Source organism: Desulfuromonas acetexigens (assembly GCF_900111775.1).
GTDB lineage: Bacteria > Desulfobacterota > Desulfuromonadia > Desulfuromonadales > Trichloromonadaceae > Trichloromonas > Trichloromonas acetexigens.
Window position 1 is genome coordinate 1 of sequence record NZ_FOJJ01000003.1, and the last position, 97,575, is coordinate 97,575.

At 61.7% G+C, this 97,575-nt stretch carries 98 protein-coding genes, 1 tRNA gene, 1 pseudogene and 1 riboswitch; of the genes and pseudogenes, 64 read left to right on the plus strand and 36 right to left on the minus strand.

Going from position 1 to position 97,575, the window contains the following annotated elements:
• From BQ4888_RS17935 to selA, 7 genes and pseudogenes are all read left to right on the plus strand, one after another.
• Nucleotides 1–314, plus strand: a pseudogene (locus BQ4888_RS17935) (IS4 family transposase); the annotation flags it as partial.
• Between the two features lie 103 nt (nt 315–417).
• Nucleotides 418–2,253, plus strand: a complete 1,836-nt coding sequence (locus BQ4888_RS03395) for an ATP-binding protein (protein WP_092053704.1) — start codon at nt 418–420, stop codon at nt 2,251–2,253.
• A complete protein-coding gene (locus tag BQ4888_RS03400; RefSeq protein ID WP_092053706.1) occupies nt 2,246–3,643 on the plus strand; it encodes a sigma-54-dependent transcriptional regulator in 1,398 nt (465 codons plus the stop codon). Before BQ4888_RS03395 ends, BQ4888_RS03400 begins: the two co-directional genes overlap by 8 nt.
• 168 nt (nt 3,644–3,811) lie before the next feature.
• Nucleotides 3,812–6,325 (plus strand): methyl-accepting chemotaxis protein, encoded by a 2,514-nt coding sequence (locus BQ4888_RS03405; protein WP_092053708.1) that lies wholly within the window; start codon nt 3,812–3,814, stop codon nt 6,323–6,325.
• Nucleotides 6,326–6,704: 379 nt separating this feature from the next.
• Complete coding sequence (locus tag BQ4888_RS03410) at nt 6,705–6,929, plus strand: hypothetical protein (protein WP_092053711.1); 225 nt, start codon at nt 6,705–6,707, stop codon at nt 6,927–6,929.
• Between the two features lie 54 nt (nt 6,930–6,983).
• Nucleotides 6,984–7,211 (plus strand): hypothetical protein, encoded by a 228-nt coding sequence (locus BQ4888_RS03415; RefSeq protein ID WP_092053712.1) that lies wholly within the window; start codon nt 6,984–6,986, stop codon nt 7,209–7,211.
• 155 nt (nt 7,212–7,366) lie between these two features.
• Nucleotides 7,367–8,767: an L-seryl-tRNA(Sec) selenium transferase gene (gene selA / locus BQ4888_RS03420; protein WP_092053715.1), complete on the plus strand. Its 1,401-nt coding sequence runs from the start codon at nt 7,367–7,369 to the stop codon at nt 8,765–8,767.
• Nucleotides 8,768–8,850: 83 nt separating this feature from the next.
• Here selA and htpX read toward each other — a convergent pair whose 3' ends face one another.
• Both htpX and BQ4888_RS03430 read right to left on the minus strand, forming a co-directional pair.
• Nucleotides 8,851–9,711, minus strand: a complete 861-nt coding sequence (htpX, locus tag BQ4888_RS03425; RefSeq protein WP_176374240.1) for a zinc metalloprotease HtpX — start codon at nt 9,709–9,711, stop codon at nt 8,851–8,853.
• Between the two features lie 262 nt (nt 9,712–9,973).
• Nucleotides 9,974–11,284, minus strand: coding sequence for an HDOD domain-containing protein (locus BQ4888_RS03430; RefSeq protein ID WP_092053719.1), 1,311 nt, complete (start codon nt 11,282–11,284; stop codon nt 9,974–9,976).
• A 243-nt stretch (nt 11,285–11,527) separates the two neighbouring features.
• Here BQ4888_RS03430 and BQ4888_RS03435 point away from each other — a divergent pair, with 243 nt between their 5' ends.
• From BQ4888_RS03435 to BQ4888_RS03455, 5 genes are read left to right on the plus strand one after another with little or no spacing between them, the layout of a single operon-like run.
• Nucleotides 11,528–13,009: a helicase HerA-like domain-containing protein gene (locus BQ4888_RS03435; protein WP_092053722.1), complete on the plus strand. Its 1,482-nt coding sequence runs from the start codon at nt 11,528–11,530 to the stop codon at nt 13,007–13,009.
• Nucleotides 13,010–13,016: 7 nt separating this feature from the next.
• Nucleotides 13,017–13,523: a hypothetical protein gene (locus tag BQ4888_RS03440; protein ID WP_140396586.1), complete on the plus strand. Its 507-nt coding sequence runs from the start codon at nt 13,017–13,019 to the stop codon at nt 13,521–13,523.
• Between the two features lie 2 nt (nt 13,524–13,525).
• On the plus strand, nt 13,526–13,990 hold the full coding sequence (locus BQ4888_RS03445; protein WP_092053727.1) for an SRPBCC family protein: 465 nt from the start codon (nt 13,526–13,528) through the stop codon (nt 13,988–13,990).
• 43 nt (nt 13,991–14,033) lie between these two features.
• Nucleotides 14,034–15,278, plus strand: a complete 1,245-nt coding sequence (locus BQ4888_RS03450) for a GGDEF domain-containing protein (protein ID WP_092053729.1) — start codon at nt 14,034–14,036, stop codon at nt 15,276–15,278.
• Nucleotides 15,275–15,676: a bacteriohemerythrin gene (locus tag BQ4888_RS03455; protein WP_092053731.1), complete on the plus strand. Its 402-nt coding sequence runs from the start codon at nt 15,275–15,277 to the stop codon at nt 15,674–15,676. Before BQ4888_RS03450 ends, BQ4888_RS03455 begins: the two co-directional genes overlap by 4 nt.
• A 5-nt stretch (nt 15,677–15,681) precedes the next feature.
• On the opposite strand, the gene BQ4888_RS03460 is transcribed toward BQ4888_RS03455, so the two are convergent.
• The gene (locus tag BQ4888_RS03460) at nt 15,682–16,389 is read right to left on the minus strand and encodes a 16S rRNA (uracil(1498)-N(3))-methyltransferase (RefSeq protein WP_092053733.1); all 708 of its coding nucleotides are present in this window, start codon (nt 16,387–16,389) and stop codon (nt 15,682–15,684) included.
• A gap of 135 nt (nt 16,390–16,524) precedes the next feature.
• Here BQ4888_RS03460 and BQ4888_RS03465 point away from each other — a divergent pair, with 135 nt between their 5' ends.
• Complete coding sequence (locus BQ4888_RS03465; RefSeq protein ID WP_092053735.1) at nt 16,525–17,691, plus strand: cytochrome-c peroxidase; 1,167 nt, start codon at nt 16,525–16,527, stop codon at nt 17,689–17,691.
• A 66-nt stretch (nt 17,692–17,757) separates the two neighbouring features.
• Here the strand turns inward: BQ4888_RS03465 and BQ4888_RS03470 are convergent, their stop codons facing one another.
• Entirely contained in the window at nt 17,758–19,719 is a 1,962-nt protein-coding gene (locus tag BQ4888_RS03470; protein ID WP_092053738.1) for a sensor histidine kinase, read from the minus strand.
• On the minus strand, nt 19,716–21,107 hold the full coding sequence (locus tag BQ4888_RS03475; protein WP_092053740.1) for a sigma-54-dependent transcriptional regulator: 1,392 nt from the start codon (nt 21,105–21,107) through the stop codon (nt 19,716–19,718). The genes BQ4888_RS03470 and BQ4888_RS03475 overlap by 4 nt, the downstream gene beginning before the upstream one ends.
• 395 nt (nt 21,108–21,502) lie before the next feature.
• Here BQ4888_RS03475 and fdnG point away from each other — a divergent pair, with 395 nt between their 5' ends.
• The 10 genes from fdnG to tatA all read left to right on the plus strand — a co-directional run bounded on the left by fdnG (nt 21,503) and on the right by tatA (nt 32,500).
• Nucleotides 21,503–24,508 (plus strand): formate dehydrogenase-N subunit alpha, encoded by a 3,006-nt coding sequence (fdnG, locus tag BQ4888_RS03480; RefSeq protein WP_092053922.1) that lies wholly within the window; start codon nt 21,503–21,505, stop codon nt 24,506–24,508.
• Nucleotides 24,505–25,371 (plus strand): 4Fe-4S dicluster domain-containing protein, encoded by an 867-nt coding sequence (locus tag BQ4888_RS03485; RefSeq protein WP_092053743.1) that lies wholly within the window; start codon nt 24,505–24,507, stop codon nt 25,369–25,371. The genes fdnG and BQ4888_RS03485 overlap by 4 nt, the downstream gene beginning before the upstream one ends.
• Complete coding sequence (gene nrfD / locus BQ4888_RS03490; protein WP_092053746.1) at nt 25,368–26,588, plus strand: NrfD/PsrC family molybdoenzyme membrane anchor subunit; 1,221 nt, start codon at nt 25,368–25,370, stop codon at nt 26,586–26,588. Before BQ4888_RS03485 ends, nrfD begins: the two co-directional genes overlap by 4 nt.
• A gap of 58 nt (nt 26,589–26,646) precedes the next feature.
• Nucleotides 26,647–28,068 carry a formate dehydrogenase accessory sulfurtransferase FdhD gene (gene fdhD / locus BQ4888_RS03495; protein WP_092053748.1) on the plus strand — a complete coding sequence of 474 codons (1,422 nt, stop codon included), beginning with the start codon at nt 26,647–26,649 and terminating at the stop codon, nt 28,066–28,068.
• 22 nt (nt 28,069–28,090) lie between these two features.
• A riboswitch (molybdenum cofactor riboswitch) is annotated at nt 28,091–28,209 on the plus strand.
• A gap of 75 nt (nt 28,210–28,284) precedes the next feature.
• Nucleotides 28,285–29,085, plus strand: a complete 801-nt coding sequence (locus BQ4888_RS03500) for an ABC transporter substrate-binding protein (protein WP_092053751.1) — start codon at nt 28,285–28,287, stop codon at nt 29,083–29,085.
• 12 nt (nt 29,086–29,097) lie between these two features.
• On the plus strand, nt 29,098–29,784 hold the full coding sequence (locus tag BQ4888_RS03505) for an ABC transporter permease (RefSeq protein ID WP_092053753.1): 687 nt from the start codon (nt 29,098–29,100) through the stop codon (nt 29,782–29,784).
• Between the two features lie 3 nt (nt 29,785–29,787).
• A complete protein-coding gene (locus BQ4888_RS03510; protein WP_092053756.1) occupies nt 29,788–30,525 on the plus strand; it encodes an energy-coupling factor ABC transporter ATP-binding protein in 738 nt (245 codons plus the stop codon).
• The gene (locus BQ4888_RS03515) at nt 30,492–31,709 is read left to right on the plus strand and encodes a molybdopterin molybdotransferase MoeA (protein WP_092053757.1); all 1,218 of its coding nucleotides are present in this window, start codon (nt 30,492–30,494) and stop codon (nt 31,707–31,709) included. Before BQ4888_RS03510 ends, BQ4888_RS03515 begins: the two co-directional genes overlap by 34 nt.
• A 19-nt stretch (nt 31,710–31,728) precedes the next feature.
• Nucleotides 31,729–32,244, plus strand: a complete 516-nt coding sequence (mobB, locus tag BQ4888_RS03520) for a molybdopterin-guanine dinucleotide biosynthesis protein B (RefSeq protein ID WP_092053759.1) — start codon at nt 31,729–31,731, stop codon at nt 32,242–32,244.
• Between the two features lie 64 nt (nt 32,245–32,308).
• Entirely contained in the window at nt 32,309–32,500 is a 192-nt protein-coding gene (gene tatA, locus BQ4888_RS03525; protein WP_092053761.1) for a twin-arginine translocase TatA/TatE family subunit, read from the plus strand.
• An 83-nt stretch (nt 32,501–32,583) separates the two neighbouring features.
• Here tatA and BQ4888_RS03530 read toward each other — a convergent pair whose 3' ends face one another.
• Nucleotides 32,584–33,015, minus strand: coding sequence for a universal stress protein (locus BQ4888_RS03530; protein ID WP_092053763.1), 432 nt, complete (start codon nt 33,013–33,015; stop codon nt 32,584–32,586).
• Nucleotides 33,016–33,328: 313 nt separating this feature from the next.
• Here BQ4888_RS03530 and BQ4888_RS03535 point away from each other — a divergent pair, with 313 nt between their 5' ends.
• The 3 genes from BQ4888_RS03535 to BQ4888_RS03545 are packed head-to-tail and all read left to right on the plus strand — an operon-like array spanning nt 33,329 to nt 34,296.
• A complete protein-coding gene (locus tag BQ4888_RS03535; protein ID WP_092053765.1) occupies nt 33,329–33,568 on the plus strand; it encodes a hypothetical protein in 240 nt (79 codons plus the stop codon).
• 3 nt (nt 33,569–33,571) lie between these two features.
• Entirely contained in the window at nt 33,572–33,871 is a 300-nt protein-coding gene (locus tag BQ4888_RS03540) for a hypothetical protein (RefSeq protein WP_092053768.1), read from the plus strand.
• Nucleotides 33,868–34,296 carry a macro domain-containing protein gene (locus BQ4888_RS03545; protein WP_092053771.1) on the plus strand — a complete coding sequence of 143 codons (429 nt, stop codon included), beginning with the start codon at nt 33,868–33,870 and terminating at the stop codon, nt 34,294–34,296. The genes BQ4888_RS03540 and BQ4888_RS03545 overlap by 4 nt, the downstream gene beginning before the upstream one ends.
• 209 nt (nt 34,297–34,505) lie before the next feature.
• On the opposite strand, the gene BQ4888_RS03550 is transcribed toward BQ4888_RS03545, so the two are convergent.
• The 5 genes from BQ4888_RS03550 to BQ4888_RS03570 form a co-directional block, all read right to left on the minus strand.
• On the minus strand, nt 34,506–35,525 hold the full coding sequence (locus BQ4888_RS03550; protein WP_170232944.1) for a radical SAM/SPASM domain-containing protein: 1,020 nt from the start codon (nt 35,523–35,525) through the stop codon (nt 34,506–34,508).
• A gap of 11 nt (nt 35,526–35,536) precedes the next feature.
• Complete coding sequence (locus tag BQ4888_RS03555; RefSeq protein ID WP_092053775.1) at nt 35,537–36,940, minus strand: DegQ family serine endoprotease; 1,404 nt, start codon at nt 36,938–36,940, stop codon at nt 35,537–35,539.
• A gap of 33 nt (nt 36,941–36,973) precedes the next feature.
• Nucleotides 36,974–38,338 carry a sensor histidine kinase gene (locus BQ4888_RS03560; protein ID WP_205748041.1) on the minus strand — a complete coding sequence of 455 codons (1,365 nt, stop codon included), beginning with the start codon at nt 38,336–38,338 and terminating at the stop codon, nt 36,974–36,976.
• A complete protein-coding gene (locus BQ4888_RS03565; protein WP_092053777.1) occupies nt 38,325–39,005 on the minus strand; it encodes a winged helix-turn-helix domain-containing protein in 681 nt (226 codons plus the stop codon). Before BQ4888_RS03565 ends, BQ4888_RS03560 begins: the two co-directional genes overlap by 14 nt.
• Before the next feature lie 247 nt (nt 39,006–39,252).
• Nucleotides 39,253–40,245 (minus strand): NAD(P)H-quinone oxidoreductase, encoded by a 993-nt coding sequence (locus BQ4888_RS03570; protein ID WP_092053780.1) that lies wholly within the window; start codon nt 40,243–40,245, stop codon nt 39,253–39,255.
• 215 nt (nt 40,246–40,460) lie between these two features.
• On the opposite strand from BQ4888_RS03570, the gene BQ4888_RS03575 reads away from it, so the two are divergent.
• Both BQ4888_RS03575 and BQ4888_RS03580 read left to right on the plus strand, forming a co-directional pair.
• On the plus strand, nt 40,461–40,745 hold the full coding sequence (locus BQ4888_RS03575; protein WP_092053783.1) for a type II toxin-antitoxin system Phd/YefM family antitoxin: 285 nt from the start codon (nt 40,461–40,463) through the stop codon (nt 40,743–40,745).
• Entirely contained in the window at nt 40,742–41,116 is a 375-nt protein-coding gene (locus BQ4888_RS03580) for a type II toxin-antitoxin system RelE/ParE family toxin (protein WP_092053785.1), read from the plus strand. The genes BQ4888_RS03575 and BQ4888_RS03580 overlap by 4 nt, the downstream gene beginning before the upstream one ends.
• An 18-nt stretch (nt 41,117–41,134) precedes the next feature.
• Here the strand turns inward: BQ4888_RS03580 and BQ4888_RS03585 are convergent, their stop codons facing one another.
• From BQ4888_RS03585 to BQ4888_RS17465, 6 genes are all read right to left on the minus strand, one after another.
• Complete coding sequence (locus BQ4888_RS03585) at nt 41,135–41,812, minus strand: HesA/MoeB/ThiF family protein (protein ID WP_092053788.1); 678 nt, start codon at nt 41,810–41,812, stop codon at nt 41,135–41,137.
• Nucleotides 41,809–42,090, minus strand: a complete 282-nt coding sequence (locus BQ4888_RS03590) for a MoaD/ThiS family protein (protein ID WP_092053791.1) — start codon at nt 42,088–42,090, stop codon at nt 41,809–41,811. The genes BQ4888_RS03585 and BQ4888_RS03590 overlap by 4 nt, the downstream gene beginning before the upstream one ends.
• A gap of 4 nt (nt 42,091–42,094) precedes the next feature.
• Nucleotides 42,095–43,315, minus strand: coding sequence for an NAD(P)/FAD-dependent oxidoreductase (locus BQ4888_RS03595; protein ID WP_092053793.1), 1,221 nt, complete (start codon nt 43,313–43,315; stop codon nt 42,095–42,097).
• A 79-nt stretch (nt 43,316–43,394) separates the two neighbouring features.
• Complete coding sequence (locus tag BQ4888_RS03600) at nt 43,395–45,200, minus strand: aldehyde ferredoxin oxidoreductase family protein (protein ID WP_092053795.1); 1,806 nt, start codon at nt 45,198–45,200, stop codon at nt 43,395–43,397.
• Nucleotide 45,201: 1 nt separating this feature from the next.
• Nucleotides 45,202–45,681, minus strand: coding sequence for a 4Fe-4S dicluster domain-containing protein (locus tag BQ4888_RS03605; RefSeq protein WP_092053798.1), 480 nt, complete (start codon nt 45,679–45,681; stop codon nt 45,202–45,204).
• A gap of 133 nt (nt 45,682–45,814) precedes the next feature.
• On the minus strand, nt 45,815–45,964 hold the full coding sequence (locus BQ4888_RS17465) for a hypothetical protein (protein ID WP_170232945.1): 150 nt from the start codon (nt 45,962–45,964) through the stop codon (nt 45,815–45,817).
• 332 nt (nt 45,965–46,296) lie between these two features.
• Between BQ4888_RS17465 and BQ4888_RS03615 the strand changes: the two genes are divergently transcribed.
• The 10 genes from BQ4888_RS03615 to BQ4888_RS03660 all read left to right on the plus strand — a co-directional run bounded on the left by BQ4888_RS03615 (nt 46,297) and on the right by BQ4888_RS03660 (nt 51,904).
• The gene (locus BQ4888_RS03615) at nt 46,297–48,429 is read left to right on the plus strand and encodes a sensor domain-containing protein (RefSeq protein ID WP_092053803.1); all 2,133 of its coding nucleotides are present in this window, start codon (nt 46,297–46,299) and stop codon (nt 48,427–48,429) included.
• Nucleotides 48,430–48,675: 246 nt separating this feature from the next.
• On the plus strand, nt 48,676–48,861 hold the full coding sequence (locus BQ4888_RS17285) for a hypothetical protein (protein WP_140396587.1): 186 nt from the start codon (nt 48,676–48,678) through the stop codon (nt 48,859–48,861).
• Nucleotides 48,862–49,152: 291 nt separating this feature from the next.
• Complete coding sequence (locus tag BQ4888_RS03625; protein ID WP_240746396.1) at nt 49,153–49,716, plus strand: REP-associated tyrosine transposase; 564 nt, start codon at nt 49,153–49,155, stop codon at nt 49,714–49,716.
• On the plus strand, nt 49,716–49,955 hold the full coding sequence (locus BQ4888_RS03630) for a helix-turn-helix domain-containing protein (protein ID WP_240746397.1): 240 nt from the start codon (nt 49,716–49,718) through the stop codon (nt 49,953–49,955). Before BQ4888_RS03625 ends, BQ4888_RS03630 begins: the two co-directional genes overlap by 1 nt.
• A 9-nt stretch (nt 49,956–49,964) precedes the next feature.
• Nucleotides 49,965–50,258 (plus strand): DUF2845 domain-containing protein, encoded by a 294-nt coding sequence (locus BQ4888_RS03635; protein WP_092053811.1) that lies wholly within the window; start codon nt 49,965–49,967, stop codon nt 50,256–50,258.
• 66 nt (nt 50,259–50,324) lie between these two features.
• Nucleotides 50,325–50,603 (plus strand): type II toxin-antitoxin system RelE/ParE family toxin, encoded by a 279-nt coding sequence (locus tag BQ4888_RS03640; protein ID WP_092053814.1) that lies wholly within the window; start codon nt 50,325–50,327, stop codon nt 50,601–50,603.
• Nucleotides 50,604–50,618: 15 nt separating this feature from the next.
• Nucleotides 50,619–50,906, plus strand: a complete 288-nt coding sequence (locus tag BQ4888_RS03645) for a HigA family addiction module antitoxin (protein WP_092053816.1) — start codon at nt 50,619–50,621, stop codon at nt 50,904–50,906.
• Between the two features lie 34 nt (nt 50,907–50,940).
• Nucleotides 50,941–51,138, plus strand: coding sequence for a GSU3473 family protein (locus tag BQ4888_RS03650; protein WP_092053819.1), 198 nt, complete (start codon nt 50,941–50,943; stop codon nt 51,136–51,138).
• A gap of 174 nt (nt 51,139–51,312) precedes the next feature.
• Nucleotides 51,313–51,591, plus strand: a complete 279-nt coding sequence (locus tag BQ4888_RS03655; RefSeq protein ID WP_092053821.1) for a type II toxin-antitoxin system RelE family toxin — start codon at nt 51,313–51,315, stop codon at nt 51,589–51,591.
• Entirely contained in the window at nt 51,560–51,904 is a 345-nt protein-coding gene (locus BQ4888_RS03660; RefSeq protein ID WP_092053823.1) for a helix-turn-helix domain-containing protein, read from the plus strand. The genes BQ4888_RS03655 and BQ4888_RS03660 overlap by 32 nt, the downstream gene beginning before the upstream one ends.
• A gap of 105 nt (nt 51,905–52,009) precedes the next feature.
• Here the strand turns inward: BQ4888_RS03660 and BQ4888_RS03665 are convergent.
• A tRNA-Thr gene (locus BQ4888_RS03665) sits at nt 52,010–52,085 on the minus strand.
• 70 nt (nt 52,086–52,155) lie between these two features.
• On the opposite strand from BQ4888_RS03665, the gene BQ4888_RS03670 reads away from it, so the two are divergent.
• The 5 genes from BQ4888_RS03670 to BQ4888_RS03690 all read left to right on the plus strand — a co-directional run bounded on the left by BQ4888_RS03670 (nt 52,156) and on the right by BQ4888_RS03690 (nt 56,239).
• Nucleotides 52,156–53,157, plus strand: a complete 1,002-nt coding sequence (locus BQ4888_RS03670) for a methyltransferase (protein ID WP_092053825.1) — start codon at nt 52,156–52,158, stop codon at nt 53,155–53,157.
• Nucleotides 53,158–53,165: 8 nt separating this feature from the next.
• Nucleotides 53,166–53,669 (plus strand): DUF6933 domain-containing protein, encoded by a 504-nt coding sequence (locus tag BQ4888_RS03675; protein ID WP_092053827.1) that lies wholly within the window; start codon nt 53,166–53,168, stop codon nt 53,667–53,669.
• 88 nt (nt 53,670–53,757) lie between these two features.
• Nucleotides 53,758–55,500, plus strand: a complete 1,743-nt coding sequence (locus BQ4888_RS03680; protein WP_092053830.1) for a carbon starvation CstA family protein — start codon at nt 53,758–53,760, stop codon at nt 55,498–55,500.
• Nucleotides 55,501–55,613: 113 nt separating this feature from the next.
• On the plus strand, nt 55,614–55,892 hold the full coding sequence (locus BQ4888_RS03685; protein ID WP_092053832.1) for a hypothetical protein: 279 nt from the start codon (nt 55,614–55,616) through the stop codon (nt 55,890–55,892).
• Nucleotides 55,889–56,239, plus strand: a complete 351-nt coding sequence (locus tag BQ4888_RS03690) for a hypothetical protein (protein ID WP_092053834.1) — start codon at nt 55,889–55,891, stop codon at nt 56,237–56,239. The genes BQ4888_RS03685 and BQ4888_RS03690 overlap by 4 nt, the downstream gene beginning before the upstream one ends.
• 221 nt (nt 56,240–56,460) lie before the next feature.
• Here the strand turns inward: BQ4888_RS03690 and BQ4888_RS03695 are convergent, their stop codons facing one another.
• The 10 genes from BQ4888_RS03695 to BQ4888_RS03740 form a co-directional block, all read right to left on the minus strand.
• Nucleotides 56,461–58,239 carry a hypothetical protein gene (locus tag BQ4888_RS03695; protein ID WP_092053837.1) on the minus strand — a complete coding sequence of 593 codons (1,779 nt, stop codon included), beginning with the start codon at nt 58,237–58,239 and terminating at the stop codon, nt 56,461–56,463.
• Between the two features lie 186 nt (nt 58,240–58,425).
• Nucleotides 58,426–58,725, minus strand: coding sequence for a type II toxin-antitoxin system RelE/ParE family toxin (locus BQ4888_RS03700; protein WP_092053839.1), 300 nt, complete (start codon nt 58,723–58,725; stop codon nt 58,426–58,428).
• Between the two features lie 2 nt (nt 58,726–58,727).
• The gene (locus BQ4888_RS03705) at nt 58,728–58,997 is read right to left on the minus strand and encodes a type II toxin-antitoxin system Phd/YefM family antitoxin (RefSeq protein ID WP_092053842.1); all 270 of its coding nucleotides are present in this window, start codon (nt 58,995–58,997) and stop codon (nt 58,728–58,730) included.
• 154 nt (nt 58,998–59,151) lie between these two features.
• Entirely contained in the window at nt 59,152–60,234 is a 1,083-nt protein-coding gene (locus BQ4888_RS03710) for a PIN domain-containing protein (protein WP_092053844.1), read from the minus strand.
• 91 nt (nt 60,235–60,325) lie between these two features.
• A complete protein-coding gene (locus BQ4888_RS17290; RefSeq protein ID WP_140396588.1) occupies nt 60,326–61,222 on the minus strand; it encodes a hypothetical protein in 897 nt (298 codons plus the stop codon).
• A gap of 260 nt (nt 61,223–61,482) precedes the next feature.
• Complete coding sequence (locus tag BQ4888_RS03720) at nt 61,483–63,795, minus strand: FAD-dependent oxidoreductase (protein ID WP_092053848.1); 2,313 nt, start codon at nt 63,793–63,795, stop codon at nt 61,483–61,485.
• A gap of 109 nt (nt 63,796–63,904) precedes the next feature.
• Complete coding sequence (locus BQ4888_RS03725; protein ID WP_092053850.1) at nt 63,905–65,548, minus strand: glutamate synthase-related protein; 1,644 nt, start codon at nt 65,546–65,548, stop codon at nt 63,905–63,907.
• The gene (locus tag BQ4888_RS03730) at nt 65,536–66,642 is read right to left on the minus strand and encodes a class II glutamine amidotransferase (RefSeq protein ID WP_092053853.1); all 1,107 of its coding nucleotides are present in this window, start codon (nt 66,640–66,642) and stop codon (nt 65,536–65,538) included. The genes BQ4888_RS03725 and BQ4888_RS03730 overlap by 13 nt, the downstream gene beginning before the upstream one ends.
• A 377-nt stretch (nt 66,643–67,019) precedes the next feature.
• Nucleotides 67,020–68,084, minus strand: a complete 1,065-nt coding sequence (locus tag BQ4888_RS03735) for a branched-chain amino acid aminotransferase (protein WP_092053855.1) — start codon at nt 68,082–68,084, stop codon at nt 67,020–67,022.
• A gap of 210 nt (nt 68,085–68,294) precedes the next feature.
• Nucleotides 68,295–68,474: a hypothetical protein gene (locus tag BQ4888_RS03740; protein ID WP_092053857.1), complete on the minus strand. Its 180-nt coding sequence runs from the start codon at nt 68,472–68,474 to the stop codon at nt 68,295–68,297.
• Between the two features lie 192 nt (nt 68,475–68,666).
• Here BQ4888_RS03740 and BQ4888_RS03745 point away from each other — a divergent pair, with 192 nt between their 5' ends.
• A complete protein-coding gene (locus BQ4888_RS03745) occupies nt 68,667–68,957 on the plus strand; it encodes a J domain-containing protein (protein WP_092053860.1) in 291 nt (96 codons plus the stop codon).
• 6 nt (nt 68,958–68,963) lie between these two features.
• On the opposite strand, the gene BQ4888_RS03750 is transcribed toward BQ4888_RS03745, so the two are convergent.
• Both BQ4888_RS03750 and BQ4888_RS03755 read right to left on the minus strand, forming a co-directional pair.
• Nucleotides 68,964–69,587 carry a carbonic anhydrase gene (locus BQ4888_RS03750; protein ID WP_092053862.1) on the minus strand — a complete coding sequence of 208 codons (624 nt, stop codon included), beginning with the start codon at nt 69,585–69,587 and terminating at the stop codon, nt 68,964–68,966.
• A gap of 98 nt (nt 69,588–69,685) precedes the next feature.
• Nucleotides 69,686–70,408 (minus strand): PHP domain-containing protein, encoded by a 723-nt coding sequence (locus BQ4888_RS03755; RefSeq protein ID WP_092053864.1) that lies wholly within the window; start codon nt 70,406–70,408, stop codon nt 69,686–69,688.
• Nucleotides 70,409–70,571: 163 nt separating this feature from the next.
• Between BQ4888_RS03755 and BQ4888_RS03760 the strand changes: the two genes are divergently transcribed.
• From BQ4888_RS03760 to BQ4888_RS03830, 15 genes are all read left to right on the plus strand, one after another.
• A complete protein-coding gene (locus BQ4888_RS03760; RefSeq protein ID WP_092053866.1) occupies nt 70,572–73,124 on the plus strand; it encodes a TIGR03960 family B12-binding radical SAM protein in 2,553 nt (850 codons plus the stop codon).
• A gap of 45 nt (nt 73,125–73,169) precedes the next feature.
• Nucleotides 73,170–74,684, plus strand: coding sequence for an Rne/Rng family ribonuclease (locus tag BQ4888_RS03765; protein ID WP_092053869.1), 1,515 nt, complete (start codon nt 73,170–73,172; stop codon nt 74,682–74,684).
• Between the two features lie 84 nt (nt 74,685–74,768).
• On the plus strand, nt 74,769–75,077 hold the full coding sequence (gene rplU / locus BQ4888_RS03770; protein ID WP_092053871.1) for a 50S ribosomal protein L21: 309 nt from the start codon (nt 74,769–74,771) through the stop codon (nt 75,075–75,077).
• A gap of 12 nt (nt 75,078–75,089) precedes the next feature.
• Nucleotides 75,090–75,347 carry a 50S ribosomal protein L27 gene (gene rpmA / locus BQ4888_RS03775; RefSeq protein ID WP_092053874.1) on the plus strand — a complete coding sequence of 86 codons (258 nt, stop codon included), beginning with the start codon at nt 75,090–75,092 and terminating at the stop codon, nt 75,345–75,347.
• A 104-nt stretch (nt 75,348–75,451) separates the two neighbouring features.
• A complete protein-coding gene (obgE, locus tag BQ4888_RS03780; protein WP_092053876.1) occupies nt 75,452–76,492 on the plus strand; it encodes a GTPase ObgE in 1,041 nt (346 codons plus the stop codon).
• Nucleotides 76,493–76,570: 78 nt separating this feature from the next.
• Nucleotides 76,571–77,719, plus strand: a complete 1,149-nt coding sequence (gene proB, locus BQ4888_RS03785) for a glutamate 5-kinase (protein ID WP_092053926.1) — start codon at nt 76,571–76,573, stop codon at nt 77,717–77,719.
• Between the two features lie 28 nt (nt 77,720–77,747).
• Complete coding sequence (locus tag BQ4888_RS03790; RefSeq protein ID WP_092053879.1) at nt 77,748–79,004, plus strand: glutamate-5-semialdehyde dehydrogenase; 1,257 nt, start codon at nt 77,748–77,750, stop codon at nt 79,002–79,004.
• A gap of 86 nt (nt 79,005–79,090) precedes the next feature.
• On the plus strand, nt 79,091–79,747 hold the full coding sequence (gene nadD / locus BQ4888_RS03795) for a nicotinate-nucleotide adenylyltransferase (RefSeq protein WP_092053882.1): 657 nt from the start codon (nt 79,091–79,093) through the stop codon (nt 79,745–79,747).
• A 5-nt stretch (nt 79,748–79,752) separates the two neighbouring features.
• Nucleotides 79,753–80,133, plus strand: coding sequence for a ribosome silencing factor (gene rsfS, locus BQ4888_RS03800; RefSeq protein WP_092053885.1), 381 nt, complete (start codon nt 79,753–79,755; stop codon nt 80,131–80,133).
• Nucleotides 80,130–80,603 carry a 23S rRNA (pseudouridine(1915)-N(3))-methyltransferase RlmH gene (locus BQ4888_RS03805; protein ID WP_092053887.1) on the plus strand — a complete coding sequence of 158 codons (474 nt, stop codon included), beginning with the start codon at nt 80,130–80,132 and terminating at the stop codon, nt 80,601–80,603. Before rsfS ends, BQ4888_RS03805 begins: the two co-directional genes overlap by 4 nt.
• 33 nt (nt 80,604–80,636) lie before the next feature.
• Nucleotides 80,637–80,990, plus strand: a complete 354-nt coding sequence (locus tag BQ4888_RS03810) for a TraR/DksA family transcriptional regulator (protein ID WP_092053889.1) — start codon at nt 80,637–80,639, stop codon at nt 80,988–80,990.
• Nucleotides 80,991–81,027: 37 nt separating this feature from the next.
• A complete protein-coding gene (locus BQ4888_RS03815; RefSeq protein ID WP_092053891.1) occupies nt 81,028–82,410 on the plus strand; it encodes a tetratricopeptide repeat protein in 1,383 nt (460 codons plus the stop codon).
• Nucleotides 82,407–83,942: a 2,3-bisphosphoglycerate-independent phosphoglycerate mutase gene (gene gpmI, locus BQ4888_RS03820; protein WP_092053893.1), complete on the plus strand. Its 1,536-nt coding sequence runs from the start codon at nt 82,407–82,409 to the stop codon at nt 83,940–83,942. The genes BQ4888_RS03815 and gpmI overlap by 4 nt, the downstream gene beginning before the upstream one ends.
• Nucleotides 83,943–83,988: 46 nt before the next feature.
• On the plus strand, nt 83,989–84,732 hold the full coding sequence (locus BQ4888_RS03825; protein ID WP_092053895.1) for a ComF family protein: 744 nt from the start codon (nt 83,989–83,991) through the stop codon (nt 84,730–84,732).
• Nucleotides 84,733–84,766: 34 nt separating this feature from the next.
• The gene (locus BQ4888_RS03830; protein WP_092053898.1) at nt 84,767–85,444 is read left to right on the plus strand and encodes a spermidine synthase; all 678 of its coding nucleotides are present in this window, start codon (nt 84,767–84,769) and stop codon (nt 85,442–85,444) included.
• A gap of 16 nt (nt 85,445–85,460) precedes the next feature.
• Here the strand turns inward: BQ4888_RS03830 and BQ4888_RS03835 are convergent, their stop codons facing one another.
• Nucleotides 85,461–85,859 (minus strand): YkgJ family cysteine cluster protein, encoded by a 399-nt coding sequence (locus BQ4888_RS03835; RefSeq protein ID WP_205748042.1) that lies wholly within the window; start codon nt 85,857–85,859, stop codon nt 85,461–85,463.
• A 222-nt stretch (nt 85,860–86,081) separates the two neighbouring features.
• On the minus strand, nt 86,082–87,539 hold the full coding sequence (locus BQ4888_RS03840) for a DUF294 nucleotidyltransferase-like domain-containing protein (RefSeq protein ID WP_092053899.1): 1,458 nt from the start codon (nt 87,537–87,539) through the stop codon (nt 86,082–86,084).
• A 594-nt stretch (nt 87,540–88,133) separates the two neighbouring features.
• Between BQ4888_RS03840 and BQ4888_RS03845 the strand changes: the two genes are divergently transcribed.
• The 5 genes from BQ4888_RS03845 (at nt 88,134) to BQ4888_RS03865 (ending at nt 92,609) form a co-directional block, all read left to right on the plus strand.
• Entirely contained in the window at nt 88,134–88,388 is a 255-nt protein-coding gene (locus tag BQ4888_RS03845) for a DUF4212 domain-containing protein (protein WP_092053902.1), read from the plus strand.
• Between the two features lie 15 nt (nt 88,389–88,403).
• Complete coding sequence (locus BQ4888_RS03850; protein WP_092053905.1) at nt 88,404–90,209, plus strand: sodium:solute symporter family protein; 1,806 nt, start codon at nt 88,404–88,406, stop codon at nt 90,207–90,209.
• Between the two features lie 155 nt (nt 90,210–90,364).
• Entirely contained in the window at nt 90,365–90,751 is a 387-nt protein-coding gene (locus BQ4888_RS03855; RefSeq protein ID WP_092053907.1) for a hypothetical protein, read from the plus strand.
• 95 nt (nt 90,752–90,846) lie between these two features.
• On the plus strand, nt 90,847–91,947 hold the full coding sequence (locus tag BQ4888_RS03860) for a hypothetical protein (protein ID WP_092053910.1): 1,101 nt from the start codon (nt 90,847–90,849) through the stop codon (nt 91,945–91,947).
• Nucleotides 91,944–92,609, plus strand: a complete 666-nt coding sequence (locus BQ4888_RS03865) for an endonuclease III domain-containing protein (RefSeq protein WP_092053913.1) — start codon at nt 91,944–91,946, stop codon at nt 92,607–92,609. The genes BQ4888_RS03860 and BQ4888_RS03865 overlap by 4 nt, the downstream gene beginning before the upstream one ends.
• 64 nt (nt 92,610–92,673) lie before the next feature.
• Here BQ4888_RS03865 and nudC read toward each other — a convergent pair whose 3' ends face one another.
• The 4 genes from nudC to BQ4888_RS03885 form a co-directional block, all read right to left on the minus strand.
• Nucleotides 92,674–93,531, minus strand: a complete 858-nt coding sequence (gene nudC, locus BQ4888_RS03870) for an NAD(+) diphosphatase (protein WP_092053915.1) — start codon at nt 93,529–93,531, stop codon at nt 92,674–92,676.
• An 18-nt stretch (nt 93,532–93,549) separates the two neighbouring features.
• On the minus strand, nt 93,550–94,110 hold the full coding sequence (locus BQ4888_RS03875; RefSeq protein ID WP_240746399.1) for an NUDIX hydrolase: 561 nt from the start codon (nt 94,108–94,110) through the stop codon (nt 93,550–93,552).
• A 12-nt stretch (nt 94,111–94,122) separates the two neighbouring features.
• The gene (locus BQ4888_RS03880) at nt 94,123–95,025 is read right to left on the minus strand and encodes a diacylglycerol/lipid kinase family protein (RefSeq protein WP_092053918.1); all 903 of its coding nucleotides are present in this window, start codon (nt 95,023–95,025) and stop codon (nt 94,123–94,125) included.
• 72 nt (nt 95,026–95,097) lie between these two features.
• A complete protein-coding gene (locus BQ4888_RS03885; protein WP_092053920.1) occupies nt 95,098–97,185 on the minus strand; it encodes an LTA synthase family protein in 2,088 nt (695 codons plus the stop codon).
• Between the last annotated feature and the right edge of the window lie 390 nt (nt 97,186–97,575).

Consider the following 97,575-nt stretch of genomic DNA (forward strand, 5'->3'; position numbering starts at 1 on the left):
TTCAGAGCCGCAGCTACGATGCGCTGGTCGCCCATACGACGATTGTTTTCTCCCGCTATATCATGCTGGAGGTTGCCCGGCGCACGCACAACGATCCGCGCACCCTGGGAACCTTGTTTCATGCCGGCTGCGATGAGTTGCGGCAGGTCAGTTTTGCCGAAGCACTCCGACTGCTCTTGAGCCATCTGGAGCAGGTGTTGAAGACTTTCGCCGAACTCCCGACCGCCTCGCTAAGGGGGATGCTGGAGGCGTTCATGGCTCAGATACCGGCCATGTTGCGACGAGCAACGCTACTTCCGGCCCATGTTTTTTGAAAGATCAATTTGATTTCAAGGCTTTAGGCCCTGTCATGCTGCTGCGAAAGTTGAGTTAATATCCTTCTAACAGCGCTTTGCCCCGGGGGGGGAGTTTTTAAAAATGAAAAAAATCGTCGTTATCGGCCTATCGTTGATGCTTTTCTGTTTCATTACAGGCGGTATCTATATCGTAAAATCGATATTCGATGTCACAAACAAATTGGAAAAGGTTATTTCTTTTCAAAGAGTCGAAATTCTTCGCGACAACCTCGTTCACCACATCAAATCCGCACAATCCGACCTCCTCCTGCAAGGCTCACCCCATCAAAGCGAAACGGATGCTACGGTCCAATATACAAGCGAAATTGAAACCGTTTCGAATCTCTGCCTGGATTGCCACCACTCTTTCGACGTAACCTTTCTGCTCAAAAACCTCAAGGAAGACATCCAGGAATATCTGGCTCTCATCAGCCGCACCTTGACGATCCAAGGCAACCCTCAGCTTTTGGCACAGGCCAGAACCGAGGCTTTTGCCAACGGCGAACGTCTGCTCGACCAGGTAACGTCCCTGTCGATTGCCTCCGCCCACAAAATTTCCAGCCGGATCGATAAGATTCGGGAAGACATCAACAAGACAAATAATTTTCTGATCGCATGTATCATCCTCGGCCCGATCCCCATCCTTTTTTTGGTTTTCTTTCTTTTCCAACGATTCAAAGGCTCAATCGATATTCTGGTCACATCGACCAGTGAGTTGGGCAAAGGCGATCTGAACTATCGGATCGACAAACCGCTGAAAGATGAATTCGCGATTTTAGCGGAATCTTTCAACTCCATGGCGGCCTCGCTTTCCATCGAAAGAGAAAAATTCACCTCGGCCAACACCCTCTATCAGACTCTTTTCGAAAGTGCCGGCGATTCCATCATGATCACCAGCCTGGAAAACGGATCAACGGGACAGATCATTTCGGCGAACCGCGCGGCTTGCGAGATGTACGGCTACTCGGTCGACGAATTGTTGGGGATGAAGATTTTTTCCCTGAGTCCCGAAAAAGAAATCGAAGAGGTCATCGCGAAAATAAAGACCGTCTTGACGGGAGAGTGGGTCAGATCGCGATTGAAACGTCGGCGGAAAGACGGCACCCTTTTTTGGGCGGATACCAGTTTCGGCCTTCTTCACCTTGGTCAGAAGAAATTCCTGCTCTCTTTCTGCAAGGACATCAGCGAAAGTCTACGCGCCGAAGAGGAACAACAGCGGGCCAATCAGATGGCCCTGGTCGGGCAAATGGCCGCCGGTCTTGCCCATGAGATCAAGAATCCCCTCGCCGGCATAAAAGTCGGGCTCGATGTTCTGAAGGGAGATCTCGATTTAAAAGCCGAAGACCGGGAAGTCTTTGCTCGGGTCATCAATGAGGTGGCGAGAATGGAGCGGCTTCTACGCGTCCTGCTCAACTACGCCCGGCCTCCGGAACCCCAATTCGATCTGGTCGACCTGAATGTGCTGCTGGACAACTCCATTCGCAACGCGGAAATGTCCGTCCTTCAGGATCCCGCTAAAAAAATAATTTTCAAGAAAGATTTCTTGCCGAATCTCCCCTTGGTCAATGCCGACTCCACGCAATTACAGCAAGTTTTCCTGAATATCCTGCTCAATGCCGCGGACGCCATCGAAGGCGAAGGGGTCGTTACGACAGTGACGCGCACGGATGGGGACGACGCCGTACTCATTGAACTTCTGGACACCGGACACGGCATCGACGGCGCGACCCTTGAAAAAATTTTCAACCCGTTCTTCACCACGAAACGCAAAGGAACAGGATTGGGATTGTCGATCTGCAAACGGCTGGTCGAGCAGCAACACGGGACGATCGAAGCGACCAGCCGCGTCGGCGCGGGAACCCGATTCATCATCAGGATTCCAACCGCGCAAAATAAAGGAAACGTGAGTCATGGGTAGCAAAGGCCGGATTTTTCTCGTCGATGACGACGAACTGATCATCTCCATGCTTTCCCGGGCACTGCAGAAAGAGGGTTACGAAACATCGCTGCTGAATTCCTCCGAGCAGGCCGTGGAGAAGATCCGGGCCTGGCAGCCCCATGCCCTGCTCTTGGACGTCGACCTGGGCGGCGGGCCCAGCGGCCTGGACCTGCTGGAGATGCTGCAAGCCGAAGGGGTGGATTTTCCGATCGTCATGCTGACCGCCGACGATTCCGCCGAATCGGCGGTTCGGGCCATGCGCCATGGCGCGGCGGACTATCTCAACAAACCGTTCAATATCGAAGAAGTCAAAATTGTCCTCGAAAAACTGCTCGCCAATTCGCGCCTCAAAAACGAGGTTCGCTACCTGAAGGAGTCGACCGCTGCGACCCTGGGGCGAATGTTCATCGGGGAATCTCCCGTGACCCAAAACGTTCTCAAAACCACCCGGAAGATGGTCGAGGCGGGCGTTCAATCGATTCTGATCACCGGCAAATCGGGTTCCGGGAAAGAGGTTCTGGCGCGCAACATCCACTACTGGCGCTTTGGTTCACAAAAAGATTTCGAAAGCATCCCCTATATCGCCGTCAACTGTACCGCCCTGCCCGAAAGCCTGATCGAGGGGGAACTTTTCGGCCATGCCAAGGGCGCGTTTACCGATGCGAAAGCCGATAAAAAAGGGGTTTTTGAACTGGCCGAAGGCGGCACTTTGCTGCTCGACGAAATCGGCGACATGCGCCTCGATTTGCAGGGGAAACTGTTGCGGGTTCTGGAAGAACGGACGGTTCGTCGCATCGGCGGCCAAGTCGATCTGCCGATCGATGTCACGATTATTGCATGTACCAACCGGGACCTGAAGAAAGCGGTGGAAGATGGAATTTTTCGGGAGGATCTTTACTATCGGTTGAATTCTTTCGCGATCCAATTGCCGACCTTGAGCCAGAGGGGAGAAGACATTCTTCTTCTGACCCGGCATTTTTTGGAGAAGTTCGCCCAGAAGTACTCGAAAAAGCCGATCCAAAACATTTCCAAAGACGCGGAGAAGTTGCTGAGGGAATATCCCTGGCCCGGGAATGTGCGGGAGCTGCGCAATGTCATCGAGCGGTGCGTGGTTCTGGAGAACACCGACACCCTCTCCGCCGACCAGCTGCCTCTGGACATTGGCGGCAAGGAAAGCAGCCGGGGCGAGCGGCGGAAAAGATTCCACATCGTCCTCCCCGAAGAGGGGATTTCCCTGGAAGTGGTAGAACGCGAACTGATGCGCCTGGCCCTGGAGCGCACGAACGGCAACATGACCAAGTCGGCCAAGCTGCTCCAGGTCAGCTACGATACCTTCAGATATCAGGCGAAAAAGTACGACTTGACTTAAAAGACCCCTGGCAAACGCCCTTGAATCGTTACGGGCGGGATCTTTCCGGTGGTTCTTAATTACGAGTTTCGCGAAAAAATGGTCTTTCAAGTTTCACGGCTGCAACGCCTAACCTCTTGTTCCTTCTAGACAAAACTCTCAAGAATTACAGCGCAGCGGAGAGGCCTTTTGAAAATCTTCGGCAAATTGATGTTGGCGTTCGGGGGAATCGCGTTGATCTGTACGCTGGTCGGCGCTACGGGACTTTTGAGCCTGCAGAAAATCAACCGGCAGCTTTCCGATATTGCCGAGGTTCACCTGCCGGCAATCGACTCCCTGCGGACCATTATGGAAGCGCAGAATGCCATCCGCTCGGTAGAACGCACCATTCTCTTGCCGACGCTGGGACTGGAAGCGCGTCTGACCGAACTGGGAAACCTTGAGAAAAACTGGGACTTGGCAAAACAGGGGATGGAGCGGTTCGAAACCATCCCTAAATCACCGGAGATTGCCGCGCTGTGGCAAGAGGCCAGAGAGAGTTGGGAACGCTGGGCTTTGCAACATACCCGGTTGGTCAATCTGGTGGTCCTGGTCAAAGACGATCAGGTGCAGAGGCTCGAATCGGAATTCAACAATCACTGGCATGACTATGATCTTTGGAAAATCGAGCTTGAACGATCCGTCTATCGCGGACTTCCCTTCACAGGGGAACTGGATCCGGAAAAGACCGGGCTTGGACAATGGCTCCACGCGGCTTCTCCGAAAACTCCGGAATTTGCCGAGGCGCTTCCCGACCTGACCGAATCGCACCACCAAATCCATCAAAAAGCGGCGCGAATTATCGATGCCTTGCGTGCCGGGAACATTGCAACCGCTCGAAATCTCTTCGAGAAGGAATTCATCCCCCAGGACGATGAAATCAGAGAAATCCTCGATTACCTCCGGATCATTCTGCAGTCCAATATTGCCCTGATCGACTCGGCGGCCGATATCGGTTTCGGTAAGGACCAGGTCGCTTTTCAGGAAACGAGCGCCGCCCTGGAAGCCCTGGCGAATCACTATCGCACCCAATCCGAAGAGGCTCAGCGCTCCGCCGACGGAATCGTCCTTGCCGGATCGATCACCGTCCTTTTGGCCTTGCTGTTTGGCGGACTTTTCGCTCTGGTTTGTGGATACCTGATTGCGCGGAGTGTTGCCCGCCCCCTGCGGGAAGCCTCGCAGATGCTTCTCGACATGGAACAGGGTTGCATGAGCAGGCAACTGCAAATGCAGCGCCGCGACGAGATCGGTCTGATGGCCCAGGCCATGAACTCGATGATCCGCAGCATGCAGCGTTTTCTCGGGGTGATTCAAAAAACCGTCAGCGGTGTGAAAACGAATGCCGCTGATCTGCAAAAGGTTTCGGCGATCATCAGCCAAGGAACCAGCCGACAGAACCGGGAAGGGAGCCTCGCTTTGGCTGCCGTCGAAGAGATGGAACAGATTGCCGTCGATCTCAGCCACAAGGTTGAGTCTTTGACCGGCTCTCTCAACAGCTCTTCCTCCTCCGCCCATGAGATGGCGAGCAGCATTTGCGACGGTTCGGAAATGGCGAACCGGCTATCCCAGGAAGTGGAGAGCATCACCACGGCCCTTCAGCAGATGAAGTCCAGCATGGGCGAAATCGCGCAGGTACTTAAAGACTTTTCCGGCTCATCGCAACAGTTTGCCGTCGTGGCCAACGAACTGGCCCTTTCGGGGGAAAGTGTCGGGCTACTGGCCGTCGAATCGACCACCCTTGCCGACAGCGTTTCCGCCTTGGCGACAAACAAGGGGGGGCCAGCCCTTAAGCGCATGATGGAAATTTCCCGAAGCAACCGCGAAACGGTTTCGGCCTACGGTCAGCGTGTGACCCGTCTCGGCGAAAAATCCAAAAACATCGGCCAGGTCCTTGAGGTTATCCGCAACATGTCCGAACAGACGAATCTGCTTGCCTTGAACGCTGCTATTATTGCCGCTCAAGCCGGCGAGAACGGTCGAGGTTTTGCCGTGGTTGCCGAGGAGATCCGCGATTTGTCGGAAAACACCAAGGCCAGCATCGAGCAGATCGAGGACCTGATCGAGGCCGTCCAGAGCGAGGTAAAATCGACCATCGATTCGATTACGAAGATTCACGCCGGGGCGGACAGCAGCATCGATGCGGCCCGGGAAGCCGATGCCATCCTCAAGCAGGTGATCGACTGCTCATCCCAGTCGCTGGAAAAGGCCCGACAGATTGCCGAAGCCGCCAACATTCAAGTCGAGCGCAACCGGAACATGCATCAGGAAGCGGATCGACAAGCCAAGCAGATCAAAAAGATCGAACATACGGTAGATGAGCAGAACCGGGGAGCCGAAGCCGTCATTCAAGCCGCGGAAGAAGTTCGCGGCATCTCTTTACAACTGCGAAACAGCACGCGCGAGCAAGCCAAAAGCAGTGCCGTCATTTCTCGCGCCCTCTCTGAAACCCATGAATTTTCCGAAGGGATCAGACTGGCGGCGGAGACGATGGAAAAGAGCGCCGGCCAGGTGGTCGTCTCTCTGGCCAGCATTTCCGACGTCGCCGCAGAAAATCTGGGCAGTGCCCAATCCCTCGAAAAAGTCATGGTTCGCTTGCACGACCTCACCGAAGAGATCGTTCCGGAAGTCGCACGCTACCGGTTGCCTGAAAAAATGGATAATTGAGCGTTTGAAGACATCGCCGTCCGTTGCTGCTCAACGGATGGCGTATTTTCTCTCGATGAACGAGAAAATTCATAATTTCCCTGGCCCCATACACCCTGAATAAAATCGACATACACCCTAAATTTGTCTTATTCACCATTGATTTCGGCATCTTAGTGTATTTTTAAGCCGTTTTAATGAATGGTGAATAACGAGAAGAAGTATATTTTATTCATACGATTTAACCCCGCCACCATCCCTCCCCAGCTCCTTCAGCCAAAATAAATCCTAGTTATTTCAGCATATTATAATTTTTTTAAGTTTATTCTCAGGTTTGGCATGCTCCTCGCTATATAGAAAGACAACAGCAAGGCACAACGGCCTTGGAAAGGAGCACATCATGAAACGCACTCTCTCGACCCTGATTCTCACCACCGCCTCGGCTTCCACCGCTTTTGCTTCCGGCGCAGCCGAAGGTTCCGGCTTCAGCTTGGTAACCATCGTTTTCTTGGGCTTCTTCGCCCTGATCATCGCGACCCAGCTGCTGCCCGGCCTAGCCCTCTTCATCACCGGCGCCAAGGGCATCTTCGGCAAGGGGAACAAGGAAGCCGGCAGCCACCGCTAACAAACGAGCAACGAACCCGAATCCATCGGATCTCATACTAAAAAGGAGAACATCATGAACGCCATCGCCCGCATCGCCGCCGCCACCGCTCTTCTGTCGACCGTCGCCACCTCCGCTTTCGCCGCTACCGGCGCCGCTTCCGGCGGGGGCCTGCTGATCTGGTTGTTCCTCGGCTTCCTCGGCTTGGTTGTCGCTACCCAACTGGTTCCCGCCATCATGATGTTGGTTGGCATCGTCCAAGGCGTGGCGGGTAGCAGCGCCGCCGACCAGTCGGTCCGGTAAGCACGAAATACTCCGATTTCACTCGAAAGCCGAAGCCTATGCTTCGGCTTTCGCCGTTTCGGGCATGAGAAAATGGCTTTCCGAGAGGTGCGGCTGTGTTAGTATCGGCGGGTCAGCCCTTTTCTTCGCGACCCCAACCTATTTACGAGCCGTCCATGACCGATAAAAACCTTCTTTTGCGTCAACTCCCCGCCGTCGACCGCATTCTCAGTGCTCCCGCCATGCAGTCCCTGGCCGCGACCTGCCCCCATGTGCTGCTGCTGGAAGCGGCCCAGGAGACGGTCGCCGACCTGCGCCGGGCCATCCTCGACGGCGGCGCCACGACCGAGTTGACCATCGATGCCGTTGCCGAACAGGCCGCCCGCCGCGCCGAGAATAAGCAGGAACCCTCCCTGCGGCCGGTGATCAATGCCACCGGCACCCTGCTGCACACCAATCTCGGCCGCGCCCCTTTGAGCGCGGCGGCGCTGGCGGCCATCACCGCCATCAGCCGCTCCTATTCCAATCTCGAACTCGACCTGACGACGGGCAAGCGCGGTCATCGCTTCTCCCATGTGGAGGAGTTGCTCTGCCGTCTGACCGGCGCCGAGGCGGCGGCGGTGGTCAACAACAACGCCGGCGCGGTGCTGCTCGCCCTGACCGCTCTGGCCAAGGGGAAAGAGGCCATCGTTTCGCGGGGAGAGATGATCGAGATCGGCGGGGCGTTTCGCATCCCCGAGGTGATGGAGGCGGGCGGGGTCAGACTGCGCGAGGTGGGGACAACCAACAAGACCCATCTCAAGGATTACGCTGGGGCGATCAATGAGGAGACCGGCCTGCTGCTGAAGGTGCACACCAGCAACTACCGTATCGTCGGCTTCACCGAGGAGGTGCCGGCGGCGGCGATGGTCGAACTGGCCCACGGCCACGGCCTGCCGGTGATGGAGGATCTGGGCAGCGGAATGCTTATGGATCTCACCCCCTTCGGCCTGCCCCGGGAACCGACGGTACGCGAAGCGGTGGCGGCGGGAATCGACGTCGTCACCTTCAGCGGCGACAAGCTCCTCGGCGGCCCCCAGGCGGGGATTCTCGTCGGCACCCGCGCCGCCATCGACAAGATCCGCCACCACCCCCTGGCCCGTGCCCTGCGCATCGACAAGCTGACCCTGGCGGCGCTCGAAGCGACTTTGGCATCCTACCTCGACGAGCGGCGGGCGCTGACGGAACTGCCGGTGCTGCGCATGTTGAATATGTCGGCGGCGGAAGTGGAAGAGCGCAGCCGCGCTTTTGCCGAAAAACTCGGTGCGGCCCTTGGCGCGGCGGCAGAGATCGCCGTGATCGAAGAGCCTTCGGCCATCGGCGGCGGCGCCCTGCCCCTGACCGAACTCCCCGGCTTCGCCGTCGCCCTGACCCCGCAAGGGGTCAGCGTCGACCTCCTCGCCCTGCGCCTGCGCCAGGGCAAACCGCCGGTGGTCGGCCGCGTTCAGGACAACCGCCTGCTCCTCAACCTGCGCACCATCCTCCCCGACGAAGAACCGCACCTCATCGACGCCTTGCGCGCGGCGCTCCTTTACTGACCGCCGACGCGGCGCCATAAAAACAACGGGGGCGGCATCCGCATGGATACCGCCCCCGTAATTTCATCAGCCTTTTTATTACATCAGACGCTGCGGCCGCCGGACATGGCCTGCAGCCGAGCGATGCGCTCTTCCATCGGCGGATGGGTGGAGAAGAGCTTGGCCAGCGAAGCCCCCTTCAGGGGGTTGACGATGAACATGTGCGAAGTCGCCGGGGTCGCCTCGTTCATCGGCACCCGCTGGGACGCCAGTTGCAGTTTGTTCAGGGCGCTGGCCAGGGCCAGGGGATTGCCGCAGATCTTCGCCCCGGAGGCGTCGGCCAGATACTCCCGACTGCGCGAGACCGCCATCTGGATGAGCATCGCCGCCATCGGCGCGATGAAGGCCATGGCCAGGCCGCCGAGCATGCTTCCGCCCCCTTCCTCGTCGTCGCTGTTGCCGCCGCCGAAAATCGCTGCCCATTGCAGCATGTTGCCGAGCATGGCGATGGCCCCGGCGAAGGTCGCGGCGATGGTCGAAATGAGGGTATCGCGATTCTGGACATGGGCCAGCTCGTGGGCCATGACTCCTTCCAGCTCCTCGGCAGAGAGGATACGCATGATCCCCTCGGTGGCGGCGACGGCGGCATTTTGCGGATTGCGGCCGGTGGCGAAGGCGTTGGGACTCTCCGAAGGGATGATGTAGACCTTGGGCATGGGCATCCCGGCGCGCTCGGCCAGGCCCTTGACCATGCGGTAGAAAGTCGGGCTTTCGTTCTCGGAAACCTCCTTGGCCTTGTACATCTTCAGCACGATCTTGTCCGAATACCAGTAGCTGAAGAAGTTCATCCCCCCGGCCAGAAGCAGGGCGATGACCATCCCCCCCTGACCGCCGATGGCGTTGCCCATGGCGACCATGAGCAGGGTGAGACAGGTGAGAAAAAAGGTAATTTTCAAAGTGTTCATGATTGGATTCCTCCGTACCTCGGGTTGCGCCGTCGGTAAAAGAAAAGACCCTTACCCACGGCTGAGTGTTGTAGCGCCATGAATAAAGGTCTGGCAAATTGTGGCTTACGGCCTTAACCCCGCGCCCGGGCGGACGAACCGCCGTAATGACGAAACGCGGGCCGGCGATGTCTCCCGCCGGTTGCTACTCCCCTTTAACGACTCAAAGGATACGAAAAGAGAGAATTCCCTGTCAACGAAAATCGGGCGGCAGGAAAGACACTCAGAAGATACCGGCGACGAAGGTTTCCACCTGCTCCAATTCGGCGGCGAGGCCGGCGGGGTCGAACTTTGCCAGGGCAACGGCCAGAGGAGAATCAGCCAGGTTGGGCAGACACCCCTCGTTGACGTAGCGGTTCGCCAGCTGGACGAGGGCGGGAAGTCGCACCCCCAGGGCCAGAAATTCGGGATCATGGTGATGGGCGATCACCTGGCTCACCGCTTCCGGAAGATGCCAGCTCTCGGCCAGCAATCTTCCCACCTGAACATGATAAGCAGCGATCAGGCGCTCGCATTGCTCATCGGCCAGCTCCTGCTCCGCCAGGAGCCGCCAGAGCACCACCTTGCCGATGTCGTGGAGCAGGCCGCCGACAAAGGCGATCTCCTCGTCCTCGCCACAGAGGCCGGCGAGTTTGCGGGCGACGTAGGCGCACTTGAAGCTGTGCCGCATCAACTCCACCACCCGCGCCCGTTCCGCGCCATGGGTGGGCATGACACAGTGGGCGGTAGCGATGCCGAGCAGGGTCTTATAGCCAAGCAAAACCAGGGCATGCTGAATCGAGGTCACCGGATTGGCCAGGCCGTAAAAGGAGGAATTGACGACCTTGAGGATGCGCGAGGTCAGCACCTGGTCGGCCATGACGATTTTCAGCACCTGATGGGGCGTCCCCCGGGGGTCTTCCATCGCCTGGCGCAGGTGGAGCAAGGTCTTGGGCATGGGCGGCAGAGAAAAGTCGCCCCGGCGCAGACGCTGGGCAACCGTTTCAAACCAGGCATCCTGGCCGGAGCGCTGTTCGGCGAGAGCCTTCTCATTGAGTTCCCGGGCCCGTCTTACCGCCTCGCCCAGACCCAGGCGCGCCACCCGGCTACCGGTGGAAGGTTCGCTCTTGCCCAACAGGAAAAAGCCTTGCGGCCAACGCAGGGCATCGGCCAGGGCCAAGAGCAATCGAAAGCTCTGCAGACGCTTCAGGGCCGGCGGGTCGAGCAGCTTCTGTTCCACCAGATAGCGCCCCAGGGGGAGATTTCGGGCCGCGCTTTCCCGGCGAGCCTGGACGAGCCGTTCGGCGTCGAGAAAACCGGCGCCGGAGAGGATATATTCCTGGCTTTCCTCCGGCCGGTTGCTGACCAGGCCGACCAGCATCCCCCCTTCCAGAGAGAGGACTTTGCGAACCGTGCCGTTGACCAGCGTCAGCGCTCCGGTGAGAGCGCGCGCCTCGATCCAGGCGAGCAGATCGGCCAGGGGCATCAGCCCCAGATCCCCCTGCAGGCAGTCCCGTTCCTCCAGCGGACGAATTTCCTTGGCGGCCTGATGCATGAATGGAACCTCTCCCTCCCCCGTTACTGAAACTCGGGAAAAATCAAAAGCATTCGCTTAGGTTAGATAATCACCCAGCCTTGAAAATTGTCAATCCCGGAACCCTGGCGCAAACATCGACAGAACACTGCAAAACCTGCGCCAGCGGGCTTTTACGGTTGCCAACTTCGACCCGGACGGTATATTTTCATCTTGCTCGTTCGGAACAATTCTTTCATTTACGTTGATCGACCAGGAGGTTTCATGACCGCACCCGCTCCCCTGCTGCTGGCCCGAGGCGACCAGGATATCGCCCTGCTCCCGCGCATGGCCAACCGTCACGGACTGGTGGCCGGCGCCACCGGCACCGGCAAAACCATCACCCTGCGCCTGCTGGCCGAAGGCTTCAGCCGCATGGGCGTGCCGGTCTTTCTCGCTGATATAAAAGGGGACCTTTCAGGGATGGCTGCGGCGGGGGAAGGCCACCCGAAGATCGTCGAACGGGCGGCGCAACTGGGCCTGAATGACTTCGCCCCGGAGGCCTTTCCCGTCATTTTCTGGGACCTCTTCGGCAAGCAGGGGCATCCGGTACGGGCCACCGTCTCGGATATGGGGCCGCTCCTTCTCGGGCGGCTGCTCAATCTCACCGAAGTCCAGGCGGGAGTGCTCAATCTGGCCTTCCGCATCGCCGACGACAACGGTCTGCTGCTCCTCGACTTGAAAGACCTGCAGGCGATGGTCCGCCACTTGGGCGAGAACGCTTCCCAGTACACCACCAGCTACGGCAATATTTCCACCGCCAGCGTCGGCGCCATCCAGCGTGCCCTGATCTCCCTGGAAGATCAGGGCGGTGACAGCTTTTTCGGCGAACCGGCGCTGGAGCTCACCGATCTCATGCGCACCGACCTCTCCGGGCGGGGGATGGTCAACATCCTGGCGGCGGATCAGCTCATTCTCTCGCCGCAGCTCTATTCCACCTTTTTGCTCTGGCTGCTGTCGGAACTTTTCGAACGCCTCCCCGAGGTCGGCGACCTGGAAAAGCCACGCCTGGTCTTCTTCTTCGACGAAGCCCATCTCCTCTTCGACGAAGCGCCCAAGAGCCTGCGCGACAAGATCGAGCAGGTGGTGCGCCTGATCCGTTCCAAGGGCGTGGGGATTTACTTCGTGACCCAGAGTCCGAGCGATGTCCCCGACGAGGTTCTCGGCCAGCTCGGCAACCGCGTCCAGCATGCCCTGCGCGCCTTCACCCCGCGCGATCAGAAGGCGGTGCGCACCGCCGCCGAAACCTTCCGCCCCAATCCCAAACTCGACACCGCCCGGGTCATCACCGAACTGGGGGTGGGGGAGGCGCTCCTTTCGGTGCTCGACGCCAAGGGGACGCCGACCATGGTCGAGCGGGCTCTGGTCTGTCCGCCCCGCAGCCGCCTGCGCCCCCTGGACGAGGGGGAGCGCCGTCAGGTTCTTCAGGGTTCCCCCCTCTTCGGCCGCTACGAGCAGGTCATCGACCGGGAATCGGCCCATGAAATTTTGCGCGAGCGGGCGCAGCGCGAGCAGGAGCGCGCCGCCCTCGAAGCGGAACTGGCCCAAAGCCGGCCCCAGGCGAACAAACCGGCAGCTCGACGCGGCCGCCAGCCGGACAGCCTGGTGGAGTCCCTGGCCAAGAGCGCGGCCCGCAGCATCGGCACCCAGGTCGGCCGCTCGCTGATTCGCGGCGTCCTCGGCTCCCTCTTCGGCGGCCGCCGCTAAATCCGCCATGGGCCTTTCCCCCGCGCTACGGCAGGGCTTGTGCCTGAGCTGTCTCGGTGCGGCCGCCCTGGTCGGCTGGGGACTGGGCGAAGGGGGGATTCCCCTCGGCTCCCTGACCGGTGCCGCCGCCCTGCTGATCCTGGTCTTCGGCGCGGGCGGCCTGGCCCCCTCCCCCCAGCGGCGGGAAAAGTACTATGTCATGGCCGCCGCGCTGATCCTCTTTCTCGGGAGTTGGTCAGCGGGTCAGGCAACGGACCGCCGCGCCTATGCTGAGTGCCTGGAACGGGGGGAGGAGGTTCGCGCCGCCTTGGAGGTCTTTCGCCACAAACAGGGTCGCTATCCGGACAGGTTGGCGCAGCTGACCGTGGAACTGCCCGGCCGCCGCCTTCTGCTTCCCGATTTGCTTCGCTACCGGCGCTCGGGCGACGACTACGAACTGACCTTTTTCCGGGGGAACCTGCGCTTTGCCGCCGGCCGCCACCTCCCCTTCAGCGCCCAGCGCCAGGAGCCCTGACCATGGAACACGCCACCGTACACAGCCTGCGCACCCACCAGGAACTTCCCCTGCCCCTCGACGAGGTCTTCGCCTTTTTCGCCGATGCCGGCAACCTGGAACGGATCACCCCGCCAGAACTGAACTTCCGCATTCTCACCCCGCAGCCCATCAACGTCGCCGAGGGCACCTTCATCGATTACCGCTTGCGCCTCTTTGGCCTCCCCTTTTCGTGGAAAACGGAAATCACCAAATGGGAGCCCCCGCACCAGTTCGTTGACGAACAGCGCCAGGGGCCGTACCGCCAGTGGATTCACCGCCACCGTTTCAGCGCCACCTCCGGGGGGACGCTCATGGAAGATGAGGTTCTCTACCAGCTCCCTCTGGCCCCTCTGGGAAATCTCGCCCTGCCCTTGATCCGGCTGCAGCTGGGGCGGATTTTCAACTACCGGAAAGAGGCCATTCGGTGTATTCTCGGCGGAAGTTGAGGCTCCGGAGCGCTCCGGATGTTGCCCCGGCACTGGAGACGAGATGAAAGAGATCACCGCTATCGAGCACATGCCCCGCCTGGATCCCAACGGACTGATGCGGCTGATGTCCTGGGTCACGGTCCTGTCCCTGCTGGTCATCCTCTCTCTGGCCGGCTACGGCATTCACCGGGTCTTCACCGCCCACGTCATCCACAATGCCGAAGAGACCGCCGTGGGGCTGAGCGAACTGCTCTCCGGCGAAGGCCGGCTCCTTCTCGACAAATCCGGACACCTGACCCTCTCCGCCCCGAACCGGGAACGTCTCGACCACCGCCTGCGCACCCTCTCCGCCCCCTTCGACGTGGTCAAAATCAAGATCTACGACGCCACGGGGAAAATCCTCTACAGCACTGACCCAGGCATTATCGGCCAGATCGACGAGGGCAACCCGCGCCTGACTAAAGCCCTCGCGGGTCAGGTCGACAGCCGTCTGGAGAGCCGGGAAACGGTTCTCGATCTGGCCGACGAGCAGCAGTTCGACGTCGATGTGGTCGAAACCTACGTGCCGATTCTCGACGACCACCAGATCGCCGGCTGCTTCGAGCTGTACATGGACGTTACCCGCTACCGCGAGGAAATCCGCCGGGGGGTGCTGGCCTCGACCGGGCTCTTGGCCCTGATTCTCGTCAGCGTCTTTACCGCCGCCTTTCTCGTCGTGCGTCGGGGGGTGCTGCAACTGCGCCAGGCCCAGGAGCAGTTGACGCAACTGACCAGCATCGACCCCTTGACCGGCGCCTTCAATCGCGGCGAGATTCTCAACCGGGCGCGCAAGGAAGCCTCGCGCCTGCGCCGGGCCATGAACCAATCGCCGGATCAGGCGATTGCCCTAGTGATGGTCGACATCGACCGTTTCAAGGCGATCAACGACCGCCATGGCTATCTAGTCGGGGATACGGTCTTGCGTCAGGTGGTGCGCCGCATCAAGATCGAATTGCGCGACTACGATCTTTTCGGCCGCTATGGGGGCGAGGAATTCCTGGCGATTCTGCCCGGCTCCGACCTCCCCGCAGCCCTGGCCGTGGCCGAGCGCATCCGCCAGGCGGTAGGAGAAACGCCCCTCGACGTCGAAGGGCAGAGCCTGCCGGTGACCATCAGCCTCGGCGTCGCCATCCTCGCCGGTGACGTCCTCGACCTGACCGGCACCCTGCAACAGGCTGACGAGGCCCTTTCCCGGGCCAAGAGCACCGGACGCAACCGGGTCTGCTGCGCGGAAGCCGAGACACCCCCCGAGGAAACGCAACCATGAGTCTCATGTACTGGACCCCGGAAATCGCCGTCGGCAGCGAACTGATCGACGACCAGCACCGCAGCCTGATCGAGCGGGTCAACCAGCTGGTCGCGGCCATCGAGAAAGGGCGGGAGGAAGAGGAAATCGCCCGGCTTTTCGACTTCCTCAAGGAATACACCCAGGATCACTTTGCCGCCGAAGAACGGCTGATGGGCGAATCGGGCTATCCCGAGCGGGAACGCCATGCCGCCGAACATCAGGCTTTTTGCGCCAAGATCGCCGATCTCGAAAGGCGCATGGCTGCCGAGGGGATGACCGCGGTATTGAAACGGGACTTCGACGAAACCATCATCGACTGGCTCTTCGAACACATCTGCCAGATCGACCGCGCCCTGGGCAAATACCTCAGCGCCTGAACTCCTCAGAAAAGCCGCGCCAAGAGCGTGGTCACGGCGGTCTCCACCCGCAGGATGCGCTCGCCGAGGGCGCAGGGAAGAAATCCCGCCTCCTGCAACTTTTCGATCTCATAGGGGATGAAACCCCCTTCCGGGCCGACCGCCAGGGTCACGGGGCTGAAGACTTCCCGCGGGCAGGCCCGTTCCGTCAAAGGATGAGCGACCAGGCGGGTGCTCCCGACGCTCAGGGCGGGGAGTTCGTCCTCGACGAACGGTTTGAACAGGGGCTTCAGCAGCACCTCCGGCAGCACCGTATCGCGGGCCTGTTCCAACCCGAGGATCAGCGGTTCCCGCAACCCCTCGCCGACCAGGGCCGGGCTCTTCCAGAAACTCTTCTCCACCCGAAAGCTGTTCATCAGCACGATCCGCTTCACCCCCAGGGAGGTCGCCGCCAGCAGCACCCGCTTCAGCACCTTGGGGCGGGGCAGGGTCAGCAGCAGCGTCACCGGCAAGGGCGGCGGCGGTTCCCGCTCGAAAGTCACCGCCAGTTCCAGGCCATCATCGTCCAGCCGCAGAACCTCTCCCCTTCCGATCCTCCCCCCGGCCTCGCCCACGCACAGACATTGCCCCACCGCCGCCCGATGCACCTCCAGCACATGCCGCAGGCGCCGTCCGCTCAGAAGGACGCGATCGGTTGCGACGAAATCCTCGGGGAAAAGTAAAATCAGATTCATGCCGCCCTCCCCTTACGGCACCGCCCCCAGGACGGCACCCTCCTCATCAAAAACTTGCCAAGTCTGAACTTGCAATCACGACAAAGGCTGTTATATATGGATTCCACTATTCACCCTTTTCGAAAGGAGCACCAAATGAAGAAGAAATGGCTCGCCCTGCTCGGCTGCGTCCTGTTCGTCGGCACTGCCGCCGGCGCCCTGGCCGGCACCGCTGAGGAAAACCTCGGCCAACGTCTCTACTTCGACCAGAACCTCTCCCTCAACCAAAACCAGTCCTGCGCCAGCTGCCACCTGCCCGCCGCCGGCTTCGCCGACCCCATGAACGTGCAGGATCCCTGGAACAGCGTGGTCTCCCTCGGCTCGGACATCACCCTGAACGGCGGGCGCAATTCACCGACCTCGGGCTACGCCGCCTTCATCCCTCCCTTCGCCTTCGATGACGCCGAAGGGCTTTATTTCGGCGGCCAGTTCTGGGACGGCCGCGCCGACACCCTCAAGGATCAGGCCAAGGGGCCTTTCCTCAATCCCGTGGAAATGGCCATGCCCGACGAAGCCGCGGTGATCGCCGCCATCGCCGATCCCGCCAACAAGAACTACAAGCAGTACGTCAAGCTCTTCGCCTCGGTCTACGGTATCGACCTGACCACCCTCGACCTCAACGATCCGGTCCAGGTACTGAACGCCTACGACAAGACCGCCCAGGCCATCGCCGTCTTCGAGCAGTCCAACCGCTTCGTCAAGTTCAATTCCAAGTTCGACTACTATCTGGCCGGACAGGCCAAACTGACCGCCCAGGAGCTGAACGGCCTGGCCCTCTATGAAGGCAAGGCGCTTTGTTCCGCCTGCCATCCGAGCGCGGCGACGATCAATCCCGACGGCACCATCATGCCGCCCCTCTTCAGCGACTTCACCTACGACAACCTGGGGATTCCCAAAAGCATGAACCCGCTGATCGCCGAAAATCCTGTTGACTACGGCCTCGGCGGTCGCCTGGGCGATCCGGCGGAAAACGGCAAGTTCCGGGTTTCCAGCCTGCGCAACATCGCCCTCACCCCGCCTTACGGGCATAACGGCTACTTCGCCACCCTCGAAGAGATCGTCCGTTTCTACAACACCGCCGGCGACGGCACCTGGCCCGCTCCGGAAGTGGCCGAAAACGTCAATCGCGACGAACTCGGCCATCTCGGCCTGACGCCCCAGGAAGAAGCGGACCTGGTCGCCTTCCTCATGACCCTGAGCGACGGCTACAAGGATAAGACACCGAAAAACTTCGTCCTGCCGCCGATGACGCCGCTCAACTAGAACAAGCGTCCATCCGTCGTCAAAAGCCCCGCTTCCTTTGGATGCGGGGCTTTTTTACGCATGGATTTAGCCGGCCAGCGGCAAGCGGATATGAAACCCGCTCCCCCGCCCCTCGGCGCTCTCGACCGAAATGTCGCCGCCGTGGGCCTTGACGATGCCGTAGGAGATGGAGAGCCCCAGGCCGGTGCCGCGCTTCTTGGTGGTGAAGAAGGGGTTGAAAATCTTCTCCCGCAGCTCCGGGGCGATACCGCAACCGCTGTCGCGGACGGTGACCGTCACGAAGCCCCCCTCGTTCCTCCCCTCCAGACTCAGTTCGCCCCGCCCGTCCATGGCCTGCACCGCGTTGAGGACGATGTTGGTGAAGACCTGGCGCAGCCGCTCGCCGTCGCCCATAACCGGCGGCAGATCGGTGGGGAGACGGCGCTCGATGCGCACGCCGGCGAGCGGGGCCTGATGACTGACCTGGGCGAGGATCTCCTCGATCAGGCTCGGGATGTCCACCGGCGCCGGATGGATCGCCTGCTCTCGGGCGAAGGCCAGCAGATTGGCGGTGATCAGCGAGACCCGCTCGGTCTGCTTGAGAATCTCTTCCGCCTCCTCGCGCCCCTCGGCGCCGGGGGGGATTTCCATCAACAAAATCTCGACGTTGCCACGCATGATGGCGGCGGGGTTGTTGATCTCGTGGGCGACGCCGGCGGCGAGGGAACCGATGGCCGCCAGTTTTTCGCTGCGCAGCAACTCCTCCTGGGCTTTAATCAGGGCGAGGCTTTTTTCCTCCAGTTCGGCGGTGCGGTGCGCCACCTGATCTTCCAGGTCGCGGGTGAGATTGCCGAGGTCCTCGTCTCGCTGGCGCAGGGCGGCGGTCATGCGGTTGAAGGCGGCGGTCAGATGGCCGATCTCGTCTTCCCCGGCCACCGGCAAACGGATGTCCCGCTCCCCGGCGGCGACCCGCTCGGCGCTCTCGGCCAGGCGCAGCACGGGCCGGGAGAGATGGTCGGCGATCTGCCGGGAGAAGAGATAGCCGAGGCCGCCGCCGACCAGCAGCAGACCGAAAAGGGACGCGTGGGCGAGATTTTTCAGCCGGTCGAAAGGGGCTTCGAGCAGGCCGACATAGAGGGCGCCGATGATCTGTCGCTGGGGGTCGAAGATCGGCTCGTAGGCGGTCAGATACCAGCGGTCGAGAACCTGGGCCCGGGCCAGCCAGCTCTGTCCCTCGCGCAGCACCGCCCGGGCGACTTCCGCCGAAACCCGGGTGCCGACGGCCCGTTCGCCGCCGGGCAGGCGCACGGTGGTGGCGACCCGCAGGTCGCCGACGAAGAGGGTGGCGCTCCCCGGCGCTTCTCCTTCGGCACTTTCGGCGCCGTAGACGATGTCGCGGATGCGGTCGACCAGGGGCAGATTGCCATTGAGCAGCACCCCGCCGTAGAGCCCGCCGAGGAGTTCGCCGCTGGCGGCGCGCACCGGCGCCCCGCCGAGAAGGAGCATGCCGCGCCGCTCCTCGCCGCCGTCGACGCCGACCACCCGCGCCCGCTCCGCCAGTCTGCCGCCTTCCCGGGTCAGCGCCTCATTGTCGAGCAGGACCACCCCGGAATAGGCGCCGTCCCGCAACGCTCGCGCCGCCGGGGGAGAGAGGGGGGCGGGATGCGCAACGGCAGCGGACGGCTCGGCGGCGCCGCGAATAAGCAGGCGCCCCCGGGCATCGCTCAGGGTGAGAAGATCCAGGCCCTGACGGGTACGGATGGCCGCCAGCTCCTCGGCGAGGCGCTCCAGATCCCCCCGGCGGAAAGCCTCGACCAGCCCGGCGGAACCGGCGGTGAGGCGCACCAGATCCCCGACCCGCTCCTCTTCGTGACGGAGGATTTCCCGGGCCGCGCTCAAATCGAGGCGTACCTGTTTCTGCGCCTCGCCGACCACCCAGGCCTCAAGCAACCAGGAAGCGGCGAAGGAGACGAGAAGCAGCACCGCCAGCAGCGGCGCCAAATTCGCCAGGGTGAGTTTGCCGCGAATGGAGAGGGCACTTAACCTCATGGCCGCTCTTCCAGGTCGGCGGGAGTGAGGCCGAAATCCTTGATCTTGCGGTCGATGGTCTTGCGGGTGACGCCAAGGAGCAGAGCCGCCTGGCTCTTGTTCCAGCCGGTCTGGCGCAGAGCCCGGATCATCTCGCGACGCTCGGCCTCACGCAGCCCGAGAGGGGCGACGTTTTCGGGAGGGGAGACAGCGGGCGCGGCGGCGAGGGGAGCGGCGCCCGGCTTGAAGGGGAGCATGGCGACGTCGATGTATTCCCCGCGGGCGAGAATCGCCCCGCGCTCGACGACATTTTCCAGCTCGCGCACATTCCCCGGCCAGTGGTAGCCGCGCATGATGGTCAGGGCCGCCGCCGTCACCCCCTTAGGCGGACGGCGGGACTTGCGTGCCAGCAGCTGGAGAAAGTGCTCGACCAGCGGTTCGATATCCTCGGGGCGCTCCCGCAGCGGCGGCAGTTCCAGAGCGAAGACGTTGAGCCGATAGAAGAGATCCTCGCGGAAATTCCCCTGGCGCACCTCTTCGGCGAGGTTCTTGTTGGTGGCGGCGACGAAGCGCACGTCGACTTGGCGCGGGCGGGTCGCACCGACGGGAATGAACTCGCCCAGTTGCAGAGCGCGCAGCAGCTTGGCCTGCAGGCTGGGGCTGAGGTCGCCGACCTCGTCGAGAAAGAGGGTCCCCTCGTGGGCTTCGTCGAGGAGCCCCTTCTGCGCCTGGACGGCACCGGTGAAGGCGCCCTTGATATGGCCGAAGAGCTGGCTTTCGAGGAGCGTTTCCGAGAAGGCGGCGCAGTTCACGGCGAGAAAGCGCCGGTTGGCCCGGGGACCGGCGTCATGGATGAGGCGGGCGATGAGTTCCTTGCCGGTGCCACTCTCGCCGAGGATCAGGACATTCGAGTCGCTGTCCGCGACCTGCCGCGCCAGCTCGACGACTTCGCCGAAACGGGCGCTGCGAAAGATCGGCTCTGTCGGCGTCTGGCGCTCGCGCAACTCTTTTTTCAGCGACTGGTTTTCCTCGATCAGCCGTTCCCGTTCCAGGCAGTGCTGGATGAGGGCGAAGAGCTTTTCCTGGGGAAAGGGCTTGGTCAGATAATCGTAGGCGCCGAGCTTCATCGCCTCCACCGCCGACTCGATGGTGCCATGTCCGGTCATCATCACCACGGTCAGTTCGGGGCGGGCCTTGCGCACCCGGCGCAGGGCCTCGATGCCGTCCATCTCCGGCATCTTCACGTCGAGCAGCAGCAGATCGCCGCCCCCGTCCGTCTCTTCGAGACGGCGAACCAAAAGGGTCGGACTGGTGAAGGTCTCGACCTCATAGCCCCAGGTTTTGACCATCTTCCCCAGGTAGCGCAGCATCCCCTCTTCGTCGTCACAGATCAGAATCCGATTTTCCATGTAATCCTCCCTTGCCTCGGCTTGCCCATGATACATGCAAAAAGCGCCACAATCCAAGGCAATCCCCAACGGTAAAAGTGTCCCTCCCCCACCGGCCCCCGGAAAACGGACTCTCCCTTCGCCGGCAATGCCGCCAATGGCCACCTCGCCGCTCCCCCATTTCGCCGCCGTCACCCTCGCGCAGCGGGTCAGGATGACCCGGCTGGGTCGTCCTGACCCGGCGGACAGGCTCGTCTCCCGCTCGCAACGGCTTTCAAAGCGTTTACGTTACTAGCTGTTTTGACTGAGAAAACAGAGTTTGTCGAAAGGCGGGAAGGGCTTGGCACGGGCGTTGCCAAGAGATGATGAGCCTGTCTTCATGACGGGGGCAAACATTCACAAGGAGAGAGATGGTCATGGGTATTTCACGAAGAAACTTTCTCAAGGGAAGCGGACTGGCCGCCGGCACCCTGGCGCTGAGCGGCAAAAAAGCCAAGGCAAGCGCCGACGCCCCGCACCTGCGCACCAAGGGCTTGCAGGTGAGCACCACCGTCTGCCCCTATTGCGCGGTCGGCTGCGGCATGCTGGTCCACACCAAAAACGGCAAGATCGTCAATATCGAGGGGGATCCCGAGCATCCCATCAACCAGGGGGCGCTCTGCTCCAAGGGGAGCGCCCTCTTCCAGGTGGCCAACAACGAACGGCGGCTGAGCAAGGTGCAGTACCGGGCCGCCGGCAGCGACAAGTGGGAAGAGAAGTCCTGGGACTGGACGATGAACCGCATCGCCGAGCTGATGAAGGACTCCCGCGACAAGCACTTCGTCAAGACCGAGACCCGCGACGGCAAGACCTACACCGTCAACCGCAACGAGGGGATGGCCTTTCTCGGCGGCGCCGCCCTCGACAGCGAGGAATGTTACCTGTGGAGCAAGTTCTCCCGGGCCATGGGCGTTGCCTATCTCGAACATCAGGCACGAATATGACACAGCGCCACGGTTGCCGGTCTGGCAGCCTCCTTCGGTCGCGGCGCAATGACCAACCACTGGAACGACATCCAGCATGCCGACGTCATCGTCTGCATCGGCTCCAATCCCGCCGAGAACCATCCGATCTCCTTCAAATATGTTGAGAAGGCGATGGATCGCGGTGCCAAGCTTATTTCCGTCGATCCCCGCTACACCCGCACCTCCTCCAAGGCCGATATCTACGCCCAGTTGCGGCCAGGAACGGATATCGCCTTTATCGGCGGCATCATCAACCATGCCCTGAAAAATGACCTGATCCATCGGGACTACGTCGTCAATTACACCAACGCCTCCTTCCTCATCGACGATGGTTTCGCCTACGCGGACGGCCTCTTCTCCGGCTATACCCAGGAAACCTTCAGCTACGACAAGACCAGCTGGAAATACCGGACCGACGCCGAGGGCCGGCCGCTGCGCGACCCGAGCCTGCAAGATCCGCGCTGCGTCTACCAGCTGCTCAAGGCCCATTACGCCGAGTACACCCCGGAGCTGGTCTGCGAGATCACCGGCACGGCGATCCAGGATTTCACCGCCGTCGCCCGGACCCTGTGCGAAACCGCCCGCCCGGACAAGGCGGCGACCATCATGTACGCCATGGGCACCACCCAGCACACCTACGGCACCCAGAACGTGCGCTCCTACGCCATGCTGCAACTGCTCCTCGGCAACATCGGCATCGCCGGCGGCGGCATCAACGCCCTGCGCGGCGAGGCCAACGTCCAGGGCTCGACGGACATGGCCCTGCTCTACCACATCATTCCCGGCTACCTGAAGTCGCCGGAAGTCACCGACCTCGACCTGGCCGACTATCTGGCCAAGATCACCCCCAAGGCGACCGACGAGAAGAGCGCCAACTGGTGGAGCAACACCCCCAAATACGTCGTCAGCCTGCTCAAGGCCTGGTGGGGCGATCAGGCCACGGCGGCCAACGACTTCGCCTTCGATTACCTGCCCAAGCGCAGCGGCAACTATTCCTTCATCATGCTCATGGATCGCCTGCAGCAGGGGGGCTTCGACGGCCTCTTCTGCATGGGCACCAACCCCATTGTCGGCGGTCCCGACTCCCTGGCCATCGGCGAAGGGCTGGCCAAGCTCAAGTGGATGGTGGCGGTCGACCTCTGGGAAACGGACACCAGCGTCTTCTGGAAACGTCCCGGGGTCGATCCGAAAGAGATCCAGACCGAGGTCTTCCTCTTGCCCGCCGCCAGTTCCGTGGAGAAGCAGGGGAGCGTTTCCAATTCGGGACGCTGGGCCCAGTGGCGTTACAAGGCGGTCGATCCCCCGGGCGAGGCGGAAAGCGACGCCTTCATCATCGATCAGCTTTACCGGCGGCTCAAGGACCTCTACGCCAAAGGCGGCGTCTTTCCCGAACCGATCGTCAACCTGGCGTGGAACTACGGCGACGGCCATGAGCCGGACATCGAAATGGTCGCCCGGGAGATCAACGGCCAGTTCACCCGCGACGTGGCGATCAACGGCAAGCTCTACAAAAAAGGCCAGCAGGTGCCGGCTTTCGCCGCGCTCCAGGCCGACGGTTCGACCCTCTCGGGCAACTGGCTCTACTGCGGCTCCTACACCGAGGCGGGCAACCTCATGCAACGCCGGGGGAAGGAAGACCCGACCGGTCTGGAGATGTACCACAACTGGGCCTGGTGCTGGCCGGTCAACCGCCGCATCCTCTACAACCGCGCCTCCGTCGATCCCGACGGCCGGCCGTGGAATCCCAAGCGCAAGGTCATCGCCTGGAACGAGCTGACCGGCAAGTGGGAAGGGGATGTTCCCGACGGTCCTTGGCCGCCGATGAACAAACCCGACGGCCGCTATCCCTTCATCATGAACGCCGAAGGCTTCGGCCGGCTCTACGCGGCGGGCCTCGCCGACGGCCCCTTCCCGGTCCATTACGAGCCGATGGAAAGCCCCACCGGCAACCTGCTCTGCTCGCAACAGACCAACCCGGCGGTGCGGCCGCCGGCCAAACTCAGCAACCGCGAGAAGTTCCCCTACATCGGCACCACCTACCGAGTTTCCGAGCACTGGCAGGCCGGGGCCATGACCCGCAACCTCCCCTGGCTGGTGGAACTTGTTCCCGACATGTTCGTGGAAATGAGCGAAGGGCTGGCGAGCTGGAAGGGGATCAAGAACGGCGACATGGTGACCATCTCCTCCGAGCGGGGGCATATCCAGGCCCGGGCGCTGGTAACCTCGCGCATCAAGCCGTTGCGCATCGGCGGGCGGATGGTGGAACAGGTGGGACTCCCCTGGCACTTCGGCTTCGCCGGACTGGCCACCGGGGACAGCGCCAACGTGCTGACCGCGGCGGTCGGCTGCGCCAACACCACGATCCCCGAATACAAGGCATTTCTGTGCAACATCGAGAAAGGGGGGATTGAGGCATGAGCGGCCGCAAGGACTTTTCCCAGGATATGGCGTTTCTCATCGACATGACCAAATGTACCGGCTGCCGGGGCTGCCAGGTCGCCTGCAAGCAGTGGAACCAGCTGCCGGCGGAGGAGACGACCTTCTTCACCGGCGAGGGCTACCAGAATCCACCGGCGATGAGCGAACACACCTTTACCCGCATCAAGTTCCGCGACTACCAGAAAAACGGGCAGAACGAGTTCGCCTTCTACAAAGAGATGTGCATGCACTGCAACGAGCCGGCCTGCGCCTCGGTCTGCCCGGTCGGCGCCTTCGAGAAGACCCCGGAAGGGCCGGTCGTCTACCATTCGGAGCGCTGCATCGGCTGCCGCTTCTGCATGATCGCCTGCCCCTTCGGCGTGCCCAAGTACGAGTGGAGCAAGGCCTTTCCCCTGGTGCGCAAGTGCACCGGCTGCTACAGCCGGGTCAAGGAAGGGCTGGAACCGGCCTGCGCCACCGCCTGCCCGACGGCGATCAGCTATGGCCCCCGGGGCGAGATGATCAAGGAAGCGGAGCGGCGTATCACCGCCCATCCCGACAAATACCTGCCCAAGGTCTATGGCAAGGAGGAAGCGGGCGGCACCGGGGTCATCTACCTCACCGCCCTCCCCTTCGACGAGCTTGGCTTCAAGCCGGTGACGATGCGGGCACTCCCCTCTTACACCTGGCAGGCGCTGCGCCTGGTCCCCGGCATCTTCATCGGCGTCGGCGGTACCCTCTCGGCCATCACCTGGTTCCAGCACCGCAAGGAACGCATCCGCAAGGCCCAGGAAGAGGCCCAGGGGACGGCCCCGACGGCGACCGAAGATTCCGCGAACGAGCATAAGGAGAACCCGAAATGACCCCGGCCAGAGTGATTCTCAACGAAATACAGGGCTATCATCGCTTCATCAAATTCCTGATCTTCCTGGTCTTTCTGGCGGCCGTCGGTTCGGCGATCCGCTTCATTTTCGGCCTGGGAGCGACCACCAATCTCAACGACACCTATCCCTGGGGGCTGTGGATCTCCTTCGACGTCGTCACCGCCGTGCCGCTGGCGGCGGGGGCCTTCACCATCGGCGTGGTCGCCCACGTCTTCCACATCCGCAAGCTCGAACCGCTGGTGCGGCCGGCGATCGTCACCGGTTTTCTCGGCTATTCGCTGGTCTGCGTCGGGCTGATGCTCGACCTCGGCCAGCCGCACCGGGGGATTTACGTCCTCTTCCCCTGGAACTGGAACGTCCATTCGCCCATGTTCGAAGTCTCCATGTGCGTCATGGCCTACACCACCGTCCTCTTCCTGGAGTTTCTCCATCCGGTGTCGGAGCGCTTCGGCTGGCACATCCCCCTGCGGCTGCTGCGTAACCTGCAACTGCCCTTCGCCATCCTGGCGGCGATGATCTCGACGTTGCACCAGTCGACCCTCGGCACCTTCTTCCTCATCGCCGTCGACAAGCTCCACCCCCTCTGGTACAACCCGCTGCTCCCCTTGCAGTTCTGGCTCTCGGCGATCTTCACCGGGCTTGCCATCGTCATTCTCGAAGCGAGCCTGGTCCACCGCTACATGGGTCAGCCGGACGAATCGGACCTGCTCGCCACCCTGACTCGGATCATCCCCTGGGTCATGGGTGCCTACATGCTGGTCAAGCTCTATGCCCTGCTCGTTCTGGCCGAAGGCCCCTTCTTCGACCGGCCGGTGCTCACCACCCTCTTCATCGCCGAGATCGTCATCGGCCTGCTGCTCCCCTTCTGGATGTTCCTGCAACACCGCATCCGTTCCGACAAAGGCATGCAGCTGCGGGCCGCCGGACTGGTGATCTTCGGTCTGATTCTCAACCGTTTCAACGTCTCGATGTTCGGCATGATTCTGCCGGGACAGGAGATCTACGCCCCGAACTTTCTCGAATCGATGGTCACGGTCGGCATCATCGCCGCCCACATCCTCTTCTTCGTGCTGATCGCCAAATACTTCCCGGTCTTCGAACACCACCCGGAGACGGTCGACTACACCATCCCCGACCGCTTTCGCAAGATCGAAGGGGCGCAGGCCGAAGCCAAGGCGGCCTCCCACGGCGGCTAGACGTCACTTTCCCCTCCCCCAGACCGGGGGAGGGGATAAATGAACCGAGGATCAGACCATGGAACACGCCAACCAACGTCCCGTTCACTTCTATAAAAACGGCGCCCTGACCGGCGACGCCCGGCCGGTGGCGCAGGAATTTCCCGTGCGCCTGACGGTCAATGGGCGCGAACTGGCGACCCTGATCGCCTCTCCCCATCAGCTCAATTTTCTGGTGGCCGGGTTTCTCCGGAACCAGGGTTTTGTCGAGGTCCTCGACGACATTCTTCAACTCGGCGTCTGCGCCGAGTTCGGCGCCGCTCAGGTGCGCTTGAGGGGGGAGATTCCCGAGCGCCTCCAGCCGACCCTCACCTCCGGTTGCGGCACGGGCATCTCCTTCAATCTGCAGACGGGCTCCGCCACCCTGCCCCGTCCGGCCGCGAACCGGCAACGGGTCACCCCGGCGGCGATTTTCACCCTGATGCGCGAGCTGCAACAGCGGGCCGAGCAGTATCGCAGCCACGGCGGCATTCACTCGGCGGCGGTGGGGGACGGCGAAAAACTGCTCCTCTACGCCGAGGACCTGGGGCGGCACAACACCCTCGACCGCATCGCCGGCGAGGCGCTCTTCAAGGGGATCGACCTGGCCGGCAAGCTGCTCGTCACCTCGGGCCGGGTTTCCACCGAAATGGTCGCCAAGGCCGCGCGCCTCGGCATTCCCTTGATCGCCTCACGCACCTCGCCGACGGACATGGCGATCCGCATGAGCGAAGAGTTGGGCATCACCCTCATCGGCTATCTGCGCGGGGAGAGCTTCGAGGTCTACAGCCGGCCGGAAGGGCTCGCCGCGCCGAGGCGGAAAGCGAAGATCGCCGGGGTCAGCGCCGTCATTCTCGCCGGCGGCGAATCGCGGCGCATGGGCAGCGACAAATCGCTCCTCCCCTGGCATGGCGGGCGCTTCATCGAGCACATCCACCGACTGCTGGACGAGCTCTTCGACGAGGTCATCATCGTCACCAACTCGCCGGGACTCTACGACTCCATCCCCTGTCGCAAGGAGCCGGACATCTACTACAAGCAGGGCTCTCTGGCCGGGATCCATTCGGGGCTCTGCCATGCCCGCAACGAACGGATTTTCGTCGTCGCCTGCGACATGCCCTTTCTCTCCGAGGAAGTGATCCGCGCCCTCTGCGCCTGCGACCGGCAAGCCGAGGTCGTCATCCCCCGCAGCGAATGGGGGCTGGAGCCGCTGCATGCCTGCTATGCCAAATCCTGCCTGCCCGCCATCGAAGCGGTGCTCGATGCCGGCAAGAAGCGCATTGTCGGCTTCTTCCCCGAGGTCCGGGTGGTTGAAGTGGCGGCGGCGGAACTCAAGAAAATCGACCCGGAAGGCCTCTCCTTCCGCAACATCAACACCCCGGAGGAATACTTCGCCCTGCGCGACCAGGCCCTGGCCAGCACGGAAACAGCAGTCAGCGGGAAATTCGCCGCAAGGAGCTAGGCAAAATCCGCAAAGATCTTTATACTGACGACTTCTCCGAATCGCAGGGCCTACCGGGAACGGCCCCACGGCCTGCGATCCATGGGTTCGGCTGGAAACGGCCGGGCCTCCCGTTTGGAAAGGAGACCCTCGGTTGACCGACGCCCGGCGTCGGACCAGAGGCCCTTTCCCTGTGGGAAGGGCTTTTTTCATCCTTCAACCAGGGAGACACCCACCATGCACCAATTCCGTATCGTCCTCACCCTCTTTCTGTTCATCTCTCTCCTTGTCGCCCCGGCCTGGGCCGAGGAACGCCTGCGCCTGGCGACCACCACTTCCACCGAGAACTCCGGACTGCTCGCCGCCATCCTTCCCCCTTTTGAAAAAGCCCAGAACTGCAAGGTCGACGTCATCGCCGTCGGCACCGGCAAGGCCATCAAACTCGGCGAGGCCGGCGATGTGGATGTGGTCATGGTGCACGACCAGGCCAACGAGGAGAAGTTCGTCGCCGCCGGTTTCGGTGTCGAGCGCAAGGATCTCATGTACAACGACTTCGTGCTGCTCGGCCCGATCAGCGACCCGGCCGGGGTGCTCGGCAACGCCGACATCGCCGAGGCGCTGAAGAAGATCGCCACAAGCGGCGCGCCCTTCGTCTCGCGCGGCGACCTGTCGGGCACCCACAGCAAGGAGAAAGAACTGTGGCAGGCGGCGGGTGTCGCACCGGCCGGCGCCTGGTATCTGGAGGCGGGCCTGGGCATGGGCGAGGTCATTACCATGGCCGGAGAGCGCCAGGGCTACACCCTCTCCGACCGCGGCACCTGGATCGCCTTCGCCGCCAAGAACGATCTGCGTATCGTCGCCGAGGGGGACAAGCGGCTCTTCAACCCTTACGGCGTGATCGTCGTCAATCCCGAGCGCCATCCCCACGTCAAGGTAAAACTGGCCGAGGCCTTCGTCGACTTTCTCCTATCGGAGGAAGGTCAGAAGCTGATCTCCGGCTTCACCGTCAACGGCCAACAGCTCTTCTTCACCTACTGAGACTGAGGCAGCGTGTACTTTCTCGGCGACTCCCTGGGCACGGCCCTGGCCCTGCTGCTCAGTCTGGACAGGGAGGTCCTGACCACGGTCTGGACCTCCCTGTCCGTCTCCCTCGGGGCGATTCTCGCCGCCATGGTTGTCGCCGTCCCCCTGGGTGGAGTTATCGCCCTGCGGGAATTTCCCGGCAAGCGCCTGACCCTGACCCTGCTCAACACCCTGATGGCGATGCCGACGGTCGTCGTCGGCCTGCTCATCTACGGCCTGCTCAGCCGCCAAGGACCCTTCGGCGAGCACGGGCTGCTCTTCACCCCGGCGGCGATGATGCTCGGCCAGATCGTCCTGGCGGTGCCCATCGTCGCTCACTACACGGTGGCGGCGGTGGCCGGGGCCGACCCGCGCATCCTCCCCACCGCCCTCACCCTGGGGGCGGGACCGCTGCGAGCCATGCTCCAGATTTTCGTAGAGGTGCGTTTCGGCCTGGTGGCGGCGGTCGTCGCCGGTTTCGGCCGGATTATCGCCGAGGTCGGGGTGGCGATGATGCTCGGCGGCAACATTCGCGGCTATACCCGCACCATGACCACCGCCATCGCCCTGGAGACAAGCAAGGGAGAGTTCGCCTTCGCCCTCGCCCTCGGCCTGGTGCTGATGACCGTGGCGCTTTTGGTCAATCTTTTTCTCAATCTGCTGCAGCAGAGGTAACGCATGACGCCCCTCTATGAACTGAGCGACATCGAACATCACCGGGAGGGCCGCACGGTCCTCGCCATCGACCGGCTGGAACTTCTGCCGGGGCGCTTTTACGCCCTGACCGGGGCCAATGGCGCGGGCAAGAGCACCCTGTTGCACCTGCTCGCCCTCCTCGACCGGCCGAGCCGGGGGGAGTTGCGCATCGACGGTCAAAGCTTGCCGGGAAGCAACCGCCACCTCTACCGGCTGCGGCGGGAGATCACCCTGGTTCACCAGGCCGTCTTTCTCCTTTCGGGGTCGGTGGCGGACAATCTCGCCTTCGGCCTCAAACTGCGGGGGCTGTCCCGCCGCGAGCGGAACCGGCGCGCCCTCTGGGCCTTGCAGACCGTCGGCCTCGGGGATTTCGGCGAGCGGCGGGCGAACCGGCTCTCCGGCGGCGAAAGCCGGCGCGTCGCCCTGGCCCGGGCGCTGGCCCTCAAGCCCCGGGTGCTGCTCCTCGACGAACCGACCACCGGCCTCGACGAATCGAGCGCGGCGGCTTTCGAGGGTCTGCTCGCCGGCTTGCGCGACCAGGGGCTGTCGCTGGTCATGGCCAGCCATGACCGCGCCCTGGTGCAACGCCTGGGAGCCGAGGAAATTCGCCTCGCCGAGGGGCGGATTCTCGGCCGCCCCCTTGCCGGTTCAACCCAACACCGACTGGCTGTCGCCGGGAGTTCCCTATGCCTCAATCCTTCGAAAATGCCCGAGCGCTGATCCTCGCCCACATCGCCCCTCTGACCGGGGAGACCGTGCCCCTGCTCGATGCCGTGGGACGGGTGCTGGAACGGGAGTTTGCCGCGCCCTACGATCTGCCCCGCTTCGCCAACTCGGCCATGGACGGCTACGCCCTGCGCGCCGCCGACGCCCGCCCCGGAGCGCGGCTGCGGGTGACCGGCTACATCCCCGCCGGCGGTCGCGCCGAACCGGCGGTGGCAGTCGGCTGCGCGGTGCGCATCATGACCGGCGCGCCGATTCCTCCCGGCGGCGACACGGTCATCCCCGTCGAGGAGACGGACGGCGGCCTCGCCGAAGTCGTCCTGCAAGGATCGGCCACGCCGGGGGATCATATCCGCCGCCGGGGGGAGGATATTTCCACCGGAAGCCTCGTCCTAGCCGCCGGCACCCTGCTGCGCCCGGCGGAGATCAGCCTGCTCGCCAGCTGCGGCCGCACCCGGGTGAGCGTCCACCGGCGGCCGAAGGTAGCGATCCTCTCCACCGGCGACGAACTGGTGGAACCGGGAACCGAGCTGTCGCCGGAAACCATCGTCGACAGCAATTCCTGGGCGCTCGCCGCCGCCGTCCGCGAAGTCGGCGCCGAACCGGCCCTGCTCGGGATCGCCCGGGACAACCACGCCAGCCTGCGGGAGAAACTGCGCCTGGGCCTCACCGCCGACGCCCTCATCACCTCGGCCGGGGTCTCCGCCGGCGATCGCGACCTGGTCCGCGAGGTGCTGGAAGAGTTGGGGGTCAGGCCGCTTTTCTGGAAGATCGACATCAAACCGGGGCGCCCCACCGCCTTCGGCCTGGCCGGAAAGATACCGGTCTTCTCCCTCCCCGGCAATCCCGTCTCCAGCCTGCTGACCTTCGATACCTTCGTGCGTCCGGCGCTGCTGAAAATGCTCGGGCACCGCCAGGTGCTGCGGCCGCTGTTGCAGGCGACCCTGCAAGCGCCGGTCGCCAAGAAGGCCGGACGGGTGCATTTTCTGCGGGTGCGGGTCGGCCGCGTCAACGGCCACTTGACAGCGATCAGCGCCGGGGACCAGAATACCGGTATCCTCAGCACCCTGCTGCACGCCAACGGCGTCGCCGTCCTCCCCGCCGAGCGGGAGAACTTCGCCGCCGGAGAGACCGTCGACATCCACCTTTTCGAGCCGGAACTCGCCCCGGCCGAAGCCTGAACCCTAGCCTGGAGCTTTCATGAAGCACAAAGCCATCTCCTTCGTCGCCAAATCGGGAACCGGCAAGACCACCCTGCTGGAAAAAGTCATCGCAGAGCTTAAAGTCCGCGGCTACCGGGTCGGCGTCATCAAGCACGACGCCCACCAGTTCGACATCGACCATCCCGGCAAGGACAGCCATCGCCTCACCGCCGCCGGCGCCGACACCATGCTCATCAGTTCCCCGGCCAAGCTGGCGCTGGTCAAGCAGCACGCCGCCTCGCCCCCCCTGGAAGAACTGCTCGACACCTATTTCAGCGATGTCGATCTGATCGTCACCGAAGGTTTCAAAAAGAGCGGCCTGCCGAAGATCGAAATCCACCGCCAGGAACGCAGCGCCACTCTCATCTGCCGAGGCGAGGAAAACGACCCGACCCTGGTCGCGGTCGCCAGCGACGAACCGCTGGAACTCGACGTCCCGGTCCTCGATCTCAATGACGCTGCGGCCATCGTTAATTTTGTTATTAAGGAGTTAAGGCTGAAGGCTGAAGACTGAAGCCAAACCACTGACCCCCTTTATCCTTTTTCCTTTAGCCTTTTTCCTCCCTAAGGAGCCCCCCATGTTCGGACTTGGAACCCAGGAAATGCTCATCATTCTCGTGCTGGTGCTGATCGTCTTCGGCGCCGGGAAACTTCCCCAGGTGGGCAGCGCCCTCGGCAGCGGCCTGCGCAACTTCAAAAAAGGGATGAAGGACGACATCGAAATCGAGGAAGCCCGGATCGTTGAGGAGACCAAACCTCCGAAAATTTAAAAAGGATGGCAGCAGAGCTTGAACAACAAGGGCCACCCCGATTTGGGGTGGCTCTTGTTGTTTGCGGAGATTTCCGGGATGTCTTACTTAACGATAGTCACCGTACAGCGCGCCTCAGCGGCGACCTGATGGGAAACAGAACCGAGCAACCACTCGGCGATGCGAGTGCGTCCGCGATTGCCGAGAACGATCATGTCGACGCCACTCTGTTCGGCATAGTCGACGACCGTCTCGGCGGCATGACCGACCACGCAATCCGTGACGATCTCCACCCCAAACGCGGCGGCCTTGGCCTTGAGCGCCTCCTGGGCGGCTTCGAGCTTGGTTCGGGAGGCATTGATGATCGGTTCGAGATCCATCGAGACATCAATCAGATCCGGCACCTGCACCACCGACAGCACGACAATCCCACTCCCTTCCCGGCTGCGGGCAAAATCCAAGGCCAGATCAAAGGCTTTGTGCGACGCGGGGGAATCGTCAAAGGCCACAAGAATTTTCCGGTTTGGTTCGTCCATGATGTCCTCCCTGTTCAAATCCGGATATCGGGGATATTTTTCCCCAGCATAGTCGGGTTCCCCCCCCTGTCAATCCAACCTGCCGAGGTTTTTTCCGCCCCCCATCTGACTGTTTTTTTGGCAGCGCCCCCCTTCCGCGCCTGTTCCAGCAGCAGCCGCAGTCAGTTCAGCGGCCCTCATAAAGGCCACTACATTGCGGCAAATCACTGAATTTACAAGACATTTCCTCCTGTCAAGCGAGGATGAAAGGTTGGCCTGCTCTCTGCAAAAGGGGAAGTCAACCTGTCTTCCCCACCCTCGAAAGGAGACCGCCATGTCCGTCGCCCGCGAGAACACCCCTCTGATTCCCATCGAAGAAGCGGCACGCGCCCTGCACACCACCTCGATCAGCGTCTATATGCACATCAAGCGCAAGCTCATCGTCGGCCGCGAAGTTGGCGAACGCTGGTTCGTCGACGCCGAAAGCCTCACCGGCTTTCTCGCCCGGCACGGCGGCAAAGACCCGGTTCCAGTTCACCATGCCTGCCGCGGCTGTGGCGGCTCGTGCGGATAGACCATGGGCCTCGCCATCAAACCATCGGATCTGCAATACCGCTATCCCCGCAAGAAGGAGACCCGCGAGCTGTCCAAATTCGCCGGGCTGCCCGACCCCACCCCCTTCGACCGGGACGATCTCTACGAGATCATCCCCATGTTCGAGAAGGTGATGGACGAACTCGGCAGCGACGACGGCACGGTGCTGCACCGCCTCGAAGAACTTCTCAACCACGACCTGCCCCGCTGCATCGCCACCCGCGAAGAGGTCTTTCGCTGTCTGCTCGAAACGATGCGCGGTATTCTGGGGATGGCGCGGTGAGGGAGACTATCGGCGACCTGTGGGATTACCTCGGGCAAGCGCCGATCTGCGTCACCACCGGCGCCCTGGTCTCCCCCCGAGGGGAATGTATCATGCTCCGGGGATGCGCTCGCCAGGCGCGGGATCGCTTTCCGGAGCTGCCCCGACAACTCGGACAACTCCTCCGGCAAGGGGGCAACCAGGTTTACGAACTGGCGCACGGACTGGTCAGTTTTCCGGTGGAAGACTCACCATTCGAGGTTCCTGGCCTCGGCCGGATCGAGCGGTCCTGCGCCGAATTGCTGACCCTGGCCGATGCCCGTGGCTGGTCGCGCGTGGTGGTGCCCCGCCCCGGTTGCGGGGGCGGCGGTCTGCAATGGCAAGAAGTCCGACCGATTCTGAATAAATATTTCGATGAACGTTTTTGGGTCATCCACTCTTCCTAGTCCGTAGGATGCGGTGAGCGAAAAGGAACCGCATCAACCGGGGTCGCCCATTACAAAGCTACTATTGCGGCAAAACACAGAAAAATAGACCAGATCAATTTTACGATCCGCTCCACTTTCCCTGCCCATACTCGCTTCCTTCTCGATCCCCATCCGCGTTCATATCATATTGCCCCCCCTCACCCCCAAAAGACGCTCAGATGGCAATTTCACAGCAGCGGCCGCAGGTTGCCGAGATCGACGTCGACAAGGCCGTCGAGTTGACGAAGGATGGCGCACAGTTCTTCGTGTTCGGGGTGGTCGGGAAGATGCACGGCGCGGCGGGCGAATTCGGCGCGGTCGAAGGTTCCCCAGTTGACCAGGCGGCTGAAATAGACGGCAGCGCCGTAACGGCGGGCCAGGTCGACGAAGGCGGGGAGCTCCCGGTAGTTGTTGCGCTGGATGACGCAACTGAACTTGAGAGGGATGGCAAGGGTGGCGATGAAGTCGAGGTTGCGCAGCAGACGGTCGAAATCGCCGCCCCGGCGGTTTTCGGTATAGGTCTCGGCGGTCGCGGCATCGATGGAAATTTCCGCCGCCGTGACCAGCGGCTGCAGGTGGGCGAGTCCCGCCCAGGCGGCCGCGTCCCAGAGCTGACCGTTGGTGTGCAGGCCCACCCGACGCAGGTGCGGCCAGCTGCGCCGGGTGATCGCGGTCAGCAGCTCCCGGTAGCCGGGACTGCCGAAAGGATCGCCGTAACCGGAAACGATCAGTTCCTCGGCGTGAGGCGCGGCCTGCTCGACGATGCGTCGGGCGAGGAGATCGACCCGCTCCCGCCCGGCGGCATCGAGGAAGACCGGCGAGCGGCGGCAAGACGGGCAGCTCAGGTTGCAGCGGGGATCGAAACAGAGGTTGAGGATTTTCGGACCGAAGGGGAGTTGGACCTGGCCCCGTTCCAGGGCGGCGCGCAGCTCCGGGTCGGCGACTTCGGCCAGGGCCATGACCGGCGGGGCGACGGAAGCCAGACGCGGGCAGCGCTTGCGGCTGCAATTATGAAAGGTGCCGTTGAGGATGTTGCGGCGCAGACCCCGCGCGGCGGGGCCGTTCCAGATTTCCGCCAGGGATTGTTCGAACAGGTTCCCGATGGGGGTCTTCAGCCAAGCCGGACAGCAGCCGAAGACCGACCCATCGGGATGGATTTCGCACCAGATGAAGGGATGGGCGCAGATCCGCCGCGCGGCTGGTTCCATCCCCGCCTTCATCAATCGGCCTTGAGCGTGGTGTAAAGGACCGATTCACCGCGCTGTACCAGCAGACGCAGCGTATCCCCCTTCTTCACCTTACCCACGGCGGACTTGAAAGCCGCGACATTCGGGGTCGCCTTGCCGTTGACTTCGAGAATCACGTCGCCGCGCCGCAGCTGGCTGACGGCCGCCGAGCCGTTGGGATCGATGGCATTGATCAGCACCCCATCGGTCCCCTGGAGGCCGAGGCGCGCCGCCAGTTCCGGGGAGATATTGGAGAGGGACAGACCGAGCTGTCCCGGCTCGCCGTCTTCTTCCCCCTCTACCACCGCGCTTTGGCCATCCTCCAGCTTGGCGATCTTGACCTTCAGGGTCTTTTCCTTGCCGTCACGGAGAATGCCGAGCTCGACCGTCTTGTTTACCGGCGTCGCCGCCACCAGCCGGGGAAGATCCTTGGTTTCGTTCACTTCCGAGCCGTCGTAGCGGACGATGATGTCGCCGCGCTTGACCCCGGCCCGCCCGGCCGGCGAATCGGCGGTGACTTCGGCGACGAGCGCCCCCTTGGCCTCCTCGAGATCGAAGGAGTCGGCCAGTTCTTCAGTCATCGGCTGCACGCTGACGCCCAGCCAGCCCCGGGTGACATGACCGGTTTCCTTGAGCTGATCAAGAATGTCCTTGGCGGCGTTCACCGGGGTGGCGAAACCGATTCCCTGGCCGCCGGCGATGATCGCGGTGTTGATGCCGACGACCTGGCCGTCGCTGTTGAAGAGCGGGCCGCCGGAATTGCCGGGGTTGATCGAGGCGTCGGTCTGGATGAAGTCGTCGTAAGGCCCGGCACCGATCACCCGCCCCTTGGCCGAGACGATTCCAGCGGTCACCGTCTGTTCCAGGCCGAAAGGGTTACCGATGGCCATCACCCACTCGCCGACCTCCAGCTTGTCGCTATCCCCCAGCGCCGCCACCGGCAGGGCTTCCTTGGTCTCGATCTTGAGCAGCGCCAGGTCGAGCTTTTCATCCTGCCCCTTGATGGTCGCGTCGAAGGTGCGGCCGTCGGAGAGCTTGACCGTCACCGTGTCGGCGCCGTTGACGACATGGTCGTTGGTCATGATGTAGCCGTCCTTGGAGATGATGAAGCCCGAACCGAGAGCCTGTTTCTGGCTGGGACCCTGCGGCATCCCCTCGAAGAAGCGATTGAAGAAATCGTCGAAAAAGTCGTTGTGCGGGTTGAAAGGACTGCGCGGCTGCATCGGCCGCCGCTGCTGCTGCTTGGCCTTTTGCGCGGTGCTGATGTTGACCACCGCCGGTTTCAGTTCCTTGGCGAGCACGACGAAATCGGGGGGAGCCGCGGCCAGCCCGGAAAAGGGCAGACTCAGCAGCAGGGACAAGAGCAGGATGATGAAATGTGCCGGACGATGTTTCATGGGTTCCTCCGTGGTGCGTGGTTGGATGTGCGGCTATCCGCTCGTTTCCGGAAAATTGAGAATCACCCTCAGCCCCGGTTCGTTGTCTTCGAGCCGGATGCGGGCGTTGTGCAGCTGCGCCACCGCCGCCACCAGCGCCAGGCCGAGGCCGTTACCGGGGGTGGAGCGGCTTTCTTCCAGCCGATAGAAGCGCTGCAAGACCTTGTCCCGGGCTTCCGGCGGGATGCCCGGCCCGTTATCGGCCACGATCACTCGCGTTCCGCTCAGGGCCACCCAGATGCGTCCCTGGGGCGGGGTGTACTTGATGGCGTTGTCGAGCAAATTGGCGAAGGCCTGAAAGAGCAGGTCACGGTCCCCGCGCAGCTTCGGGGCGGAAAGCAGATGGGTCTCGATGTGCTGCTCTTTCTCGTCGGCCAGCGGTTCGTAGAATTCGATGACGTCCCGCAGCAGCTCGGCCGGATCGACCTCCTGAAAACCGGCGCGGCGGCTTCCCGATTCGACCTGGCCGATACGCAAAAGCGCCTTGAAGGTGGTCAGCAGGCCATCGGCTTCGGACACCGCCCGTTCGAGCAGCTCACGATTGTGCTCCTCCTGGGTCTGGCCGCGCAGCGTCTCCAGCAGATTACGCAGGCGCGCCAGGGGCGTGCGCAGATCGTGGGCGATGTTGTCGGAGACCTGGCGCACCCCGGCCATCAGGGCCTCGATCCGGTCGAGCATGTCGTTGAGATTGCCCGCCAGCTGATCGAAATCGTCCTGGGCGCCGCTCACGGGAATGCGCCGGGAGAGATCGCCGGTGATGATCTCGCGGCAGGTGTCGTTGATGCTCTCGACTCGGCGCAGAAAGCCCCGGCTGAGCAGGGCGCCGCCGACCAGGGCGAGAACGGCGGTGAGGGCCAGCCCCCAGGCCAGGGTCGAGACGATCAGCTGCTGGATCTTCTCCAGCTCGTGCACATCCCGCCCGACCAGCAGATTCAATCCCCCTTCCAGCTTGAACAGCCGCGCCCGGGCCACGTGCCCCTTCTTCGCGGCGCCCCGGTCCTCTTCCAGGCGAAAACTCAGCCAGCTGGCCCGAGGTTCCTCCCCCTGCGGCCAACGGCTCAGATTGCCGAGGAGCGGATGCAGGCGGCGGTCGGCGAGCAGATAGATCACCGGGCCGTTCGGCTCCCGAGCCATGCGCTCGGAGATCAGCGCGGTCAGTCCCGGCAGGCCGGTGCGGTCGTAGCGTTCCGCCAGCCCCACCACCTCGGCCTCGATGGCGGCGTCGGTCTGGCGTACCATGTAGCCCGCCGTCGACCAGTGGATGAAGCCGAGCAGCAGCAGCACCGAAGTGCCGAAGAGGGCCATGTAGAGCACGGCCAGGCGGAAGGTGCTGCTCGCCAGCAGCCTAGGCTTCGGCACGGAGCACGTATCCCGCGCCGCGCACGGTGTGCAGCAGCGGTCCTTCGAAATCTTTGTCGATCTTGCTCCGCAACCGGCTGATGTGCACGTCGATGACGTTGGTCTGCGGATCGAAATGATAATCCCAGACACTCTCCAGCAGCATGGTGCGGGTCACCACCTGGCCACTGTGCCGCAGCAGGTATTCGAGCAGGCGAAACTCCCGGGGTTGCAGTTCGATGTTGCGCCCGGCGCGGCGCACCGTGCGGGTCAGCAGATCCATCTCCAGGTCGGCGACCTTGAGCAGCGTGCGCGGGGCCTGCTCCCCCTCCCCCCGGCGGATCAGAGCTTCGAGGCGGGCGAGCAGTTCGGAAAAGGCGAAGGGCTTGACCAGATAGTCGTCGCCGCCGGCGCGCAACCCTTCGACCCGGTCGTCGACCTCGCCGAGGGCGCTAAGAAAGAGCGCCGGGGTCTTCCTGCCCGCCGCCCGCAGGGAACGGATCAGGGCCAGGCCGTCGAGCCCCGGCAGCATGCGGTCGACCACCAGGGCGTCGAAATCCTCTTCCAGCGCCCGAAAGAGCCCGTCCTTTCCGTCGCCGACGCGCTCGGCGCGATGGCCGCTCTCGCTGAGGCCCTTGACCAGATAAGCCGCCGTCTCGGCGTCGTCTTCGATAATCAGAATACGCATGATTCCTCGTTTTCATCCAAGATAGGCATTGGTCATTGTAGCCGCAAGGGGACCAACGAGCAACCGCGGGGCACCGCGAAGCTTGCTGACCTGGGATCATTCTACGCATCCCCCGTTACCGGGAGTTTGCCGGAAGATTACAATTTGGAAAGGTTGCTGAGAAGGCGAAGCGGGAGGGGATGGCGGTGGGAATTATCACCGCCCCCGCGCTGATTCAACGCGGGGGCGGCGTTTTGCCACGGGGATTTTACAGGTCGGCGATCTTCAGGACAATTTTGCCGAAATGCTTGTCTTCTTCCATCATGCGATGGGCCGCGGCCACCTCGTCGATGGGGAAGACCTTCTCGATGATCGGCACGATCGACCGGTCGGCGAAGCTGGGCAGGGCGCGCTTGATGAACTCGGCGATGATCTCCCCTTTTTCCGAAACCGGCCGACTGCGCAGCACCGAGCCGATGATCTGCTGACGCTTGACCATCATCAGGGCGAGGTTGAGCTCGGCCTTGATCCCGGAGATGACGCCGATGACCACCAGCTTCCCCTTGTAGCCAAGGGAATTCATGTTCGGGGCCAGATACTTGGCGCCGACGTGATCGAGAATCAGATCGACCCCCTTCTTGCTGGTGAACTCCTTGACCGCGTCGGAGAAGTCCGGGGTGATGGTGTAATCGATAACGAGATCGGCGCCGAGTTGCTTGACCCGCTCCAGTTTGCTCGGATGGGCGGTGACGATCTTCTTCACCTGCGGGGTCAGGGCGTTGGCCAGTTGCAGGGCCGCCGTGTTGACCCCACCGCCGCCGCCGTGAAGGATGGCAGTCTGGCCGTTTTTCAGCTCGCCGATCATGAAGACGTTGAGAAAGGCGGTGATGTACGATTCGCAAACGCAGGCCGCTTCCTCGAAGCTCATCGACGACGGCATCGGCATGACGTGATTGGCGTAGGCCACCGCGTATTCGGCGTAACCGCCGCCGCCAACCAGAGCCAGCACCCGGTCGCCCGGCTTCCACTCGCTCACCGCCGAGCCGACCGACTCGATGATGCCGGAAACCTCCAGACCGAGGATTTCCGAATCGCCGGGGGGGGCCGGATACTTCCCTTCCCGCTGCACCAGGTCGGGGCGGTTGATCGACGTCGCCGCGACCTTGATCAGAACTTCATTCTCCTTCGGCGTCGGTTTGGGCACTTCATCGACCCGCATCACTTCGACGCCGCCAAAACCATCCATCACCACTGCGCGCATAAACTCTCTCCTTGTAAAATGTAAGTGCGGAAAAACCGCCGAATGGGGTTTCCTGGCAAATAAAACAACGTATCGATTATAGGGAATTCAGAATCGGTTGCAAGGAGAAAGAGGACGGTCCCCGTGATGGTTTGTCCGGGGCGTGCCTATCGAACATTGCCTAAGTTATACAAATCGATTAATGTTTAAGGGTAACTTTTTTCACGGAGGGAAGGATGCCTATTACCAGCAAGGATATCGTGCCGCTCAAGGAAATGCGGGCACGGCTGACCGAACTGGCCGAAGACGCCTGTGCCGGTCGCGAGAAAATCATCACCCGCAATGGCAAGGCCTATGTGGCCCTGATCGATGCCCGGCGCCTCGATTACTATCATCGGCTGGAACGGGAGAATATTCACCTGGGGTTGCTGGATGAGGCGGCGCGGGGGTGGGACGATGTGGAGGCGGGCAATCTGCTGACGGTGGCCGAGCTCAAGAGCCGGTACGGACGGGACCGGTGACCCCGGCAACCCTGCGCGTCACCGGCAATTTTTCGCGCAATCTCGACGGCATCGAAGCCTTTCTGCGCGAGGTCGACGCCACCCAAGTCTTTGCCGAACTGCTCGACGACCTCTTTGCCGAAGTCTTCCCGGCCCTTGAGCGCTTCCCCGAGATGGGCGCCGATTTCTTTCACCATCCGCCGACCTGCCGCGAAACCCAAGTCCGAACCCAACAGCTGCGCCGCCGCCTGGGTCCGGAGACCAGCCTGCGCGAAGTGCTTCGCGGCGACTACCTGCTCCTCTACGCCCATCGCGAACGGGACATCTTCCTGCTCGCCATCCGCCACCACCGCCAGCTCTCCTTCGATCTCTCCGGACACTGGCCGGACTGAAGGGAAGCCAAAGGACGGTCATACCTCCAGAAACGCCGAGTGCAAATCCCCCAGCCCCACCACCAGGATGCGGTCGAGAAGCTTCGGCGCATCGCCGAGAACGGCGAAAATTTCGTTGGTCATCAGGCCGGCGATAATCGCCGCGCCATCCGGGGTCACCGGCAACGAGCCCGGCGGCTGCGCCAGCCCGGCGAAAATCCGCGCCAGCGGCTGGGAGGCGCCGACCTTGAGGGTGAGTACCTGCCCCTGCTCCCCCTGCACGGCACCGTGAACGAACCAGACGCCGACCGGCGCGGCCCGATGCAGGGCGAAGCGGCTCGGCCAGTTGTCGAGGCAATCGGCCACGACCTCGATACCGGCCGGAAGGGCAAACGCCTCGTCGATGCGCCCGGTCAGGGGGATGACTTCCACCGTCGAGTTGATCGCCGCCAGCCGTTCAGCGGCCACGGAGAGCTTCGCCCGGCCGATGTCCCCCTCGCCGTACAGGGTCTGCCGGTTGAGATCGGGCCAGTCGACCCTGCCGTCGTCGACCAGATAGAGGCGGCCGACCCCGGCGCGGGCGAGCAGTTGGGCGACGGTGGCGCCGAGTCCGCCGACGCCGCCGACCAGCACCGTGCTGCGGGCGAGGCGCCGCTGACGCTGCTCCCCCCATACCGGCAACTGCCGGGCGTAGCGCTGCGAAGGGTTGCCGCTCATCCCCCCGCCCCCGGCGGAAAGAGGGCGACGGTCGCGCCGTCGGGGATCAGCGTTTGCAAGCCGTCGAGATGGTGGATGTTGTGGCGATCGACCAGAATGATGGTGCCAGGGATGAGCGTGCCGTCGGCGTTGAGCAGCTTATCGAGAAAGGGAGTGGGAATTTCGGCCTGGACCCGGGTCAGCAGTTGCCGCACGTCGAGTCCCGGCGTCCAGGGGAGCACCAGGGTTTCGCGCTTGAGCAGCAGCCGCAGCAGGCTGTAGAAGCTGACCTGAACCACGGCCTTACCAGTCCCGGACCAATCCGGCGTAGCGGTTGGTGCCGGAAAGGTGGGCGGCTTCGGGGAGGGGGGCGCGGGATTTTATCAGATGATAGTAGACCCCGGCGTCGTTACTTTCGCCGACAAGGACAGCACCGAGCAGGCGCTTCTGCCCGTCGAGAAAGAGCTTGCGGTAACGGCCATTCGCGCCGTCACAAAAGACTCGGGCGGCCGGAGCGTCGTCGCCGCAGTAGCCGACCACCGCCAGATCGGTGCCGAAGATCTCGCTGATGTTGTTCTTCAGACTCCCCTCGTAGCGGCAGTCGCGGCCGAGCATGTTCAGGGCGGCGACCTCCCCCTGTTCGACGGCGGTCAGCCAGTTGCCCTGCACCGTCGGCTCGCCGGTGACGAAATCCGCCCCTTCGGCGCAGTCGCCGGCGGCGTAGATGTGGGGATGGCCGGCGCGGCAACAGGCATCGACGCGGATGCCGTCCCCCACCGCCAATCCCGCCCGCCGTGCCAGATCGGTATTGGGCTGGACCCCCTTGCCGACGATGAGCAGATCGACGGTCAGGTTCTTGCCCGAGTTCAGTGTGAGGGCAAGGCGACCGTCATCCCTCAGCTCGGCGATGTCGTCCCGCTTGTGCAGTTGCAAACCGGCGGCGACGAAACGCTCTTCGAGGAATTGGGCGGATTCGGCGTCGAGCAGGCGGCTGAAAATCCGGTTTGATCCGACGATCAGGTGTTTTTCCGTTTCCGCCGGGGCGTGGGAAAGCAGGGGCAGGCTCACCAGCCCGGCGCCGAGGGCGGCGATGGCGCGGGCACCGGGGAGAAAACGGGCCAGGCGGTCGGCGTCGTCGAGATGGCGCAGCACCGAGACGCGCCCGGACTGAACCGCCAGGGGCCGGGCCTCGCTGCCGACGGCGAGGAGCAGTTGGCCGAATGAGATCTCGGCGCCGTCATCGAGGGTCAGGGTGTGGCCGTCGACGTCAAGGGACGTCGCCGTCCGGCCGAAGCGGGTGGTGATGCCGAGCTCCCGGTAGAAGGCCTGATCGACGATGAAGAGGTTCTCCCGTTCGGTCTTGCCGCCGATGAAATAGGGGGTGAGCACCCGCGAATAGGCGGGGCGGTCCTCGCGGTCGACCAGCAGGATGGAACGCGCGCGGTCATGCTTGCGCAGAACGCGCAAGGCCTGCAAGCCGGCGGCGCTGTTGCCGACGATGACGATGTCGAAATGGTCAGCCACTCATGTCTCCAACCGAGAGCGGTGTTAACCCCTCTCCCCGGGGGAGAGGGGCAGGGGTGAGGGGGACGATGCGCAGATATCAGCTTAATCCCAGCGACTGGAGTTTCGCCTCGGTAGGAACACCCTCGGCGCTCCAGCCTCGCAAGCGGTAGTACTCGGGGAGCATCTCACCGAGCCGCGCTGTCGCCCCCTGCAGCGGGCCATCGGGGATCGGTTCTTCGAGCAGGCGCTTCGGCAGGGTGTCCTGGCTCGGATCGACCCCGGCCTTGAGGTTGAACTGCCGCTCCAGGTTCCAGATGCGGTCGCCGACGACCAACAGCGCTTCTTCGTCGAGGGTCAGGCCGGTGGCGGCGTTGAGCAGGCGCGTCACCTGCGGGGCGCCGATGGCGAAGGTGGTGAAAAGACAGACGCCGACCGAGTCGACCACGGCGGTGAAATCCTGGAAGATTCGGGTCCAGCTCGCCTTGCCCTCGACCGCCTGGGGATCGAGCTTCTCCGGCAGGCCGAGAATTTCCGGCGAGACCAGATAGCCACGCACATGGCAGGCGCCCCGGTTGCTGGTGGCGTACTGCAACGCCATTCCCTGCAGCCCCCGACCGTCGTAGGCGGGAAATTCCAGCTTCTTGACGCTCATCGACAGCTCCGGCGCGCCGTAAAGCTCCGCCAGGCGGTAGGAACCGAGGGCGAGTTTTTGCCCGAAGCCCTCGTTCTTGGCGGTCAACTCGATCAGCTTGACCATGGCCGCGCCGTCACCGAAGGGGAGCGGCATCCCCACCTCGGCCTCGCTCAGCAACCCTTTTTCGAAAAGCTCCATGGCGCAGGCCACCGTCGCCCCGGCGGTGATGGTATCCATGCCGTACTCGTTGCACAGGTAGTTGGCCTTGGTCACCGCCGCCAGGTCGGCGACGCCGCAGGCCGCGCCCAGCGCCCAGATGCTTTCGTACTCCGGCCCCTCGCCGCTCCCCTGATAGGCGGCGCCGGAGAGGCGTGTCACCCGGCCGCAGCCGATGACGCAGCCGAGGCAGCTCTTGTTGCGCTTGAGGTAGGTTTCCGCCAGCTTTTCGCCGGAAATCGCCTCGGCCCCGGCGAAGGTATCGAACTGGAAGTTGTTGGTCGGCAGGGCTCCGCTCTGGTTGATGATGTTGACCAGCACCGCCGTACCGAGGGCGGGCAAGCCCTGCCCCGAAACGGGATTGTTGCGCAGCAGCCCGTAGCTGTCGAGGGCCGCCGCCCGGTAACCCTGGGGATCGGCCACTTCGACCCCGCCGTTGCCGCGCACCGCCACCGCCTTGAGGTTCTTGCTCCCCATCACCGCCCCGACCCCGCTGCGCCCGGCGGCGCGATGCTTGTCGTTCATGATGTTGGCGAAGAGCACCCCGCGCTCCCCGGCCGGGCCGATGCAGGCGACCTTGGCGTCGCCGTGGAACTTCTCGCGGATGAGATCCTCGGTACGATCCGTCGACTCCCCCCAAAGCTGCGAAGCGTCCGCCAGTTTCACGTTCTGGTTGTGGATCTGCAGATAGACCGGACGTGGCGATTTGCCTTCGAAAATAATCAGGTCGTAACCGGCGTAGCGCAGCTCACTCGGAAAGTAGCCCCCCGAATTGGAGCTGGCGATGGTCCCGGACAGGGGCGACTTGGTCACCGCCATATAGCGGCCGTTGGCGGCGCCGTAGGTGCCGGTCAAGGGACCGGCGGCGAAAATCAGCTTATTCTCCGGCCCCAGGGGATCGACCCCGGGGTCGACTTCCTCGCACAGATATTTCGAGGCCAGCCCGCGCCCGCCGAGATATTCCCGCGCCCAGGCTTCATTGAGTTTTTCCACGGCGCACGTCCCGGCCGTCAGATTGACGCGCAACACCTTGCCGATCCATCCCTTGCCCATCTTACACCTCCCCCTGGCCGTCTTTCATGGTGTTGACGAAACGCAAAACTTTCTCCCGCAGCGGCTTGTCCTCTTCCGAGAAGGTCAGGCAGCGGGTCGGGCAGAAGGTCACGCACTCGGGAAAATCGCCGGCGCACAGGTTGCACTTGTCGGCTTTGCGGCTGCTTTCCTGATAAGTAATCATGCCGAAGGGGCAGGCGCTGACGCAGGTGCGGCAGCCGACGCATTTCATTTCGTCGACGCTCACCACCCCGGAAACCGCGTCCTTGGCAATCGCCCCCTTGGGACAGGCCTTCAGGCACCAGGGCTCGTCGCATTGCATACAGGTGACGGTGATGAACTTGGCCTCATCGAGAAAGACCTCGTTGACGATGCGGGATTGGCTCGGCGCGAACATCCCCCGGTGCTTGAACGAACAGGCCAGCTCGCAGCTCTTGCAGCCGACGCATTTGGACGGCTCGATACGGATCAGCTTCTGCATGGGCAACCTCCTTCGACCGGAACGAAAACGGAACAGTTCGGCGCGGATAAGCGACGAAATTTATTTATAGATTAGAAAAACCGGCTGTCAACTCAGGATTCCCTCCGGGCGGTGGCTGCCATTCACCCCAGCCTTATTTCGACAAACGCCCCCGGCCGCTTTCGGCCATCGGCCGCAGGGACGGGTCGAAAAACCCGGCGCGCCCCCGGGTGAGGGAGGCGGCGATCTCCTCCTGCATCTCCTTCAAGACCTTGGAATCAAGCGGGTCGCCATACACGGTCACGAAATCATTCTCCTGGGCGCTGTCGGGCGTCGCTTCGGTAACGATGGGATTCCCCGAGGACATCCCTGGGGACGTTTATGCCGTGTAAATAACCACCATCATGTCCCCAACCCGGCTTGACACAGGAGAAGATTCTGAATAGTTAAAAATATTTTTCCATAACCGAAACAGATACTTGGCACCAATTTTGCTTTGATTAAAAAATTACCTTCAACGTTTATCCAACCGGCCCCGGGGGCATGAAACGCCTCCCAAGACCATCCGCGGAGAAAGGAAAACGCGCACCGGATTTTCCGGGGCGCCCCGCTCTCCCGCCATAGCAAGGAGCAGGGATGCTTTTGCACGACGATACCCATGACGCGCCTCTGAACGAACAGGATGATTCGCACTTCTCCCAGGCGGTTCTCGACGCCTTGCCCCATCCGGTCCTGATCAAGGACAGAAACGGTCACTACCTGCGGTGCAATCGCGAACTGGAACAATGGCTCGGCCTGACGAAAGCGCAGATCATCGGCCGCACCCTGCGCGAAATCGCTCCGAACGAGTATCAGGACCAGTGCATGCAAATGGACCGGGCGGTTCTCAAAGACGGCGGTATCCACTCCTGCGAAGGCCAGCTGCGCCTGGCCGACGGCGACGAGCGGCAATTCGTCGCCCTCAAGTCCCCCCTACTCGGCCCCAACGGCGACATTGACGGCGTCGTCACCACCTTCCTCAATATCTCCGAACTCAAGTCTTCGCAGCGCGAGTTGCAGGAACATGGCCTCCTCTGGAACACCATTCTCAATGAAATGCAGGATGCCGTGGCGATCATCGATAGTCGCTCCTTCCGGATTCTCAATGCCAACAAAGAGTTCGTCCGCCTTTTCGGCACGACTGCCGAAACCGCCGTCGGCCTGCGCTGCCACGACCTCGTCTTTCCCCCTTCCGCCCCCTTCCGCCAGGACGGTCATAACCTGTGCCCCCTGAGAGAAGCGATCCTGACGAAGAAGCCGGTGGTGATGGAACATCACATCTTTACTTCCGAAGGGAAGGAAACTTGGCTGGATATCGCCACCTCGCCGATCTTCGACGAAACCGGCGAGGTCCGCCAGCTGGTCCATGTCTGCCGCGACATCACCGCCCGCAAGGAAGCGGCGAAACAGATCGAAACGCTGGCCTATTTCGATTCCCTGACGGGCCTGCCGAACCGCGTCCTCTTTCTCGATCGGCTGAAGCAGGCGTTGCACCTGGCCCGGCGCGAAAATCGTTCCCTCGGCGTCATCTTCCTCGATCTGGACAATTTCAAAAAGATCAACGACACCCTGGGGCACAAAGCCGGCGATCAGGTTCTGAAAATCGTCGCCGAACGGCTCAAGGGGAACGTGCGCAAAAGCGACACCCTGAGCCGCCCCGGCGGAGACGAATTCGTTTTGTTTCTTTCCTCGGCAAACGAAGTGCGCGAAATTCTTACAACCATCAATCACTTCCAACAAATTCTGTCGGCACCGATCAATCTCGCCGGGATGGAAGTCTTCATCAGCGGCAGCATCGGTATCGCCCTTTATCCCAACGACGGAGAGTCCGCCGACGAGTTGCTGAAGCATGCGGAACTGGCCATGTACGAGGCCAAGGGCACCGGCGGCGGAACCTTCCGCTTCTATTCCCGCGAGATGAACCGCCGGGCCTCGAAACGTCTGCAAGTGGAAGTCGATCTGCACCGCGCTCTGCGCGAACAGGAATTTTTTCTTCTGTATCAGCCCCAGGTTGACGCCGTCAGCGGCCGGGTCAGCGGCATTGAGGCCCTGACCCGCTGGCGACATCCCTCTTTGGGCACGGTCCCGCCGGACCAGTTCATCCCCCTGGCGGAAGAAACCGGACTGATCCTGCCCATGGGGGAATGGACCCTGCGCCAGGCCTGCCTGCAAACCCGCCGCTGGCAGGAGCAGGGATTCAACGATTTGCGCCTGGGCGTCAATCTTTCCCCGATCCAGTTCAAGCGTTCCAATGTTCCGGCCATGGTACGGAAAGTTCTCGCCGAAACCGGCTTCGACCCGCACGATCTGGAACTGGAAATTACCGAAGGCGTGCTGCTGCAGAAGGATAAAGGCCGAAGCGAATGCCTGCGTGAACTCAAGAACATGGGGGTCTCCCTGGCCATTGACGACTTCGGCACCGGCTATTCGTCGCTGAGCTACCTCAAGCATTTTCCCATCGACCGGATCAAGGTGGCTCAGGAGTTTGTGCGGGAAATTCCCGCCAGTATCGAGCATCTGGAAATCATCCGCGCCATCGTCGCCATGGCCAGAAGCCTGAAACTCAACATCATCGCCGAAGGGGTGGAAACCCGTGAGCAACTGGAACTGATCACCGAGATGGGGATTGAAGACATCCAGGGTTTCTATTTTTCCCGCCCCCTTCCCGGCGAGGACGTCCTTCCCTTTGTCCGACGGAGCGCTTCACGAGAAGTTCCCCTGCCGACCTGAGGGGGTCCGTTTTTTGACGTAAGGGGTGTCAAAATTCCCCACTTGCGGCGCCTCGGCAAGAATTATCTCAATCCGCGCTACACGATTCGGTTCGCTACGCTCACTGGCATCCTACCTTCATTTACTTAGGTTGCGGTGAACGCAGCGAACCGCATCGACCGACAATATCAATCCCCCATCCCGCACCTCTCACCCCTCGCCTATCCCCGCAAAACCCTTCCCCTTTCCCGCCGAAACGGGTACATTTTGACCTTTCTTGCCTTTTTCGCAGGATGGTTCCATGTCGAACCTCGCCAAACCGCCCCCATTTCCGCCCGGGAACTCAAAGAGCAATTCAAAAACGCCCGCGAACCCAAAGTCCGCGAAATTCTCGCCGCCCTCGCCTCCATCGGCCAGGCGCGCGAAATGGAAGAGGGACGCTATGTGAGTTGAGGGAGGACGGGCAACCGATGCGGTTCACATTCGTTCACCGCATCCTACGAAAATGGCATGACATCGACCCGACATAACCGATCAACCCAACGCCGTAGGATGCCGGTGAGCGCAGCGAACCGCATCACAAGGCAGGCCGGATTAATGCGGTTCACATCCGTTCACCGCATCCTACGAAAATGGTATGACATCGACCCGACATAACCGATCCACCCAACGCCGTAGGATGCCGGTGAGCGCAGCGAACCGCATCGCCCGACAAACCAGAATCCTCACCGCCCAAACAACACCATGACCAACTACCGAAGAGCCAAAATTCCCGGCGGCACCTACTTTTTCACGGTCAACTGCGCCAAACGCCAAGGGAACTCTCTTCTGACGGAAAATATCGAGCTGCTTCGACACGTCATCCGCCGGATCAAAATCGCGCATCCCTTCACCATCGACGCTATGGTGGTCCTGCCCGATCATCTGCATTGCATGTGGACCCTGCCCGAAGGCGATGCCGACTATAAAACCCGCTGGTCCCTCATCAAAGCCGGGTTCTCACGACAAATCCCGGCGGCGGAACCTGTATCGGCAAGCCGCATGAAACGGGGTGAGCGCGGCATTTGGCAACGCCGCTACTGGGAACACCTCATCCGCGATGAGGAGGACTATCGGCGTCACGTCGATTACATCCATTGGAATCCGGTGAAACATGGCTGGGTTGAGCGGGTGGTGGATTGGCCTTATTCCAGTTTTCACAAATATGTCCGCCAGGGGGTAATGGGTCGGCGACCCGGATGGTATTTTTGGTGGGGAACCGGATTGATGCGGTTCGCTGCGCTCACCGCATCCTACGGAGGGACATAATGAGAGCGACCACCATCCCGGCCCACGAGGTTTTCCCCGAACTGGCGACAAATCGCGCCGGAGCGGCGTTGCGCGGCCTGCGCTACCGCGAGGATCTGACCCAGGCCCAACTGTCCGCGCGCACCGGCATCCCGCAACGGCACATCAGCGAAATGGAAAACGGCAAACGCGGCATCGGCAAGGACAACGCCCGCAAGCTGGCGGCGGTGCTGAATGCCGACTACCGGCTGTTTTTGTAGGAGTCTTCCATGAAAAACATTTTCTTCACTATCGCCCTTCTCATCCTCGCCTCTCCGGCCCTAGCCGATTCGGTCCGCTGCCGGGGGCAGATCATCGAACCCGGCGTCTCGAAATACGAGGTGCTGAAATACTGCGGCACCCCCGATCACGTCGCCCCCATCGGCAGCACCACAATCAAATCCAACAACGTCAAGGTCGAAACCCGCACCGACGAATGGTTTTACGAAAAACTCGACTACGGCAAGGATTATGTCATCATTATCAACGGTACACAGGTTTCGTCCGTGAAACAGCTGGATTGAACCGTTACGACGCCAAACCGTTGCGACGCCAATTGACACCCGACACCTACCAGGTTACAATTCGTCATGATCATTGGTTTCCGCCACAAGGGCCTGCGCCAATTTTATGAAACCGGGAACAAATCGGGCATTCAAGGACAACATGCCAATCGTCTGCGGCTGATCCTGGCCCGGCTTGATTCTTCGCGGGAACCCCGCGACATGGACCTGCCCGGACTACGGTTACATCCCATGAGCGGTGACCTTGTCGGATTCTGGTCGGTGAGCGTCAGCGGGAACTGGCGGGTCATCTTTTGCTTTGACGGCCAAGACGTCTGTAACGTTGACTACCTTGATTACCATTGAAGAAAGGAGCGCCCCATGATGCACAACCCGCCTCATCCCGGCGAAGTGATTCGGGAGCTCTGTCTGGAACCCCTGGGGATCACCGTTACCGCCGCAGCCAAGGCGTTGGGGGTTTCGCGCAAGGCGCTCTCGGAACTGCTGAATGGCAAAACCGGCATCAGCCCGGAAATGGCTTTGCGTCTATCCATCGCCTTCGATACGACGCCGGAAAGTTGGTTGTCCCAGCAGATGCACTATGACCTGTGGCAGGCAGAGAAAAAACTTAAAGATCTGCGTGTCGAAAAACTGACCCTGGCGGCCTAACCCATAAAAATAACAAATTCAGACAGGAGGGCGCATGCTGATTCCCGTAATCTATCCCGACGGCCGCCACGATCTGGTCAAACCTTTCATCCTTGACCGCCTCATTGACCGGGAAGAGATCCGCTCCTTCAAGCGCTCCAGCGGCTGGGTTGCCCTGGGCATCGACCCGGTGCGCACCCGACGCGGCGACAACGGCTATCAGGGCGCGGAACGCCGATCCGCCGACCGCTGACCCATCGCGCCTGATTGCCGAAGGGAAAAACGCGACGCGGACAGCCGATACGCACCCACGCTCAAAAACGACCAAGGGGTTACGGGAAAAAACCCGTAACCCCTTGATTTTAATTGGGCTAACTTTTCAGCTAGGGCGGACACCTTGCAAACATCCCATCCATAGGTATATTATATGAGCTGGACAGTTTTATTGACCCGCAAGGCCGAAAAGCAGGTGGCCAAGTTGCCCCAAAGCATACGAACGGCCCTGCTGACCCTGATACGGGAAATCGAGGTGGCCGGGCCGGTTCGCGGCAACTGGTCCAACTACGGCAAACTGGGGAGCGGGCTGCACCACTGCCACCTGAAAAAAGGCCGTCCGACCTATGTCGCCGTTTGGGAAGAAACGGAACATTCCGCCCGGCTCGTGGAGGTGATCTATGCAGGTACACACGAAAAAGCGCCCTACTGAGGCGGTACGCTTCACCGGCCCCGCCGACAAGGTTCAGGAACTTCGGCGCTTTGCCGCGGCCATCGGCCTGAAAGAAGTCGGCGATGCCGTACCCTGGCGGGCGGCGTTTCCCGAAGCGGAAACGAATTTGCCGGGATCGGTCCTGAAAGGGGCGCGCATCAAGGAAGGTTTGACTCAGGTTGAATTGAAGGAGAGGACCGGCATTTCCCAGCACCACATCAGCGAAATGGAAACCGGCAAGCGCCCCATCGGCAAGGAGTCGGCGCGGCGGTTGGCCGAAGCGCTGAATGTCGATTACCGGATTTTTCTCTGAAATATCCCAGTAAGCTTGTGTGCCACTTGTTTACATTGCACATGACAATGACCCCAAAAACGACCAAGGGGCTACAGGCAAAAACCCGTAACCCCTTGATTTTAATGGAGCCGCTAATCCGACTTGAACGGACGACCTACTGATTACGAATCAGTTGCTCTACCAACTGAGCTATAGCGGCGTTGTTTCGAAGCTCTGTTTTTAACGCAAACGCCGAAGGATTGTCAATGAAATCTTCCCATGGAGGTGTTATGCCCACTGGATCCTGGAACCCCGCCGAACTGTTGAAACTTTCGGGCAGCTACTGGAATACCTGCACCCTGCACGCCGGAGTGAAGCTCGATGTCTTTTCACCCCTTGCCACCGAGCAACTTTCCGCCGCCGAGCTTGCCGCCCGGCGCGGTTTTTCGGCGCGTGGCCTGGCGATGCTCTTGGACGCCTTAACGGCGCTGGAACTGTTGACCAAGGAGGGCGAGCGTTACACCGCGACCGATTTCGCCCGCGAGTTTCTCGACCGGGCCGCACCGAGCTATCTCGGACACATGATCATGCACCATCATCACCTGGTGGCGAGTTGGGCGCGGCTCGACGAGGCGGTGCGCAGCGGCGCGCCGGTGCGGCGCAGCGTCTCCCACGAGGCCGAGGAGCAGGAGCGGGAAAGCTTCCTGCTCGGCATGTTCAACCTGGCCATGTTCGTCGCGCCGCGCGTGGCCGAGCAGGTCGATCTTTCCGGCCGCAAACGGCTGCTCGATCTGGGTGGTGGGCCGGGCACCTACGCCATCCATTTCTGCCAAAAAAATCCCGAGTTGCAGGGGGTGATCTTCGATCTCGCCACCACCCGCCCCTTCGCCGAAAAGACCCTGGCGCGCTTCGGCATGAGCGAGCGCATCCACTTTGCGGCAGGGGATTTCGAGCACGACGCCATCCCCGGCACTTTTGATGTGGCCTGGCTCTCGCATGTGCTGCACGGTGAGGGGCCGGACGATTGCGCCCATTTGCTGGCGAAGGCGACGGCGGCCCTGGAACCGGGGGGAATGCTGCTGGTGCAGGAATTCGTCCTCGACGGCAACCGCGCCGCGCCCCTTTTTCCGGCCCTCTTTTCGCTCAACATGCTGCTGGTCACCCGCGACGGTCAGGCTTACAGCGAGCCGGAAATCCGGCAGCTGATGGAAGAGGCCGGGCTGGCGCGGATCGAGCGTCTGCTGGTGGATTTGCCCAATGGCGCGGGCATCCTCGCCGGCTATAAGGATTGAGGCGGGAAATGCTGCTGCATTGCTCGAAAAAAATCGCCGAACGGCTGCCGGAACCTGTCGCCGAGTCCTTGGAGGAAACCGCCGTGCTGGGCAGCTGGCACGCCCACCTCTTCCAGCTCAAACGCCGCCAGTGCCTGCTCTTCTGTCACGACGAAACCCGCTACATGCTCTTTCTGCCGGGGGTGAACAAGAGTCATTTCAAGGAGCTGGGACGCCTGCACCGGGATCTCTTCCTGCTCAGCCTGGCCGCGCTGGAGGTGCCGGAGAGTCGGGTCATGCGCGTCGGGCTGGCCCTCGGTCCGCCTCGTTTCGACCGCGCCACCGACCGCTCGGTCCTTGGCTCGCTGAATGTCGCCGCCACCGACCTGAGCATCTATCTGGAGGCTGTCGACAATCCGCTGGAACTTGATCCGGTGACGGTGGCGCTCATGCTCAACCGACGCCCGGTGACGGCGCGCGGCGCCTGGCTTTGGCCGGAAAAGGGGATGCTGGAGAAGGTGGCGCGGCTGTAGAATCCGGGGCGTTCGTGGATGTTGACAGGAGGAAAATTGAGGAGTAACTAATCTTCATCAGTCCTCATTCCTGTCGGGAGGCTTCGCCGTGAACAGCCTGGTCTACATGCTCCTCGCCGCCGCCGGTTATCTGCTCGCCTATCGCCTCTACGGCCGCTTTCTCGGCCGGCGGATTTTCGAGCTGTCGAACCGTAACCGCATGCCCGCCCACCGCTTCCGCGACGATGTCGATTATATCCCCTCGAAGCGGCATATCGTCCTCGGCCACCACTTCACCACCATCGCCGGCCTCGGCCCCATTGTCGGCCCGGCCATCGGCATTATCTGGGGCTGGCTCCCCGCGACCCTCTGGGTCATTTTCGGCTCGATCTTTCTCGGCGCGGTTCACGACTTTTCCGCCATGGTCATGAGCGCCCGCCATCGCGGCCGCACCCTCGGGGATTTGACCGGCGACCTGCTCAACCCGACGACCCGCCACGCCTTTCAACTCATCATCCAGTTTCTGCTCTGGATCGTGGTCGCCATCTTCGCCATGATCATGGGCATCCTCTTCACCATGTATCCCCAGTCGGTGCTGCCGATCTGGCTGCAGATCCCCATCGCCGTCTGGCTGGGACGGCGGCTCTACCGCGGCGAAAACGACACCTTCCAATCCCTGGTCGCCCTCGTTCTCATGTATCTGAGCATCGGCCTCGGCCTCTACTTCCCGATCACCGTTCCCCCCATCGCCGGCTCACCCATCGTCACCTGGACCCTGATCCTGCTGGCCTATGCCTTCATCGCCTCGACCCTGCCGGTCCATGTGCTGCTGCAACCCCGCGACTACATCAACTCGAACCAGTTGCTCATCGCCATGGCCCTGCTCACCCTGGGGCTCTGCGTCGCCCACCCGCCGCTCACCGCCCCGGCCCTCAATCCGGCAGCCTTCGCCCCGGGCACGGACATCCCGCCCCTCTTCCCGCTCCTTTTCATCACCATCGCCTGCGGCGCCATTTCCGGTTTTCACTCCCTGGCCGCCTCGGGCACCGTGGTGAAACAGATCGACAAAGAGGAGGATATGCTCGCCATCGGCTACGGCGGCATGCTCATCGAAGGGCTGCTCGCGGCCCTGGCGCTGGCGGCCATCGCCGGCGGCATGGGCATGGGGCTGGTCAAGGGGGAGGTACTCTACACCGGCGCCGAGGCCTTCCGCGTCCATTACGCCAGCTGGGCCTCGGCCCAGGGGATGGCGGCGATGATCGAGGCCTTCGTGGTCGGCGCCGCCAACCTGCTCGGTGCCCTCGGCATTCCCCCGGAGTTGGGGAAATCCCTCATCGCCGTCTTCATCGTCTCCTTCGCCGGCACCACCCTCGACTCGGCGACTCGCATCCAGCGGTTGTCGTTGCAGGAAATCTTCCGCAACCGCGAGGGTGTGGTCATGCGTCCCCTGCACAATAATTACGCGGCGACCCTGGTGGTGGTCGTCATGGCCGCGGCGCTCTGCTTCGCCCAGCCCGGGGCCAAGGGCGCCCTGGTGCTCTGGCCGATGTTCGGCGCCCTCAACCAGCTGCTGGCCGCCCTCGGGCTGACCGTCGCCACCGTCTACCTGGCGAAGAAGGGCAAGAACATTCTCATCACCTTTTTGCCGATGCTCTTCATGCTGGTCATGACCACCTGGGCCATGGCCATCAACCTGAGGGATTTTTACGCCCGGGGGAACATGTTGCTCTTCTCCCTTTCGGTCGTCATCCTGCTCCTCACCCTCTGGCTGCTCATCGGCGCCGCCTGCTCCCTGCGCGGGGGACAACGCACCCACCTCAACGAAGACCTGGCGCCGGAACCGGGGGAGTAGTTTGACGGTCACTACCGGCCGCATGTCACTGTCGGAGTATCCGCAGTGAAACCGGACTTCTTGACAGAGATGCTAGCGACTGCTAGCGTGAAAAAAGCCGAAAGGAAACCATCATGACCCGTCAACTGAATTTACGCGTGAATGACGAGTTCGCCGAACGTCTGGAGAGACTTTCCCGAAAGATGGGGCGATCGATGGCGGCGGTGCTGGAAGCGGTCGGCAGTCCGGCGATCGAAGCCGCCGAGGCCGACCTTCAATTCGAGGCGGAAGCCCTGGCCGCCTGGGAAGACTATGAACTGACCGGCAACCACGTCTCGGCCGAAACCGTGGAAACCCTGTTCGACGAGGCCCTCGCCCGAGCCCGGACGATCGCGGAAAAACAACGGGGATGACGCGCAAGGTTGTCGCCACCCCCCTCTTCGCCCGGCGGTTGCAGGAGTTTCTTGACGACTATGCCGAACTCGGCGCGGTTCGTTTCGTCGAACGCCTGCACACCGCCTATCGGGAGATGCTGGCCAATATCACCCGTTTCGAAGAGATTGCCCCCGCCCGCAGAAGAACGGTCGCCGGAAAAGAGATCACTGTTCGGGAATATGTCCTGAACGCCGGCGCCCGGGATTTTCTCGTCCTCTACTGGGAGCCGCCCGATCCACAGGAACCGATACTGCTCCTGAATATCCGCATCGGCGGGCAAAACCGTTTCCGCTGGAAAACGGAAAATAAGCATGCGGGAGAGTAAGGAAGACACTCCGAACCTGACCGTCTGACCGTTTCATCGCTCCCACCGATGTTTTCTCTCCCCCCTCCCACGCACGTCCGATCTTTTCGAAAGCCCCCCAAACCCTTTCCATCAATCAAGCCCGTAGGATGCGGTGAACGAAGTGAACCGCATCAACCGGGGACTCCGACCGTCAAAAGTGTGTTTTCAAGATGTGACCCCGACTGAGGGGGCCGCCGGTTTCAGCGGGGTGGGCGGCGGGTTTCGTGGAACCAGGGGCGGTATTGTTCCATGCGGGCGATCTGGTCGGCGGGGGCGCGGCGTTTGCAGGTGGCGAAATCTTCGGCATCGAGGCTCGCGCCCCAGCGCCGTTCCACGCAGTCGTTGGGATTGTAGGCGATTTCCAGGGCCGCTTGCCGACGATAGATTTCGGCCAGACTCAGCCGCCAGGTCCCGCCGTCGCTACGGGTGTAGGAGATGAAGCGCTCTTCCGCCGTCCGGGCATGGAGGCCTTCGATCCCGGCGGCGGCTTCTTCCGCGTCGCGGTCGCCGAGCTTGAACAACTCCGGATGGCGGCGAATGCGCTCCGGCAGTCCGGCCAATACCTTCATGGCGATGAGCAGGCGCATGTCTCGCGAGGGGGTGGCGTAATCCTCCCAGGGGCCGACGGTCTCGAAGATGGCCGGACCCTTGGGCATGGCGACCACCCTTCCGCGCTCGGCGCGCATGTAGTTCTCGCCGTTGTCCACCGAGCGCACCCGGGTTTCGAGCTGCTCCATCAACGCGTCGAGGGTGCTGCGATAGGCGGCTTCCGGATTGAGACCCTGTGGATTGATCAGCCCTTCCATGCGGGCATAAAAGTCGCCCGGCGCCATGTCGGCCTGCTCCGTGGAGAAGGGCGGCAGCCCCGAGCGGCCGTCGAGGGCGGCGTTGGCCGGTTGCCGCCAGCTTTTGCCGGAGCGGCCCGGCGCACGGTAGGCCTTGAAGCCGGGTCCGGCGCTGGGGGTGGCGGCGAAGAGGAAGTTCCCCTCCCAGTAGCGTTTGCGGGCGACGGAATTGTCCGGCTGGGCATCGACCGCCAGCAGCACGCCGGGGCTCGTGTCGGTCTGGGGAAACCATTTCGTCAGGATCAGAATGTGGCCGTAGGGGTCGGCGAAAAGGGTTCCGGGCCAGAGATATTCGCGCGTGAGGGGCACCGGATAGAAGTCGCAGGCCTCGGCGTCGAGAGCGGTGCGGGCATTGCCGGAATGAACGACGTTCACCAGATCGCGGCTTGTTTTGCGAAAGGCCTCGGCCGCAGCCCGAGTGCCGACAAAGCTCGTATCGAGGCGAGGCGGGCCGCATTGCGGCGGTCGCTGGGCGGTTCCCCTATCACAGGGGCGGTAAGCCAGGGGCAAGCCGAGCTTCCAGGCGAAATAGGCGCGCAGAAAATAGGGGAGATCGGCGCAGTCGGGCTCGGCGGAAATCCGCGCATCTTCCCCCGGACGCAGGTAGTCGTACAGGAAGTTGCGGGCGGGATCGCGCAGCACTGGTTCGAGGGAAGGAAAACTCAGGGATTCTTCCGGCGGGGCGTCGAAGAGATGCTCGATCCAGGCGGCGTACAACGCCTCGCTGGCCAGGTCCCAGCGCCCCGAACCGCGCTTCGCGCTCTCTTCGCCCACCGCGATTTCGGCGCGGGCGACGACCGCGCCGGCGCGCAGGACTTCGATGCGATAACCGCCGGCGACGGCTACGGGCACGACCGCCCGCAAGCTCCAGGGCGGACCACCGGCGCGGACCGTCGGCAACGCCTCCCCTGCCCCATCGGGGCCGGTGAGCCGCAGGCCGGTCAGTTCGCCGTCGACGGCCACCGCCAGAATCCGCATCGGCTCCCCGGGGCGCGGGGTCAAAGGCGCAAACCACACCCGCACCGCCTCCCCCTCGCCGCCCGTAGCAACCGCACAGGCCGGGGTGGAGAGGCTGAAAACCAACGCGGCCGCGAAAAGAATCAGCGCCGTACAATAACGAAGTCGCAGGGTCATCCGTAAAGTTTCATATGAAAAAATGAATGGTTGAAACAGTTTACCCGCTCGCACACCAAGAGCAAGCCGTCCGGCCGAATCGCGCCCCGTCCTGCCCAAAAACACGAAAAGCCGCTCCGTGAGAGGCGGCCGTGGCTAGCGATTCGGGTTATCGGTAAGAGAACAAGGGGGTTCAACCTAGCCGACCTACGGCAGGCGCAGCAATCGTTCGCTGCGCCAAACCCGGACGATGCTCAGGCGTTCGGCGTCGCGGCGGTAGACAATCCGAAAAGGGGGATGAATCAGTTCCCGCAACCAGGGCTGACCGAATTCCGGGACGACCCTGCCGCGCTCGGGATGGGCTGGCAACTTTTCGATCAAGGCGATGATTTCGCGCACAAAGCGTTCCCCGACTTCCGGCACCTGCTGTTCCCGATAATAGTCGCGGAGCCCTTCCAGGTCCGTGACCGCCGATTCGGCCAAGGTGACGGTAAGTGGCCGGGGCATGGCTATTTTAGCCCCAGTCGCTGCTTGGCGGTAGCCAAATCAACTTGGCGCTGGTTGTCCAGGTCGCTCAGCCCCTCGACGACCGCCCGCAGGAATGTCTTTTCTTCCTCCGACGCCTCGAAATCCTCCAGGGACTGCATGACCGCCACGCCGCGCCCGCGACTGGTCAAGAGCAGAGGGCGATGACTTTCCTGGGTCCGCCGGACGATTTTGCCGGGATTCACCTTGATGTCCGCCAGGGGGACGATGTCTTCCGAAAACTTGACGCCCATGAACGCACCTCCTTTATGACCACTTGATAGCACCTGTAAAGAGGCCCGTCAAGCGAACACTTCCACGTCCGGTTCCGGCCCTATCACGCGCGAAAGGTGGCCGTAGGCTTTCGATTAAACTGCCATATTATGTATCCTGTCCGCGGAACTCCCCCTACTTGTGAGGCCATCCATCATCTTCGTCAGCAGAAACATAGACGTCAGTAGGCGTTTGTATCCTGAACTCATCAATTTCAAAATCATGCGGATCTTCAATTTCAAAGGTAAAAGTCAAGTCTACCTGCACTATTTCTGAATCTTCCACAGTTTTAGATACCTTTTCCCATGGGATTAACACCTTGTCTTCACTGTCATAAGATGCAGTGTCTAGATTGTCATATTCAACGTCTGCCGCATAATCTACAGTAGTAGTTATTTCAACATGCGCCTTTCCTGTTTGGCCTTCAGAAGGTGGAGTCAGTGCAAGTAAAGAAACTGATAGCTCACCGACACTATCTACAGTTACGTCATAAACTTCGCCATCTTGATCATCTAAAACAAATCCTAGTAGCCCAAAGTCTTCCTTGATTCGTTCCAGTATTTCTCTTTCGTTTTTATGCAATAGCTCTTCGGCCAATGGTGCTAGTTTTTCAAAATAAAAAGTAACGTCATTTAAGCACTGCTCTAATGATCCTTTCGCTATAAGGTTCTTGAAGCTGTCTTCAATACCCTTCATATCCTTATCATTACTGACAACATATAATTGTTGCCCCTCTTCGTCGGCCCAATCATTTAATGCAGAAAGAACAAAAGCATCAGGAAATTCTGATTTCTTTTTCCCTTCTCTAAATGGCAATGCGGAATTAAAATAAAGGGTGAATACTTCCTTTGTAATTGCTCTGTCGACTGGCACAACGACGGCCCCAACTTCAGCTGAGAATGCTTCAAATTGTTTTATAATTTCCTCGGTGATTGATTCAAAATTGGGGTCTTTAAATACAGGCGAATAAGTATCTCCTAAATTTTTAAAAATTTTCGCTTGATTACGCGATTTCTTTATCGCCTGTATAGCAGCTGTTGTTTCTTCTCTGATATTTGCTTTTACTTCTTCTATAGTCACGTCCGTCAATAAAATACGGATTCTGCCTTGATTCACCGACTCTCTTAGAGCGACAAATGCTGGATGACCATAGAAAAAATTCATTTTGATGAAAATTGAAGTGTCGATAAAAACGTTTATTGTCTCAAATCCGGTCATCTTGAATACCTTATTTGTCGCATAACGCCAGAAGCCTGACCGGCGGTTTTTGGGCCGGTCTTGGCGCTAGTTGGACATTGTTTCTCTCCAGTTATGACAGCACCTCATCCGACTCCTCCTCCAGCTCCCAGTTATCTAAATCAATAACGGTCTCTTCGCTTTCAAATTTTTCATCAACTCTCATCTTATTAATTCTCAAGACATTTGTCTGAAGGCCTTTTTCTTTAAAAGGAATAATTTCATCAAAATACAATTCTATAGCTGGATTACCATTGGATTTAAAAAGTAAAGATTTTTCATTCTTTTTTATTTCTAGCCCAATCACTATTTCTAGACGTTGAAAAAAAGCTTCCTCTATATACAACTTGTTCACTGAGAATCCTGATTTACTTCCTTTTGCATCAATAGTGTATGCTTTAGCGAATGCAGTATTCATCTGGAATTCAGCTGGGTTATATAGAAAGTTTTGTTCCAAAAGTTTTTTACCAAACTCACTCGTTGTTTCTCCATGCGACAGTATTGAATTGCCTGTAAAGTAAGTCGGAGAATATTGAATTCTCTCTCCACCTGCAAGAACAGTCCTTATTCCAAGTCCGTGTGATGAAGTGACTCGAAGTAGAGTTAAATGTCCAAGGATTAAATCTCTGACATAAAACACAGCTTGAATGATGTTTATATACTTTGGTGTCGCTAAATCTACAGTTCTAGCCACTCCATCATTGATTATAAGCACGTTTTCATATGGATCCGGTTTAACACCGATCCAAAATGGGTGGCCTACACATCGGTAGACTTCACTTAGCAAGTTGATTGTCCCTGATTTCTGCAGAACTTTAAGGTCCCAAGAGCATTTTTCTAATTGAGACCCATAGCCGCATACGTCCATCCACCCACTTACGCATGGTACTGGTTCGAGTTCCCCAGCCCTTGCTCTTTTGGCCCAATTCAAGGCCTGCTGAAATTCTTTCTTTTCAAAAGGGGTTGGCATCCTGTTAATTCCTCATTTGTTCAACTCGTTATTGACCGGTTCACGCGCGTGCGCGTGAACCGTCGATCTCCCCCAATGGAACACTTCACCCGCAAGGACCGGCGACTGTGCCGAAAGGGTATATCGATCGACAAGGCGAGTCAACGCCGGAAAAGAATCGCCTAACCTGCATCCAACTTTCGCAAACGTCCGAAGAAACGGCAAAGGCCACCCAACTTCGGGTGGCCTTCGCCGTTTCATCGGATTTGCGGCAATCGCCGTTACACCATCAACTCCATCGCCCAAATGCCGCAGGGGCAGATGCCGGCGCAGAGGCCGCAGCCGATGCAGAGGTGGTCGTCGGAGACGTATTCGTAGCCGCCGTCGGCCATCTCGATCCGGCGGATCGCCCCTTCGGGACAGGCTTCAAGGCACATGGAACAGTCGCGGCAGGTGCCGCAGGAGAGACAGCGGTTGGTTTCGTCCATGGCGTCGGTGACGCAAAAGCGGCCGCGGTTGCGCGGACGGAAGAGCTCTTTGGAGAGGCAGCTCTGCGGGATCATCTCCGGCTTCTTTTTCGCCGCCAGTTCGCCGCCGGCGAGGAAGGTGTCGATGGATTCGGCCGCTTCGGTGCCGTTGCCGATGGCGTGGGTGAGCAGGCCGGGTTGGATGGTGTCGCCGATGGCGAAGACACCGGGGGCCTTGACCGCCTGCCCGCAGCCGTCGACCGCCATCATCCCCTTGTCGCTGAGCCACTCGCGGGGAACGAAAGAAAGGTCGGGGCGCTCGCCGATGGCGATAATGACCGTATCCGCTTCGAGCAGGCGGCCATCCTTGCCGAGGACGCCCTTATCGGTGATCTTCTCGGTGAAGAAGGGCCAGAGAATTTTCCCGCCGAGGGCCTGGACATGCTCGATCTCGTTGGGATAGGCGGCCGGGCGCTGCACGTCGATGGCCGTCACCTGCTTGGCGTCCATGGCGTAGGCGCCGAGGCAGACATCCATACCGGCGTTGCCGGCGCCGATTACCACTACCCGTTCGCCGACCTTGGGCTTGCGTCCGGCGTTGACTGCCTTGAGAAAGTCGAGCCCCTTGAGCATCCGCTCGTGACCGGGGAAAGGAATCACCACCGGGTTGTGGGCGCCGCTGGCAATGACCACGGCATCGTTTTCGGCGTGGAGCTTTTCGAACAAGGGCGCGTCAACCAGAGTGCCGACATGGATCTCGACCCCCATCGCCTTGATCCGCTCGATCTCGGTGCGCAGAACCTGGCGGGGCAGGCGCTCGTCGGGGATGACCTGCATCAGCTTGCCGCCAACCTCCTTGTCGGCCTCGTAAACGATGACCCGATGGCCGAGGAGGCGCAGCTTCCAGGCCGCCGCCAGGCCGCCGGGACCGCCGCCGATGACCGCCACGGTCTTGCCGCTGTCGGGTTTGGCCGTTGGCGCGGCGGCGTCGAGGGAGAGCCGGCCGAGTTCCTTCATCGCCACCGGATGGTCGAGTTGGCGGCGGGTGCAGGCATCCATGCACAGATTGGGACAGACCTCGCCGCAGACGCTCCCGGGAAAGGGGGAATAGTTCAGCACCAGTTCGAGGGATTCCTTCACCTTCCCCTGGCGCAGCAGCTTGATGCGCTCCTGGGTGGGGATCGCCGAGGGGCAGCTCGCCTGACAGGGGGCGGCGTAGCGCTTGTCCTGCCAGTGGGGCACCTTGAGCCGGTCGTCGCCACTGTTGACCAGTCCGGCGACCTGCGCGTAATCGTCCCGCACCACATCGCCGAAAATCCCGCCCTCGACCCACTTCTCCCGGCGGAATTCGCGCATGGTCGGGCGGCTGTGATGCTTGCGCTCTTCCAGGGTCTTGGCGACGATCTTGCGCCATTGGGCAAAGTGGGTGAGCTTTTCGAGCAGCTCCGGACGCTCGATCTTGTCGAGAAAGACCGGCATCTGCTCGGCCAGAAAGCTCCGGTCGGCTTCATCGAGATCGAGCAACCAGACATCGTCGGACAAGCCGGAGACGGGGCCGCGCAGATAGATGGTGCCGCCGACCATGCCGACGCAGCTGCGGTCGCCGAGGACCGAATCGAGATACTCCCGGCCATAACCGCAGATCACGGCGATGCCGCCGCCCATGAACTCGAAGGAGAAGGAGCCGGTGTTTTTCAGCACCCAGAACTGGGGCGGTTCGTAGGCCGGGTCGTGCTTCATCAGCGCGCCGCTGCGCACCCCGACCCGTCCGGCGACGTAGATCTTGCCGCCGGCGGCGCAGTGGGCGGTGGTGTCGCCGCCATCCCCCTTGATGACCAGGGTGGCGCCGGCGTTGAGCCAGCCGGCGTCGGCGCAGGCCGAGCCCTCGACGACGATCTCGGTGCCGTCGAGACCGAAGGAGCCGACCCGCTGGCCGGGGTTCTTCACGGTGAACTTGAGGGGCGAGCCGTCCTCGGTCCACAACGGCCCGCCGATGTTGTGATGCCCCGAGGAGAGAACTTCGAACTCCGTCTCCCCCGCTTCCAGGGAATGATAGATTTGCTGCAGCAGCACCTGGGTGGAAATGCGCTGATTCTTATCGTCAAAACCGATGATTTGAGCTGCCATATCTTTATTCTCCAAGAAGGAAAAAGGTAAAAGGTGAAAGGAAAAAGGAAGGGCAAGATCGATTTTTACTCGCCTTTAACCTTTGTCCTTTAGCCTTTATCCTGCCTTTCTAACAAACGTACTGGATCTGCAACCGCTCCGCTACGCCCCGGTCGGTGGCGACCAGGGCGTCGGCGCGTCCGACGGGCAACGACGAGTTGCCGATGGGGGCCATCAGCTTCCGCAGTTCCTGATCCATGGCCAGAAAGTAGTTGACGATGTTCTGCGCCGCCTTTTCCGGGTCGAGACGATGGACCAACCGGGGCTCCTGAGTGGTGATGCCGACCGGGCAGAGGCCGGTGTTGCAGGCATTGCAACGCCCCATCTCGTTGCCAATGCAGCCGGCCATCTGCAGAATCAGCTTGCCGGTGAAGACACCGTTGGCGCCGAGGGCGATCATCTTGAAGGCATCCGCCGCCAGATCGCCAGCGCGGCCGAGACCGCCCGCCGCCCACAGAGGGATCTGGCCCTGGCGCCCCTGGCTGACGGCGGCCAGGTAACAGTCGCGCAATTTGGAGACGATGGGATGGCCGGTGTGGTCGAGGGAGACCTCATGCGCCGCGCCGGTGCCGCCGTCGATGCCGTCGAGGAAGAAGCCGCCGACGATGTTGTAGGGGTCGCGCACCAGGTTGTTGAAGACGCTGACGCTGGTGGCCGAGGCCGCGACCTTGATCGCCACCGGCACCCGGAACTTGAAGGCGGCGTTGAAGGAGAGGAACATCTTCTGCACGCTCTCCTCGATGGAGTAGAGCCCCTGATGGTTCGGCGGGCTGAGCAGGTCGGCCTTGGGCACGCCGCGAATGGCCTGGATGTGCTCGGCGACCTTCTGCGCCATGAGCAGGCCGCCGTCGCCGGGCTTGGCCCCCTGGCCGATCTTGATGAGAATGCCGGCGGGATCCTCGACCATGTGCGGCATGGCCTTGACGATGCGGTTCCAGCCGAAATGGCCGGAGGCGATCTGCAGAATCATGTATTTCAGATATTTCGACTTGAGCAGGCGCCCCGGCATGCCCCCTTCGCCGCTGCACATGCGCACCGGCAGACCGCATTCCTCGTTGAGATAGGCGGTGGCCATGGCGACCGCTTCCCACATGCGCCAGGAGAGGGCGCCGATGGACATATCGCCGATGACCACCGGATAGATCCAGCGCACCGGCGGTGCCTGGCCATCCGGCTGCAGTTTGCCGTCGGTGCCGATTTTGAAGGGGAGCTTGCCCGGCGGCATGATGCGGCCGAAGGGGGCGAGCAGATCAAAAGTATGGCGCTGGGCGTCGAGGCTCGGGTCGGTCATCTGGGAGATGCGCCCGACCCGCAACTTATCCAGGGTGCGGGTCCCAGCTTCAAGGTTCTTGCGCCCGCCGCGTTTGACGGAATCCCCGGCCACGCAGCGGGTGACGATGGGGTGGCGGGTGTCGGGGTTACGCGCCGGCGCGATGGCGTCGTTGGGGCAGACCTTGGTACAGATGCCGCAACCCCGGCAATACTGGGTGAGATTGCGCACCTGGCGGATCACCGGCACCGCCGAGAAACGCTGCTTCGGCTCGGGCAGATCCCCCTCGGAAAAGACCATGCGCCGACGCTCGACCTTGGGCTCGATCGCCCGGAAGGAGCAGGCCGCGACGCAGGAGCCGCAGAGGGTGCAGCGGGAGGCGTCGTAGCGAATGACCCAGGGCAGGTCGTTGGCGGTGATATCCTGAACTTTTACTGTCTCCATCTGTGCACCTCCAGCTGATTATCGATCACCACCGTTTCCCGCTCGTGGGGGTAGATATCCTTCTCCCAGTTCCGCTCCGGCAGGATTTCGTTGATGCCGCAAACCTCCGAGGAAATCACCACGGTGTCGGCGTCGCGGCCGACCACCACCGGCCGCAGCTTCTTGGTGTCGCAGCAGGTGAAGAGGGTGTTGTCGGGCAAGACACCGATGATGGTATTCGGCCCGTTGATTTCCAGATGCGCCAGGGACTGGCGGATGGCCAGAAGCGAATCCCGGTCCTCGCGGCCGTCGATCTCCTCGAAGGGGAGCGGCGTGATGACGTGCTTGTAGTAAGAAAGCGGCCAGCCGAGGTGGCGATGGACGTAATGCAGGCTGTAGAGAAAACACTGGGAGTCGGACTCGAAACCGATGTAACCCCGGTGCAGCTTGCGCTGCAACTCCACATTCTTGAGATAAAAGGTGTTCTCGCCGTTGGCCAGGGCGGTGTAGCCCTGCAAAAAGAAGGGATGGGCGGCGTAGCGGACGATGTCGTAATTGGTATTCTGCCGGCACTGGGCGGTGATGACCCGGGCGGTGAAGCGGTCGTTGGGCTCCCAGAGCTTGAAATAGGTGCCGATATCCTTGGGATCGCCGATCTCCTTGAGGGTCACGACATCCGGCCAGAAGGAGTAGACGTAGCCCTGGTCGTCCTGTTCCAGCGCCCGACGGAGCTTCAGGCGCATGTCGAGGAGCAGGTCTTCCTTGGTCTGGCGATCTTCCTTTTTGTAGAACTTGGGGTAGTCGTAGGTCTGGAAGATGTAGTTGGGCATGGCGTTGATATCGAGCCCGGGTCGGGGATCGGTCTCCGGCATCCACTGCATCACCCGCTGGAAACCGGCGGCGTGGAGCATGTCCTCGGCGATCCGCACCCCTTCGTTGGTGCAGGCCAGGGAGAGAGTCGGCAGATGTTTGTAGGGCTCGAAAATACCGCCGAGGTCGTGCATGACCATGGCGAAACCCGAATTGTCGTGCCCCTTCTGCTGCGACTGCATGAGCAGCAGGGCCTGACTGGGGTGAACGTAGTTACGGCTTTTGATGGCTCCGATACGACACATGGGCAAAGTCTCCTGTGCGGGCGAGAGGACGGGGGCGACAACTCAATCTGGCCATCGACCGGGCGCACGGTGAACATATGCAAAAAAATATCCAATCATCTAAAATTTTTTCAGAAGAAACCGCACTGAAACATTTAATGGCTGTTATTATTAGATTATTTATTGATAGGAAGAGTTGAAAACAACCCACGAAAGGAGAAATAAGCCCACTAACGGCCTGAATCAATTTACTCATTCAATGTATTTTATTACTTGATAAATCGCGCGCTCCGTCGCCGAGAACTTCTCCGCCCCGTTCGCCGACATCCCGATTTCGGCAACAAAAAAGCCCCCTTCCGAGTGGAAGAGGGCTTTTTTGTTGCCGCGGAGAGCGGAGATCAGATCATTTCAACCCAGCCGTGTTGGTCGGGAAGTTTGCCGTACTGAATGCCGGTGAGCATGTCGTAGAGCCTTCCGGTCAATTCCCCCATCCGGCCGTCGCCGAGGGTCACGGTGCGGTCGCGGTAGGTGAACTGGCCGACGGGGGAAACGACCGCCGCCGTGCCGGTACCAAAAGCTTCCTTGAGGCGGCCGTTGCCGGCGCCTTCGAGAATTTCATCGACGGAAAGCGCCCGCTCCTCGACCTGAAGCCCAAGCTCCTTGACCAGGGCAAGGATCGAGCGGCGGGTGATGCCGTCGAGGATGGTCCCCTTCAGTGGCGAGGTCACTACCTTGCCGTCATAAAGGAAGCAGATGTTCATGCTGCCGACTTCCTCGACATACTTGCGCTCGACGGCATCGAGCCAGAGCACCTGATCGAAACCGAGGGCCGCCGCCTCCATCGAGGCTTTGAGGCTGGCGGCGTAGTTGCCGCCGGTCTTGGCCTCGCCGGTGCCGCCGGGGGCCGAGCGGACATAGCCGTCGGAGATATAGATCTTGACCGGACTGAAGCCGTTCTTGTAGTAGGCGCCGACCGGGGAGAGGATGATATAGAAGAGATATTTGCTGGAGGGATGCACCCCCAGATAGGGATCGGTAGCGATCATCGTCGGCCGGATGTAGAGGCTGGTGCCGAGGCTCTTGGGCACCCAGTCCGACTCCAGATGAATCAACGTCTTCAGCGCCTTGAGGACGAAATCGACATCGAGCTCGGGCATGCACATGCGCGCCGCGCTGCGATTGAAACGCTCGAAATTGTCCCGGGGGCGAAAGAGAGCGATATTCCCGTCCGGACGGCGGAAGGCTTTGAGCCCCTCGAAGATCTCCTGGGCGTAGTGCAGGACGGCACAGGATGGGTCGAGACTCAGGGGACCGTAAGGAACGATGCGCGGGGAATGCCAGCCCTCGCCGGCATCGTAATCCATAAGAAACATGCGGTCGGTAAAGAGATTGCCGAAGCCCAGCTTCGATTCATCCTCGAAGAGCGACTTCTTCGCCGTCAGGGGCTGGATATCGATATTCATGCGTTCTCGCCTCCGGTCATGACTGAACAAACCTAAGTTTGATGCTTCGCGAAAAGCATCCTGTCGGCCGGCAAAGAAAAAACGCCAATTGCAGCAACGCGGCAGTTGGCGAGATTTTTTGCGACGCCATCACGTTTGGTTTATTATCACAACCGCAACGGTCGGGCAAGGGATTTAAAGGCGCCTCCCGGCGGTCTCCGCCAGGAGGCGTCAATCGACGCCGAGGTCATCCTCGCGGGTCAGGTGGACATCGCCGTAAAGGAGGTTTTTCGCGTTTTCCCGCTCTTCTTCCTGATGAAAACGCCGCACCAGCCGTTCGTATTCGGCTCGCTCCGTGAGACGGTTCGACAGCCGAAAGTCCTGTTCGTGAACCCGCCAGAGATCTTCCATCGACAGACTCCTTCGCCAGAGGGAAAAGGGAATTATTACTTTGGATGGTAGCACCGGCGCGATGTCGGTCAAGGTATTTTTTACCCTTAGTGGTCGTTTTTTATTCATATCAAAAAATGCGGAGGGCGACCCCCTGGCCAATGGACATAAGCCGTGCTAGAAAATGGGAGTTGCCAAGAAAAGGAGAGCGGGATGACCTATGAAGAACTGCGTAAGGCCCGGGAGCTGTTCGGCCTGGGAGAACGGGCCGGACTGAAGGAGATCAAGGCCCGGCACCGGGTCCTGGTCAAAAGCCACCATCCGGACCGGAACAGCGACCACGTCCCGGAGCGGATCCGGGAGATCAACGCCGCCTACCGGATTTTGACCGAATATTGCGGCAACTACCGTTTCTGCTTCACGCAGGAAGAGTTTCTCGAACAGAACCCGGAAGAGCGCCTGCGCCGGCAGTTCGCCCAGGATCCGGTGTGGGGCGGGAAGTGACGAAAATCAGCTGATCAGCTCGAAGAGCTGGGTGGCGTCGTTGAAGTTGTAGATTTCGCCGGTCTCGATGATGTAATGCCAGCCGTGGATGTTGAGCTTGCCCTGGCGATAGCGCTCGGCCACATAGGGATAGGTCAGCAGGTTTTTCATCTGCACCAGCACGTTGACCTGCTCGGTAAGCCACTCGCGCTCCTCGGGAGAGTCGCCGGTCATCAAGCGATCGACCCGGCCCTTGACCTCCCGGGACACTTCCAGCCACTTGCGCACATGGGGCAAATGATCGAGCCGTTCCGGCGGCAGATTGAGGGCGGCGCAACCGCCGCAGTTGGAATGACCGCAGATGACGATGGTGTCGACTTCGAGGGCAAGGACGGCATATTCGATGACCGAGGTGGTGGCGACGTACTCCTCGGTCTGGCGGTAGGGAGGGACGATGTTGGCGATATTGCGAACGATGAAGAGTTCACCGGGATCGGTCTGGGTGATGAGATTGGGCACCACCCGCGAATCGGAGCAGCCGATAAAGAGCGTGTGCGGATTCTGTTTACGGCAGATATCCTGGAAGAGCTGGCGGTGGCGCTCGAAATCTTCCGCCATAAATTTCATGTAGCCGTTGAACAGTCGTTCCATCGCGCCTCCCGGAAAAGAAACCAGAGTGATTTACTGGGCGTTCTCTTCGGGAAAATAGCCGGGCCGGGGCAGGCTGTCAAGCCTCGAATCCCGACAGCTCAATGAGCCAGCCCGAGAAATTGAAGAGCCGTCTCCAGTTCGCGGTTGACGATCTGCTCCCAGCGAATGCCGAAGGACTCCAGTTCCCGCAGGGCCACCTCGAATTCGCCGACCCCCTGGGCGATATGGGCGTCGCTGCCGATCGTCACCGGCGCTCCCAACTCAGCGCAGAGGCGGATGATCTCCCGGCAGTTGACGCAACTTCCCTTGCGGCTGATGACGAAGGAGGAGTTGTTGATCTCCAGCGCGGTGCCGGTGGCGACGCTCCCCTCCACCACCGCGCGATGGTCGATGGGGAAATTGGGGTTGCCGGGATGGGAGATGACCTTGACCCGGGGGTTCTCCATCACCGCCAGGAGCGCCCGGGTGTTTTCCGCCACGCCCCGTCCGTCGAAACCGCAGTCCTCGTGGAACCCCGCCATCACCAGATCGAGACGCTCCAACAGGTGCTCGTCGAGATCGAGCCGCCCGACCCCGAGAATGTTGGCCTCGATACCGCGCAGCACCCGCACCCCGTGCAACATTTCGGGGATAAAGCGCAAAGCGGCAAAGTGATAGGGATGGGGCCCTCCCGGCAGAGCCGGGCCATGATCGGTCATGGCGACCATGCGCAACCCCCGCTGGGCCGCCTCCATGGCGATCTCGTTGATGGTGCTGTAGGCATGACCGGAAGCCAGGGTATGGACATGCAGATCGGCCTGGGGATGGTGCGGATACGCCATGAAAATGCCTCCCGGATGAGTCGTGAGAAGGCGTATACATAACACAGCTTGTCGGAAATGACCAGTCTCCCAAGATGAAGATGCGCGCAAATGCCTTGTCGGCCGGGGCGGGGCGTGATATTTATTGTAGTCTTGCTTAAACCTCGCATTCGACAGGCCAGCCATGCAAACCACCGACATCTCCCCGCAAATCACCCGCCCCGCCCGCTATCTCGGCGGTGAACTGGGGAGCCTGCGCAAAGACCCCGCGACCGTGGAACTCACCGTCGCCCTGGCCTTCCCCGACGTCTACGAAGTGGGGATGAGCCACCTCGGCCTGGCGATCCTCTACCATCTGCTCAACGCCCGGGACGGCATCGCCGCCGAGCGGGTCTACGCCCCCTGGCCGGACATGGCGACAGAGCTGCGCACCACGAACCGCCCCCTGACGACCCTGGAATCGGGCCGTCCCCTGGCGACCTGCGACATCGTCGGCTTCACCCTGCAATACGAACTCTCCTACAGCAACGTCCTGGCCATGCTCGACCTAGCCGGCATCCCCCGTCGCCGCGAGACGCGAAGCGCGGAGATGCCGCTGATTCTGGTCGGCGGCCCCTGCGCCTTCAATCCCGAGCCGCTGGCCGACTTCATCGACGCGGCGGTCATCGGCGACGCCGAAGAGGCTCTGGTCGAAGTGGCGCAGGCGGTGCTGGCCGCGAAACAGGCGGGGGAATCCCGAGAACGCCTGCTTGAACGCCTGGCAGCCATCGAAGGGGTCTACGTCCCCTCTTTTTTCGCCGTCGACTACCAGGCGGACGGCCGCATCGCCGCCATCCGTCCGCTACGGGAGGGCTACGTTAAAGTCCGCCGGCGCTTTCTCGCCGATCTCGACGGCGCGCCCTATCCGACCCGCCCCATCGTCCCTTTCATGAACACCGTGCACGACCGGGTAGCGGTGGAAATCGCCCGCGGCTGCACCCGCGGCTGCCGCTTCTGCCAGGCCGGCTACATCTACCGGCCGGTGCGGGAACGAAGTCCGGGGCGCATCGTCTCGATCATCGAGGACTCCCTGGCCCATTCGGGCTACGAGGAAGTCTCCCTCCTCTCCCTTTCCACCGGCGACTTCACCTGCATCGAGCCGCTGCTTAAAGAGCTGATGACCCGCCATGCGGATGACAAGGTGGCGATCTCCTTCCCCAGCCTGCGCGTCGGCTCCCTCACCGAAGGATTGATGGAGGAGATCAAGAAGGTGCGCAAGACCGGCTTCACCCTCGCCCCGGAGGCAGGGAGCGAACGCCTGCGGCAAAGCATCAACAAGGGGATCACCGAAGCGGATCTGCTCGATACCACCCGCAGCGCTTTCGCCCTCGGCTGGCGCATCATCAAGCTCTATTTCATGATGGGCCTGCCGACGGAAACGGATGCCGACCTCGACGCCATCGTCGATCTGGCGGGCCAGGTCAAGCGCACCGGCAAGGGCACGCCCGGCGGCGCCGACGTCAATGTCGCGGTCTCGACCTTCGTCCCCAAGGCGCACACCCCTTTCCAGTGGGAAGCGCAGCTTGGCATCGACGAAACCCTGCGCCGTCAGCAACGACTGCGCGACGGCCTGCGCCAGAAGAAATTACGCCTGAAATGGCACGACGCCCGCCTCTCCTTCATGGAGGGGGTCTTCGCCCGGGGGGACCGCCGTCTCGGCGCGGTGCTGGAACAGGCCGTGGATCGCGGCTGCGGTTTCGACGGCTGGCACGAGCACTTCCGCTTCGACGCCTGGGAGGAGGCCTTTGCCGCCTGCGCCATCGAGCCGACCTGGTATCTGCGTGAGCGAATGGAAGATGAAATCCTCCCCTGGGAGCACATCGACTGCGGCATCCCCAAGAGCTTCTTCGCCGCCGAGCGTCGCCGCTCGCGGGGGGGCGACCCCACCCCCGACTGCCGGGGGGGCAAGTGCCACGGCTGCGGCATCTGCGACTTTGAAACCTTACGCATGCGTCTGATCGACGATGTCCACATGCCGCCGCGCCCACCGGCCCGGGAACAGTTCACCCCCGACCAGGAAGGACGCTACCGGCTGCGGTTGCGCCTCGCCAAGGACGGCCGGGCACGGATGATCTCCCATCTCGAATTCATGAACGTCGTGCAGCGGGCGGTGCGCCGGGCCGGACTCCCCCTGCGCTTTTCCCAGGGCTTTCATCCGGCGCCGCGCATTTCCTTCCCCGACGCCCTGCCTACCGGGGTGGCGAGCGATGCCGAGATCATCGACCTGGAACTCTATCGTCCGGTCGAGGCCGAGGAAGCGGTCCTTGCCCTCGATGCCCAACTTCCCGAAGGATTGCGGATTCTCGCGGGCGCCCTGGTCGACTGGCGCACCCCGGCGCCGGCCACCAGCATCGCCGCCTCCGTCTATCATGTGCGTCTGCCGTCACAGCCGCCGGCCGATCTGGACGACCGCCTCGCCGCCTTTCTTGCCGCCGAGCATGTGCCCGCGCTGCGTGACAAAGGGGACGGCCGAAGGGTCGAAGTCGACCTGCGGCCGGGCGTGGTGGAGCTCAAGCGGCGGCAGGGTGAACTGATCCTGACCCTGGCCAAAGGCAGCCCGACCCTGCTCGCCGGGCACCTGCTCGGCCTGGAGATCGATCAGGCGCGCCGGCTCGACATCCGCAAGACCGACGTGCGCCTCGTTGAAGGCGCGGCGGGGGCCGGAAGCGAAGAAAAATTTCACTGCGAACCACTATAGAAATACCGAGCTTTTCCTATTCATCTTCAGACAAACGGAGGTCCCATGGCCAAGGAACTGGTCATCAACACCACCTCCCACGAAACCCGGGTCGCCCTGCTGGAAAGCGGCCACATCGCCGAACTCTACATCGAGCGCACCCGGGAACGGGGGATCGTGGGCAACATCTACCTCGGCAAGGTCATCCGCGTGCTTCCGGGCATGCAGGCGGCCTTCGTCGACATCGGCCTGGAAAAGGCCGCCTTTCTCTATGTCGCCGACGTACTCGACGAAATGGAGGCGGTCGAGCAGTTCATCGAGGGGGGCAGCTCCCACGCCAAGCCCGAGGACGACGGCGGCAAGCCGGAACGCCCGCCCCTGCCGCCGATCGAGGATCTGCTTCAGGAAGGGCAGGAAATCCTCGTCCAGGTCGCCAAGGAACCCCTCGGCACCAAGGGCGCCCGCATCACCTCGCACATCTCCCTCCCCGGGCGGCACCTGGTCTACATGCCGACCGTCGATCACATCGGCATCTCGCGGCGCATCGAAAACGAAGAAGAGAAGGACCGCCTGCGGCGCATCGTCGAGGAAATCCGCCCCTTGGGCACCGGCTTCATCGTGCGCACCGCCGCCGAAGGCAAGAGCGAAGAGGATCTGCGCGCCGACATGCAGTTTCTCGTCGGGCTCTGGAAGGAAATCGCCCAGCGGCGGGAAGATCGTCGTGCCACCTGCCTGATCCACTCGGATCTCGACGTCACAAGTAAGGTGCTGCGCGACATCCTCACCGAAGACGTCAGCCGCATCGTCGTCGACTCGCAGGTCGAATACAACAAGATCGTCCGCTTTCTCGGCACCTTCATGCCCAAGTTGCAATACGTCATCGAGCTCTACGATGAAACCGAGCCGATCTTCGACGCCTTCGGCCTGGAAGTGGAGATTGCCCGCGCCCTGGGGCGCAAGGTCTGGCTCAAGAGCGGCGGGCACATCATCATCGAGCAGACCGAGGCGCTGACCGCCGTCGACGTCAACACCGGACGCTTCGTCGGCAAGCACAACCTGGAAGACACCATCCTCAAGACCAATCTCGAAGCGGTCAAGGAGATCGCCTTTCAGCTGCGCCTGCGCAACATCGGCGGTCTGATCATCATCGACTTTATCGACATGGAAAAGGAAGTCCACCGGGAAAAGGTCCACTCGGCCCTGGAGGAAGCGCTGAAAAACGACAAGGCCAAGACCAACATCCTCAAGATTTCCGAGTTGGGCCTAGTGGAGATGACCCGCAAGCGGGTACGGGAAAGCATCGGCCGCACCCTCTGCGAGCCCTGCCCCTATTGCGAGGGGAAGGGCTACGTCAAGAGCCGGGTCACCACCGTTTACGAAATTTTCCGCGACCTGCGCCGGGAAATTCCCGGGCTGCCCGGCAGCCGCCTGAGCCTGCTGGTCCATCCGGACATCGCCGCGCTCCTTTACGATGAAGAACGCGCCGGCATCGAGGAACTGGAGCAACTCTTCGCCAAACAGATCAGCATCACCGCCCGTCCCGGCTATCACTTGGAAGAATTCGAAATCGTCATGGAATAAGATTCCCCTTGACAGAGGCGGAGCCGGCAAATATAGTGCCTTTTCGTCTTTAAAGGACAACAAACCGAGAGCGAGGTGAATTGCATGTACGCGGTAATCAAGACCGGAGGAAAACAGTACAAAGTTTCCGAAGGAGACCTGCTGAAGGTCGAGAAAATCGAAGGTGAGGTGGGTAGCACCATCGAGCTGAGCGAAGTCCTCATGGTCGGCGGAGAAGAGGTTAAAATCGGGACACCTCTATTGCCTGGCGCGAAAGTCAGCGCGCGCATCGTGGAGCAGGGCAAGGACAAGAAAGTCCTCGTCTTCCACTCCCGGCGCCGGAAGACCCAGCGCAAGATGTATGGACACCGTCAACCGATCACCCGCCTGAAGATCACAGGCATCGAGGCTTAAGGAGGCTTACCCATGGCACACAAAAAGGGCGTCGGCAGCTCCAAGAACGGCCGCGACAGCGCCGGCCAACGGCTGGGTGTGAAGCGGTTCGGTGGCCAGCAGGTCACCGCGGGGTCGATTCTGGTCCGCCAGCGCGGCACCACCTTTCATCCCGGCAACAACGTCGGCTGCGGCAAGGACTACACCTTGTACGCGCTGATCGACGGCGTGGTCAAATTCGAGCGCAAGGACAAGCTGCGCAAGAAAATCAGCGTCTACACCGCTGAGTAACGGCCCGCCGGCGGAGTCGCCGAAAAACTCGAAGCCCGAGGTTCGTCTTTTAGAACTTCGGGCTTTTTTCTTAATTACCGGCTACGGCCAGGCAAGTAGTGATCATGAAATTCGTTGATGAAGTCAAAATCCATGTCAAGTCCGGCGATGGCGGACGCGGCTGTCTCTCCTTCCGCCGCGAGAAGTTCATCCCTCTGGGTGGTCCCGACGGCGGCGACGGCGGCAATGGCGGCAACGTCTGGTTCTGCGTCGACAGCGGCCTGTCGACCCTCCTCGACTTCCGCTACAAGGTCCATTACAAAGCGGAGCGCGGCGCTCACGGCATGGGTAAGAACCGTCACGGCAAAGGCGGCGAGGATCTCTTCATCAGCGTCCCCCCCGGTACCCTGATCTACGATGACGACAGCGGCGAACTGCTCGCCGACCTCACCGCCAAAGATCAGCAAATGCTGCTGCTCAAGGGGGGCATGGGCGGTCGCGGCAACGCTCGCTTCATGACCAGCACCAACCGCGCCCCGCGCCACACCCAACCGGGAATGCCGGGGGAGGAGCGCAATCTGCGCCTGCAACTCAAGCTGCTCGCCGATGTCGGTCTGGTCGGCATGCCCAACGCCGGCAAATCGACCCTGATCTCCTCCGTTTCGGCGGCGCGGCCGAAGATCGCCGACTATCCCTTCACCACGTTGATCCCCAACCTCGGCGTGGTTGCCTACGGCGGCTATAAATCCTTCGTCATGGCCGATATCCCCGGCCTCATCCAGGGCGCCAGCGAAGGGCACGGCCTCGGCACTCGCTTCCTGCGCCATGTGGAGCGGACCAATCTCTTTCTGCACCTGGTCGACGCCTCTTCCATGCAGGAAGGGGATCCCATCGAAAATTTCGAAATTATCAACCGCGAGCTGGAGCGGCACGATCCCGAACTCCTCGCCAAGCAGCAGTTCGTGGTGCTGACCAAGCAGGACATCACCGAGGTCCGCGAACGCCTGAGCGAACTGGTCCCCTACTTTGAAGCGAAAGGCTACCGGGTTTTCCCCCTCTCCGCCGCCACCGGCGACGGCACCCGGGCGCTGGTCGAGGCCGTCGGCCTGGAGCTGGAGCGCCTGCGCCGGGAAGGGGCGCCGGAGGATCCGCCGGAGCTGCCTTGACAGCTCTTTCGCCGGAAAGGTAAGATGGCGCCCGCCGTCCGCCGGAGCCCTTTTATCACGAGACAAGCCACCCCGATCATGCGAAAAAATCTCCTCTCCCATGTCAAGCGCGTCGTCGTCAAGGTCGGCAGCGGTGTCCTTTCCAACGGCGACGGCCTCGACCGCCGGGCCATCGACCAGCTCAGTCGGGATATTGTCGAGCTGCGCAAGCGCGGCTACGAAGTAGCGCTGGTCTCCTCCGGGGCGGTGGCCGCCGGCAAGGGGGATCTCGGCATCGTCGGCCGCCCCCGCACCATTCCCCTGAAACAGGCCGCCGCCGCCATCGGCCAGAGCCGCCTGATCAGCTTCTACGAGGAGGCCTTTCACCGGCACGACCTCAAGGTCGCGCAAGTACTGCTGACCCGGGACGACCTCGCCAACCGGCGCCGCTATCTCAACGCCCGCAACACCCTGATGACCCTGCTCGACTACGACGTGCTGCCGATCATCAACGAAAACGATACGGTCGTGGTCGACGAGATCCGCTTCGGCGACAACGACAATCTCTCGGCCATGGTCACCAATCTGATTGAAGCCAACCTGCTCGTCATCCTCTCGGATGTGGACGGCCTTTACGACCGCGACCCCCGCGACAATCCCGAGGCCCGGCTGCTCCATGAAGTACCGCGCATCACCGAGGAGATCGAGGCGATGGCCGGCGGCTCCGGCAGCGACGTCGGCACCGGCGGCATGGCCACCAAGGTCCGGGCGGCCAAGCGCGCCGCTCTCTACGGCGTCGGCACGGTCATCCTCAACGGCCGCGAGGCGGGGATGCTCGGCCGGCTCTTCGACGGCGAGCCGATCGGCACCTACTTTCTCCCGGCCAGCAACCGCATGGCCGCGAAAAAACACTGGATCGCCTTCACCAAGAAGCCGCGGGGCAAGCTGCTGCTCGACAGCGGCGCCGTGACCGCCATCGTCGAGCGCGGCAAGAGCCTGCTCCCCTCGGGGATTCGCGGGGTCGAAGGAGGCTTCGACCGGGGGGACGCGGTGCGGCTGTGCGGCCCGGACGGCGAGGAATTCGCCAAGGGGGTGATCAACTATTCCCTGGCCGAGCTGTTGCGCATCATGGGCAAGAAAACCTCGGAAATCGAAACGATTCTCGGCTATAAATATGGGGACGAAGTGGTTCACCGGGACAACCTGGTGCTGAAAGACCAGCCCCCCACGCCCGCCGAGGAAAGCTGACCGCAACGCCACGCCCAAGGAGACGACGATGACCATTCGCAACGAGATGCTGCAACTGGCCCGGGAGGCCAAGGAGGCCGGCCGGGTCATGGCCAACCTTTCCTCCGCCGTCAAGAACGACCTGCTCGTGCGCATGGCCGCCGCTCTCGAAGGAGGTTCGGAACAGCTCATCGCGGCCAACGAAGAGGATCTGGCGGCGGCGCGGGAACGGGATCTGGCGCCGGCCATGATCGACCGCCTGGTCCTCGACGAGGAGCGCATCAAGGCCATGGCCGACGGCCTGCGGGAGGTCGCCGCCCTGCCCGACCCGGTCGGCGAGATTACCGGCATGTGGCGCCGCCCCAACGGCATCCAGGTCGGGCGCATGCGCATCCCCCTGGGGGTCATCGGCATCGTCTACGAGTCGCGCCCCAACGTCACCGCCGATGCCGCCGGGCTCTGCCTGAAGAGCGGCAACGCCGTGATCCTGCGCGGCGGCTCCGAATCGATCCATTCCAACACCGCCATCGGCGCCCTGCTCAAGGAAGTGCTGCGGAAAATGCGCCTGCCCGCCGCCGCCCTGCAGGTGGTCGCCACCACCGACCGCGCGGCGGTCCTCGAACTGCTCAAGCTCGAAGAGGAAATCGACCTGATCATCCCCCGCGGCGGCGAAGGCCTGATCCGGTTCGTCAGCGAGAATTCGCGGATTCCGGTGATCAAGCACTACAAGGGGGTCTGTCACGCCTTTGTCGACGCCAGCGCCGATTTCGACATGGCCGAGAAGATCTGCCTCAACGCCAAAGCCCAACGTCCCGGCGTCTGCAACGCCCTGGAAACCCTGCTCATCCACAAGGACATCGCCGAAACCTTCGTCCCGCGCATCGTCGCCGCCCTGCGTCAGGCCGGGGTGGAAGTGCGCGGCTGCGAAGTGACGCGTGCCTTCGCACCGGACGTCACCCCCGCCGGCGAGAGCGACTGGCCCGCCGAATATCTCGATCTGATCCTGGCGGTCAGGGTGGTCGACGATCTCGAGGAAGCGGCGGAGCACATCAACCGTTACGGCTCGCTGCACACCGAAACGATCATCACTCGCGACTACGCCAACGCCCAGCGCTTCATCCGCGAGATCAACTCCAGCGTCGTCATGGTCAACGCCTCGACCCGCTTCTCCGACGGCAACCAGCTCGGCCTCGGCGCCGAAATCGGCATCTCCACCACCAAACTCCACTCCTTCGGCCCCATGGGCCTGGAGGATCTGACCACCCGCAAGTTCATCGTACTGGGCGATGGGCAGATAAGACCCTAGAAACAGTGATTGGTGATTAGTTGTTGGTGATTGGCAAAGACAAAACCAATCACTAATCACCAATACCCAATCACTCTGCGATTTTCATGAAACTCGGCATTCTCGGCGGCACTTTCAACCCCATTCACCTGGCGCATCTGCGGATCGCCGAGGAGGTGCGGGAGGCCCGCGCCCTCGACCGGGTGCTTTTCATTCCCGCCGCCGTCCCGCCGCACAAACCGCTGGTCGGGGACATCCCCTTCGCCCAGCGTCTGGCCATGGTCGAGGCGGCCATCGCCGACCAGCCAGCCTTCGCCGCTTCGGACATCGAAAACCGCCGCCCGGGCAAGAGTTATTCCGTCCACACCCTCGAAGCCCTGCGCCAGGAATATCCCGGCGCCGAGTTCTTTTTCATCATCGGCCTCGACTCTTTTCGCGATCTCTCCACCTGGAAGGAATATCAACGGCTTTTCGAGCTGACGCACCTGGTGGTGGCGGCCCGCCCGGGGGTGGCCGAGGGCGATCCGAAAAGCCTCCTGCCCATTGCCATCATGAAAGACTTCTGTTATAATCGCGCCTCCAATTCGCTGGAGCATCACAGCGGAAATTCGATCTTTTTCGTCGAGGAGACGCTGCTCGACATCTCATCCACCCGGATTCGCCGGATGGTCGCCGAAGGTCGCTCGATCCGCTATCTGGTTCCGGCACCGGTTCTCGACTATATCGACCGCCACGGTCTCTACCGTGGTCAGGAAAGGTTTTAAGCACTTTGCAGTCACCAGATCGGGCCATACTCTGCGCCGCCTATGCCTTGGAAAAAAAGGCCTACAACGTCCGCCTGCTTGAAGTCAAGGGGCTCTCCTCGCTGACCGACTACCTGCTCATCGCCAGCGGCCGTTCCGACCGTCAGGTCCAGGCCATCGCCGAAGGCGTGCGCCTGGGGCTGAAACAGGACCACGCCACCGCCCCCCTCGCCGTCGAGGGGATGAACGAGGGGCGCTGGGTGCTCATCGACTACGGCGACGTCATGGTCCACGTCTTTCAGGAGCCGGTGCGGGACTTCTACGATCTCGACGGACTCTGGAGCGAGGCCGCCGAGGTGACCATCCCCGAGAAGTATCACTGGGAGCGCTCCGCCGCGGCCCGGTGAAGCTCAAACTGATCTGCGTCGGCAAACTCTCCGAGGCCTTCCTCCGCGACGGTGTCGAGGAGTACGCGCGGCGCCTGCAACGTTATCTGCCCTTCTCCTGCCTGGAACTCAAGGAGGAAAAGTCCGGAAAAAAAGCCGACCCCCGGCTCATCCGGGAACTGGAAGGCGAGCGCATCCTCGGGCGCATCCCGCCGGAAGCCTATGTGTTCATTCTCGATGAACGGGGCAAGGCGCTGACCTCGGAAGGACTGGCCGCCTTGCTCGAAGGGCACATGGTGCAAGGGACAACGGAACTGGTCGCGGTCATCGGCGGTGCCTACGGCCTGAGCGACAGGGTCCGGCAACGGGGGGATATGATTCTCTCCCTGTCGGCCATGACCTTCACCCATCAGATGGCGCGGCTCTTCCTGCTCGAACAGCTCTATCGGGGCTGCACCATCATGCGCAACGAACCTTACCATAACCGCTAAAGGGGCTTAGGCCCCGGGAGACGTAGAGAGAGAATGGATGAAGCACAGCTCGAAGCCGCCCGGGAGCGCCTGCTACGCCTGCGCCTGGAAGTCATGCGCGAAGTGCGTAGCGCCGCCGACGCTTCCCGCGAAATGGGGCAGGACGGGGTTCCCGATATCGGCGACATGTCGGCCAACACTTACAGCCGGGACCTGCTCCTCAACCTGAGTGAAAATCAACGCCAGAAGATCCGCGACATCGATGTGGCTCTGGAGCGTCTGGCACAGGGGGAATACGGCATCTGTGCCCGCTGCGGCGACGAAATCGCCCCAAGGCGCATGGAAGTCCGTCCTTTTTCAAGGTATTGCATCGATTGTAAAACCGACGTCGAAAAATTCGGCGAATAGAATCCGTTTCGGGCGGTTCCGCCCCCAGGAGGATGTCATGACCCTGCTTGTCGGCCTTTTACTGATCATCCTGTTCCTTGCCTTCTTCATCTACTTCTCCGGGCTCAACCCCCAAGCAGTCACCATCTTCCTGTACGGCGACCACAGCTTTTCCACCTCGGCGGCGATCCTTGTCATCGGCTGCATCGCCATCGGGTTGTTCGGCGGGGTGCTGGCCAACGCCTACAACCTCTTCAGCTACCAGGTGCGTAACATCCGCAGCACCCGCCGGGAAAAACGCAACAAAGAAGTCGTCGCCAACTATCGCGAAGGCATGACCCGCCTCCTTTCTGGCGACCTGAAGAAGGCCGACGACCGCCTGCAACGGGCCCTCGACCGGGACCCCTCGCGCCTGGAGACCCACCTGGCCATGGCCAGCGTGAAGCTTCAGGAAGGAGAGGCGGAAAAGGCCCTGGCGGTGCTGCTCAAAGCTCGGGAGAAAGAACCGAAAAGCCTGGAAGTACTCTTCAAACTGGCCGCCACCTACGAAGATTGCGCTCAGAACGCCGAGGCCAGCAAGGTCTACGAGGACATTCTCGCGATCGACGCCGGCAACCGCAAAGCCATGCGCAGCCTGCGCGACCTGCTGATAAAACGCAGCTTGTGGAAAGACGCGCTGGAGTTGCAGAAGCGGATTCTCAAAGCCAGCCAGGGCACCCGCCGCCAGGGGGAAGAGCAGGAAAAACTTCTCTTCCTGCGCTATGAAGTCGCTCGCCAGGGACTGGAAGACTCCAAGGGGCAGAGCAAGAACGATCTCAAGGAACTGCGAGACATCGTCAAGGCTTCGCCCAATTTCGTGCCGGCCCGGGTCTCCCTGGGGGATGCCCTGCGCGACCAGGGCAAGACCGAGGAGGCCTCGCAGACCTGGCTCGACGGCTACAAGGCGCTGGGCAAGAGCGTCTTCCTCACTCGCCTGGAAGACCTCTACCTCTCCACCGAGAACCCTTCGACCCTGTTGTCCATCTATCGCTCTGTCGGCAACGAGCGCAGCGAGGACCTGACCTTCCGCCTCTTCTTCGGCAAGCTGCTGCTGCGCCTGGAGATGGTCGACGAGGCCTTCGAGCAATTGCGCGCCATCGAAAACGCCGGGGTCGACACCCCGCAGCTGCGCCTGCTCCTGGGCGAGGCCTATCGCCGCCGCAACCGCATGGACGAGGCGATTGCCGAATACCAGAAGGCCCTGGGACTCGACCCCCAGCTGCGTCTCGGCTTTGTCTGTGAAAGCTGTCAAAATCCCTCCCCCGACTGGCTGAGCCGCTGTCCCAAGTGCGGCGCCTGGGGTTCCTACATCCTCGAAGGTCGTCAGAAGATGGATAAACTGGCCCGTGTTCCCCAGGCGCCAGAAGCCCGCGTCATCCACCACGGAGAGCGCAGCGCATGACCTTGATTGTCAAGCGTCCCCTGGCCCTGGTCATTCTCGACGGATGGGGGATCAACGAAAACTGCGCCAACAACGCCGTCTGCCTGGCCAGGACGCCGTATATCGATGCCCTTTTTAAAGACTTCCCCTCGACCCGTATCGGTGCCTCGGGGATGGATGTCGGTCTGCCTGAAGGGCAGATGGGCAACTCGGAGGTCGGCCATCTCAACCTCGGCGCCGGACGCATCGTCTATCAGGATCTGACCAAAATCACCAAAAGCATTCAGGACGGCGATTTCTTTACCAATCCCGCCTTTGTTCAAGCCATCGACAAAGTTCAGGCGAGCGGCGGCAAACTGCATCTCATGGGGCTGCTCTCCGACGGTGGCGTCCACTCCCATAGCAACCACCTCTATGCCCTGCTCGAACTGGCCAAGGGCCGGGGCCTGCGGGATGTCTGCGTCCATGCCCTGCTCGACGGTCGCGATACCCCGCCGCGCAGCGCCGTCGATTATCTGGCGGAACTGGAAGAACGCATCGCCCGCATCGGCGTCGGCCGTGTCGCCACTATCTGCGGCCGTTTTTACGCCATGGACCGGGACAACCGCTGGGAGCGGGTGGAACGGGCCTACCGGGCACTGGTCCAGGGGATCGGTCAGCCCGTCGCCGACAGCGCCGCCGCCATCGCGGGAGCCTACCAGGCCGGTCAGGGGGATGAATTCGTCGAGCCCCGGATCATTGGGGCGCCGGGAACCATCGACGACGGCGATGCGGTGATTTTCTTCAACTTCCGCGCCGACCGCGCCCGGGAGATCACCCGCGCCCTCACCGAGAAGAATTTCACCGCCTTCCCCCGGGAAAAGACCCCGCGCCTGGTCGACTTCGTCTGCCTCAGCGATTACGACGCCACCTTTGACCTGCCCGTCGCCTTCCCCGCCACCGGCAATCCCAATATCCTCGGCGAGATCGTCGCTCGCGCCGGATTGCGCCAGTTGCGCATCGCCGAAACGGAAAAGTACGCCCACGTCACCTTCTTCTTCAACGGTGGCAACGAGGAACCCTTCGCCGGCGAGGACCGGGCTCTCATCCCCTCGCCCAAGGAAGTCGCCACCTACGACCAGAAGCCGGCCATGAGCGCCCCTCAGGTCGCCGATGAAGTGGTGACACGCATCGCTTCGGGCGTCTACGACCTGATCGTTCTCAACTTCGCCAATCCCGACATGGTCGGGCATACCGGCATTCTGCCCGCCGCCATCGCCGCCATGGAGACGGTCGACACCTGCCTCGGCCAGGTGGTCGACGCCGTCCTCGCCGCTGGCGGCCGCCTGCTGATCACCGCCGATCACGGTAATTGCGAGCAGATGACGGACGCGCAGGGCAAGCCCCACACCGCCCACACTACCAATCCTGTGCCCCTGATTCTGGTCGATCCCGACCTGTGCGGCGCCAAACTGCGCCAGGGCATTCTCGCCGACATCGCGCCGACCCTGCTGCAACTGCTCAACCTGGAAAAACCCCTGGAGATGACCGGCTCCTCGCTGCTCATCCCCTGATGCTCCGACCGGCGCCCGCGGGCGCCGGTTTTTTTTGCGGGGAAACATGGCGCTGCTCACTTACCTCAAATCGGAACTGAGCGGTCTGTTCGATCTCCTGCTGCCGCCGACCTGCGCCTTCTGCCGCGCCGAGGCGCCGACCCCCTCGCCTGCTGGCATCTGCCCAAACTGCCTGACCCAACTGCTCCCTCTCCCTGCCGCCCGTTGCTCCCGCTGCGCCCTTCCCTATCCGACAGAGGCGGGCGGCCCCCACCTCTGCGAAACCTGCCTGCGTCGGCCGCCGGACTTTTCGGGCGTGGTCGCCGTCGGCGTCTATCAGGATCTCCTACGGGAGAGTATCCACCGCTTCAAATACGAGCAGAGCATCCATCTCGACCACCCCCTGGGGACGCTGCTCGCCCAACGACTGGCGATAGAGGCCACGGACTTCCGCCCCGAGCTGATTCTGCCCGTCCCCCTGCACCCGCGACGACTGCGGGAGCGGGGCTACAACCAGTCGCTCCTCCTCGCCCGTCGCCTCGGCAAAGAGTTGCGGGTTCCGACGGAACCCCGGCGCCTGCGGCGCATCCGCCCGACGCCGCCGCAACAGGGACTCCCCCTGGCCGCCCGGCAACGCAATCTGCGCGGCGCCTTCACCCTGAGCGCGCCTTTGCGCGGCGAAAAGATTCTGCTCATCGACGACGTCATGACGACCGGCGCCACCCTGCGGGAGTGTGCCCAAGTCCTCAAAGCCGGCGGTGCCGGTGAAATCCTGATCGCCGTCCTCGGCCGGGCGGCGCGCCACCACTGACCCCGAACCCCACTTACCTTTCCGGAGCCGCGCCATGATCCCCTGGCAACTGATCGATTCCTCCCCCATCCCTGGCGGCGGCGGAGAGTTGCAACTCTTCCAACGCAACACCGAGTTCACTATCAACATTGTCGGCGGCGGGGTGCTGATGAGTACCCACGCCCACGCCTCAGAGGATGCCCTGGCCGAACGGACCTGTCGGGAAATCGCCGGGCGGGACCGGCCCCGGGTGCTGATCGGCGGCCTCGGCATGGGCTTCACCCTGGCTGCCGCCCTGCGCCGTCTCGGCCCCGAGGCCGAGGTGGTGGTGGCCGAACTGGTGCCGGCTGTGGTCCGCTGGAACAGTGAGATACTGGGGGAGTTTGCCGGCCACCCGTTACAAGACAGCCGAACCCGAGTGCGGGAGGGGGATGTGGGCAAGGTGATGAAGGAAGAACGGCAGGGATTCGACGCGATTTTGCTCGATGTCGACAACGGCCCGTCGGGCCTGACCCGCAAGAAGAACAACTGGCTCTACGGCTTGGACGGACTGACGGTGGCCTATACCGCCCTGCGCCCCCAGGGGCTGCTCGCCGTCTGGTCGGCCGGCCCCGACCGCGACTTCCACGAACGCCTGCGCAAGGTCGGCTTCACCGTCCGCCAGACCCAGGCCCGCGCCCACGGCGACAAGGGAGAGCGGCACATCATCTGGCTCGCCGCGCGGGGGGCATGAAGGACGACCTGCGGACTCAGTGGACGCTTGATTTCCGCGCTGGGGGGTGGCGAGGGATGTAAATACCGCGTACACAGTGGCGGCCATGGTCGAGACTGGGGTATTCGCGGCAGATATCGGGCTTGATCTCGTGGATGGCGCAGAGGGCTTTATCGTCGTCGCCGCGTTGCAGAAAGGGGCAGGGATCACCCCGTCGGCCGTTTCGTGGATCGACCCAGATCCAGCCGTAAGGACTTACCAGGGCCAGCAGATCTTCCCGCCCCAGCCGCCGCCAGCGTTCGATATCCCCCGGCGAGGCATGCAGATAGCCGCCGTAGGCCTCGCAACACATTCCACAAGCCAGGCAACCGCGCTCGACTTCCTCTTTTCCGGGATGAATTTTGTCCCACAGGCGGCAAAGCACTTCGATCATCATTCGACGCCTCCCTTCCCAACTCCCCCTCAAAAGATTATTCTTCGACGAAATATACTGCTGTTAGTTTTTCAACTAACTGATAATCATAAAACAATCATCACAGACACAGTCAATACATGAAATGAATAGTTATTTACAAAATATCGTTCTACTTTGAAGATGTCAAGACCACGACCTACCTGGAAATGCTAAACACCCCCTACCGGCAGCGGCCCAAACGCATCAACGGGCGATAAAATCGAGACGATAACGATTCTTCAGAATTTTCATCAAGGCGTTCACCCCCTTCAGGGCGGAACGCAGGCGCTCGCGTTCACTGGGAGTCATGAGCAGCGGATCGATGTAGTTGGTCGGAACCGCCTTCGCGGCCAGAGCGCGCAACTGCATGGAGAGCCGTAGGCGCATCAGATAGGAGAAGGATTCACCGAAGACCTCGACATCGTTGGCCGAGAAGATACCACGCGTACCCAATTGCTCAATCTTGTCCCAGGTTGTGCCGTTGAAGAGCCCCTGCTCAAGGGCCAGCAGGCTGACCCCCTGGGTCAGGGCAAAGATGCCGTGTTTTTTGATATCGACCTTGCCACGCCCCTCACCGCGACGTTCAACGAGAATCCGGCCAAACATGCCGACCCGCGCCCGAAATCCGAAAACATGGCGCGCCATGTACGGCAAATAGAGGGCGTTGCGCTGAATGCAGTTTTGCACATGGTCGTGCAGTTCCCGCTCCAGGGAAACATCCCCATGCAGGGTACGGAAATCCTGAAACATGCTGAAATTCACTAGAGACTCCGGCTTGGGCACGGAAATCCACTGAGCGAGGCGCTCCTTCCAGGCAGAGAGGCTGTGCCGCCACTCCGGGTTGCAGGCCAGGGTATTGCCAGGACAACGGGGCACCCCCACCTCTTCGAGGGCATCAACCAGGCGCTCGGCAAAACGGTCCAAGGTGGCGAGGGCTTCCGGGGCGAGCCCGTCCGCGTAGACAATGGCGCTGTCCTGATCGGTGCGCAGGGTCTGCTCGCCGCGCCCCTCACTGCCCAAAGCCAGATAGGCGGCCCCAGCAGGCAGAGACAAGCCCTCGTCCTCTTCCATCAGAGAAACAATGCGCAAGGTGAAGGCGTCGTTGAAATGGGAGATGAGATGCACCAGGCTGCGGGTATCGGCAACCGAGCGCGAGAGACGACTGATGGTTTCCACGATCTGTTCGCTGATGCCGCGCAGCTGGACAAGAGTGCGGGCCGAGGCAATCTCCCGGGTCAGATAGAGGGGGCTGCGGGTCTGCAAGCCGAGAAAATCGGTATCGGTCACCATCCCGACCAGCCGGCCACCCGAATCGGTGACGAGAATGCGGTGGATGTTGTGCTTGGCCATTTTGAAAATGGCATCATAAACATAATGGCTACGGGGGATGGTCACCAACTCCGTCTGCATGACCTCCGCAACCCGGCGATCTCCAACCTGGCCGCCGGTCACGGCTATCAGATCGCAGAGATCCCGCGCCGAGACGATCCCAACCGGGACGGCATCCCGGACCACGACCAGCCCCGAGATGCGATGCTCGCGCATCTTTTGGGCGACCTCGACGACCCCGGCTTCCGGGGCGCAAGCGACCACCGGGGACTTACAGAGGGCATCGACCTCCAGGAAAAAAAACCCATCCTCCCCCAGCAGATTGTTCGGCATGGACACCTCGGCAAAAAAGTATTTCAGGCAGCAGGAAAAACCTATTTTTAACCCTTTTTCGATTCCACGCAATTAATTCTCACACCCAGACACCTCGTCTGACCCGGCCAAAACACCGTAACAAACGTCGGTTCCTTTTCAAAAACCAGCCCCAAATGCCCCTCTTTAAATTTTTTTATCCAGAAAATTCAAGTAATTACAGTTTTTTAAAACAAAATAAAAACATGGTTCTATTTTTTTATTGACGACTTGCGGTTTTTCAGAGTATCGTCGAGCCAAGTTTTCAAAATGGTGTTTTATCAAATTGCAGAAACATCTTACTTTCTGTTTCATTTTTACCGCCAATGGCGTGCAAAAGCTAATTTAACTGCTATTTTTAAAATATCATTTTATTAAATTGATAAAAGATGAGGAAAAGCGAACCGGGAAGTGGCTCCCCCGGGAACGCAAAAGAGCAAAGGCCTACCCAACCCAAAACACCAAAGCCGTACTGGAGAAAGGGGGACAAACACATCGTGACGACCCGCAGAAACTCAAGAGAAACGACATTATTTTAGGTCAACGCACAACACCTTTTTCAAAAGGAGGCATTCAATGGAAAAAACAGCTCAAGCCTATTGGTTCGCAGTATTGAAACTGATAGCAGGCGTCCTGGCCGTCTGGTTCGTGGTTTCCTACGGCTTCGGTATCATCCTGGCTCCCGCCCTCAACAACATTCATCTTGGCGGATACCCCCTCGGCTTCTGGTTCTGCCATCAGGGCTCCATGTATATCTTTGTCGCCCTGATCTTTATCTACGCCAAGTTGATGGGCAATCTCGACAAAAAATTCGACGTTCACGAAAACTAAAGGGAGGCGCGATATATGGGACTGCAAGCAATGACATATCTGGTGGTCGGGATCACTTTTGCGATCTATATCGGGATCGCGATCTGGGCCCGAGCCGGCAGCACTAAAGACTTCTACGTCGCCGGCGGCGGCGTTCACCCGGTTCTCAACGGTATGGCGACCGGCGCCGACTGGATGTCCGCGGCGTCCTTCATCTCCATGGCCGGCCTCATCGCCAACATGGGTTATGGCGGCGGTCTCTTCCTGATGGGTTGGACCGGCGGCTACGTCCTTCTGGCCATGCTGCTCGCCCCTTACCTGCGCAAGTTCGGCAAGTTCACCGTGCCGTCCTTCGTCGCCGACCGCTTCTATTCCAACGGCGCCGCGTCGGTGGCGGTTATCTGCCTGCTGACCGCCTCCATTACCTACATCATCGGGCAGATGACCGGCGTCGGCGTCGCATTCTCCCGTTTCCTCGGCGTTTCCAACGACACAGGCATCTACATCGGGATGGCGATCGTCTTCATGTATGCGGTCTTCGGCGGCATGAAGGGCATCACCTACACCCAGGTCGCCCAGTATTGCGTCCTGATTCTGGCCTACACCATTCCGGCGATCTTCATTTCGCTGCAGCTGACCGGCAACCCTATTCCTCAGCTCGGCCTCGGTTCGGAGCTCTCGGGTGCCGACATCTCCCTGTTGGCCAAGCTTGACCAGGTCGTCACCGATCTCGGCTTCGGTAAGTACACCACCAGCGTCCCCGGCAGTGCGCTGAACATGTTCGTCTATACCGTGTCGCTGATGATCGGTACCGCCGGTCTGCCCCACGTTATCGTCCGCTTCTTCACCGTGCCTTCGGTCGCCGCCGCCCGCTCCTCGGCCGGCTGGGCCCTGGTCTTCATCGCCATCCTCTACACCACCGCTCCGGCCGTGGCCGCCATGGCAAAACTGAACCTGCATGCCACCGTCAACAAGGCGGTCATGTCTGACGGCGACATGTACGCTAACGAAAACAGCCTGGTTTATGACGAGCGGCCGGAATGGATGAAGCGCTGGGAAGTCACCGGCCTGCTCAAATGGGAAGACAAGAACAGCGACGGTCGTATCCAGTACTACAACGACAAGACCAAAAACCAGGCAGTCGCCGACAAAGCCGCCGCCGCCGGTTGGTCGGGCAACGAGCTGACGGTCAACGCCGACATCATCGTTCTCGCCAACCCGGAAATCGCCCTGCTGCCCAACTGGGTCATCGCCCTGGTAGCCGCCGGCGGTCTCGCTGCCGCGCTCTCTACCGCTGCCGGTCTGTTGTTGGCCATTTCTTCGGCCATCTCCCATGACCTGCTGAAGAAGATCTGGATGCCGAGCCTGAGCGAAAAAGGTGAATTGATGGCCGGCAAGATCGCCATGGCTGGTTCGATCGTCGTCGCCGGTTGGCTCGGCCTCAATCCTCCGGGCTTCGCGGCGGGAACCGTCGCCCTGGCCTTCGGTATCGCAGCCAGCTCGATCTTCCCGGTACTGATGATGGGTATCTTCAACAAGAAGATGAACAAGGAAGGCGCCATCGCCGGTATGCTCGCCGGTCTCTTCGTCACCCTGTTCTACGTTTTCGCCCACAAAGGCCTCTTCTTCATCAAGGGGACCGAGTTCCTCGGCCTCATCGGCGGCGCCAACTCGTTCTTCGGCATCACCCCGGAAGCCTTCGGCACCATCGGCGCTCTGGTCAACTTCGCCGTGGCCTATGGCGTCAGCAAGTTCACCCCGGAATGTCCCGACCATATCCAGCACATGGTTGAAGATGTCCGCACCCCGCGCGGATCTAAGTTGATCGGCGGCGCTCACTAAACAACAGACAGAGCTTGACCCTCTTTCCCTTCCCCGCCGGTTCGCCGGCGGGGATTTTTTCTCACCTTTTTTGGTTGCTTACCCCCCAGATCCTCGGGTAAAACGTAGCTTCACTTTAAGAACCCTGATAAATACGGGGCAATGGGAGTCCGACAATGGCCTTTGATATCAGCACCGCAATGACTTGGATCTTGTTTCTGGCTCTCTTCCCCATGGCCTTCATCTGGCTACGGCGAGCCTGGCGGATCTTCATCAAACGCGATTATTCGGAAGTGGCCCTCAAGCGAGGGCAAACTCCCCCCCATCCCAAAAAGTGGGCGCCGGTCACCGGCCTGCTCAACCTGATCGTCGGCGGCATCGCTCTCTGGATCATCGTCGGCATCCCCTTGTGGATCGCCACCGGCATCAGCATCGGCCCCTTTCAGGATTTTTCCAGCTGGAACGCCATCGCCGGCTCGACCATCTGGTGCAAAATTTTCGGCGATTTCATCATCAGCCGCCAAGCCCATCCCGCCCCCTGGACAAAGAAAAAACCTTCCTGAAATTTTCCCCTTTCGTCCGGACGCAGCGTGATCGCGTCCGGTCGAAAGGGATTTCTCCGAGGCGGCCGCCACCGCCCACCCCGAAAAACCCCACCATGAACGACATCCGTTATTACATCACCGGCCACGGCCTGGGGCACGCCAGTCGTTCCTGCCAGATCGTCAACACCCTGCGCCGCCGTCATCCGGAGCTTTCCGTCGAAGTCGTCTCCACCGCCGCCCCCTGGTTCTTTCGCGGATTTCTCGATGAATCCGTCCCGGTGCGGCCGCTCGCCCTTGATTTCGGTGTGCTGCAACAAGACAGCCTGGTCATGCGCGAGGCAGAGACCTTACGCGCCTACCGGGACTTCCTGCCGGAGCGGCAACGGCTGGTGAAACAGGAGGCGGCCTCCCTGCGGGCCGAAGGAGTGAAACTGGTGGCGGCGGACATCCCGGCGGCCGTCTTCGCCGCCGCCGCTGCCGCCGGGGTCTATTCGGTGGGGATTTCCAACTTCACCTGGGACTGGATCTACGCCGGACTGGTCGAGGGCCGTGGCGGTTACGACGACGTGTTGCAATCGCTGACGGAGGACTACCGCAAGGCCGAGCTGCTGCTGCGTCTCCCTTTTCACGGCGAAGAATCGGTGATTCGCGCCGTCGAGGACCAGCCGCTGGTGGCGCGGGTCAGCGCCTATGAAAAGGGGGAAATTCGGGAAAGGCTGGAAATTCCGAACGGCTGTCGGGTGGGGCTGATTTCTTTCGGCGGGTTTGGGCTCAAGGCGTTTGACCCCTCCCCTTTGGGCCAGTTGAAGGACTGGATCTTCCTGAGCGAAACCGCCCTCCCCGGCGCGCCCGCCAATGTGCGGCCACTACCGGAAGGAGATTACGCTTATCCCGATCTCGTTCGCGCTGCCGACGTGGTGGTGACCAAGCCGGGCTACGGCATTGTCTCCGAATGCCTGGTCAACGGCACCGCCTGTCTTTACACCGGGCGGGGGGATTTTCGCGAGCAGGCGCTCTTGATCGCGGGCCTGCGCCGCTACGGTCGGGCGAGGGAGATCGGCAACGACGATTTGCGCCGGGGACATTGGGGCGCGGCGCTGGCGGATTTACTGGCGCAGCCGGAAGCGGCGGAAGAATTAGCGAGCGGCGGCGACGTCGTCATCGCCGATAAGCTGGCGCAGCTGGTTCGCGAGCAGGGGGGAAATAAAGGATGAGTAGCGCCCCCCTGTCACCGGTCTTCGACCGCCTCCTCGCCCATTTCGGCCCCCTGCACTGGTGGCCTGCCGAGAGCCCCTTCGAGGTGGTCATCGGTGCGATCCTCACCCAGAACACCGCCTGGACCAACGTCGAGAAGGCCATCGCCAACCTCCGTCGGGAAGAGGCGCTGACTCCAGAAGCGCTGCGCGCCGCGCCCCGCGAGCAACTGGAAGCGTGGATTCGCCCGGCCGGTTTCTTCCGCCAGAAGGCGGAGCGCTTGCAACTCTTTGTCGACTACCTGTTCGACCATCATGACGGCGACCTCGGCCGCCTCCTCGCCGCCCCCCTGCCGGAAGCGCGCCGGGAACTGCTGGCGCTCAAAGGGGTCGGCCCGGAAACCGCCGATTCGATCCTGCTCTACGCCGGGGGGCTCCCTTCCTTCGTGGTCGACGCCTACACCCGCCGTCTCTTCGGCCGCCTCGGTCTGCTCGACCCGACCGCCCCCTACGAAAGCATCCGCACCTTCTTCATGGAGCGCCTACCCGCCGACCCCGACCTCTTCAACGAGTATCACGCCCTCATCGTCGAACAATGCAAACAGCTCTGCCGCAAACGCCGGCCCCGCTGCGCCGACTGCCCGTTGCAAGAGCTCTGCCCCTTCGCCAATTCCCAACATTAAAAAACCCCCTCCGGATCAAGAAGGGGGCAGAGTGTGATTTTTTCTTCCGGGAGCAGGAAAAGGGTCAAGGCTGCGCCTTGCCATAGGTATCGATGAGATAGCGAGCGATGCTGCGTTTGGGGGGAAGCAGGGGCAGGGCGTCGACCGGGAACCAGCGGGCATCCTCCAGCTCTTTTGTTTCGATGACGATGTCGCCGCCGTCGTAGTCGGCGACATAACCGGCCATCAACTGGCTGGGAAAGGGCCAGGACTGGCTGCCGACGTAGCGCAGGTTTTTGATGCGGATGCCGGTCTCTTCCCGCACTTCCCGCACCACCGCCTCCTCCAGGCATTCCCCCATGTCGAGAAAGCCCGCCACCAGCCCGTAGCGCCCTGCCACCCATTCGGCCTTGCGTACCAGCAGTACCTCGTCATTGCGGCGCACCACAACGATCACGCAGGGATGAATGTGGGGAAAATGGAGGGCGCCGCAGGCGCGGCACTTCTTCCCCCATTCCCCCGGCAGCCGCTCCTGTTCGCCGCCGCACTGGGAACAGCGGGCGCTGTTTTTGTCCCAATAGAGCTGCTGCGCGGCCAAGGCGCCGAGAGAGAGAAGTTCGATGCACAGCTGGGGCTCGGCCGCTTGCAGACTCTCCGGTGCAAGCCCTTCCGGCAGAGCGGCGGAACGGGAGACGGCCAGCGCCCGACAGGGGCGTCCCTGCCAACGTCCGAGATAAATGGCCCCTGAAGGATCGAGCCCGGTCGGCAAGGATGTGGGCAACTCCAGATCGTTCAACAACAGCTCGGAGCCGCGCAGCAGCAGCCAGAAACCTTCGCCGCCGGGATCGGCGTCGGGTGGTTCCCGCTGCAAATGGGCTTGCAGGACTTCGTTGTTGAAAGGGAGATGTAGTGTAGAGGGATAGAACTCGGGGAGCGGCGACATGATCTTCTTCTTTCCGGTTCAGCGCACGGCCTGACGCTTCTGCCAGAGGAGCAGGGCCAGCTGGGTCTTGCCGTCGGGAATCTCTCCCCGGGCGACCATGGCCAGGGCCTCGTCCAGGGGGAGCGGCAGCACTTCGATATACTCGTCCGGCTCCAGCGCCTGGGGGACGGCCGTCAGACCGGTGGCGACGAAGAGGTGGATGCGCTCGTCGCAGAAGCCGACCGCCGGCAGCATTTCGCCGAGCTTCTCGACTTGGTCGGCGCGATAACCGACCTCTTCCACCAGTTCCCGCCGCACACAGGCTTCGGGGGATTCGTTCGGTTCCAGACGCCCGGCGGGGATTTCCAGCAGCATCCCGCCCAAAGCGGAGCGGTATTGGCGAATCAGCACCACCCGACCGTCGTCGAGCAGCGGCAGGACGGCGGCGCCGCCGGGATGATGCAGCACCTCGAATTCGGCGCGACGCCCGTTGGGAAGCTGGTGCTCCTCAATGGCCAGGGCGACGATACGCCCGTCAAAAATCTTTTTTTCGGCAAGTTTCATGGCGGAAGGATAGCAGGAGGCGAGGATGGACGGCAAGGGGAAATCCGGTCAGGAGGATCGGGGAGCAGGCATGACCAGCACCAGCTCGCCGGAGACGACGCGGAAGCTCATCGGCAGCTCACCGTGGTCATCTCCGTCGATCTGCACCGCCACCCCCGCGCCGCGCACCGTCAGCGCCCGGGCCTTGAAGAGACGCGCCCCGGCCGGTTCCAGGGGAAGGTGCAAGACCATGCGCAGCAGGGCGTGGAGCAGTGACCAGTGTCCCGGCTTTTGCAACAGGCAGACCTCGAAGACGTCGTCGGTCAGGGAGGCGCCGGGGGTCAGGGAAAAGCGTCCGCCATAGAGGCGGCCATTGCCGATGACGACGGTGTGGCCGGAAAGAAGGGAGCCGTCGTCAAGCTCCACCTCGATCATTGGAAAGGGCGGCCCGAAAAAGACCCGCAGGGCGCTGACGACATAGGCGAGCTTGCCGAGACGGCGCTTGAGGCGCAGGTCGACCCGCCGCACCACCTCGGCGTCGAAACCGGCACCGGCCATCAAGAGAAAGCGCGTCTCCCCCGCCAGCCCGAGGCTGACCGGGGTCGCCACGCCGTCCAGGGCGACCCGGCAGGCGCCGGGGATATCGAAGGGAATCCCCGCTTCCAGGGCGAAGACGTTGGTCGTCCCCAGGGGGATGAAGGCCAGGGGAAGAGCCGAGGGTGCCAGGCCGTTGATGACTTCGTTGAGGGTGCCGTCGCCACCGGCAGCGACGAGCAGATCGAGGTCGCCGGACTTCGCCTCCCGAGCGAAACGGGCGGCATCCCCCCGGGCGCCGGTGAGCCGCAGCTCGACCTGGTCGCCCCTGGCGGCGAGAGCTTCCCGGGCCTGATGAATCTTGGCCAGGGCGTCGCCCCCGGCCACGGGATTGGCAATGAGGGTAATGCGCCGGGGCGCCTGACGTTCATCGGACATCAGCAAGAATCCTTGTCGATTTAAAAAGGGGTGACACCCTACTGACTCCTCGGCAAATCGCCGCGAACCCGGTCAGTTCGCCGCCGCGCCCGCCGCAACCGGCTTTCTCTGCACCAACTGCGGAACCTCGCCGTCGGGAAGACCGAGATTGCGGGCGCGCAGCGACAGGATACCGGTCTGCACATAGGCCAGCAAGCGCTTTTCCATCTCTTTGGCCAAGGATTTCTCTTCCCGATAGCGATCCTCACTCCCGCCGGGGGGAAAGCCCAGATCGTAGCGATAGAGCTCCGGCTTTTCCTTGGGCGCGACGAGCAGCAGCCGATCCCCCTCGATGAGCGCCACCAGCTCCTCCCCCCCGGAAGGCTTGATCACGGCGAAACCTTCGTCTTGCAAGGTCGGCGAAAAGAGATTGCGCCCCCAGCCCTGGTGCGGCGCATTCATGCCGAGCAGACCGAGGACGCTCGGGCCGATGTCGACCTGACTGGCGACCGTCCGCCGCCGCAGTCCTGGTTCGTCGAGTAATCCCGGGGCATAAAAGAGGAGGGGCACGTGGAAGCGCCCCAGGGCCATAGGCGTGATCATCGGCGGATAGCCGAAGCCGTGATCGCCGGTGACGACAAAGAGGGTATCCTTGAAATAGTCTTCCTTCTCCGCCATGCGGAAGAACTCCCCCAACGCCCAGTCGGCGTAGCGCATGCCGTTATAGCGCCCTTCATAGCCGTCGTCGCTGCGAATCCGCTCAAAAGGCAAGGGCTCGGGCAGATTGAAGGGAGCGTGGTTGGAGAGGGTCAGGATGCTGCCGAAGAAGGGGCCCTGGGCCGCCAGTCCCCGGAATTCCTGGTTGGCCCGGGCGTAGACGTCGTAGTCCGAGACTCCCCAGACGGGATCGACGAAGGTCGGATCGACATAGTCGTCGGTGCCGACAAAATGATCAATACCGTGCTGGCGGAGAAAGCCCTCCTTGTTATCCCAGGAGAGCAGGCCGTTGTAGAGAAAAACCGATTCGTAGCCGTACCGGTTGAGCAGGGTCGGCAACCCGGAAAATTCCTGGTTGGCCTCCATCATCTTCATCAGATATTCGTAGCCGGGGAGATTGGGGAAAGAGGTCAGCGTGGCGTAGACCCCCTGATGGGTGTGGGTGCCGTTGGAAAAGGCCCGCTCGAAGAGGATGCCCCCTTCCGCCAGCCGGTCGAATTCCGGGGTCAACGGCCGGTCGGCCCCCAGGGCGCCGACAAAGCGGGCGGAAAAGCTCTCCATGAGGATGACCACCACATTGAGCGGCCGCCCGTTCCCCAAGAGCACGGCTTGCGGTTCGGCGCGCAACAGCGGATGCTGCTCATCCGCCAACGACGTCTCGCCGGGCAACGCCAGCATGGCGCGACTGGTGGCCAGCGCCTCGTCGACCGGGAGCGACTTGGCCCAGAAGGCCTGTTTGCTGTAGATCTTGTCCCAGCCGCTGCGCCCCAGGGTAAAGAGACCGTTCAACGCCAGATGATTGGCGAAGGTCGATTCGGAAAAGAAGGCATCCCCCCAACGCAGGGGTTCGCCGGAAATGCCGCCACGCAGGACGACGACCATCGCCGCCAGGCTCAGGGTCGTCCCCATGATGCGCAATAAAGACTGACGCGGGGTGGCGGCCAGCGGGGCGGGCCGGAGATGGCGCCGCGCCAGAAACCACAGACCTATCCCCCAGCAGGCGGCGAGCAGCAGCCAGATCAGGGTGTAACGCACCACTGGATAGCCCTCCCAGATCATCTCCCCGACAATCTGGGGATGGCTGAGATATTCGTAGACCAGGGCGTTGTAGCGGCTTTCAAATTCCCCGTAGAATTCCGCCTCGGAAATCCCGAGCAGCAGCAGGGAGGCGGTCAGAACGCCGAATCCGAAAACGATGCGCCAGCGCCACCGCTGGGACAGCCCAACCAGCAACAGAAAGAGGGGGATGAGCAGATAGGAGGCAACCGCCAGATCGAAGCGGGCGCCGACCAGAAAACTTTTCAGCAACTCCCCCGTCGCCACCCCTTCCGCCAGATTGGTGTTACGCACCAGCAGCACCAGGCGCAGGGCCGCGAAGAGGGTCGCCAACAAGAGATAAAGCCCGGCGATGAAGCGCGCCTCGCCAGAAAAGAGTCGGGAAATTCCTTGCAGCAATTTCGCCATGGGAAAATGTTCCTTTCACGCGGCATCCCCGACTTTTGGCGGGGTGAAAACCTGATCAAAAAAATGGGGTCTTTAAACTGCTTTAAAGACCCCGGAGGCAAATGTGAGAGCGTTATCGGCTCTTATTTATAGACAAAGCAATATGTCTGCCAAAATCATAATCGACTGAAATCCCTGAAAAAAGAAGCTCAAATTCGATCACGCACGTACAAATTTTTCAACAGAATCCCCCCTTCGCAAAGCCCCCTGACGAAAATTTGTACGCGGTCAGAACGCCGAATCCGAAAACGATGCGCCAGCGCCACCGCTGGGACAGCCCAACCAGCAACAGAAAGAGGGGGATGAGCAGATAGGAGGCAACCGCCAGATCGAAGCGGGCGCCGACCAGAA

Excerpts from the sequence above, each read along its gene's own strand:
- BQ4888_RS03395 (WP_092053704.1), top strand. The coding sequence starts at position 418 with ATGAAAAAAATCGTCGTTATCGGCCTATCGTTGATGCTTTTCTGTTTC.
- BQ4888_RS03400 (WP_092053706.1), top strand. The coding sequence starts at position 2,246 with ATGGGTAGCAAAGGCCGGATTTTTCTCGTCGATGACGACGAACTGATC.
- BQ4888_RS03410 (WP_092053711.1), top strand. The coding sequence starts at position 6,705 with ATGAAACGCACTCTCTCGACCCTGATTCTCACCACCGCCTCGGCTTCC.
- BQ4888_RS03415 (WP_092053712.1), top strand. The coding sequence starts at position 6,984 with ATGAACGCCATCGCCCGCATCGCCGCCGCCACCGCTCTTCTGTCGACC.
- selA (WP_092053715.1), top strand. The coding sequence starts at position 7,367 with ATGACCGATAAAAACCTTCTTTTGCGTCAACTCCCCGCCGTCGACCGC.
- htpX (WP_176374240.1), bottom strand. The coding sequence starts at position 9,711 with ATGAACACTTTGAAAATTACCTTTTTTCTCACCTGTCTCACCCTGCTC.
- BQ4888_RS03430 (WP_092053719.1), bottom strand. The coding sequence starts at position 11,284 with ATGCATCAGGCCGCCAAGGAAATTCGTCCGCTGGAGGAACGGGACTGC.
- BQ4888_RS03435 (WP_092053722.1), top strand. The coding sequence starts at position 11,528 with ATGACCGCACCCGCTCCCCTGCTGCTGGCCCGAGGCGACCAGGATATC.
- BQ4888_RS03440 (WP_140396586.1), top strand. The coding sequence starts at position 13,017 with ATGGGCCTTTCCCCCGCGCTACGGCAGGGCTTGTGCCTGAGCTGTCTC.
- BQ4888_RS03445 (WP_092053727.1), top strand. The coding sequence starts at position 13,526 with ATGGAACACGCCACCGTACACAGCCTGCGCACCCACCAGGAACTTCCC.
- BQ4888_RS03450 (WP_092053729.1), top strand. The coding sequence starts at position 14,034 with ATGAAAGAGATCACCGCTATCGAGCACATGCCCCGCCTGGATCCCAAC.
- BQ4888_RS03455 (WP_092053731.1), top strand. The coding sequence starts at position 15,275 with ATGAGTCTCATGTACTGGACCCCGGAAATCGCCGTCGGCAGCGAACTG.
- BQ4888_RS03460 (WP_092053733.1), bottom strand. The coding sequence starts at position 16,389 with ATGAATCTGATTTTACTTTTCCCCGAGGATTTCGTCGCAACCGATCGC.
- BQ4888_RS03465 (WP_092053735.1), top strand. The coding sequence starts at position 16,525 with ATGAAGAAGAAATGGCTCGCCCTGCTCGGCTGCGTCCTGTTCGTCGGC.
- BQ4888_RS03470 (WP_092053738.1), bottom strand. The coding sequence starts at position 19,719 with ATGAGGTTAAGTGCCCTCTCCATTCGCGGCAAACTCACCCTGGCGAAT.
- BQ4888_RS03475 (WP_092053740.1), bottom strand. The coding sequence starts at position 21,107 with ATGGAAAATCGGATTCTGATCTGTGACGACGAAGAGGGGATGCTGCGC.
- BQ4888_RS03485 (WP_092053743.1), top strand. The coding sequence starts at position 24,505 with ATGAGCGGCCGCAAGGACTTTTCCCAGGATATGGCGTTTCTCATCGAC.
- nrfD (WP_092053746.1), top strand. The coding sequence starts at position 25,368 with ATGACCCCGGCCAGAGTGATTCTCAACGAAATACAGGGCTATCATCGC.
- fdhD (WP_092053748.1), top strand. The coding sequence starts at position 26,647 with ATGGAACACGCCAACCAACGTCCCGTTCACTTCTATAAAAACGGCGCC.
- BQ4888_RS03500 (WP_092053751.1), top strand. The coding sequence starts at position 28,285 with ATGCACCAATTCCGTATCGTCCTCACCCTCTTTCTGTTCATCTCTCTC.
- BQ4888_RS03510 (WP_092053756.1), top strand. The coding sequence starts at position 29,788 with ATGACGCCCCTCTATGAACTGAGCGACATCGAACATCACCGGGAGGGC.
- BQ4888_RS03515 (WP_092053757.1), top strand. The coding sequence starts at position 30,492 with ATGCCTCAATCCTTCGAAAATGCCCGAGCGCTGATCCTCGCCCACATC.
- mobB (WP_092053759.1), top strand. The coding sequence starts at position 31,729 with ATGAAGCACAAAGCCATCTCCTTCGTCGCCAAATCGGGAACCGGCAAG.
- tatA (WP_092053761.1), top strand. The coding sequence starts at position 32,309 with ATGTTCGGACTTGGAACCCAGGAAATGCTCATCATTCTCGTGCTGGTG.
- BQ4888_RS03530 (WP_092053763.1), bottom strand. The coding sequence starts at position 33,015 with ATGGACGAACCAAACCGGAAAATTCTTGTGGCCTTTGACGATTCCCCC.
- BQ4888_RS03535 (WP_092053765.1), top strand. The coding sequence starts at position 33,329 with ATGTCCGTCGCCCGCGAGAACACCCCTCTGATTCCCATCGAAGAAGCG.
- BQ4888_RS03540 (WP_092053768.1), top strand. The coding sequence starts at position 33,572 with ATGGGCCTCGCCATCAAACCATCGGATCTGCAATACCGCTATCCCCGC.
- BQ4888_RS03550 (WP_170232944.1), bottom strand. The coding sequence starts at position 35,525 with ATGGAACCAGCCGCGCGGCGGATCTGCGCCCATCCCTTCATCTGGTGC.
- BQ4888_RS03555 (WP_092053775.1), bottom strand. The coding sequence starts at position 36,940 with ATGAAACATCGTCCGGCACATTTCATCATCCTGCTCTTGTCCCTGCTG.
- BQ4888_RS03565 (WP_092053777.1), bottom strand. The coding sequence starts at position 39,005 with ATGCGTATTCTGATTATCGAAGACGACGCCGAGACGGCGGCTTATCTG.
- BQ4888_RS03570 (WP_092053780.1), bottom strand. The coding sequence starts at position 40,245 with ATGCGCGCAGTGGTGATGGATGGTTTTGGCGGCGTCGAAGTGATGCGG.
- BQ4888_RS03575 (WP_092053783.1), top strand. The coding sequence starts at position 40,461 with ATGCCTATTACCAGCAAGGATATCGTGCCGCTCAAGGAAATGCGGGCA.
- BQ4888_RS03585 (WP_092053788.1), bottom strand. The coding sequence starts at position 41,812 with ATGAGCGGCAACCCTTCGCAGCGCTACGCCCGGCAGTTGCCGGTATGG.
- BQ4888_RS03600 (WP_092053795.1), bottom strand. The coding sequence starts at position 45,200 with ATGGGCAAGGGATGGATCGGCAAGGTGTTGCGCGTCAATCTGACGGCC.
- BQ4888_RS03605 (WP_092053798.1), bottom strand. The coding sequence starts at position 45,681 with ATGCAGAAGCTGATCCGTATCGAGCCGTCCAAATGCGTCGGCTGCAAG.
- BQ4888_RS03615 (WP_092053803.1), top strand. The coding sequence starts at position 46,297 with ATGCTTTTGCACGACGATACCCATGACGCGCCTCTGAACGAACAGGAT.
- BQ4888_RS03625 (WP_240746396.1), top strand. The coding sequence starts at position 49,153 with ATGACCAACTACCGAAGAGCCAAAATTCCCGGCGGCACCTACTTTTTC.
- BQ4888_RS03630 (WP_240746397.1), top strand. The coding sequence starts at position 49,716 with ATGAGAGCGACCACCATCCCGGCCCACGAGGTTTTCCCCGAACTGGCG.
- BQ4888_RS03635 (WP_092053811.1), top strand. The coding sequence starts at position 49,965 with ATGAAAAACATTTTCTTCACTATCGCCCTTCTCATCCTCGCCTCTCCG.
- BQ4888_RS03640 (WP_092053814.1), top strand. The coding sequence starts at position 50,325 with ATGATCATTGGTTTCCGCCACAAGGGCCTGCGCCAATTTTATGAAACC.
- BQ4888_RS03645 (WP_092053816.1), top strand. The coding sequence starts at position 50,619 with ATGATGCACAACCCGCCTCATCCCGGCGAAGTGATTCGGGAGCTCTGT.
- BQ4888_RS03650 (WP_092053819.1), top strand. The coding sequence starts at position 50,941 with ATGCTGATTCCCGTAATCTATCCCGACGGCCGCCACGATCTGGTCAAA.
- BQ4888_RS03655 (WP_092053821.1), top strand. The coding sequence starts at position 51,313 with ATGAGCTGGACAGTTTTATTGACCCGCAAGGCCGAAAAGCAGGTGGCC.
- BQ4888_RS03660 (WP_092053823.1), top strand. The coding sequence starts at position 51,560 with ATGCAGGTACACACGAAAAAGCGCCCTACTGAGGCGGTACGCTTCACC.
- BQ4888_RS03670 (WP_092053825.1), top strand. The coding sequence starts at position 52,156 with ATGCCCACTGGATCCTGGAACCCCGCCGAACTGTTGAAACTTTCGGGC.
- BQ4888_RS03675 (WP_092053827.1), top strand. The coding sequence starts at position 53,166 with ATGCTGCTGCATTGCTCGAAAAAAATCGCCGAACGGCTGCCGGAACCT.
- BQ4888_RS03685 (WP_092053832.1), top strand. The coding sequence starts at position 55,614 with ATGACCCGTCAACTGAATTTACGCGTGAATGACGAGTTCGCCGAACGT.
- BQ4888_RS03690 (WP_092053834.1), top strand. The coding sequence starts at position 55,889 with ATGACGCGCAAGGTTGTCGCCACCCCCCTCTTCGCCCGGCGGTTGCAG.
- BQ4888_RS03695 (WP_092053837.1), bottom strand. The coding sequence starts at position 58,239 with ATGACCCTGCGACTTCGTTATTGTACGGCGCTGATTCTTTTCGCGGCC.
- BQ4888_RS03700 (WP_092053839.1), bottom strand. The coding sequence starts at position 58,725 with ATGCCCCGGCCACTTACCGTCACCTTGGCCGAATCGGCGGTCACGGAC.
- BQ4888_RS03705 (WP_092053842.1), bottom strand. The coding sequence starts at position 58,997 with ATGGGCGTCAAGTTTTCGGAAGACATCGTCCCCCTGGCGGACATCAAG.
- BQ4888_RS03710 (WP_092053844.1), bottom strand. The coding sequence starts at position 60,234 with ATGACCGGATTTGAGACAATAAACGTTTTTATCGACACTTCAATTTTC.
- BQ4888_RS17290 (WP_140396588.1), bottom strand. The coding sequence starts at position 61,222 with ATGCCAACCCCTTTTGAAAAGAAAGAATTTCAGCAGGCCTTGAATTGG.
- BQ4888_RS03720 (WP_092053848.1), bottom strand. The coding sequence starts at position 63,795 with ATGGCAGCTCAAATCATCGGTTTTGACGATAAGAATCAGCGCATTTCC.
- BQ4888_RS03725 (WP_092053850.1), bottom strand. The coding sequence starts at position 65,548 with ATGGAGACAGTAAAAGTTCAGGATATCACCGCCAACGACCTGCCCTGG.
- BQ4888_RS03730 (WP_092053853.1), bottom strand. The coding sequence starts at position 66,642 with ATGTGTCGTATCGGAGCCATCAAAAGCCGTAACTACGTTCACCCCAGT.
- BQ4888_RS03735 (WP_092053855.1), bottom strand. The coding sequence starts at position 68,084 with ATGAATATCGATATCCAGCCCCTGACGGCGAAGAAGTCGCTCTTCGAG.
- BQ4888_RS03740 (WP_092053857.1), bottom strand. The coding sequence starts at position 68,474 with ATGGAAGATCTCTGGCGGGTTCACGAACAGGACTTTCGGCTGTCGAAC.
- BQ4888_RS03745 (WP_092053860.1), top strand. The coding sequence starts at position 68,667 with ATGACCTATGAAGAACTGCGTAAGGCCCGGGAGCTGTTCGGCCTGGGA.
- BQ4888_RS03750 (WP_092053862.1), bottom strand. The coding sequence starts at position 69,587 with ATGGAACGACTGTTCAACGGCTACATGAAATTTATGGCGGAAGATTTC.
- BQ4888_RS03755 (WP_092053864.1), bottom strand. The coding sequence starts at position 70,408 with ATGGCGTATCCGCACCATCCCCAGGCCGATCTGCATGTCCATACCCTG.
- BQ4888_RS03760 (WP_092053866.1), top strand. The coding sequence starts at position 70,572 with ATGCAAACCACCGACATCTCCCCGCAAATCACCCGCCCCGCCCGCTAT.
- BQ4888_RS03765 (WP_092053869.1), top strand. The coding sequence starts at position 73,170 with ATGGCCAAGGAACTGGTCATCAACACCACCTCCCACGAAACCCGGGTC.
- rplU (WP_092053871.1), top strand. The coding sequence starts at position 74,769 with ATGTACGCGGTAATCAAGACCGGAGGAAAACAGTACAAAGTTTCCGAA.
- rpmA (WP_092053874.1), top strand. The coding sequence starts at position 75,090 with ATGGCACACAAAAAGGGCGTCGGCAGCTCCAAGAACGGCCGCGACAGC.
- obgE (WP_092053876.1), top strand. The coding sequence starts at position 75,452 with ATGAAATTCGTTGATGAAGTCAAAATCCATGTCAAGTCCGGCGATGGC.
- proB (WP_092053926.1), top strand. The coding sequence starts at position 76,571 with ATGCGAAAAAATCTCCTCTCCCATGTCAAGCGCGTCGTCGTCAAGGTC.
- BQ4888_RS03790 (WP_092053879.1), top strand. The coding sequence starts at position 77,748 with ATGACCATTCGCAACGAGATGCTGCAACTGGCCCGGGAGGCCAAGGAG.
- nadD (WP_092053882.1), top strand. The coding sequence starts at position 79,091 with ATGAAACTCGGCATTCTCGGCGGCACTTTCAACCCCATTCACCTGGCG.
- BQ4888_RS03810 (WP_092053889.1), top strand. The coding sequence starts at position 80,637 with ATGGATGAAGCACAGCTCGAAGCCGCCCGGGAGCGCCTGCTACGCCTG.
- BQ4888_RS03815 (WP_092053891.1), top strand. The coding sequence starts at position 81,028 with ATGACCCTGCTTGTCGGCCTTTTACTGATCATCCTGTTCCTTGCCTTC.
- gpmI (WP_092053893.1), top strand. The coding sequence starts at position 82,407 with ATGACCTTGATTGTCAAGCGTCCCCTGGCCCTGGTCATTCTCGACGGA.
- BQ4888_RS03825 (WP_092053895.1), top strand. The coding sequence starts at position 83,989 with ATGGCGCTGCTCACTTACCTCAAATCGGAACTGAGCGGTCTGTTCGAT.
- BQ4888_RS03830 (WP_092053898.1), top strand. The coding sequence starts at position 84,767 with ATGATCCCCTGGCAACTGATCGATTCCTCCCCCATCCCTGGCGGCGGC.
- BQ4888_RS03835 (WP_205748042.1), bottom strand. The coding sequence starts at position 85,859 with ATGATGATCGAAGTGCTTTGCCGCCTGTGGGACAAAATTCATCCCGGA.
- BQ4888_RS03840 (WP_092053899.1), bottom strand. The coding sequence starts at position 87,539 with ATGCCGAACAATCTGCTGGGGGAGGATGGGTTTTTTTTCCTGGAGGTC.
- BQ4888_RS03845 (WP_092053902.1), top strand. The coding sequence starts at position 88,134 with ATGGAAAAAACAGCTCAAGCCTATTGGTTCGCAGTATTGAAACTGATA.
- BQ4888_RS03850 (WP_092053905.1), top strand. The coding sequence starts at position 88,404 with ATGGGACTGCAAGCAATGACATATCTGGTGGTCGGGATCACTTTTGCG.
- BQ4888_RS03855 (WP_092053907.1), top strand. The coding sequence starts at position 90,365 with ATGGCCTTTGATATCAGCACCGCAATGACTTGGATCTTGTTTCTGGCT.
- BQ4888_RS03860 (WP_092053910.1), top strand. The coding sequence starts at position 90,847 with ATGAACGACATCCGTTATTACATCACCGGCCACGGCCTGGGGCACGCC.
- BQ4888_RS03865 (WP_092053913.1), top strand. The coding sequence starts at position 91,944 with ATGAGTAGCGCCCCCCTGTCACCGGTCTTCGACCGCCTCCTCGCCCAT.
- nudC (WP_092053915.1), bottom strand. The coding sequence starts at position 93,531 with ATGTCGCCGCTCCCCGAGTTCTATCCCTCTACACTACATCTCCCTTTC.
- BQ4888_RS03880 (WP_092053918.1), bottom strand. The coding sequence starts at position 95,025 with ATGTCCGATGAACGTCAGGCGCCCCGGCGCATTACCCTCATTGCCAAT.
- BQ4888_RS03885 (WP_092053920.1), bottom strand. The coding sequence starts at position 97,185 with ATGGCGAAATTGCTGCAAGGAATTTCCCGACTCTTTTCTGGCGAGGCG.